A 115343-nucleotide genomic window follows, 5' to 3' on the forward strand; every position below is an offset into this window, starting at 1 on the left:
TCGTGGCGTGACGGACGCGAACGTACTCGGACGAACTCATGGAAGAACCCCCAACTAGGCGCGAGAGACTTATTGTAAGTCCCTGCGGCGGTCATGCTTCGGAGCGTGAACGTCACGGGCTCGCGCCTGGTTCCCGAGCGAGATACGTCACAGTGCGCTACATTCGACTTGACGGGCACGGATTACACCGGTGTAATTCACTTCGAGTGTGTGTCGATCGGAGGACGGGCAATGTGGAATCTGTATACCGGCTCCGTGCCGACCGATGTGGGCACCACGCCGGGCTTGGCCCCCGTGGTGGACATTTTTGGCGGCGAAGCCGACGGACCGCTGTCATGGCAAGACCGCGCCCTGTGCGCGCAAACGGACCCAGAGGCGTTCTTCCCGGAAAAGGGAGGATCGACTCGTGAGGCGAAGAAGGTGTGCACCTCTTGCGAGGTGCGCTCGGAGTGTCTCGACTACGCGCTGGCGCACGATGAGCGGTTCGGCATTTGGGGTGGCCTTTCAGAGCGTGAGCGTCGCAAGCTCAAGCGTCGCGCGGTCTAGCGCACGCATCCGCTGCGGCGGAGCATCATGAGCACGCCCTTTGTCAGGGCCGTGCTGGTCACCGACGGCAAATCTGACCATCTGTCCGCCACGCTTGCCGCCCTCGCCGCCCTTGACGAGCAGCCTTCAGTCCTGCATTTGGTGGTGACGGGCGACGCGGACGTCGACATCCCCGAGAGCCTTGCGGCAGACGTGCGCCACCTCGACGCGACGTCCTACGCACACGCCGTCAGCGTCGTTCTCGACGACGTAGGTAGCCGCGACGGCGAACTGCTGTGGCTCTTGCACGACGACACCGCGCCACACGCCGACGCACTGACCAGGCTCATCGCCACGGCCACAAAGCGCCCGCGCGCCGCCGTGGTCGGTGCTGCCCACGTGCGCTGGAATGACGATTCGCGACTGGTGAATCTGGGGACAACCGTCTCGCGACTTGGTGCCAGACGGGTTGCGCTCGTGGTCGAGGACGACATCAACCAAGGCCAGCACGACTGGCGAGAAGACGTCATGGCTGTGTCGCTCGCGGCGGCGCTCGTGCGCCGCGATGCCTTCGACGCGCTCGGCAGGATCGACGCCGGCTATGAGGGTTACGGCGACAGCCTTGAGTGGTGCAGAAGGGCCTGGGCTTCCGGTCGCGATGTGGTGATCGAGCCACGAGCCCGCATACGTCACGCTCAAGACGGCCTCTATGGCGTGAGGACTAGGCGCCGCGGACGCGGTGCCACCCATGCTCGCCGACGGGTCAGCGAGTGGCACCACGCCTTCGCCTGGGCCCGTTGGTGGGCGATCCTGCCGCTCGTCGCGCTCGTACCCCTGAGTGTGGCGATCAGGGTTGTGGCGCGGCTCGCGCAAAACGTGCCGCGGCGCGCGCTCGCGGAACTCGCGGTGCCCTTCCTGCTCATTATGCGCGCGCCAGCGATCCTCAAGACCACGGTCGCTCACCGTGCCGTTGGCGCGACGGGTTCGATTGAGGGCCGCCTGTTCGCCGGGGCGCGGCAAGTAGTCGACGCGGTACGGCAACGCGAACTAGGCACGTTCGAGCGCTCGCGGGCATCCCGGGTTCCCAGCGAGATGGTGAGGGCAGAGCTCGCCGCCGCGGCCGCGCGCCAGCGCCTGAGCCTCTTCACCACCATCGCGGTCGCTGCGATCGCCGCTGCCGCCGTCGGCCTTGAGTACATCCGTGCCCTCGTGGCCGGGCAGATGGTCGCGGGTCCAGGAGTCGGCTCGACCGACCTCACCTTCGACGCTGTCTGGTCGCGCGCCTGGACGGGCTGGGCCGATGTGGGGTTTGGCTCTGCCGGTATCGACGGCGCCTACGCCGGCCTCATGACCCCGCTCGCGGCCTTCCCAGGCGGTCTACGAGTGGGCATTGGCGTCGCGCTCATCGCGGCCCCCTTCTTCGCCTCACTGCTCGCGTGGTGGGCAGCGGGGCACGCGACCCGCGGTCCCTGGATTCGGGCCGCCGCCGCCCTCGTCTTCGGTTTCTGGCCGCCGTTCCTCGCCGCCGTCGCCGATGCGCGTATCGGCCCAGTGTTCGCGCACGTGGCCCTCGCCGCCGGGGCGGTGGCGCTTGCGCGCGCGGCCGGATGGCGCCGCGGCGAGCTGGTCGCCGGGCGCATTGAGTCACCAGCCGCCGCCGCGTCGCCCTCCGCAGCACTCGCCGCTGCGCTCGCCGTCACGGTGGCCACGGTCGCCCAGCCGGTGTTGTTGTGGCCGGTGACCGTGATCGTGGCCATCCTCGCGCTCGTGGCAGGAAACCTGCGATGGCGTCTTCTGGCGGTCGCTGCAGTGCCGCTCGTCGTGGGACTTCCCGGGATCGTTGCCGCCGCTCGGCAGATGCCGGACCTCGACGTCGTGGCCTCGGTGCTCGCGCGCGAGCCTGGTCCAGGTACTGGCTTCGCTGGTGAGGTGTGGCGCACGGCGCTCGGCATGGCCGACACCTCGCGGTGGCCGTCGACGCTCGAGACCGCGTGGCCGCTCGGTGAGCTCGCGAGCGTGGTGGTGCTGGCGTCGGCGCTGGCCGCGCTGGTGTCGAGGCGAGCCTGGCGGCCAGCGGCTGTCGGGCTTCTCGTCGCCGCCGCAGGTGGCGTGGTCGCTGCCTGGTCGGCGCGCGCAACCGCATCATTCCCCGACGGTGCGGGCTCCGGTGCGATCTCCGGATGGCCTGGAACAGGGTCCTCGCTTGTGGTGCTGGGGGCGCTCGTCGCCGCCACCGCTGTCCACGGCGCCCTGCTGGCTGGCGAAGGCAAACGATTTGCCATCGGCAGGGTGACGTCGGCGGCGCTCGCCACGATAGCCGCCGGCTCGTCGCTCGCGGTCGTGGTGTTCCTGGTATGGCCCGGCGCCCAGCCCGGTTCGGCCACCACCGAAAGCACACACGTCCTGCCACTCGCCGTGCCGCTCGATCAAGAGGGGCAGTATCGCCAAAGAGTGCTCGTACTCGCCACGCGCGATGACGGCACCGTTGCCTACTCGGTGCTGTCTCACGACGGCTCGTCCCACGCGATGGGCAGGGTCGAGCGGGGGCCTGGCGGCGCGCCGCTCGGAGGATCCGGTGGGCAGACCGTCGGCATTGACACCCTGGCGCAGACCATCGCGGAGGCGACTCAATCGAGCGCGGCCGATGTCACGGCCCTGCGCGAATGGGGCATTGGAACGGTCGTGGTGGCTCCAGGAGGCACTAGGGTCCAAGCGGCACTCGATCAGAACAGTGGCCTGAGCCTGGTGGGCGGCTCCGAAATTGGAACGACCTACAGGCTCGAAGGAGCCCCGACGTCGAGGGCATGGCTCGAGACGGAAGACGATACTGTCCCGGTGAACTCGACAGCCACGTCAGGTGGCCTTGATGAAGCGCCCACGGCGGGCGGCACTCTCGTGATCGCTGTTCCTTCTGCAGTGGGATGGACGGCCAATCTCGACGGCGTTGAGCTTGACGGGGTCGACGACCCTTGGGGCCGAGTGGCCTTCGAGGTACCAGCGGGAGGCGGCTCCCTGAGCTACGACTACCGCGACCCCGCTCAGCGGTGGTGGTGGTGGGCCAGCGTCGGCGTCATCGCCTGGGCGCTCATTGGGTCGATCCCCCTGAAGCGTTCGAAGGAGGTCGCCGAATGATCAGGCGTATCACGCTGACGGCGGGTGCCCTCGGACTCGTCGGCGTTTCGGCTTTTCTTGTCACCCTGGCCGAGCCACCCGTCCTGGAAACGCGCGCGCCCCAAACCTTTCAGATCGAGGCTCCCGCGCCAGTGGTCGCGTGCCCAGGTCCCCAGAGTGTTCCCGTCGGGGACGTCGGCACCGGCGGAGATCTGGCATCAGAACCGACCGTGCGCACGATCGAGGTGGCGGGCACGGCCTCGACCACCGCCGTCGGACTTGGCCTAGGAGCCAACGACGACATCGCTCTCCAGGTCGAGCGCATCGGTGACGGGGACATCGAGGGCTGGGCCGCGCTGACGTGCGCGCAGCCGTCCTATGACCAATGGATTGTGGGCGGTGCGACCACTCTTGGCGCGAGTTCCCGTCTCGTTCTGTCGAACCCGAGCACCGCGCCCACCGAAGCCACCGTGACGGTCTATGGGCCCCTCGGCGCCCTCGACGACCCCTTGCTGGTGCCGGTCGCAGCTGGCGACACCGTGCAGCGGCTCATTGAGGGTGTCGCCGCAGAACTGAGCGCGATCGTGGTGCGCGTCGAGGCGACAGGGCCTGGCGTCGTTGCGGCCCTACAAGACTCCCGGCTTGAGGGGTTCCAGCCCGCAGGGACGGCGTGGGTGGGCACGAGCGGCCTCGCCGCCGACCTGGCCATTCCACTCGTCAACGCCGACGCGCAGCCAGGGCAGGGAGGTTCGGCCGAGGGGGAGACGGGCGATGTACCTGATGCCGTCGATCTGCCTGAGCCCACGCTGACCGTGAGGCTCATGGCTCCTGACGGAGCCAATGTCGATCTGTCGCTCGTGTCGGTTGAGGGTGGCGAGGAGTGGTCGGTCGGCCAGCCAGTCGCGCTTGAGGCGGGGGTTGTGACCGAGGTCGACGTGCCGACGGAGGCGCTCGGCGCGATCGAGATCAGGGCCGATGCGCCCATCGTCGCGGCGGCCCGCACGTCTGTGGCGCGCCTGCCGCGCGAAGGGCTTGCCGACGACGTGGCTTACGACCACACCTGGGTGCCAGCGATGCCTGTCCTGACAGAGACAACCCTCACCGCCGTCGTCCCTGCCGACGACGCGCGGCTCGCGGTCTACGCGCCTTTCGAGGGAAGCGTCGAGGTGCTCGACCAGTCGGGGGCAGTGGTGGGCGCGGCCGACATGGCGGAAGGCTCCGTTCAATGGGTGCCCATCACGGCGCCGTTCGGGACGAGGGTCAGCATCGAGGGACGGTTCGCGTGGTCGCTCGTCATGACCTCGCCTGAGGGCTACATCGCCGCTGTGGCGCCCGTCGATCTCAGCAGCTCCTCGCTGACCGCAACCGTCGTGCCGGATACGTATCCGGGCGCGACGAGTCCCTAGTCGCTTGCGCCGTAGTCGGGGTCGACCTCGTCAGGCCGCATCGACAAGAGGTGGCCGACCTGCTCCGCCAGAATGTCGCGCACCAACGAGGGCAAGTGTTCGGCTGACGCCCGTTGCTCCAGGGCCCTGCGGTAGAGGACGATGCGCGTCGGTGCGCCGTACTCGCCAGGAAAGACGCGGCCAAGGGGAACCCCCCGCTCCCAAGGCGCAGGCTCGGAAGGCGGCACGTCTTCGACGCCGAACTCTACGCGACCCCACTGCTTTGACCACTTGGCAGCGAGACGCTCAGAAGCGTCGGCGGTGAGTTCGTCGAACACCTCAGCGCGAGTCCGGTAGCCGGGCAGCGTCGGCGGTAGCAGTGGCCGTCGCGGCCCCCTGCCGTGCGTGTCTCGCCTCATGGGCCGACCTTAACCCGCGCAGGGCGTTGCCGACGCAGCGCCGCCCGGCGTGGTGACGGCCGGGCGACGGCAGGGCGGGGTAGCGTCGCTGCTGTGATGGCGACCAGGCAGTGTTCCAAGACCGCGTGTTCGCGCCCGGCCGCAGCCACCTTGACGTATGTGTATGCCGACTCCACCGTGGTCGTCGGCCAACTCGCGACGGAAGCCGAGCCCCACAGTTACGACCTGTGCGCCTCCCACGCCGAGCGTTTCACCGCCCCGCGAGGCTGGGACGTGGTGCACATCCACCAAGACTTCGACGACCCCGGCCCCTCGCCAGACGATCTGGACGCTCTCGCGATGGCCGTGCGCGAAGCTGGCAGACCGGTGGTGGCCCCCTCAACCGATCCGCGCCCGCCCCTCGCGTCTGAACCGCGGCGAGGGCACCTGCGCGTGGTGTCCTCTGACGTCTAGTGGCGTGAACTCCTGCGCCCGCTCGCCGCGGCGTACACGTTCGCTAGGCTTGCCCGCGTGAACCCACCGGACCTCAGCGGCCTCATCAAGTCCTACGACGTCCGAGGGGTGGTGGGAAAAGACCTGACGCACGACGTCGCGCGAGCCATCGGCGCCGCATTCGCCGACGCGATTGTGCTGCCCGACGGGGAGGACACCGTCGTGATCGGCTACGACATGCGCGACAGTTCTCCCGGGCTGGCAGACGCGGTCACCGAGGGGCTCACCTCTCGCGGAGTGAACGTCACGAGGATCGGGCTGTGTTCGACTGATGGCCTGTACTTCGCTTCGGGAAACCTCGATTTGCCAGGCATCATGATCACCGCGAGTCACAACCCTGCGGAGTACAACGGCATGAAGATGTGTCGTTCGCGCGCGAGGGCGGTGGGAGAGAATTCCGGACTTGCGGACGTGAGGAGCCTCGCGGCGCGGTACCTCGTTGAGGCGCCAGCCGTCGCCGACCGCGCGGGCTCGGCCATCGAACGGGACATGCTGGCCGAGTACGCCGCCTTTCTGCGCAGCCTGGTGCCGCTCGAAGGCGGACGCCGGCTCAAGGTCGTCGTCGACGCCGCGAACGCGATGGGCGGGTATACCGTGCCCGCCGTTCTCGGGACGGCCGCAGGGCTTCCCGAACTACCTCTCGACATCGTCCCGCTGTACTTCGAACTCGACGGGACCTTCCCCAACCACGAGGCCAACCCCCTTGACGAGGAGAACCTGCGGGACCTCCAAGCCGCGGTCAAGGAGCACGCGGCCGATATCGGCCTGGCATTCGATGGCGATGCCGACAGGTGCTTCGCGGTAGATGAGCGCGGCGAGATCGTGCGGGCGTCAGCCATCACGTGCCTGGTGGGGCTGCGCGAGACCGCGAGGGAGGCGGCCGCCGGGCGCACCGCCACCGTGATCTACAACCTCATCTCCTCGCGCGCGGTGCCCGAGCAACTGTCTGCTGCTGGCGCCCAGCCCGTGCGCTCCAAGGTGGGTCACTCCAACATCAAGGCGCAAATGGCCGAGCTCGACGCGGTGTTCGGCGGCGAGCACTCGGCTCACTTCTACTTCAGGGACTTCTACTTCGCTGACTCGGGAATGCTCGCGGCGATGCACGTCCTGGCAGCGCTGGGGGAGTCAGATGCTTCTTTGTCGACGCTCTTGGCTACCCATGACCCATACCCGGCGTCGGGGGAGATCAACTCCCGCGTCGGCTCGGTCCCCGCCTCGCTTGAGCGGGTGCGCGAGGCCTTCTCGGGCGACGGGGTCGAGGTCGACGACTTCGACGGACTGACGTTCACGCACTGGGGTTCCTCTGGCGACCTCTGGTGGTTCAACGTCCGCGGCTCAAATACGGAGCCGCTGCTGCGGCTCAACGTGGAGGCCGCCGAGCGGGATGTGATGGAACGGGTACGCGACCGCGTGCTCGCCGTGATTCGTGCCGACGACGACTCGTAGCCGGTGCAGGACTGATGCGCGCCGCGAGGAATGCGGGAGCGATAGAGGGGGGACACGATGTTGATCATCGCGATCGTTGTGATGGTGGTGCTGCTGGTCGGCGGGATGGGATGGCAGCTGCGAGAGCGCGAGCAGCCGCCCGCCATGAATGCCCAGTACTTGAAGGCCTTTGCGCTGGCTCCAGGCGAGCGACACGGAACGGTATGGCGCGGAAACCACCACTCCGGCGCGCGTCTTGTCGTGTCGATCACGTCGGCTGGGGACCTTGTGATGAACCATGCGGACCAAGACGGCGTCCCGGTGAGGGTGCGACAAGCCACAAGTACGGCCGCGGTCGGTCCTGTCTTGGCCATCAACGGGCCCACGGAGCCTGTCATGGCCGAGGTGACCATCTCGAGCGCCGAACACCAGCCATTTGTCGTCTACCTGGAGCCAGCGGCCGCCTCAACCGTGGCAAACTGGGCCGCTCGACGGCCGTGACCCCCGATGAAAGCAGAACACCATGATTGAGCACATCGTCGCCGACCTCGCCCTGGCCGACGCGGGCCGCCACCAGATTCGCTTGGCGCAGGTGGAGATGCCTGGGCTCATGGCCCTGAGGGATGAGTTTGGGCAGGACCAGCCGCTCAAGGGAGCGCGCATCGCGGGTTCGTTGCACATGACCACCCAGACCGCGGTGCTCATCGAGACCTTGACGGCACTCGGCGCTCAGGTGAGGTGGGCGTCGTGCAACATCTTTTCCACTCAAGACGACGCTGCTGCCGCCATCGTCGTCGGCCCAGGGACGTACAGCGCCCCCAACGGCGTTCCGGTGTTCGCCATCAAGGGCGAGACGATCGAGGAGTACTGGGAGTACACGGACAAGATCCTGACGTGGGAGGGCCACGACGGCCCGACGATCATTCTTGACGACGGCGGCGACGCCACGCTGTTGGTGCACGAGGGCGTGCGCTTCGAGACGTTGGGAGCCGTGCCGCCGCCGCTCGAAGAGGAGGACCCGGCCTACAACGCCGAGGTCGAGGGGATGCGGGCTGTGTTGCGCCGGTCCCTTGCCGCAGACCCGACGCGCTTCACGCGCATGGCCGCTGGCATCGTCGGCACGAGCGAGGAGACCACCACCGGTGTTCACCGTCTCGATCAGATGCATGCGCGTGGGGAACTGCTGTTCCCTGCGATCAACGTTAATGACTCGGTGACCAAGTCCAAGTTCGACAACAAGTACGGCATCAGGCACTCCCTGCCGGACGGGCTCAACCGCGCCACCGACGTACTCATGGGCGGCAAGATCGCGTTCGTGTGCGGCTACGGCGACGTGGGCAAGGGCGCCGCAGAGGCCCTGCGTGGCCAGGGTGCGCGGGTGGTCGTGTCGGAGGTCGACCCCATTTGCGCTCTGCAGGCCGCCATGGACGGCTATGAGGTCACGCGGGTCGAGGACTATGTCGACCGTGCCGACTTCTTCATCACCACCACCGGCAACAAGGACATCATCAGGATCGAGCACATGGCCGCCATGAAGGACAAGGCGATCGTGGCGAACGTCGGACACTTCGACAACGAGATCGACATGGTTGGCCTGTCTCGCTCCGGCGCCAAGCGCGAGCCCATCAAGCCTCAAGTGGACGAATGGACGTTCGCAGACGGGCATTCCATCATCGTGCTGAGCGAGGGTCGCCTCATGAATCTCGGCAACGCGACGGGGCACCCGAGCTTTGTGATGTCGGCGTCGTTCACCAACCAGGTGCTCGCGCAGATGGAGTTGTGGACCAGGCGCGACGCCTACCCGCTGGGTGTGCACCGCTTGCCCAAGGAACTGGACGAGAAGGTGGCGCGGCTGCACCTCGACGCGCTCGGCGTGCGGCTCACGCAGATGAGTCCGTCTCAGGCCGACTACCTTGGCGTGCCCGTCGAGGGACCCTTCAAGGCCGAGCACTACCGGTACTAGGCAAGGGTGTTCGCCTAGTTGTTGCTGTCGGGGATTCCGTAAGGCAGCGCCGAGAGTCGTTCGAACTCGGCGGCGTTCAGGCGCTGAGCGGTGATGCCCGACGCGTATTCGCGGTCTCTGCGCGTCGCGAGGACAGCGGCGATGAATGTCTCCGGGTGGGTGCCCTCAGGAGGCGGAGGTGCCACGTAGGTGGCTAGTTGCTCGGAGATCTCTTTGCCGAAGCGGTAGCGCGCGTCGTGGGACATTTGGTGGGCTCGTCCGAGGAACAATCGCGCGGTGAGGGCCAAGCCATCGGGAAGCCGCCGCACGTCGGCCTTCTGAGCCCATTCCGTCATTCCAAAGGGCATCACGATAGGCGGCATCGCCTTGCGCCCGCCCCGGGTACGCATGGCGTAGGTGCCGACGAGGATGTCGCCTACCCGCTTACCGCGCGCGGACATGAACGACGTGATGATGGCGATCAGTCCGAAACTCAAGTACACCTCGAACAGACCCACAAGGGCGCGGCCGAAGGCGTAGCGCGCGGAGACGGGGCCGCCATCGTCGCGCACGATGCGCAAGCCGAGGGCGAGGCGGCCGAGGCTCAGCCCGCGGGTGAGCGTCTCGACCAGAGCAGGGACGACGCCGAACCACACGAAAATGAGGGCGATTGACAACGCGGTGCCGATGGCCTCGTTCACTGCACTCGCGAGCGGGCCCGTGACATTGAGCAGCACGATGAAGCCTAGGTACATCACGATCGCGTCGATAGCGCCGGAGCCGACGCGCATCACGACAGACGCGGCGCCGGAGTCGATCGCCACGCCCTCGCCAAGAACAATCTCTTCGTTGATACTCATCGCCCCTCCATATATGGCATGGTAGCGGCGTGGACATCGACGCCTTCTCCGCATTGAGGGAAGCCCGCTGGAGCAGGCTCAAGCGGTTGGCGCGCCAGCGCCGCCGTACGGGTGCCGACGCCGACGAGATGACTCGCCTGTACCGCGCCACCGCGTCGGACCTGTCGACCGTGCGGTCGGCAGCGCCAGAACCCGCTTTGATCACGAGGCTGTCGATGCTGCTCGGCAGTTCGCGCGTGTGGCTGACGGGTTCGCACCAGGTGCGCACAGGGGACATCGGCAGGTATTTCACGACGTCGTTGCCAGCCGCGCTGTATCGCGTGCGGTGGTGGGGCACCATCACGTCGCTCGTCGTGGTGGTCTTGAGCGTGGTCGCCGGGTACTACACGCTCAACTCGCCTGCGGCGCTGGAGCTGATCGGCCCGCCCGAGGTGCGCGCCCAGATCGCTCAAGAAGAGTTCGCGAGCTACTACGTCGAGTACGACTCGACGTCGTTCACCGCCCTGGTGTGGACCAACAATGCGTGGCTTGCCGCCCAATGCATCGTGCTCGGTGTGACCGGCATCTTCCCGTTGATCCTCATGTACAACACCGTGGTGCAACTCGGTGCGAGCGGCGCCGTCATGGCGGAATACGACATGCTCGACATCTTCTTCCAACTCATCCTGCCGCACGGGCTGCTGGAACTGAGCGCGGTCTTTGTCGCGGCGGGAGCAGGGTTCAAGGTGTTCTGGACCGTGCTGGTCCCGGGCCGGCTGCCGCGAGCGACCGCACTCGCGGAGGTGTTCCGCACGCTGCTGTCCGTTGCGCTTGGCCTCGCCATCGCGTTGTTCCTGTCCGGCCTGATCGAGGGCTACATCACCGGCTCGCAGATGCCGTGGGGGTGGAAGGTCGCAATCGGCGTCTTGGCGTTCCTTGCGTTCTGGCTCTACATCTTCGCCGTGGGCCGATGGGCTTCGCAGCGTGGAGCCTCAGGAGATGCCGAGCAGGCGTTCCGGGTGGAAGTGGCTCCCGTCGCGCACTAGGCGCCGGGACGGTACGGATCGGGCCATTTGTGGGCCGGGAGGTGGATTTCGGTACGGATCGAGCCATTTGTGGGCCGGGACGGTGGATTCCGGTACGGATTAAGCCATTTGTGGGCTGACGGGACGCAGCGCGGTACGGATTGAGCCATTAGTGGGCTGGGACGGTGGATTCCGGTACAAATCGAGCCATTTGTGGGTGGGGGGCGGGCCGGGGCGGGGCAGCCGACGCTAGAGGCGGCCTGAGGCCTTGAGCGCGAGGTACGTGTCCGCAAGGCGTGGGGCGATGTCGTCGGGAAGCGCCGTCACCACGTCGGCTCCCGATTTGCGGATGCGCGCAATGACCGTGTCCCGTTCGATACGCCCACGTGCGGCTGCCGCGGCCGTGTAGACGGCCTCGACGTCGCCTCGCGACTCGAGCATCTGGCCTTCGTCTGGATCGTCAACAGAGGCGAGCACCACGTGGTGGTCTCGCTGAAGCGCCGCGATCGCCTGCAGCGCCCCCGAGTCCACCAAGGCGATGTCGACCGTGGTGAGCAGCACCACGAGCGCGCGCTGGGACAGGCGTTCGCCGATGAGTCGCACCAGGGCGGGCCAGTCGGTCTCGATGAGATGAGGCTCGACGGGCGCGAGTGCGGAGGCGAGCACTGGCATCAGCACCGATCCGGAGGCTCCTTGAGCCCGCGCACGCTCGACGCGATCAAAGGCGGTGACCTGCACGCGGTCGCCAGCACGCGAGGCGAGAGCGCTCAGCAGCAGCGCTGCCTCGATCGAGGACTCGAGCCGGGGAGCGTCACCCACCCTGGCCGCGGAAAGCCGCGCCGTGTCGACCACGATGAAGACACGCCGGTCGCGTTCGGGCCGATAGGTGCGCACCACCACGTCGGCGCGCCTGCCCGTGGCGCGCCAGTCGATCGTCCGTACGTCGTCGCCGATGACGTACTCGCGCAGGGAGTCGAACTCGCTCCCGGCGCCGCGCATCAGGATGGGGCTCAGCCCATCGAGTTCGCGCAGTCGCGCGAGCCGTGCAGGCAGGTGCTTGCGCGAGGCGAACTCGGGGAGGACCCGCAGTGTCGTATTCACTGGCAACGCGCGCTGGCGTCCCGCGAGTCGCAGCGGTCCCTCCATGCGCAGAGTCACGTGGGCTGCCTTGCGGTCCCCCCTGCGCGTCGGCATGAGCGGCGTGGTGAAGACCTGCGTGCGCCCCTTCTTCAGCGAGTACCGATGGCGGTTTGGCCCAGCCCCTGCCGACGGCGGCCACGCGTCGCGCACCGCGCCGCGCACCCGTCGCGAGGATGTGTTCGCGAGCGTGAGGGTCGAGGTCGTCGACTCGGTGAGCCGGACCGCATGGGGTACCTCCCTGCGCACCCCGATGGAACGGGTGGACGGCGCCGCGAGTGCGTCGATGACGGCGAGCGTGAGCACGCCAAACATCCACAACCACGCGATGTCTTGGCTCCTGGTAATCGTCGCTGGGATCGCGCCCAGCGCCGCCAAGAGTGCCGTCCAGCCGGTGATGTACATCTAGCGCGGCACCGGCACCGATGCGAGCACGGAGGTGAGTACCGACTCGCGCGTCACGCCCTCGAGTTCGGCCTCTGGTCGCAACTGCATGCGGTGGGCGAGAGTCCATGCGGCAAGCGCCTTGACGTCGTCAGGGGAGACGAATGTGCGCCCCCGCATCCATGCCCAAGCGCGGGAAGCGGCGATGAGCGCGGTCGCGCCGCGAGGCGAGACGCCGAGCGATACAGAAGGCATCTCGCGGGTCGCACGAGCGATGTCCACCACGTAATTGATGATGTCGTCAGAGACCTCGACCAGGGCCATCTCCCTGCGCCCTGCCTCGAGGTCTGCGGCAGAGGCGACCCTGGTGACGCCCGCGGCGGCGAGGTCTCGAGGGTTGAAGCCATCGGCGTGACGGCGAAGCACGGAGGCCTCGTCGGATCGCTCCGGAAGCCCGATCGGCAGCTTCAGCATGAAGCGGTCCAGTTGTGCTTCCGGCAGGGGATACGTGCCCTCGTACTCGATCGGGTTCTGTGTCGCGATCACGAGGAAGGGGTCAGGCAGCGGCTTAGAATCGCCGTCGACGGTCACTTGCCGCTCCTCCATGGACTCAAGGAGCGAGGACTGCGTCTTGGGGGGAGTCCGGTTGATCTCGTCGGCCAACAGCAGGTTGGTGAAGACGGGGCCTTCTCGGAACGAGAACGCGGCCGTGCGCGCGTCGTACACGAGCGAGCCCGTCACGTCTCCCGGCATCAGGTCCGGAGTGAACTGGACGCGGGAGAACTCCAGGCCGAGCGTCTGCGCCATGGTGCGCACCAGCAGCGTCTTGGCGACGCCTGGCACACCCTCGAGCAAGACGTGGCCCTTGCACAGGAGAGCGATCACCAGCCCCGTGACGGCACGATCCTGGCCGACGACGGCCTTGCCGATCTCGGTGCGAATGCGGCCGAGTGCGTCCCTGGCTGGCGACGCTTCAGCGGGGGAGCCGGACGGCCCCGCAAAGGGCGACGACGCCTGGGCAGGCTGCGATGTCGTGTGCTGTGGCTGCTCGGGCGAGTAGCCCCCGGTGGGCACGGCGCCGTAGGCGGTGGCCGGTGGGGTTGGCGGAGCATCCGACTGCGCATACGTGGGCGCTGACTGGGGCTCTTCCGGTCGTGGTGCGGTGTCGCTCACGTTCGGTGTACCTCTCTCTCGAGTGTGTCGATCTGCTCAACTAGGTCCATCATGGCCGACTCGCTCTGAGGCGCGGGGCCGTACAGAATTGCCTCGACCTCAGCGGCTGACCGTCCGGCCGCCCGTGCCGTGGCCGCAATGAGCGCTGCCTTGCTTGCGGAACGTGGAACGCCGATGCGAGCGCCGATGCGAGTGGCGGCGGAGGCGCGTAAGGACGCTGCAGCGCGTCCGGAAGCGCCGGCGCTGCGGTACAGCCGGGCCCTGCCCCTCGTCGATTCTGACGACCTGATGACGACAGGCAGCGGTTCGTGGACGAGCGGGCCGAAGCGCCTCGCGCGCCACAGCGCCACCACGAACATCGCCAAGACCAGTGCAAACACGGCGTTGCCAGTGCCGGGTGGAAGGAAGTCCGTCGAGGCGGGGATGTCGTCGCGATGTGCCGGACCTTGTGGCCCGTCGGCCGAGGTCCAGGTGAGGGTCGTCGTGTCGAAGTACGAGCCGAGGTACCAGACCGCCTTGTCGTGCTTGCCGATGAGCCGCAAGGCGAGGGCCGCATTGCCCTCGTTGTCGATCGTGTCGTTGATGACAATGGCGGGATCGGCCACGAGAGTGACACGGCCGCCACCCGTTCCGTGGGTGAACACCACGGTGGAGCCCCCGTTATCGGAGGCGGTGAAGCAGTATCGGGCCGTGGCATCCGTGGTACCTGCGATAACCGCTCCAGACGTCGTCACGGTCCCTGCGGCTCGCGCGTCGACGTGACTGCAGCCCGCTTCGAGGGTGCGTTCCGTCGACTCGACCACCCAGAGGTCCTCGCCGAGTTCCGCGAACAGCGCCTGGCTGTCGCCGATGATGACGACGTCTCCTGGGTAGTCAAGGATCGTGCGCGCCTGGAAGGCCTGGAGCGACTGACCGTTGGCGATCACGAGAGTCGTCGCGTCAGGGTCAAAGATGTGGGCGTCGCTCAACTCATCGATCTGGCGAATGTCGAGGCCCCGGTCGCCCGCCACCTCGGCGAGGGCCCGTGCGCCGTCGGGCTCGTAGTTCTTGATCGACAGTGGCGTGTAGTCGTTGTCCGCGCGTTGCGCGTACGCGATGACGGCCAGAAGCATCACGAGCAGGGCGATCCCTAGGAACCACTTGGCCCCTGCCACGCGGCGTCGCACCCCCGGACCCTCTGCGCGGCGAGTGAAGCCGTCGGACGTGACCTCGATGTCGGTGGTCATGCGTCCGCCTTCACCACGCGGGCAGCAGCGGTCTCACGGTCGAGTTCGACCATGCGGTCATAGTGGGCCTTGCTACCGGAGTCGTGACCGTAGCGGAGCCGGTCGAAGAGGTCGCCAGCCCAGTCGAGTTCGTTCGCCAGCGTCGGCACCCGCACGCCCGCCTGGGTGACGAACTCGTATGCCGTCATGCCAGGGAAGACAGGTACCCAACCCGACTGTTCCACGTCGCGCACGATGCCCCGGAAGCGCTCGATGACCGCGAGCGTCCAATCCCCCTTGGCCGCAGCGTCTTCGGCAGCTGACCTCATCGCCTTCGAGTCACGCACATCGTCTTCGAAAACCGCGTGCGAGGACTTGCGGCGCCTGGACGCGCGCATCGGCCCCCAGACGATCAGCACCACGGCCGCGACAAGAAGGACCGCCAACACGATCGCGACGATGGAGCCTGGCACGCCGGCAAAGCCGAGCCTGCCGGACGCCTCGCCAATACCGTCGAACAGGTCAGCGACCCAATCAAGAACGCGCTGGAGCCACGACCGCCCTGTCGCGTCGTACGCATCCTTCGACAGTTCGTCGATGACCCACTGGCGCGCGGTATCCGCGTCCGGCTCGATGGGGATGCTCACGGGGGCAGGCCTCATGTCACGCGACGAAGCTCTGAGAGGCCCAGTGGCGGGCCTCTGCGGCCTTCGCAAGGTCGAAAGCCAGACCTTCCTTGCGCATCCTCATGTCGAGGTAGATGAGGGCGTGGGTTGAGCCGAAGAACGAGTACTGGGTGACGCAGGTCGCGATCAACTGGAAGATGTACGCCACGATCAGCCCGATAGCGAGCGCCGCATCCCCTCCCGAGGTCACTCCCATCGGTATGAATGCCGCGATCTGGGTCACGAACCCAAAGGCCTGCTGCACTGCGCCCACGATGAGTCCCACCACCAGCATGATGAGGACCGACCACCAGAAGCGGCCAGGCACCAGTCGGATGGCCCTCTTGATGGCTCGGATGACTCCCGCTCGCTCAAGGATGATCGCGCCTCGCGCCACGATTGAGTACACGGAGACGACCAGCGCGAAGGGGATGAGGACGAAGAGGAACAGCACGACGATACCGAGCACACCGGCGCCCGCACCGGAATCGCTGCTGGAGCTGGCGCCGATCAGAATCCAGAAGGAGAGCGCCAAGACAATCAGCATGGGCAGCGCTGCGACGAAGGCGAGCAACAACAGGTGCCCGATGCGGGGCAGGATCGCCTTGATTGCGGCGGACAACGTGATGCGTTCGCCGAGCATCGCTTGCGCCACCGCGGGGTAGACGATCGACGTGGCCAAGATGTCGGACACCACCCACGACACAAGGGCGACGATGCCGGCGATCACGGTTGACGTGGAGATGCCTTGCAGGGACTCATACGACGAGAAGAGACTGAGTTTGCTGTCGTTCGCGGCCACCCAGATTGCGAAGGCGGTCAGCAGGGCGCTGACGGTGAAGAGCAAGAGCGGGCCGCCGATGATGACGGACCGGTTAAACCGCATTGCCTTGAAGGGCACCGTGATGAAGTCGCCAAAAGGCAGTGGGCGTAGGGCGACGATGCCTGGCTGCCAGGAGCGATACGTGAGCGACGGCTGCTGTGGCGCAGGTGCAGAGTGGGGAACGGGGGGAGGCGCATAGCCTGGCGCGGGCGGCGGGGCGTAGCCCTGGTTGGGCGCAGGCGAATAGCCGCCAGCCGGTGGAGGGGGCGTTCCCTGGGGGAGAGGGGGGACCTCAGCGCCCGGCATGGCCCAACCGTCGTTGCCCGACGTGTTGCTGTCCGTCACGTCCCCTCCTCGCGTGTGTGTCGCCCATCTTGCCACGCCAAGGGTCTAGTCCCAAGGCGCGCACTCCCGGCGAAAGGCGTGGCGTGGCATCATGGCGACATGGTGGCAAAGATCCTGGTGGTCGACGACGACCCGGCTGTGGCCGAGATGACGGGCATTGTGCTTCGCGCGGACGGCTTCGAGCCCGTGTTTTGCGATCACGGTGACCGCGCGGTGGACATCTATCGCGCCGAGCAACCTGACGTGATTTTGCTCGACCTGATGTTGCCGGGGAAGTCTGGCATCGACATCTGTCGGGAGATCCGCGCGGAGTCTGGAGTGCCGATCATCATGTTGACGGCGAAGTCGGACACGGTCGACGTGGTGCTGGGGCTGGAGTCCGGCGCCGACGACTACATTCCCAAGCCGTTCAAGCCGCGTGAACTCATCGCTCGGGTACGCGCAAGGTTGCGCCGCAATGACAACGTCGCTCCTGGTGTGGTGCGTATCGGAGACCTTGAGATCGACGTAACGGGCCACAGGGTGACCAGGGCAGGCGAGGTGGTGCAGCTCACGCCTCTCGAGTTCGATGTGTTGGTGACGCTGGCTCGCGCACCCGGGCAGGTGTTTACCCGCGAGGTCCTGTTGGAGGACGTCTGGGGGTACAGGCACGCCGCCGACACGCGACTGGTGAACGTCCACATTCAGCGGCTACGCGCCAAGATCGAGCGGGACCCAGAAAACCCTGAGATTGTGCTCACCGTGCGCGGGGTGGGGTACAAGGCTGGCGGCCATACGTCGTGAGATTCAGTGCGCGGGCGGTGGGCATGATGTTGCTCGCGCCCGCTCAGAAGCTGTGGCTGCGGTGGACACGATCCATGCTGCTGCGCGTCATCACGTCGACGCTTGTGGTGGGCCTTGCCGCCGTCGCCGTGCTCGGCGCGTATGTGACCTCCGAGATCCGGGATGGTCTTTACGAGAAGCGCGTGGAACGCATCTTGATCGAGTCGGCGCGCGACTTCGCCAGCACTGAGCAGACCTTTGACGCGTCCACCGCTGAGACTCCAGGCGACTTGCAGGTGCTGGTGACCGACCAAGCTGCTGCGCTGATCCAGTTGGGCGGCGATTCGCGCGACCTCGTCATGTTGCGTGCGCCGCAAAACGATTCTGATGTGTTCTTGACCCTTTCGGGAGAGCAGTCTCTGGTGCCCATCATCAGTCCCGAATTGCGCGAAGACGTGACGACGGGTGACGGGCAGTTCTGGCAACCCGCTTCGCTGCCGTCGGGCGGTGGCCCGGCCATCGTTGTCGGCGCTTCGCTCACCCTCAAGTCGGCAGGCGAGTACGAGTTGTACTTCGCGTACTCGCTCGCCGACGAGGCTGAGACCCTGGACCTGATCCAGCGGGTGCTCGCACTGGGCGCGACGGCGCTCGTGCTGCTCGTGGTGTTCATGACGTGGACGGTGACGTTGCAGGCCGTCCGACCGGTGCGCGCCGCCGCCAGGGTGGCCGCGCGGCTCGCGGATGGTCACCTGTCGGAGCGCATGCACGTCAAGGGCAACGACGAGGTGGCGACGCTCGCGACCACCTTCAATGACATGGCCGCTTCCCTTCAGCGCCAGATCAGCCGCATGGAGGATCTCTCCCGCTTGCAGCGCAGGTTCGTGTCCGACGTGTCCCACGAACTTCGGACCCCCCTCACCACCGTGAGGATGGCGTCCGACGTTCTCCATGAAGCGCGCGCCGACTTCGCGCCCGCCGTCGCGCGCTCCGCTGAGTTGCTCGCGACCCAGTTGGATCGATTCGAGGCGCTGCTCGCTGACCTGTTGGAGATTTCCCGCATCGATGCGGGAGCGGCTCAACTGGACTTCGAGGATCACGAGGTCGGGGATGTGGTGCGCGATCAGGTGGAGACGCTCGCGCTTGCCGCTACCGAACAGGGCGTTGAACTGAGACTGTGGATGCAGGAGGGCTCACATTCGGCCTCGATGGATGCTCCGCGAGTGGGGCGCATCATTCGCAACCTGCTGTCCAATGCGATCGAGCACGCCCAAGAGGGGCCCGTCGATATCGCTGTAGCCTCCACCGCGAGGACTGTTGCCGTCGTCGTCCGCGACTACGGCGTCGGCTTGTCGCCGTCTCAAGTCAAGCGCGTGTTCGACCGGTTCTGGCGGGGCGACCCCGCGCGCGCCCGCACCATGGGCGGCACGGGGCTGGGTCTATCGATCGCCCGCGAGGACGCCCTGCTTCACGACGGTGTGCTGGAAGCGTCTGGGCGCCCAGGCGAGGGCGCCTCGTTCCGGCTCATGCTCCCCTGTGGCTCGCGCGGGCTCGGCCTTCGCGAGCCGCTTCCACTGGAGATGAGCGAAGAGGACTTCCCTGAGGTGGGGCGACGCATCGTGTTGTCGACGGAGGTGGAACTGTGAGGCGCCACATGGTGGCGGTGCTCGCGTGCCTCGCGCTCGCGGCCTGCACGTCGATCCCGACCGAGGGGCCCGTGCGACCGGGCGACACCGAGGTCGTCCAGCCAGGCCCCATCCCGCCGATTCTCCAGGGCCCGTCTCTCAATGCGACGCCCCGCGCCATCGTTCAAGGCTTCCTCACGGCGTCGGCGGCAGGAGCGGCGAGCAACTTCGATGTGGCGCGCGAGTTCCTCACGGGGCCTGCCGCCGTCGACTGGGACCCTTTGGCGCAAGTCACCGTCTTCGACTCCCGGCAAGTGGTGCCGTCCTTCAACGAGGACAGCGGCACGTTCACGTACTCGGTGCCGGTCGCGGCCGAGATCGACGCCTCCGGCGTGATGACGGTCGCCTCCGACGACGTGCGCAAGGAACTCACCTTCGAGGTCGGCACCGATGACCTCGGCCAGTACCGCATCACGTCATTGGGCGACGGCATCGTCATGTCGGCAGCCGACTTCGATCGCTTCTTCAGGCCCGTCAGTTTGTACTTTGCGGCTTCGCATGGCACCACACGAGTGCCGGAAGTGCGCTGGTTCGCCGACAACGATCAGATCGCCACGGCGACGGCAAGGGAGCTTGTTGAGGGGCCGTCGACATGGCTCGCGGGAGGGGTGAGGACGGGCTTCCCGCCAGGATCGGCGCTTGCCGTCGACGCCGTCGTGGTGACCGATGGGGTGGCAAACGTTGCGCTCGCCCTGGGTTCCGCTGGTGATCCCGCTCAGCGTTCGCTCGCGCAACAGCAGATGATGCTCACCCTCACGCAACTTCCGCTCGTTCAAGATGTGGTGACGACGATAGGGGCGGTGCCGATTGGTGGCGACGACTCCGTCACGCTGGAGGAGGCAGTGTTGCCGGGCGAGCTGGCGCTCGTCGTGGTAGCCGACCGGCTGGGGTTGTGGGATGGCGAGGCCGTCTCCGTCACGCCAGCGGAGGTCGGGGCCGTCCCGGCTGGGGCAGAGGGCTTCGCTCTCGGTTTCGACGGCACCACGGCTGCGTTCACGTGGGGCGGGGCAGTGCACGTCACGACCGCGCTCGCGGCCGAGGGTGGCCTGGTGGCGGCCGACGAGGCAGAACCTCTCCCCGAGGGTGCGGTCATTCCGTCGACCGAGTTGATACCGGGGGCCGACATGGTCGAGCCGTCGATCGACGTGCACGGCTGGGTGTGGAGCACCGAGGCGACGTCGGAGGGCGTGATCCTCGCCGCCGCTCCTGGGCAGCAGGCCGTTCAGCTCGACGCGCCGTGGCTGGCAGGGTCCTCCATTCAGGCGGTCGCGGTGGCGAGTGACGGCGCGAGGATGGCGATCCTCAGCCGTTCGGCGGCGGAACAGGTGCTCGAGGTGGTGGCGGTCACGCGCGATGAGGAGGGCCGGCCGATCGCGATCGGCGAGCCTTTGACTTTTGGGTCGACGCTCAGGACCTCGATCGACCTTGCGTGGGTGGACGGCACCGCTGTGGTGGTCCTGGCCGAGGGGTCCGGCGAGATGTCGCTCGCGGGAGTCGGCGGGTGGACCACCGACTTCACCACGTCCACCGGTGCCGTCTCGGTGACAGCTCGCAACGGCACGCGCACCCTCCACGCCGTCTCAGCAGACGGTGACCTCGTGGCGCGCTCCGGCAACGGCTGGACTCCTCCCAAGTTGACTCACGTGCGAGACGCCGCCTTCGCAGGCTAGCCGCGTCGTCCCCAGGGGCGGTCGGCGTCGGCTCTCCCCACGGACGAGCGGCCGTGCAGGCGGCGCTTGCAAAGTCGGTGAGACGCTCACGCGATGGCACATGCTGGAGGAGGACGAGTCGACATCGAGGGCGGCACGGACGCCCGTGGAGCGCGCGGAGTGGTCAGGGGTGCCGGAGCAACCGGTGTTCCCGCTCGCCAGCGGCCTCAGTTGCCCTCGTGGGCCACTAGGGCGGCGCGGGACGTGGCACGGGTCATCGTCCCTGTACATTGCGCTGGCTGCGGTGCTCGAGACGTGCGGTGGTGCGACGAATGCGAGGCGCCGTGGTGGGAGCGACCGCTCAGGTCGGAGTCGGCCGCGCCCCGCTTGGACGTCCCTGGACAACCCGCGCTGCCGGTGTGGGCGGTGGCCAGCCTGTCGGGGAGCAACCACTCCATGGTGTCTGCATGGAAGGACGCTGGCAGGCGGGACCTAGACGCCTTCTTTGACGGGGTCATGCGCCGTGCGGCGCGAGACCTCGCAGACCACCTCGGGTCCCATGTGAACGTGGTTCCCGTGCCAGCCAGGGTGCGCAGCACCCGCAGGCGTGGCGTCGACCTGCCATTGCTGCTGGCGCACGCTGCGGCAGCCGGTCTCGCAGAAGTTGGAGTGGAGACGAGAGTGGTCAAGGCGCTCGCGGTGGGCGCAGGGGAGCAGCGCGGCGCGAGCGCCCGCGAACGGTGGCGTCAGGCCGCGAATGTGCACGTTGTGCCGCACGGTGACGCCTCCGGCCGAGTTCTCTTGGTGGACGACGTGGTGACCACAGGAGCCACGATTGCGGCCGCTACCAGCGCCCTTCAGGTGACATTCCTCACGGTGGCCGCAGGACTTTGCCTCGCCTCGGCGCCGGCTTCTGGCGCACGTGCCGCAGGACAAGTATCGTGACCACTACGACGGCCAACTGGTCGCACCTTCTGAGTCGAAGGGGGTGATGCGAAAGGCGCAAAGCGGCGCCACTCATCACGTCCCGTCCTGCCGCGCAACGGCGCGGCATCACCCGAAGGAGCAGTTGCCATGGACATTGCCATTGTGGGTCGCCACACCAAGGTCACCGATGAAATGCGCGAGCGGATCATTTCCAAGATGGAGAGGATCGCCGCACTGGCACCGAAGGCAACTCGGGTCGAAGTTCACGTGGTGCATGAACGCAACCCGCGATTGGCGGCCGATGCCGAAAGGGTAGAGATCACGCTCCATGACCATGGCGTGATCCGAGCAGAGGCGTCGGCGGACGACCGCGTTGCAGCCCTCGAACTCGCCGCGGCCCGCATCGGCGATCGGTTGCGCAAACTTCACGAGCGCCGCGCGAACCGCCACAACGGCGCTCCCTCGATTCGCGAAGTTGTCAAGGCTGATGCCTCCGCTTCCGATGCGCCGGTAGAGAGCGTCGAGTCGTGGGAAGGAGCCCCAGGCGGGTCCGTCAGGGAGATCCCGTTGGACGGCACCCCCATCGTGATCCGCTCAAAGACCCACTCGGCCGAACCGATGACAGTGTCAGAGGCGATCGATCAGATGGAGTTGGTGGGCCACGACTTCTACCTCTTCCTTGACTCAGAGACCGAGTTGCCGAGCGCTGTGTACCGCAGGCGCGGGTGGACCTATGGGGTCATCCACATCGATCCGGCGGCGAGCGACGCCACCGAACGCAAGTCCGCCTGAGTAGTTCACCGCTCGCTAGAACCGCGCCCGGCACGCTTGCCACCCCCCTGGTGAGCGTGCCGGGCGCGGCATGTGACGGGTAGCCTTCCCCGGTGCGCACTCGGGACTTTCTTGGCGTCGTCCTTGCCGCCGTGCTCTGGGGAGGAGGCGGCGTCGTCGGCGCGCTCCTGACCCGCGATGCGGGCATCCACCCCCTCTCGGTGGCCATGTGGCGGATGCTCATCGGGGGAGTCGCACTGCTCGCGGTCGTGGTGGCCGTCCCGCGACTCAGGCCGGCTGCCATCAGCGGCGCTGCTTGGCGGCGAATCGCCGCGACGGGAGCGCTCACAGCCCTGTTTGAGGCCCTGTACTTCTCGGCCATCGGCCTGTCATCCGTTGGGCTCGCCACGCTCATCGGCATCGGCTCATCTCCGCTGTTCGCCGCCGTCTTTGACTGGGCGTTCCACGGGGCTCGACCGAACCGCCGCACGGTGCTCGCGATGCTGCTGGCGCTCACCGGGCTCGCTTTGCTGCTGTCGGGTTCGCTCCAGCTGGGGGTCAACGGACTGCTAGGCGGGCTGCTCGCCGTCGCCAACGGCGCCACCTTCGCAAGTATTGCCGTCCTGAACCGCAACCCGGTGCGAGGCCTCGATCCCATCCCGCTGACTGCCATCGGCTTCACCTTTGGCGGGGTGCTGCTGATCCCCGTCGCGCTCCTGGCGGGCCTTGGCACTGCGAGCGACGCGGGTGGCTGGGCGCTGGTGGTGGTGCTTGGCGTGGCGATGACGGCTGTCGCCTACGCCGCGTTCCTCACCGGGCTCAGATCGGTGCCGCCGTTCGTTGCCACTATCGTGACGCTCCTGGAGCCACTTGTGGCGACGGTACTGGGCGTGGTCGTGTTGGCAGAGCGGCTCGGTCCAAGCGGTATGGTCGGAGCGGCAGCGCTGGGCGCAGCTGTGGTGTTGTTGCGCCCACGCAGACAAGTAGCTCATTCGGTAACCGCCTAGGATGGACGGTGGCCCACGCAGGAAGGCGGGACTTAGCACCGTGGCAGTTATTGATCGGATCATCCGCATGGGCGAGGGGCGCCAGTTGCGCCGCGTCGAGAAGGTCGTCACCCTCACCAATGCGCTAGAAGACGCCTACGTCGACATGACGGACGAGGAGTTGCGCGGCCTGACCGCGGACTTCAAGAGCCGCTTGGCCGATGGTGAGAGCCTCGACTCGCTGATGCCAGAGGCTTTCGCCGCCGTGCGAGAGGCGTCCAAGCGCACCCTCGGCCTGCGACACTTCGACGTCCAGTTGATGGGTGGCGCCGCGCTTCACGCCGGCAATATTGCGGAGATGAAGACCGGCGAGGGCAAGACCCTCGTGGCCACCCTTCCCGCCTACCTCAACGCTCTCACCGGTAACGGCGTCCACGTGGTCACCGTGAACGACTACCTTGCGGGCTACCAGTCGGAGTTGATGGGACGCGTGTTCCGCTTCCTTGGCATGGAGACCGGTTGCATCATCTCCGGCCAGGACCCTGCCGCGCGCAGGCGTCAGTACCAGGCCGACATCACGTATGGCACCAACAACGAGTTCGGCTTCGATCACCTGCGCGACAACATGGCGATGGACCCCTCGCAGTTGGTGCACAGGGGATACCACTACGCGATTGTTGACGAGGTCGACTCGATCCTCATTGACGAGGCGCGCACCCCGCTGATCATTTCTGGGCCCGCCGCTGGCGACAACCTGCAGTGGTACGTGCAGTTCGCGCGGCTGGTGAAGGACCTCAAGGCCGACGAGGACTACGAGGTTGAGGAGAGCAAGCGGGCGGTAGGCATCCTCGAGCCAGGTATCGACAAGATCGAGAAAGCGCTGTCGATCGAGAACCTCTACGACCCCGCAAACACGCCCCTGATCGGCTTCCTGAACAACGCCATCAAGGCTAAGGAACTGTTCCGACGCGATCGCGAATACGTCGTGCAAAACGGCGAGGTCCACATTGTCGACGAGCACACGGGACGCCTGCTCGCCGGTAGGCGTTACTCGGAAGGACTGCACCAGGCCATTGAGGCCAAGGAGGGCGTGCAGATCAAGGCCGAGAACCAGACCTACGCCTCTATCACGCTGCAGAACTACTTCCGTCAGTACGGCAAGCTCGCCGGCATGACAGGAACGGCGCAGACCGAGGCCGCCGAGCTCAACGCCACCTACGGCATGAACGTGATCTCGATCCCCACGCACAAGCCGATGATCAGGATCGACCAGTCCGACTTGCTGTTCAAGTCGGAGCAGGCGAAGTACAACGCGATCATCGAAGACGTCCTCGAGCGCCACAAGAATGGCCAGCCGATGCTGATCGGCACCGTCTCCGTCGAGAAGTCCGAGACGCTCAGCAAGGAATTGCGCAAGCACGGCATCAAGCACAAGGTGCTGAACGCCAAGCAGCACGACGCCGAGGCGGCCGTGGTTGCCGAGGCTGGCCGCAAGGGCGCCGTGACCGTCGCCACCAACATGGCTGGCCGCGGCACCGACATCATGCTGGGTGGTAGCCCAGAGTTCCGTGCAGTTCAAGAGATGCACCGTCGTGGCATAGACCCACACGACCAGCCTGACGAGTACGAGCGGGTGTGGGACGAGGTGTTCGCCCAGGCCACGACCGACGTGGCAACGGAACACGAAGAGGTCCTCGCAGCAGGCGGACTTTACGTGCTCGGTACTGAGCGCCACGAGTCTCGGCGCATCGACAACCAGTTGCGTGGACGTTCCGGTCGCCAGGGAGACCCGGGCGAGTCCCGCTTCTACCTGTCGCTTGAAGACGACCTGATGCGGATGTTCCAGTCCGGCCTGGCCGCGACCATGATGAACTCCGGCGCTCTGCCGGATGACCTTCCCATCGAGTCCAAGATGCTGACGCGCGGTGTGCGAAGCGCCCAGGCCCAGATCGAGGGTCGCAACGCCGAGATCCGCAAGAACATCCTCAAGTACGACGACGTCGCTTCTTCGCAGCGCACCATCATCTACGGCGAGCGTCGCCGCATCCTCAACGGCGAGAACCTGCGCGATGAGGTCCGCGGGTTCGTGGATGACGTGGTGGGCTCAGCGGTCCGTGCAGCGACTCTCACGGGTGCGCCTGACGACTGGGACCTGGAAGCGCTGTGGACCGAGTTGCGGACGATCTACCCTGTGTCCCTCACGGTCGAGGAGGTTGTTGAGGAGGCCGGCGGTATTCGCTACCTCACGCAGAACTTCCTTGAGCGTGAACTGACCGCCGACGCGCGGGTCGCCTACGACGCCGTCGAGGAGCGGATCGGCGCTGACATCATGCGTCAGGTGGAGCGCCAGGTCTTGCTTCAGGTGATCGACCTGAAGTGGCGCGAGCACCTGTACGAGATGGACTATCTCAAGGAGGGCATCGGCTTGCGCGCGATGGGTCAGCGCGACCCGTTGATCGAGTACCAGCGCGAGGCCCACCAGATGTTCAACGCCATGTCCGACGCGGTGAAGGAGCAGTCACTCCAGGTGCTATTCCGCGTGGAGAAGCGCGAGCAGGCGCCGCAGCCGACCGCGTCTGTCGACGCGACGACGGCCGCTGCGACCGCGACCAAGTCGGGGAAGGGTGGCGATGCGCCCGCAGCCTCAGGGCCGAAGGGCGGCGAGGCTCAACCGCGCAGGCAAGTGTCGCGAGCGACCACCACGGGTGGCGGTCCCGTCACGTCCTCGATGGGCGCGCTGACGTATTCAGGGCCCTCGGATGATGGCTCTGGCAAGGCGACCACCACTAAGGCGAAGGCTGCGACCAAGTCTGAAGCCGACGGCGGAACGTTCCCCGGCACGCCCAAGAATGCGATGTGCCCGTGTGGCTCTGGCAAGAAGTACAAGATGTGCCACGGGAAGAACGAGTAGCGCGCCCTAACCGACCTCGAGCACGGTGGTGAGCCACCGGCCAGCGCTCACTTCGAGACGCATGGCGATGGGGTGCGCGACGTCGCCCTCCATCAGGACGATTCCGGCTTCCACCGCGGTGGCGCTGACGCGGCACATCCGAATGCGTGCCACCGATACGTCTCCGCGCGCCACGTAGCCCGCGCGGCGCGCAAGTGAGCGTTGCTTGAGCAGGGACGTGCGCAGCGTGGGCGTGATCCAGCGGGTGAGCGTGTCGATCCCGTCTGCGCCGAGCGCGACCTCCAGTGCGGTGCGAGCGACAGTGCAGGCGAGCGGCGTGGGGTCTCCCAACGCGCGGCGCTTTCGACGGTAGGCCGGTGGCACGAGCGCGGGAGGCGCAGGAACGAGTTGCGGGCGCGGCGCGGGGGCGAAGCCCGTCTGTGGCGCGGCGTAAGCGACGGCGCTCATGAGCCGAGTCCCGCTGGCACGGTCAGGACGAGCCCTGGGTGAATGAGCGCGGGGTCGGAACCCACGGTCTCAGCATTCGCGGCGTACAGCTCGGGCCACGCCTTGTTGATGGAGGTGTCGCTCGCCTCAGGGCCGAGGAGTTTGGCCGAGATGCGCCACAGCGAGTCACCGTGCACCACGGTGTAGGTCTCGGCGGAGTTGGGAACCTGTTGAACTGCCGGCTGGCTCGCGGCCGTTGATTGCGCCGATGGTGTCGGCGCTGCAGGAGGGTCAGGAGCGAGTTCGGGCACCCGGGGCTGTTCGGCTACGGGCGCTGGCGCAAAGCCAACGTCGAGCACGGCGGGTTCGAGCACTGTGGGCTGTGGCGCGGACACGGCGTGGGCACCGGCGTCGGCCGGAGAGTCAGTCGCGACGATGGCATCGGGGAGGGCCCATGCCGCGGGGCTGACCACGTCCGTGACCACGGGGGCGGACGCGGTCGACTGGCTGGCTACAGGATCGCCCCATCCCACCGAGGGCGCCTCTGATTGCGCTGCGAGCGCGGGGGCAGCGAGCCCTGCGCTCATGGTCAGGCCTAAGGCCGTCGCCGCGACCCGCTGCCACGACGCCGGTGCGAGAGCCGCAATCGAGCGAGGCACCGCGCGACCGCCCCTGACGAGAGCGCCAAGAACCATCGCCCAGCCCGTCGCCGCCAGGTAGCTTGCCACCGCGGCGCCGAAGCCAGCGGCGCCCATCGCCATGAGGTCGTCGACCTGCAGCACCGCCTCGCGGCCCTGCCACAGCGCCCATGCGGTGTTGCCCAACACCCACGCAACCCCCGGCATCCCTAGTACTGCCAACCATGCGGCAAGCCGACCGATGATCTTCATAGCCCCTCCTCAGCGTCGTCCGACTGCATTTGATGCAGTTTGATGACGTTAGGTATACACCAATGCGTTTAGCGTGTCGACCGGTGCTGTGGAGAAATGCTGTCGCTACGGTGTGTCCATGCGATGGGATGACCTCTTTGCCGACTTGGAAGCGCAACTGAGCGCGGCCAAGGACGCCCAGTTCCAGGCCGACGTCTCCGACCTGACCAGGTCGGAGCGAGCCTCGATCGAATTGGCCGAGCGGTTGCTGACCGCGCGGGGTCAGTCGGTCGCACTGACGCTCAGAGACGGTGAGGTGGTGCACGGCGTCGTGGTCGACGCGGCCGTCCAATGGCTGCTGCTCGGGGCGACAGGGCCACAAACTCTCGTGCCGATGCGCGCGGTCGCGCTGGTCTCAGGCCTGCCACCGCGCACGTCCCACGTCAGCGAGGTGGAGCGCAGGCTCGGAATCGGGCACGCCCTACGCGCGCTCGCGCGCGATCGCGTCCGCGTGATCATTGACTACGGGGCAGGAGAGGTGACGGGGCTGATCGCCGTGGTGGGCGCCGACTACGTCGAGGTCTCGACCTCAGTGGGCGCCATGTCGGCGGTGCCGATCGACGCGATCATGCGTGTGCGCTCGGCGGTGTAGCGGCTCTAGCCCTCGACGCTATTCGACTGCACCTTGGCCCTGGTGGCCTGGTACTGCCTGGCGATGTAGTTCTCGAGTTCCACCGATTCGACGCGCCATTGGCCCCGCCCACCGACCTGGATAGCGGGCAACTCGCCCGAGCGCACCAGGGAGTACGCCTGCGGCGAGGAGATATTCAAGACCTCTTGAACGTCGGCGAGCGTGAGGAACCGTGAACCCATGCCCCCATTGTGGCACTCGGGGGCGGCGCCCTTCGGTTTTCCACAGCGTGGTGGCGCGCGTCGCGATCGTCCGGCAAGATGTGAGCCAACGTGAGAGGGGGGTCTCCTATGAGCGACACGCCTGTAGCCGGCCGACTGAGAAGGCCAGGGTGGCGCGATCCGCGCCTGTTGGTGGGGCTGCTGTTGATTGCCGTTTCCGTGACGGCGGTGACAGGAATCGTCCGGTCTTCCGACACCACGGTTCCGTACTACGCGGCCAAGGACACGCTGACGCCGGGCACAGTCCTGGCAAGGGACGACGTCGTGGTGGTCCAGGTGCGCATTCCCGACGGCACCTACGCGGCGCCGGGAGAAGAGCCTTGGGGTCAGGTCGTCACGAGGGTGGTGGGCGACGGCGAACTTGTGCCTCACGCCGCGCTCGCCGACCAGGACGAGTTCACCGGCCGCCCCATCGCCGTGCGCACCAGCCTCCCGCTGGCGGACGGAGTGGAACGCGGCTCGCTCGTTGACGTCTACCTGACCAGGACGGACGACGACGAACCCGAGACGACGCTGGTGGCCTCGAACCTCGTGGTGGAGTCGATCGACCGGGACTCGGGATCGTTCTCGGCCGGCTCGGAAGAGACGGTGTACGTGGTGGTCCCGCAGAAAGACATCGAGGACTTCCTCGACGCGCTCGCCGCAGACGGAGACATCTCCGTGGTGGGCCTTCCGGGTGGCGGCGCATGAGCATTGGGGTGCTGATCGCGGTTCACGGTGCTCGCGAGAGCACGGTGGCGGCAGCGGTGGGCGCGGCGCCTGGCCTCAATGTCGCCCGCCGTTGTGCCGACCTGTCGGAGGCCCTCGCCGCCGCGCGTGCAGGCATCGGCTCCGTGGTGCTGGTGTCGGAGCAGCCCCACCTGCATCGTGGGGTCGTGGCCGACTTCGCTGCCGCGGGTGTGGTGGTCGTGGGCGTTCCGTCGAGCCCGGACGGCGCAGATCGCTTGCGCGGCCTTGGCATCTCTCACGTGCTCACGGCCGACGACGACGCCGGCGCCATGCTCAGTTCACTGGCAGGCGCTGCGACTCGGGTCCCGTCTCACGAGCCGGCGGCCGAGGCCTCGGCTAGCGAGTCGGAGCAACGCGGGGTGATCATCGCGGTGTGGGGGCCCACAGGCGCGCCGGGGCGCACCACGCTCGCGGTGTCCATGGCCTACGACTTGGCCGTGAACGAGCCGACCATCATCGTTGACGTTGACACCTACGGGGGAGCGGTCGCCCAGGCGCTTGGCCTTCTCGATGAGGCTCCCGGCATCGCCGCATTGGCGCGGGCGTCACTCCACGGGGCGCTGAGCGAAGACACCGTCCGAAGGCACGCGTTGCAGGCGGCCCCCGGTCTGCGCGTGCTGTCAGGGGTGACCCGCGCAGATCGCTGGACGGAACTGTCCGCAGCCGCGCTCGAGCCGGTGTGGGAGCTGTTGCGCACCCAAGCCGCCGTGACGGTGGTGGATTGTGGCTTCGCCCTCGAGCGCGACGAGGAACTCCAGTACGACACCCACGCGCCACAGCGCAACGGGGCCACGTTGTCGGCGCTCGCGGCGGCCGACGTCATCGTGGCGGTAGGCAGCGCCGAGCCGCTCGGGATTCAGCGGCTCGTGCACTCGCTGGCCGAGCTCGAAGCCGTTGCTCCTGCTCAGACCACCCCGCGACTCGTCGTGGTCAACAGGGTGCGCGCGGCGGTGGCCGGACAGCGGCCGCGGGAGGCAGTCGCCGACGCTCTTCGTCGGTATAGCGCCGTCGAAAGGGTATGGACGGTCGGCTGGGATCCTCGCGCTTGCGATGCGGCAACGCTGGCGGGACAGGCGCTAGGCGAGCGAGCCCCGCGCTCCGCAGCGCGCAAGGCGATTCATGCCGTCGCAGTAGCGGCGCGCACGGCCGCGAGTCGGGCCCCCGCCGCCGCGCCGGCGCCGACCATCTCTCGCGCCAACGCATGACGGGCGCGCCGCCAGGCGGTCCCGGTCGCATCGGGAGACACTAGAGGCATGAGGGTATACATCCCCGCCACGGTGGACGAGTTGGCGCTACAGACGTCGGGCCAATGGGAACCACAAAGGGCCTACGCCGCCACCGACGTGCTTCGCGAGGCCATGCCGGCGCTCGACGAAGACGAGTTGGTCGAATTCGCGATCGACGCCGCCGCGATGGCTTCGGCGCTCGATGCAGGCTCGAGGTTGCGCGCGGTCATCGCCGCGGACGTGTCTCGCGCCGACGCCGTGCCAGACGCCATGACGCACCCGGCTGCCGTCCTAGTGGCAGGCCGCCTCGACCCTGCGTCGATCGCTTGCGTCTTTCTTGACGAAGACGAGGCAGAGCGGGACGTTAAGGCGGCACTCCAGGGCGACGACGACGCTGCCGAGAGGCTCGCCGATCGCACCTTGCTGTGGTTCGACCTGGCAGAGGTCCTTCACGACTGACTGACTGATGTGCGACCAAGGGGTCTAGTCGCTTGAGGCGACCCACGTGCGGTCGCGATCAGCGGCCTTGGCGCGATACAGCGCCGCGTCTGCCGCGTCAATCAGCGCAGAGGCGTTGATGCTTCCTGGCGCCGCGCTCGCCACACCAGCGCTCGCGGTGAGCGTGATTGCTCCCTCGCGAGTGGGTACCTGCACCTCGGCGCAAGCGGCACGCAGCGCGTCGGCCCATTGCTTCGCCTCGTCAACAGGCACGCCGGGAAGCAGCAAGATGAACTCCTCGCCGCCGAAGCGAGCGAGAGTGCCTTCAGGGGCGACGTCATCCATCGCGTGGGCCGCCGCCGCGAGCACCCGGTCTCCCACGGAGTGGCCCCACGTGTCGTTGACTTCCTTGAAGTGATCGAGATCGATCATGGCGACACTCAGTGGCACTCCGTCGCGCTCACACTGCTCCACTGCTTGCGGGAGTTTGTCCATGATGTAGCGGCGGTTGTACAGCCCGGTGCCTTGGTCGCGCAGCGCTTGGTCGGCCAGTTTGGCGCGCAACTTCTCGTTGGTGGCTGCCTCTGCTGCGAGCACGTCGTGCATGCGCGCCAACTCGCGGCGCTGGAGCGCCACCTGGGTCACGTCGCGTGCCCTCACCGCTTGGCCGATGACGGTGCCTGACGAGTCGGTGAGTTCCGTGAGGGCGATGTCGAGCACCAGGTGCTCCCCGCGTCGTTCGATGTCGTGCTCGCCGGGAGATTCGGCTGCGCGTGCGATCTGAGGGCATACCTCGGTGAACTGAAGGCCGGAGGTGAGCCTGGCGTCGTCGCCAATGTCGCCGAGTACGCGGCCCTGGGCGTTCGCGTCCATGAGCCTGCCGGTCGTGGAGACGACGAATACCGCGTCCACGAGGTGTTCGAACACTTGATGTCGCGCGATCGGGGAGAGGTCGGCGAAGCCGCCCCGCACCACCGCGACATACAGCGCGGCGGCGGTGAAGACAAATCCGATCGGGGTGATGTCGGGCCCGCCGGGTTGAATGAACAGGATCTTGATGACGTTGATCGTGAAGGGCGCGACCCAGGCGAAGATCAGCATCGCGGCGCGTCCAGGGGCGAGCATCGGGATGCGCGCCCTCGCGTGGACCATCTCCAACAAGGCGCTCATGAGCAGGATGTAGCTGACGGCGACGTGCACCCAGAACACGGGGCCGTAGTGAAGACCGTCGGCGCCATCGACGACCACGAGTTCGCGCAGTTGAGGGATGGACGCGGCGAGCACGGTGGCCACGGGGTGCCCGCTCATGGTGACGAGGGCTCGCACGCTGGGGCGCCACGACGCGTCGCTGAGCGCCCACACGAGCACCCTGACAGAAGCGACCACGGAGGCCGCGGCTGGCATGGTCCACGCCAACAGCATCGCCAGGTTCTCGGGCTGGACCACCACGCCCCACACCGCCATGCCCGTCCAGGCCAAGATCGAGACGATGAGTGCGAGCAGTGCCACGCCAGCGGGCGTCAGGCGACCGCGTCGAACGATGGCTACGCCTAGGGACACGACGCTCACCGCTGAGGCCGCGTACGCAACTACCAGAAGCGCTTGCGCCATAGGACCGACAAGGCCTCCCTAGGAAGGGGATGTGCACGTCCTATCGGCACATTGCACCCTCGCATGAGGGGACTTCAGTGTGAAGAAGCTCCTAGTTTGTGGTCAGCGCCGCGAGCACAGCGTCGTGCAGTGCGCCGTTCGTCGCGAGGGCGGTTCCACCGAACGGACCTGGCGCTCCGGCGAGGGAGGTGAAGCGCCCGCCGGCCTCGGTGACGATGGGCACCAGGGCCGCCATGTCGTGTAGCGCGAGCTCCGGCTCGCAGGCCACATCTACCTGGCCTTCTGCCACCATCATGTAGCTCCAGAAGTCCCCGAAGGCCCGGGTGCGCCACGCGGTGCGCGTGAGGTCCAGGAACGGATCGAGCGACCCGTGCTCCTCCCAACCGGACAGCGAACTGTAGGACAGGGACGCGTCGGCGAGGGTGGTGACCGAAGAAACGGAAAGCCGCTGCGGTGCCATGGGGAAGCCGCTGAGACGCGTGACCAGCCACGCGCCGTCTCCTTGCGAGGCATACCAACGCCTGCCTAAGGCGGGGGCGCTCACCACGCCGACCACGGCGTCGTCGCCATCAAGGAGGCCGATGAGCGTGGCCCACGCGGGCACGCCGCGCACAAAGTTCTTGGTGCCGTCGATCGGGTCGACCACCCAGCGTCGGCCGCCTGCAGGGGCGCCGTCGGTGCCCTCCGTCACCCCAAATTCCTCGCCGACGATGGTGTCGCCTGGCCGCTGCGCCGTCAGGCGGTCCCTGACCAATTGCTCGGCGGCGCGGTCGATCGCGGTGACGGGGGTGTCGTCAGGCTTGAGCTCGACGGCGAAATCGCCGAGGGAGCCGGCGATGGTGAGGGCGTCCACCTCGTCGGCGATGCTGAGGGCGAGGGCGAGGTCATCCGCGTAGGCCATGTGGCCAGGGTAGTGGGTGGTGCTGTGCCCCCAGAAGTGGGGGCTTTCTCCCCAGATGATGTCGCTGCTAGGTTCGCTGCCGAGGACGACCGTCTACCTGGGGGGAAGCATGCAGAAGCGCCTGTACATCGTCGGATCGGTCTTGGCGGTTGTCGCTTTGGGGGGCGTGTTGGTTGCCAACGCGCTGCCGCTCGAGTCGCCCCCAGCGAGGTTGGCGCAGTCCGGCGTGGACCTCAGTGATTCCGGGATTCAGGCGGACTTCGACGAGGCGACCTCGGTCGAGGTGGCGCGTGACGCTTACACAGTGACCGAACGGGACGGCAACGGCCTGATGCGTGCCACGGTGTCTCAACAACCCTCAAGTGTGTTGAGGGACGGTGAGTGGGTGCCGATCTCCACGGAGTTGACGCAACTTGACGGCGGCCTGATCACGGCGGTGGACCATCCGCTTGAGCCAGTCTTTGCGCCTTCCGCCGATGCGGAGGCCGTTCTCGAGGTCGACAACGGTGTCTACTCCCTGGCGCTGTCACTGGTGAGTGCCAAGCCTTCTGCTAGCGAGGAAGTCTCAGCAACGCCCGATGTCGCGGACGGCACGGCGGTGCGCTATGAGGGTGCCGCGGGTGGTTCCGATGTTCTCTTCCAAGTCGGTCAGCAGGCGGTTTATCAGACGGTCGAGTTGGCTTCTGCGCCCTCAGCGCCGCTGAGGTTTGAGTGGTCCATCGAGGCCCCTGGCCTCGTCTTGGGCGAGTCGGACGCAGGCGAGATCCTGTTCCTTGACCCGAGCGACGAGGTCGCGTTTGTTTTGCCCGCGCCGTCGATGTGGGACTCGCTCGGCGGGGCAGAGGGAGGAATGGCAGAGTCCGCTTCCGCACCAGTCGACTACACGATCAAGGAAATGGCGTCAGGCAAGTGGACCTTGGTGCTCGAACCCAGCCCCGAGTGGTTGAGCGACGCCGAGCGGGTGTACCCCGTCTCAATCGACCCGGACATCTATCCGGGTGCAGGCATGGTCGCCACGTACAAGGAAGACAATTGGACTCACAACTACGCGTCCGTTCCCCGCATTGGCAACACCAAGCAGACAAGCACCTGCTGTGCATGGCGCACCGTATTGCGCTATCCCTTGAACTCCTACTTTGGCAAGCGCGTGACGGGCGCAGCCCTTGTTGCCAACTGGACCTACGGCACAACGACGAATCGGGCCGCGAGCCTGTGGTGGGCGCACTCCTTCAGTTTCGCTGGCAATGCAGGCAAACTTGCCGACTTCTCGATTTCGACTCAGGGAGTCGCCTATAACGGCGGCGTCTTCACCATGGTCGCCCAGATTCTCAACAACAGCGATCAGTACAGCTACATGATGCTGATGGGTGAAGAGAACAATGCCATTTACTCCCGCAAGGACCTCAGCACCTACGTGACGTTCACCTACGTCGATCCGGCAGTAGTCACGGGCGTCAAGGGAGCCACCCCGACCTCCCCGGCGTCGGGTCCCCTCACGCAGGTCTTTGTCGATGACATTGTGATGGAGGCCACCGGCGTCAATAACACGCCCGGTACGAGCCAACTGTTCAGGTACAGGTTCACGTCGCCCAACGGCGGCGCCGCGTGGACGTCCGGCTGGGTTGGATCAGGCCCGTATCGCATACCCGACACCGCTCTGACGGCAGGCAAGGACTACAACTACACGATCGACACCATGGACACGGGGACTCTCAGTCCCGTGAAGTCGAAGACTCTGTCGACGTGGAAGTTCCACACCCAGATCAACCCGCAGGCCCCGACCGCAATCACGGTTGACGGACAGGCTCTGACCGCTGACGTGACGTCGAGCGTGGAGCGCCCCATCCTGGGCGCGACCGTCACGGACGTGGACGGCGGCGAAGTGTGGGCCGTCTTCACCGTGAAGCAAGACGGCCTGATCATCATGGACTCGGTCGAGGGGACGAAGTCCACGGTCAGCCCTGGTGGGAGCGCCATCTCCACGGTGGAGCTGCCCTATGCGGTGACCTCAGGTTCTCGGTACACCGTCGAGGTGAGGGCGTTCGACGGTCACCTTGCAAGCGGCGTGGCTGCGTCGGATCCATTCGGCTTCACAGGGCCGCCTAGAAGCATCCGAGAGATTCCTGGAGATGACGATGCATCGACGGGAGCGACGTCATGAGGGGGAACATGAACAGGCAGCAGCACGGGCTGTGGTGGACGGCACCGGCAGCCGGATTGACCGCCGTTCTGATGGTGGTGACAGGCGTGCCAGCGGGCGCGGTGGTGACGCCCGAGCCCACGCCTACGGTGGAGCCTTCTGCCTCGCCTGAGCCTTCGCCAGGTCCGTCTACGGGACCATCAACGGGCGCGTCACGTGACGATGTGTTCGAAGTCCCCGCTACGGGCGACGTGCAGCCCGATGCGGCGACAGACGAGGTCCCGGTAGGCGGCGCTGTTGGTCCCGACGGTGCGCCATTGGTGATGGACGGCGTGGTCGAGCCTGCGAGTGACGGTGCGCCTTCGGTGGGTTCAACGCCCGTTCCCGAGCCTTCTGGCGCTGAATCTGAAGCCGCCGTGGGAGCCTTCGGCGCAGCCGACGTCATCATCCCGACGGCCTCCGACGAGCAACTGACCGTCGTTGCCTCGCACACGCTTGATGACCTAGTAAATGCCGCAGCGAGTGCGACGATCGGTCAGGGCGACTCGATCGTTGTTGGAGCGGCGGTGGCGCCGGTGAGCGATCTGGCGGAGGCGGTCTATGGCGCCGAGCACGGTGGTTTCGCGGCGTCGAGCAGGCCCGATCTCGTGGTGAAGAGTCTGCCACGCGCCGCTGAGGGCGACTCCGTAACCGTGGAAGTGACCCCTCAACTGGTCGACGGCACGATCCCTGGCGCCGCCTTCGCGGCGGCGGTCTCGCTGGATGAGAAGTTCGGCGCGTCGTGGATCGACGTTGCGTTTGATGCGTCGGGTTTTGCGAACGCGTACGGAGGTGACTACGGCGACCGACTTGAACTCATGGTGTTGCCGGAGTGTGCCCTCACCACGCCCGAAGTGCGTGGCTGCTTGGTAGGAGTCCCCTTGGAGACTCGTCATGCGGTTGATGGGGTGCTGCGGGCCTACGTGCCCGCCGATGCGTTGGACATCTTGGCGGTTCAGGGACGCATGGGGGCGACCCGCCTTGTCGACCTCGGCACGGGGGAACTCACTTCCGGAATGCCTACCACCGCCGGTGTGCGCACGGCCGTGGTCGGTGGCGGCACGATCATCGCCGCAGTGTCCGGAGCCGATTCGCAGGCAGGCTCGTTCAAGGCGACCGACTTGGCCCCGCGAGGAACGTGGGGCGTGACCGAGCCAGCGGGCGGCTTCACGTACTCGATTCCCGTTGCCACCCCTCCTGTGTCGGCAGGCGCCTCGCCGTCGGTGTCGCTCAACTACTCATCTCAAGCCACTGATGGCAAGACATCGGCTTCCAACAGCCAGGCTGGCGTGGTCGGCGAAGGTTGGTCAGCGCCGCTGAACTACATTGAGCGGCTCTACAAGCCTTGTACCGAAGACGGCGGGACTACGCCCCAGCTGTGCTGGGACTCTCCATACTCGAATGCTCCCGGTGAGGCAGCGTATGTGATGTCGCTCCAGGGTTCCGTACAGGAGCTGGCGTACGAGTCTTCGACTGCGACGACGGCCACCTACCGGGCAGTGTCGGATCCCACGCTCAAGGTGACGCGATTCTTTGGCACGGCGGGCCGTGCGGGTAACGGCGACAACGACGGCGAGTACTTCAGAGTCGAGACCAATGACGGCGGTGTATACTACTTCGGCTACAACCCCGGCGGCACGTCCGAGCCTGTGAACTCGATCGCGTGGGAGCCGGTATGGGCGAACAACACCGGGGAACCCGGCTTCGCCGGGTCAAATGTGGTGACCGACAACCAGGCGTACCGTTTCATGCTTGACCTGAGCGTGGACTCAATCGGCAATGCAACCACCTACTCATACGCGACGGACACCAACAAGTACACCGCGTCGGGCGTCACCAAGACGTATGTGCGCGACATTCAGTTGTCTCGCATCGAATACGGCCAGCAGTTCGACTCGAGCGCAGGCACCGTCGATGCGCCGGAAGCGAAGGTTGAGTTCGACCTGGTGAACCGCTGTGTGGAGGGTGCGCAATTCCGGGACGACCTTTCTGCTGGCGTTGACGTCTCTGGGGCGTGTGCAGAGCAGCCCAGTGCGGCGAATGCCGCGTCGTACCCTGACGTGCCGGTAGACCTCATGTGCACCGGCACTTCGTGCAACCCGAACCAGAGCACCCCTACCTACTTCTCGACGGTGCGTCTGAACCAGATCAACACCTTTGCGCGGGATGCGGCTGGCGATTGGGTGCCGGTGGAGACCACACAACTGATCACGGCGTTCCCCACCACTGCGGATGGTTCGGCCCGGTCGCTGTGGCTTGACTCGGTCTACACGCGGGGTTGGGGCGACCCCGCGATTTCGGATGACGACGCTGATACCTTCCTCACCAAGTTCTCGGGTGTCAGGCTCAACAACCGGGTGGACTGGGACATGACGGTCGCAGCCAACGCGGTGCCGCAGCGGCCGATGGACCGGATGCGCATCTCTAGCGTGTTCACCGATCTGGGTGGGCGTATTGACGTCACATACGCTCAGAAGAACAAGCCCGAGACGCTCACGGGAACTTTGTCGACGACTCTGTGCCCTCAAGCGGGCAAGGATGGTGCCGATTACGCGGCGTGGCTTGCCGCTAACCCACTCACCAAGACGAACTCTTCGACGAACAGTCAGTTGTGTTTTGCTGTGAAGTCGGGGGCAACCACCAGCGTTTATCACAACTATGTGGTAACCAAGGTGGCGCTTGTGGACCTGGTCGGCGGTCAGCCGACGGAGACTCACTCGTATGCATACGGCGGCGCGCCCTTTTATGCGCGGGCCACATCACTTCTGTACGCCGTAGGGAGCACTTACGACACGTCGACGTTCAGTTCGTACCGCGGCTTCGAAGTCATCAGTTCGCACATGGGGGACGGAGCGTCATCGCGGACGACGACCAACCAGTACTTCCGTGGCACCGACGTCATGATGTGGTCGTTCAAAGAGCACCAACACTTCGACAGCAACCGGCTTCAGGGCCGTCTCCTTTCGAGCGAGGTGACGACGGGATCGGGATCAGACTGGGCCAGGGTGTCCCTCACGGAGCACTACTACGACATGACCCAACTTCCCAACCCGCCGCAGTTCGAACGAGCTGACGTCACCTTCGAGCGATTCCCGCACGTCGTTGATCTGACGTGGAGCGTGACAGAGGAGCCTGTAGGAGACATGGTCAACGTCACGGAAGTGGGACGGGACTACGATCCCGTCACCTTCGTCCCCACCCGGGTCTCAACAATGAGTTGGCTTGAGTCCTACGCGATGATGACCCAGGTTCAGGGTTCGCTCGAGATGCAGTGCTCTGCGACCGACTACGCCTCGAGCGCCTCGCCCTACATGGTGGTGCCGGTGGACTCCCGCACCTACGACGGCGGGTGTGGAGGCCAGGCGATGACCGGTCGCGTGCAGATTGGCTATGACGGTGGAACTCCGGGTTCCACGTCGCAGTCCCTCGCTTCGGGTCTGGTGACGGAAGAACGCTCCTACTCAACTGCAACGGAGTTCGCCACCGCCAAGGCTGAGTACGACGCCCGCGGCCGCATCGTGAAGGCATGGATGCCGAACGAGGTGGGCAATACGAGCCCCACCGTGACCTGGGCGTATGGCCAGGATGCGGCGCAGCCCGAACTCTGGACCACGACCGTTACTCGCGCCTTGGGCGCCACGTCGACCATTTGGAGCGAACGCGGCCACGGCAACACCGTCAAGGTGCAAGGCGCCACAGCCAAGGACTGGACTCACTACCAGTACGACTCACTGGGTCTGATGACCGCTGGGTGGGCGGCCGCGCAGTGGGGACAGCCTGGCACGCCCAGCCTCGCGGCGGACACTCCCACTGTGATGTACCGGTACGACATCTACGCTGACGGGCCGACGCTGCGCTCCACGCCAGCGGTGGTCACCACGGCTCCGTTCGTGGGAGATACGGGCACGTCGTTCCCCGCTCACGCTCTGACCGGCTCAACTCGCAGGAGTATGACGTTCCTGGACGGCTTTGGTCGTTCTATCGAGCAGCACGCGGTGGCGCCTGATGGTTCGGGCGGCCGTACCGTCACTGCCACCCGCTACAACGATTTGGGTCAGGTGGCTTGGTCATCGTCTGCGTTCGCGGCGGCCGGTTCGATGACGGTGCTCGATCCGTCGGGGGCGACGATGCTGGTCAACCCCGCGCTCGCGGACCTGGCCACTGCCACGGGCTACACGTACGACGCGCGGGGCCGAAGCGCGGCAACTACGTCGCTCACCTATGGCGCGCCGCTCACAGTGGACGGTCAGCCGGTGATGACCACGTACGCATACTCGGGGCTCACCAGCACGGTGACCGCCCCGAACGGAGCGACGACCACGACAACGACCGACGTGCTCGGCCGTCCCCTCACCAAGGTGATCGGTGCGGACTCGGCGCACTCAGGTGAGGCGTCGCAGACGACTACCTACGAGTACTCGACCCTGACTGCGGTGGAGACGCTGGGCTTCCAGCAGGTGACGGTGACGGATACCGAGGGTGAGGCTACGGTGTTTGAGTCGAATCTTGCTGGCCAGCGCACGCGGATGGTGGATCCGAATGCGGGTACCACGACGTATGCGTATGACGCCAATGGGCAGACGACGCAGGTGACGTCGCCTGCGGGCACGATCACGATGGGTTATGACGTGTTGGGTCGGATGGTGTCGCGCACGACGGGCGGGTCTTCGAGTGCCACGTGGGACTACGTGGAGCCTGGTGAGGCGGATGCGGCGACGGATTTGGGGTTGTTGAGGTCGTCGTCGTCGACGACGCATACGTCGTTGGGTGATCTGACGACGGTGACGTCGACGACGTATGACGATCTGCATCGTCCGGTGTCGTCGACGGTGACGTTGCCGTCGTCTCCTGCGGGTTCGCCTGATCTGTTGGGAGAGCTCTCGGGAGTGTCGTATGAGACGACGGCGGGCTACGACGCGATCGGTCAACCGGTGGTCACAGGGTTGCCGGCGATGGGTGGCCTGGGCGCGGAGACGGTGACGACGGGTTACCGGTTGGCGGGCTCGGCGGAGACGTTGACGCTCAGCTCGGGTGGTCTGTCGACTCCTTTGGTGACTGGGGTGGGGTATTCGGGCACTGGTCAGTTGGTGTCGCGCGCCTATGGCAACGGGGTCTCGCGGGACTATGTGTGGGATGTGGCGACGCGGGCGCTGACGGGTTTGTCGGCGTCGTTCGTGACGGACGAGTCCGGGTCGTCGCAGACGGCGTTTGTGCAGAAGGATTCGTTTACCAGGGATGTGATGGGACGCATCACGACGTCGGTCAATGAGGTCCCGGTGGCGGATGGCACGGCTGCTGATGGTCAGGTCACGGCGGAGTGTTTCGCGTATGACGGGTTTAACCGTTTGTCGGGTGCGTGGACGGTGGCCGGCACCGGTGGTGCGTCGTGTGGTGCGGAGGCTCCGGCCGATGCTGTGGCTTCCGGTTGGGATGCGTCGACCACGGCGTATGCGGCTGAGTGGTCGTATTCGACGGGTGGGCGTATCACTGAGTTGGTCAAGGGCGTGGGCGACGATGCGGTGACGAACACGTATGCGTATGAGGATGCTGCTCATCCGGCTGCGGTGACGCAGGTGGTCTCGGATGAGCCCGAGATGATCGCCGAGTTGCCCATCATTGTTGAGGGCGTGTCGGATGACTTTGAGTCGAACTCTTACTCCGGTGGCACGGGCACGCGTTGGTCGGGGGACTGGGTGGAGACCCAGGATGACGACTCTGCCACGGATGACATGGGCCTGGTGTTTGTGGGCAACGGGATGTTGCATCTGGCCGGTTCCGGTGTGGACTTCGGGGCGCCGGGGGTGTCACGCACTGTCGATGTGACGGGCGCGGTCTCGGGGGCTTTGAACCTGGGGGTGTTGTCGGGGGACAACACGTTGAACTCGGGTGACATCCTCACGGTGAGGGTCACTGCGGATGGTGACCCGGCCCGGGTGGTCACGCAGGACCTGTCGGGTGGGTCTGATTATCCGAAGGTTGAGGACGAGTTGGCTCCTCCTGCTGCGGTGACGGAAACGGTGGATGTGTCGGGCCTGTTGCCGGCGTCGTCTTTGGAAGTGTCGTTGTTCATTGATGAGGGCGATGGGGAGAACAACACGACGTCGACGGGGGAGATGTTCCTGATTCAGGATGTCTCGGTGGACTTGGCCGGTGCTGAGAGTGCCTCCGCGCGGGCTTCGACGGCGACGGGTCCTGATGGTTTCGTCTATGACGCTGCGGGTCGGATGGTCTCTCGTGACGTGGACGGTGTGGCCACGAGCTTGACCTGGGATATGACGAGTTCGTTGGTGGAGTCTGACGGTCAGGGCGGGCATGTGGTCTACGCCTACGACGCGGGTGGGCAAAGGGTGCTGCAGGCGCGGGTTGCCGACGCTGATGGGCCGGGCAGTGCGACGGGGTATGTGGCGTCGGGGCAGGTTCACGACGCGAACACTGCTACCGCTGGTGGAGTGACTGCGACCAGGTACTACACGTTTGCTGGTTCCACGGTGGCGGTGCGTACCGACAACGGTGACCTGTCGTTGATGTTGGGGGACGAGCAGGGGTCCACCAACGTGATGATGCCCGTCACCGTCCAAGAGACGGACGGTAAGTTGGCGTCGGCGACGCTGGCCGACGTGGAGGCGGTGACTCGCACCGCCTACACCCCCTATGGGGAGTTGCGTGGTGGGGACAATCTGGCGGTGGATCGGGGTTGGTTGGGTCAAGTCGAAGACCGTGTCTCTGCTGACGGTGTGTCGGGGACCGGGCTGACGTATTTGAACGCCCGCTACTACGACCCGGCGCTCGGCCGGTTCCTGTCACCGGACCCGTTGATGAATCCGGGAGACCCCAGAACGTTGGACCCGTACCGTTACGCCGAGAACAACCCGGTGGTGTTCACCGATGCGAGCGGTCTTCGTTCGACGTGTGCGTCGTCTGCAAGCAAGGAAATGTCGTGCGCGGGAAGCGCCGCGAACAAGGGTGTCGACTACGTGACTGGCAGCACCAAGGTTGTTCACACGCGGGCGCCCATCGTGCCGCCGGTCCAACCAAGGCAACCGAAGCAATGGCCAACGTTCACGCCCGCGCAGGCGGGGCCTGACATTGGGGAAGCGTCGAGCTATTTTGACACATATGCGAGTGACTACTTCTCGCAGGACCAGCTTAGTGCGATGGACACGATGGCGCCGGACGCGCAATCAATGTACGCGCGCATGTGGGCGGCCCTGTCTGCAACGCAGATCGAGTATCTGAAGAAGTATCCGGACAAATCAGGCCTGATCAATGCAGCGGTGAACACAGCGGCCATGAACTACATTGACGCTGAGATTTCCGACGCCGGCGCCACTAACGTATGGATCGTGCATTATTCGATGTGGCGCGAGGGGTATGGCGAAGCCGTCGATCAGGCACCATTGCAGGGTCTGCGGTGGGCTTCCGAGGCGTACGTTGAGACCGCAAAACTCACATGGTACGGGCGCGGAACCGGACAAGCGCTTGTGAGACAGGCTTGGACGGCGTCGGATATTCGGGCTGGCATGAACCTAGGAAATATCCTCTTCGACGGTTACGATCTGGGAGAAGTCGATGATTTCGAGTTCGACTTTGACCCCAAGAATGGAATGGGATAGCGATGCCACGGCTATGGGCGGTGCTGGCCGTTCTTCTTCTGTCCTCGTGCGACGCCGGCGATCCTTCCCCGGTGATCCGGAGTTGGTCGTGCGACGCAGAAGGCGCCCTCGCGCCGGACTCGGCGACCGAGTGTTGGAGCATTGAGGGCGCCTATGATTCGGCTCGAACGGCACTGGACGCAGCCCTAAGCGCGCCCGGTGCGGCAGAAGAGTTGAACGCGCTCGGGACGGTTGACGTAGCAGCCGTAACGTGTCCTCGTCCATCGCTTGATTCGTCGGCACTCGCCTTCGATTTCCTTTGCGAGGTGGCTGTTCTAGACCCGAATGGTGCAGAGAAGGGATACCTGACCGTTTCGCAGCTTTACGACCAAACAGATCTTGCAGACCTTGAACAGGGCCAGAGCATCAACGGCTTTGTACTGAGTTTTGTGCCGAGGCCCGTTTCCGGTAATTGAGTTTCTCGGGCGCGAGCCCACCACCTACTGGTGTTTGAGGGACTGCGGAAAGTGCGTGCGACTCCTTGACCCGAAGCATGGCTCGGTGACCAATGGCGGCGGCGACTGGCGTGACGGAGTCGGTGGATGTGTCGGCCCTGTTGCCGGCGTCGTCGTTGGAAGTGTCGTTGTTCATTGATGAGGGCGACGGGACGGGTAACACGTCGTCGCCGGGGGAGATGTTCCTGATTCAGGATCTCTCGGTGGACTTGGCTGGTGCGCCTGCGCCGGCTCCGACGGCGACGGGTCCTGATGGTTTCGTCTATGACGCTGCGGGTCGGATGGTCTCGCGCACGGTGGATGGTGTGGCCACGGCTCTGTCGTGGGATGTGACGAGTTCTTTGGTGGAGTCGAACGGTCAGGGCGGGCATGTGGTCTACGCCTATGACGCGGGTGGGCAACGGGTGGTGCAGGTGCGGGTGGCCGACGCTGATGGGCCGGGTAGTGCGACGGCGTATGTAGCGTCGGGGCAGGTTCACGACGCTGACACGGCCACGGTGGGGCACGTGTCGGCGACGAGGTTCTACACGTTCGCCGGTTCCACTGTTGCGGTGCGCACCGATCATGATGATCAGCTCGCGCTGATGCTCGGGGATGAGCAGGGCTCCACGTCGGTGATGATGCCCGTGACCGTCACCGCTAGTGGCACTTTGGCGTCGGCGACACTGGCCGACGCCGCCGCCGTGACCCGCACCGCCTACACACCGTACGGGGAACTGCGTGGTGGGGACAATCTGGCGGTGGACAGGGGCTGGTTGGGCCAAGTCGAAGACCGCATCTCCGCTGACGGTGCTTCGGGCACGGGTCTCACGTATCTGAACGCCCGCTACTACGACCCGGCACTCGGCCGGTTCCTCTCACCAGACCCGCTCATGAACCCGGGGGACCCGCGCACGTTGGACCCCTACCGGTACGCGGACAACAACCCCGTCGTTTTTGTGGACGTGACTGGCCTCAGCCCGTGTGGTTCGTGGCTGGACCGAGTATGGATGGGCATGCTGGGTAGTTCTTGTGGGTCTTCCCCGGATGGCGCCACGTACACCGGTGCCGTGGCGACGGGTGTCGCGAGCGGGGGCGAGCAGTGGAAGAACGACCAGTTGCGGGTGTTCACGCCTGCTGGTGGGCAGCAGCTGGCGTCGGACGTCATGCAGTATGGAGCGCAAGCACCGGCAGTATGGACAACCCAGTCTGTCCTGAACTCAGGCCAGCAGCTTGCTAGTGCCACCGAGTCGTTCGTGGGGGCGCAACGCTACGACAGTCCCGCGATGGCGAGCAACGCAGCAGAGAGCGCGACGCCTCTCGTCCTAGACGGCACGAGAAACTACGTCTCGACAATGTATGGGGCGGCGGGCGTTTCATTCAGCGCATTAGGACCCACGACCACCAGCGTCTTCGCCCCAAAGCCAACGTCGCCTAGTGCTGCGTCGAAGAATGCGCCGCAGCCTAATCGTTCCCCGGGAACCGATTTGGTTCCGTACAAGCCATGGCCGAGCAACGATGGATTCTTCGGCCGTCCCCGGGTCACGGTCCTGCGGCCAGGGACTGTTATCGACCGGTACGGATCCGGCATGGGGACGTTTGCGTCGCCTGCCGGTACGCCATTCAACTCGCGGGGCCTGCCATCTACACGCGCGCTCGACCCGCGCATGACTTTCGTCGTGCAAAGGCGTACTGTCGTGAGAGCGGGAGTTGCAGCACCTTGGCAGGGTTCGGCGGGCGGCGGGGTCCAATACAAGTTGCCCGCCAGCGTCAATAGCCTGGTGAGGTCGGGGCACCTTAGGATCTATAGATGACGCAGGTTGATCGGGACGCGGCACTGATGCGAGTCGCCGACGCGAAGTTGTCGGCGATGGGCTTGGCGCGCGATTCCTACTTCGTTGGATCACCAAGGGACGAGAGACCCGGCCTGCTCCTCCGGGACGGCGTCTGGACGGCAGGCTACTTCGAGAGGGGTGGCTTCAGCGCGAGTTTCGCAGATCGAGATATGGAGCGCATGCTCGAGCGGTTCGTCCGCTGGGTGGAGGCGGAGCAAGCATTCACGCGGGCGGCGGTACAGATGAGCGAGCGTCAAGACGAGCGCCGCTCCCAGGATGGCCCCTAGGCGCCGCAGGACGAGCGGCGAGCCGAACGGCGGGGAAGGCTCGATGAAGCTCCTGTCCCGTCCATGGCATGGCGCTTGTCACGACCACTACGGACCCGTTGGGGACGGCCGCGTTCAAGATGATCCGTCTTGGCTCGGCACACTCAGGCGAGGTGGCGCAGACTCCGGACGACGAGTACTCGACACTGATCGCGTTGAGCGGTTGGCCCTCCAGCAGGCCACTGGACCGTTCGGGCCCGGTGCAGGCGCGGGTGGCCGACGCTGATGGGCCGGGTAGTGCGACGGCGTATGTGGCGTCGGGGCAGGTTCACGACGCTGACACCGCCACCGTGGGGGACGTATCGGCGACTAGGTACTACACGTTCGCTGGTTCCACCGTTGCGGTGCGTACTGATGATGGTCAGCTGGCTCTGATGTTGGGGGATGAGCAGGGTTCCACGTCGGTGATGATGCCCGTGACCGTCACCGCTAGTGGCACTTTGGCGTCGGCGACACTGGCCGACGCCGCCGCCGTGACCCGCACCGCCTACACACCGTACGGGGAACTGCGTGGTGGGGACAATCTGGCGGTTGATCGGGGCTGGTTGGGTCAAGTCGAAGACCGCATCTCCGCTGACGGTGCTTCGGGCACGGGTCTCACGTATCTGAACGCCCGCTACTACGACCCGGCACTCGGCCGGTTCCTGTCGCCGGACTCGCTCATGGACCCGGGGGACCCGCGCACGTTGGACCCCTACCGGTACGCGGACAACAACCCCGTCGTTTTTGTGGACGTGACTGGCCTCAGCCCGTGTGGTTCGTGGCTGGACCGAGTATGGATGGGCATGCTGGGTAGTTCTTGTGGGTCTTCCCCGGATGGCGCCACGTACACCGGTGCCGTGGCGACGGGTGTCGCGAGCGGGGGCGAGCAGTGGAAGAACGACCAGTTGCGGGTGTTCACGCCTGCTGGTGGGCAGCAACTGGCGTCGGACGTCATGCAGTATGGAGCCCAAGCACCTGCGGTATGGACAACCCAGTCTGTCCTGAACTCAGGCCAGCAGCTTGCTACTACCACCGAGTCGTTCGTGGGTGCGCAACGCTACGACAGTCCCGCGATGGCGAGCAACGCAGCAGAAAGCGCGACGCCTCTTGTGCTTGATGGCACGAGAAACTACGTCTCGACAATGTATGGGGCGGCGGGCGTGTCCTTCAGTGGGCTGGGCCCGGTGGCTTCCACGACGCAATGGGCGCCATCGGCTTACAGTCCGGCAGGCTTGAAAGCGCGCGCATTCACTCAAGGCGGAACTCACACCAATTCCGTCGTTATCGGGAGAAACATGGACTGGGTCCGCGAGAAGGCGTTGGAGCTCAACGCCGGCATCTACACGGGCACGCCAATTCCCGCATTCGCACGGAAATTGATGGTACGCGTGACGCCGACTTTGCTCAAGAGGATCGATCTGGCCCACAACAGGGCCTGGATCAACGCTCAGATGGCGGCGCAGCGCACAATCTACGATGTCGGTTCACGACCAGGGACAAACCCAGGGCCGTCGCCGGCGTACGCCATGGAGCGCTACCAAACTCGCAACTACTCTGGATCCATGAGGTATAAGTGATGTTACGATTCCGGATGGTAGGTCGGTCTGGATGGATCCTCCGGAAGCCCATTTACCAGGTCGAGGAGTCGGTGGCAGGCTCCTCGGAGTGGGCCCCGGTTGGTGAGCTCGATGGTCAGGGCGTTTCCGAAGCGATGGACCCGAATGACTTCGATCGAGACCGCTCGTGGGCTGTCGCCGCCGCGTTTGAGGCTTTCAAAGCTGGGGACTCCAGATGGGTGTACCCGGGCCATGGCCCGCTGGATGAGCCGCCAGCCGAGTGAAGCATTCGAGGCGCCGAGGGTTGACCGGCGGCGTCATCATGGGTTTCAAGCACGCTGCACCCTGCGCCGAACCTTTGGGTCCTCGAAGGGGGAGAAGTCCGCGACGTAGAGCAAGCTATCCGAGCGTCGTCGAGTGACGGGCGCGGTCTCGGGGGCCTTGAACCTGGGGGTGTTGTCGGGGGACAACACGTTGAACTCGGGTGACATCATCACGGTGAAGTTCACTGCGGATGGTGACCCGGCCCGGGTGGTCACACAGACCCTGTCGGGTGGGTCCGACTATCCGAAGGCTGAGGACGAGTTGGTGCCACCTGCTGCGGTGACGGAGTCGGTGGATGTGCCATCCCTGTTGCCGGCGTCGTCGCTCGAGGTGTCGTTGTTCATTGATGAGGGCGATGGGGAGAACAACACGACGTCGTCGGGGAGATGTTCATCATTCAAGATCTGTCGGTGGACTTGGCCGGTGCTCCTCCGTCTGCGTCGGCTTCGACGGTGACGGGTCTGGATGGTTTCGTCTATGACGCTGCGGGTCGGATGATCTCTCGTGACGTGGACGGTGTGGCCACGGCTCTGTCGTGGGATGTGACGAGTTCTTTGGTGGAGTTGACGGCGCTCACTGAAATTCCTCAGTTCTGCTCACTGAAATTCCCCACTCCGGGTCGCTTCCGCACATAGAAGCGGGCCTTCCTCGATGCTGATGGTCTTCGACCACACACCAGCTCGAGAAAGGCCCTGCTCCTATGCTTTCAGAGGAGGACGACGTGGACATCCACGCGCTCAAACGCCAGGGGATGACGATCAGTGAGATCGCCCGGCGCACCGATCACGACCGCAAGACAATCCGCGCCTATCTGGCTGGCCAACGCACCCCAGGAGTGCGTCACCGTGCCGCCCCGGATCTGTTCGACGCGTTCATCGCCTACGTCACCGCCCGTCTGAGCGAGGACCCGCATCTGTGGGCGGTGACGCTGCTGGACGAGCTCGTGCCACTGGGCTTCGAAGGGTCGTATCAGACCTTGACTCGCCAGATCCGGGACCGGAGTTTGCGGCCGGCCTGCACGGCCTGCGCGCATGTGACCAAGCGGCCCAACGCGATCATCGTCCACCCGCCGGGTGAGGAGACGCAGTTCGACTGGGTCGAGTTGCCCGACGCCCCGGCCGACTGGGCGTTCCCAACCAAACGCGCCTACGTCCTCGTGGGTTCGCTCGCGCACTCGGGGGTTTGGCGGGCGGTGATCTCCCCGTCGATGGACCTGCCCCACCTGCTGGCCGCGATGACGGTGCTGCTGGGCCTGCTGGGCGGCGTGACGAAGACGTGGCGGTTCGACCGGATGAGCACCGTGCTGAAGGCGGGGACGAGTGATCTGACACCAATGTTCGCCGCGTTCTCCAAGCACCACGCGGTCAGCGTCGTCGCTTGCCGGCCCCGGTCGGGCAACCGCAAGGGCGTGGTCGAGAAGAACAACCACACCGCCGCCCAGCGTTGGTGGCGCAACCTTGCGGACGATGTCACCCTTGAGCAAGCGCAGCAACGCCTGACCGCGTTCGCCCAAGGGCAGGACGGTCGACGCCGTGAGGGACGCGACGGGTCCACGACGGCCGCAGTCATGTTCGCTGCGGAACGGCTGAGCCCGTTGCCACCGATGCTGTTCCCGGTGGTGGTGACCGAGGAGCGCACCGCGACACGGCAGGCGCTGATCGATTGGCGCGGGAACCGGTACTCGGTCCCGCCGGAACTGGCTGCGGCCCGCGTCATCGTCCATCAACGCCTCGGTGCGGCCACCATCGATATCGGGACCATCTCCGGCGTGGTGCTGGCACGGCACCAGGTTGCCGAGCCGGGGCTGGGGGTCACGATCCGCGACAGCAGACACGTCACCGCCCTGGAGACCATCGCCCTGGCCGCTGCGCCTCCAGGCCGCCCGCACCGGAAGAAGGAACGCATCCCACCGGGCACCGCGGCCCGCCGCGCCGCCATGGCGCTCACTAGCGCCACCGAACCCACCACCGTGATCAGCCTGGCCGCCTACGAGACGGCCGCGAAGAACAGGAACACCCTCCAATGAACACACCACTCACCACCGCTTCCACCCTGACGGCGACGACGGCCGCGACGCCGGCGAGCGTGTTTCAGCAACTACGCGGCCACCTCACCGAACTGAAACTCGACGACGCCGCCGACGCCCTGCCCCGCGTCCTGGACCAAGCCCAAGCCGAGGGCTGGTCGCTGACTCACACCCTCGAGCGCCTGCTCGCCATCGAGGTCACCGCGACCGACGCCAGACGCCTGGCCGGCCGGTTCCGCTTCGCGAACCTACCCACCGGTGCGACCCTTGCCGACTTCGACCTCGACGCCGCCTCCGGCATCGACAGCAACCTCCTGACCGAGCTTGGCACCTGCCGCTACCTCGACACCGCAACCAACGTGCTCCTGATCGGCCCTCCCGGAGTCGGGAAAACCCACATCGCGACCGGCCTCGGCCATGCGGCTGTGACGGCCGGTTATCGCACCTACTTCACCTCCGCCGCCGACCTCGCCGCCCGCTGCCACCGCGCCGCGATCGAGGGCAAATGGGGCACCATGATGCGGTTCTTCGCCGGACCCACACTGCTCGTGATCGACGAGCTGGGCTACCTGCCGTTGCCCGCCGAGGCCGCGTCAGCACTGTTCCAGGTCATCAACCAGCGTTACCTGAAAACGTCGATCGTGATCACCACGAACCGGCCCGTCGGCGCCTGGGGCGAGATCCTCGGCGACACCACCGTCGCCGCCGCGATGCTCGACCGACTCCTACACCGATCCGTCGTCGTCACCCTCGACGGAGGCTCCTACCGGCTCCGCAACCACGCCGCCGCAGCCGACGAACTACGCCGCGTCACAACCGGCACAAACTTCCGCTAACCTGACCCCGCGACCTGGGGAACTTCGCCGAGCAAGACTGGGGAATTTCGCTGAGCGCCGTCAGAGTCGGACGGTCAGGGTGGGCATGTGGTGTACGCGTATGACGCGGGCGGGCAAAGGGTGGTGCAGGCGCGGGTGGCCGACGCTGATGGGCCGGGTAGTGCGACGGGGTATGTGGCGTCGGGACAGGTGCACGACGCGAACACGGCTTCTGCGTCGGTGGGGGACGTGTCGGCGACCAGGTACTACACGTTTGCTGGTTCCACGGTTGCGGTGCGCACCGATGATGATCGGGACTGCTGAGGGTTTTGGTGACAGTCCGGTCTAAGTGAGCGTCGGGCGGCCGCGCTCGGTGTTGTCGATGGCTGCTTGTGTTGCTGCGGTCCATTCGCGTTGCCACCGCCGTAGTTGTTCGCGTTGTGATTTGTTGGCTCCGGAGCGGGGGCCGAGGAGGGTGAAGGCCGTCGCAATGTGGTCGGGTAGGTCGGTGTGGCTCCCGGCGGTGGCGTCGGCGAGGATGCGGGCCGCTTGGTTTACGTCGACTCCTTGTCCCAGGAGCCGGAGAATCTCGCGTGCGTCTTTGAAGCCTTTTTCGGAGTCTGGGCGGTCGAGCAGTGCGGCGAGTTTGGACAACGTGTGCGCTTCGATGGTGAGTAGCTTCCAGCCGCTGTGGTCGAGGGCGTCCGTGTGTTGGGCGAGCACCTCGACGCGCAGGCGAAGTTTGGCGCCCAACTCGGACTGGTGCGGGATGTAGACGTCGACGTGGACGCCCTCGAAGTTGCCGCGCCACTTGGTGCCTTGCAGGTGGCTCGACTCGGACAGTTCGCTGAGCGCGGTGCGGACCTTTTCGCGAATTTCTGGCGAGCCGATGATGAGGTCGATGTCGTGGCTGATGTCGCCGCCGACGCGGGCGAAGGTGGCCCACCCGCCGATGAGGATTGATGGTTCGAGTTCCTCGCCCAAGTAGTCGAGCACCAGGCGCAGGTGGCCCTCGTTGTCGATCGGGAGGCTAGGCATGAGCGGCCTCGGCCCTCGCCCAGTCGTCAACGGTGAACCACGTGCGCCATAGGGCGCGCCGGAACTCGCTTGCCTGCCAGCCTGGCTGGGCAAAGAGGTCGGCGTAGGTTTGTGCGGGACTGGTGAAGCCGTCTGCCCAGGTGGCGAGCGTGTGGTCGTCAGTGGTGAACACGAGTGCGCCGTCGCCGGGTGGTAGGGCGTTGAGTTCCACGCGTGCGGGGAGGTAGACGATTGCGGGCGCGTGGTCGGCGATGGTGTTGCGGCCCCCCAGGTGGTGGGCGGCGGCGCGAGTGCCTCCCAACGCGTAGGCCGGGGCGTGGACCAACGAGCTCTGCGCTGCTTCGAGTGTTGTGGCACGGGCGCCTGTAAGGGTGCGCGCGGCGGCCAGCAGCGTGAGTGCACGCTCGGGATCCGTCACACTGAAACCGCCGCCGGGATGACGGGCGACGGCGCCGATGGACACTGGTCGTTGCAGCGCTTTGTAAGCAAGTTTGTCGCCCACTCCCGACTCCCATGCCAGATCACCGGTGTTCTTCCACTGCCGACGCCCGCTCAGGGCTGCATCGGCAAGGGTCCGCCACACCGCGTCAGTTGCCCGCATGTTTGCCTCCCTTGAGTGATCCGATACTACCAATAGGTAGAAACGTGTGTCTACCAATTGGTAGAAGCGTGAGATGTGGGCTGTTGCGCCCCGGGTTTGATGGACGCTCTCATCGCAAGGAAGTGTGAGAGCGGTGGCGGCATCGAGGAAGTATTCGCCGGATCCCAGGGAGAGGGCGAAGGGGACGGCTGTCAAGGCGCAAACTGCATTGCACGGCGACTCGCGCAAATCCCCTGATCATCTCGCCGAGATCAAACGGGAACACGCGCGCTGGCTAGAAGGTCGGCGCGGCGGCAAGCGCGGCCCGCGGCCCTGAGGTCCGGTAGAGTCCGGGCGCGCGTCGTGCCCAGGCGGGCGTTGTGAGGTCTATCCACAGACCATCGTGCCTGGTAAGCGGATGTCAGGGGGCGGTGATTGACTGGTTTCATGACAGACCAGTTGGCGGTGGCAGGCACTGCTCAGATCGAGAATGTGGGCGCGCTCACGGGTGAACTGGTGCGCCGCGACATTGGCGGTCTGTCGCACGAGGGCCTCTTGGCGGAGTACGACGCTGTCTCCAAACTTGGGCGCCTCGCCGACGCTTTGGAGGCGCGTTACGCAGGCGAGATTGCACGACGCTCAGCGCCCGACTTGCCCGGTGGTGGGCTGGCGCGGCGGCAGGGCTTTGGCAACGCGGGCGACATGGTCGCGGCCGTGACCGGCAGTACCCAGGCGGGCGCGTGGCGGTCGATCGAGGTGGGACAGGCCCTCATGCCTGAACCAGCCTTGCCTCAAGATCACCTCGAACAGGCTGACGACGGCGACCGACTCCAGCACCCTCCGGCACCTCGCTACCCGGCCATTGCCGAGGCATCGGTGTCCGGAAGTTTGTCCAGAGACGCGGCAGCAATCATCACCTCTGGCCTTGCCTCCATTGCCGATCGGGTGCCTAGCGAGCAACTCCACGTACTCGAGAAGCAACTCGTTGCGAAGGCCGTGGACCTGAGAGTGAAAGACGTGCGTCGGTTGGTTGGGCACGCGGTGGCACGGGCAGACCTTCCCGGTCACATCGGACGTGAGAAGCGGAACTATGACGAGCGGTATCTCACGTGGACGGAAGATCACACGGGGATGGTGACCCTCAGTGGGCGCATGGATGTGGTCACAGCTGCGCCAATTCGCACCGTCATCGAACAGATAGTGACTCAGCAGTTTCGCCGACGTCGGGATCAAGACCCGACGGACAAGGATCAGCGCACCGCGGGCCAGATGCGCGCCGACGCTCTCCGCGACCTCGCGCGCCACGCTCTCGGCTGCAAGGAGACCACCAGTTCGGGGATCCGCACCACCTTGGTGGTGCGGATGAATCTGGCCGACTTCAACAGTGGTGAAGGTCTCGGGAGCATCGACGGCATCGCGCGGCCGGTGTCGGTGGGTGAACTACGACGCCTGGCAGGTGAGGCGGGGATCATCCCCCAGGTGCTTGGTGGCCCCGGTGAGGTGCTCGACCAGGGCCGCGAGGTCAGAATGTTCACCCGTGCTCAGCGTCTCGCACTGTTGGAGCGCGATGGGGGATGCGCGAAATGTCATGCACCGCCAGAACACTGCGAGGCCCACCACATCGACTGGTGGGAACACGGCGGAAGATCAGACCTGAACAACGGCGTGATGCTGTGCACCAGATGTCACCACGACATCCACCGCCAAGGCTGGGGAATCCGGATCCGCGACGGCCAAGTGCACTTCATCCCGCCACCCGACATCGAACCCGCCCAAACACCGCGACTCGGCGGACGTGCGGCCTTGGAGATTGGGGGCGTGAGGAGTGTCGGCGGCATCAGCAGCATCAGGCGCGCCAGCTCGTCGCGCCAAGACACGGGGGAGAACTCTGCCTTGGACGCCGCGTGATCTCGTTTGCGGCGCTACACGGTGCCCCTGCGAAAGCCACGGCTTTGAGACGGTGACGCTCTCAGAGGCTCCCACACAACTCAAATCCGCTTCAAAAGGGAGAAACGGGACCGGTGGACGGGTGAGCGATCGGTGATCGCGGCGGAGAGCGCCGGACGGCGGCGCGCGTGGCGCCGCCAAGGCCTCGCGCCGTTCAGGGCGGCCGGAGCCTCCTGGAGCGCGCGCGGCGTGAAGGCCAGCCCGGAAGCGGCGGCACGGGCGATGGCTTCTACGAGGGCTAACTCACATCTCGCGACGGCTAATCTGAATATCAGCAAAAAGCCAGAATAAGCGACGCAACTGTGAGACACTCGGACCATGCCTCAGTCCGCCACGGTTCATGGTGCTGAACGGCTCCTGTGGAGCATCGACCAGCCATGGCCCTCGGGGCCCCGCGAATACAGGGCCTCCGTGGTGCCGACGCTGGCCCGACTAGTCTTCGAGCCCGACCCTGACGCCGCCGTCGCATGCCGTGAAGCCACCATCGAGATTGCGCTTCTCGAACGCGGCCCGGCCGGCCGCCTGCCCGGGTTTCAAGGCTTCCTCGAGCGCACCGAAGCCCTCGCCTCGTGCCGCATCGATGGCGCCACGAGCGACCCGACGCAACTCGCCCAAGCGGAAGCAGGCGTCCCGGCCTCCACGGCCGGCAAGTCAGTACGTGAAGCGGCCACAGGGCTGGCCATCCTCCTAGAATCGGCGCGCAGAGCCATCTCCCTCGGAGCGATCGCCGCCGCTCACCAGCCCCCTCCCACCGGCGACCCCGGTTGGCGCGACAAGGTCGCCCACTACCGCGACGCCCAGACCTGGATCGGCGGCACCGACCTCTGGCCAGACGGCGCCGACTACGTGCCGCCCCAACCCGCTCGCATCAGCGACGCGATGGAAGACCTGGTCGCCTTTGCCTCGCGCAAGGACATCGACCCGATTGCACAAGCGGCGATCGCGCACGCGCAGTTCCTGTCCATCCAGCCCTTTACCAGCGGCAACGGGCGCACGGCGAGAGCGCTCGTCAACGGCGTGCTCCGGCGTAGGGGAGTGACTTCCGACCTCGCGGTGCCGCTCTCCGCCTCGATCGCGGGCCAGAAGCGCGCCTACGCGATGGACTGGAAGGCGTACCGCATTGGCGACGCCGACGCCGTGGTCGAGTCGATCGGCATCCACCTGGCACGCGCCGCCAAGGAAGCGGCAGACTCAGCAGCCCGCCTCGCAGCACTGCCAGAAGCCTGGCGGCAGGCGGCAAGGCCCCGCAGGCACTCGGCGGCCGCCCGCCTCATCCCCCTGCTGGTCGCGCACCCCATCGTGGACGCCGCCGACGTCCAGCGACTCACGGGAGCCTCCCCAGCGAGCGCCTACGAAGCCATCGCGAAACTCGCAGAGGCCGGCGTGCTGCGCCGGCTCACGCGCACGCGCCGCGACACCGTGTGGGCCGCCGCGGACGTGATCGACGAGTCCGACCACTTCATGACCCGCCTCGCCTCCGCCTAGAGGCGCGCGACGGGCGGGGCGGAGGGCGGTGAGAGACCGCTGGGGCGCCAAGGGCGAGACGGTGCGAAGCGTGGCGGGAAATTGCCGGGCGTCGCTAGTACGCATCCCCAGACGCCCGCGAAACCAACAGCCGCCTGATCGAGTCCAGCTTCACGACCCTGTCGGGGTTGCCACCCACCCACTCGTCCAGCGCACACCCGTCCGCAGCACTGAGGTGCGTGCAGCCGCGTGGGCAGTGTTCAGCCTCGTAATTGGCGACGTCGGGGAAGGCGCTCATCATGTGCTCGGGGTCCACGTGGGCCAAGCCAAATGACCTAATACCAGGAGTGTCGATGATCCACCCCCCAGAGGGCACCTCCAGCATGAGCGACGAGGTAGACGTGTGCCGCCCTCGCCCCGTCACGTCGTTGACTCGCCCCACGGCGCGATCCGCAGCGGGGGCCAAAGCGTTGACCAGCGTCGACTTCCCCACACCGGAGGGCCCCACAAATACCGTCTTCGAATCCACCAGCGCCGAGCGAAGCAGCTGGAAGCCAGGGTCCGCCTCCGGCCCTCCCTCGCGCATCACCGAGGTCTCCACCACCGTGACACCCAGCGGCTCGTACAAAGCCCGCATGGCGTCGGCCGTGGTGAGATCCGCCTTGGTAAGCACCAGCAGCGCGCTCATGCCCGCGTCAAAGGCGGCCACGAGGCAGCGGTCAATGATCCGGGGATTGGGCTCAGGGTCGGCCACGGCCGCAATGATCGCCAACTGGTTCGCGTTCGCCACCACCACACGCTCGGCCGTGTCCGTGTCGTCGGCTGTGCGTCGCAGGGCCGTTGACCGGGCGTCCCGCCGCACGATGCGCGCCAGAGTGTCCGGCGTTCCAGAGACGTCGCCGACCAGCCCGACGCGGTCGCCCACCACCAGCCCCCGGCGCCCCAGTTCTCGCGCCTTGACGGCCATCACGATCGGGCCAGCGTCCGTGCGGACGGTGTAGCGGCCCCTGTCGACCACCACCACAAAGCCGTCGACGGCATCCTCGTGCGCTGGCCGACGCTTGGAGCGGGGACGCGAACTACGCGAGGGGCGCACCTTGGCGTCCGATTCGTCGTAGTGACTCCAGTCCGTCACGCGGCCGCCGGGGATTCCATCATGCTCCGAGACTAGCGATCCTCGGCGGCTAGTGTGGAGAGGGCTCAAGCGAATGCAACGGAGGATTCGACCATGAACGAGGCTCTCAGGATCGCCGTGGTGGGTGCTGGCGGCTGGGGAGCCCAGCACGCCCGCATCGTGTCACGGCGTCGAGACACCGAATTGGTGGGCATCGTGGGGCGCGACCCCGACCGCACCGCCGCGCGCGCAGCGGCGTTCGACACGACGCCTTTCACCGACATTGACACGATGCTCGAGCAAGCGCGGCCGGACCTCGTCACGGTGTGCCTGCCCAACGAGGCGCATTACGAGCCGACGCTTCACCTCCTCCAGCGCGGCGTCCCGCTGCTCGTGGAAAAGCCCCTGGTATTCGACATGAAAGAGGCCGACGCCCTGCTCGCCGAGGCCGAAAGCCAAGGCCTGTTCTTCGCGATCAATCTCAACCACCGCTACGCCGAACCGGTCAAGCGGGCCAAGGCGGCCATCGACGCCGGCGAACTGGGTGACGTCGTGTTCGCCACCTGGCGCTTCGGTGGCGAACCGAACTTTGGCACCAGCCCTCACGCCAACCTGATCGAGACCCAGGTGCACGGGCTCGACATGCTCGAGCACCTGTGCGGCCCCATCAAATCCGTCGCCGCGCAGATGACCGACATGACCCGCCCTGGCGTGTACACGACCCTTGCGGTGGCGCTGCAGTTTGCCTCCGGCGCGGTCGGGTCCCTCGTGGGCTCCTACGACTCGTCCTACGCCTACCCAGACGCCCACGTGGTGGAGGTCAACGGCACCAAGGGCAGGCTGATCATCGAGGACACGGTCAAGCGCCTGACGGTGTCGATGGCGGGCGACGAGACGCGGCGGGTCTGGGAGCCCGGCTACTTCAACGACGAGGCCCGCACCTTCGAGTACACCTTTGACAGGCACTTCGACGCCGTGTTGGCGGCCTTCCGGGCGGGCGAGCAGCCGCCCGTTCACGCGAGGGAGGGACGACGCGCGCTCGAGTTGGCGATGGCGATCATCCGGTCGTTCGAGGAAGGTGTGCGGGTCGAGGTCTAGCCGGCGCCGTCTGCGGGGTGGCTGTGGCCGACGGCGGGGTGGCTATGGCCGCCGGCGGGGTGGTTGTGGCTGCCGACGGGGTGGCTGTAGCCGGCGGCTCGGGAACGGGCAGGGGCAGGTGCCGGTGAGGTGCAGGGCGGTGCGCCGCCTAGGAACGGCCCAGCATGCGCGACCACAACTGCGGGAAGTCCGGCATGGTCTTCGCGGTGGTCCCCACATTGATAACCCTCGTACCAGGGACAACAAGCCCTACGATGGCCGCGAAGGTCGCCATCCGGTGGTCGTGATAGGTCTCCATGACCGCCGGTTTCAGCCCGGAATCTGGCGCCCCGTCGAACGTCAGCGACTCCTCGCCGGCGACGCAGCGACCGCCCATGCGTTCCACCTCGGTGGCAATCGCGGCAAGCCTGTCGGTCTCGTGGCCGCGCAAATGCCCGATGCCGGAAAGCACCGACGGCCCCGAAGCGATCGCGCACAGCGCCGCGATCGTGGGCGTGATCTCGCCAGCAGGGGAGAGGTCCGCCTCGATGCCGCGCACCTCGCCGGTCCCTGTCACCGTCATCACGTCACCCTCGAGCGTGCACGTGGCGCCCATGCGCGTCAGGAGCTCGGGGTAGAAAGCGCCCGGTTGAGTCGTCTCGGCCGGCCACCCAGGGATGCGCACGGTGCCGCCAACGGCCAGCGCCGCCGCCATGAACGGACCGGCGTTGGAAAGGTCGGGTTCCACGCGCACGTCACCAAGCTGGAGCGCGCCGGGGTGAACCACCCATGTGCGCTCGTCCGGCTGGTCAACGCGCACGCCGGCGGCACGCAGCGTCTCGCACGTCATGTCGATGTGCGGCAGGCTCGGGAGCACCTCGCCCACGTGGCGCACCGTGAGGCCGCCGGGAAGCCTGGGGGCGACCAACAACAACGCGGTCACAAACTGGGACGACGCCGAGGCGTCCAGGTCGACGGCGTCGGGGACCGACGTCGGCGGGGTGACGGAAAAGGGCAAGGTGCCACGGCCGTTGTCGTCGACGACCGCGCCAAGGGCACGCAGCGCCTCAATGAGCGGTCCCATGGGGCGCACGCGCGCCCCCGCGTCTCCGTCGAAGGAAACTGGCCTGGTATCACCAGCAATACCCGCTAAGAGGACGAGAGGCGGCACAAACCTCATGACCGTCCCCGCGAGACCGCAATCGATGTGCGCGCCGCCGCCCAGCGGTCCGGGCGTCACCTTCCACGCGTCGGCGCCCGTCTCCACCGATACGCCCAGCGAACGCAACGCGTCGATCATGAGCGCCGAATCGCGCGAGACAAGGCCGCCGCGCATCGTCACAGGGGCGTCGGCAAGCGCGGCGAGCACCAAGAATCGGTTGGTGAGCGACTTCGACCCAGGCACCTCGACCGTCGCGTCCAAGGGCGCGTCGCCTAAGCGAACAGAGTGCGCAGGCGCGTCCCACACCTCGCCTGGGCCGACGCCCTGGCGCAGAGATCCCGTCACTTGCGCTTACGTTCGGCCTTGGCCTTCTCGGCGGCCTTCTCCGCCTTGGCCTTCGCCTTGGCCTTGTTCGCCTTCTTGCGCTTCATGTGGCCGGCGCTGTGGCCGGCCGTCGCTGCAAGCATTGCTCCGCCGAGGAGCGAGAGGTTCTTGAGGAACTGGTCAAGGGCGGCGTCGCGCTCCTCGCCCTCTGGCAACCGCCAGAACGGCGCCCCTGTGGCCGCCGTGACCGCCGCGAGGCCAGTGAGAGCCACTCCTGCTGTGCGAGGGCTCCGAGAGAGGGCCAGAACGGCCGCTGTGGCCGCCGTAGCGCCGCTGTGCACCCTCACGAGCGTCTCGAGCGGAACATCAATCCCAGCGTCTTTCAGGAGCGGCCCGACAACGGGCTCGGCGACGGCCGCGCGCTCTTGCGGCTCGAGGGCGTCACGCACCCCGCCATAGATGAACCACGAGGCCAACAGTGGACGAGCTAGTGAACGCATCATGCCTCCCAGACTACCCATGCGCGGCAGAACTCACACGGCGAGGAATGGGGACGCGTCATCTGACGTTCTGGGAGGTATGACGCTGCTGGCAGAGAGGACGACGACGCACAGGGCTCGAGGCTTTGTACGCCGTCCAATCCCTGCGAGGCTCGGCCTACAGGTAGGCTCAGCGGCGATGACCACGAACACTGACAGTTTCGACTTCGAAACCGATGCCCTGTCCTTCATGGACCAGTTGTATGCCGCCGCGCTCAGAATGACGCGAAATGGCGCCGACGCTGAGGACCTGGTGCAGGAGACGTACGCCAAGGCCTTTGCCGCGCAAGACAAGTTCACGCCTGGTACGAACCTCAAGGCGTGGCTGTACCGCATCCAGACCAACGCGTTCATCAACACGTATCGCAAAAAGCAGCGCGAACCTAAGCGCACGGACGCCGACACGGTCGAGGATTGGCAGTTGGCCGCTGCGGCTACCCATCAGTCGTCAGGGCTGGCGTCGGCGGAGCAGATCGCGCTCGACGGCATCGGCGATGACGACGTCCGCAACGCGCTTGCGGAACTCTCGGACGACTTCCGCATGGCGGTGTATCTGAGCGACGTCGAGGGCTTCGCCTACAAGGAAATCGCGGAGATCATGGATACGCCGGTGGGCACCGTGATGTCGCGGTTGCACCGTGGGCGTCGGCTTCTCCGCGAGAAGCTCAGGGACTATGCCGCGGAACGCGGAATCTACGACTCTAAAGCGGAGTTGTGACGCTATGACTATTCAGCAGAAGACCCTGACGCGAGGGTGCGTCTATGGTCCTTCCGTGAGGGAGGTGGACCGTGCCTAAGCGGCAGTGTCAAGAAGCCCTGGACAGGCTGTTCGAGTTTATCGACGGCGAGATGAGCGACGAGGAGTTGCTGCGCATTGGCGCGCACCTCAAGGAGTGCCCTCCCTGCGAGGCGGAGCAGAAGATTAATGAGCGGATCCGCTTGCTGGTCTCTCAGGCGCATGGCGACAAGGCGCCTCATCAGTTGCGCGAACGCGTCCTCAGCACCATTCAGATGGCCCGCGAAGAGGGCCACTAGCAGGACTTTTGCGGTTGCGCCCGCGTGTGCGCACCACGAACAAAGCCCGCGTCGATTGACGCGGGCTTTGTCATCTCAGGGCCCTGTGGCCCCGCACGAATTAAGCGTTGGGACGCTTGCCGTGGTTGGCGCCGGACTTGGCGCGCGTCTTGCGCTTGCGACCGCGCTTGCTCATGGTGACTCCTTGGGGTTCGTTCGAGCGACCCTCCATCATTCCACATCGGCGGCCAAAGCACATCGCCCGCCTTGGTGGGGGCGCGGGAGAGCGGCGCGGCCGGGCGCTGAACTGCGGACCACCTGGCGTTGAGCTGGGGGCCTCCGGGCGGCGGGGAGCGGCGCGGCCGGGCTCTATCGGGCAGCGTCACCGCGCATCGGCGCGACGCGTTAGCCTTCTCAAGTCAAGGTGCCGTGATGCCGATGGAGCAACCGTGAGCGACCAGCCCGTTTCCGTCATTCCCCTTCTGCACGCCCTCGCGTCGACGGGGGGTTCAGACCTTCACTGCAAGGTGGGCTCCGCGCCGCGCATTCGCGTCGATGGCAGGCTGCGCAAGCTGCAGGTGCCTCCGCTGAAGGCAGAGGACACGCGCAACATGGTGGCCCAGGTGCTCCCTGAGGACCTGGTCGCACAGTTCCGCGACATCCATGAGGCCGACTTCGCCTTCTCGCTTTCAGGGGTGGGCAGGTTCCGTGTCAACGCCTACGTGGCGCGCGGCACCGACTGCCTCGTGTTCAGGCGAGTGGCAGTGGGCGCACAGCCCATGGACGAACTGGGAATTCCTGCGGTGGTCTCCGATCTCGCGCTCGAGCCGCGGGGCCTGGTGCTCGTGACCGGGCCTACCGGATCGGGAAAGACCACCACCCTCGCCTCGATGGTCGATTTGATCAACACCTACCGCGAGGTCAACATCATCACGATCGAAGACCCGATCGAGGTGCTGCACACCGACAAAAAGGCGATCATCAGCCAGCGTGAGGTGCGCTCCGACACGCTCGACTTCATGAACGCTCTGCGCGGCGCCATGCGTCAGGACCCTGACGTCATCCTCGTGGGCGAGATGCGCGACATCGAGACGGTGCGCGCCGCCCTGTCTGCCGCAGAGACTGGCCACTTGGTGCTCGCAACCCTGCACACAGTTGACGCTCAAGACACGATCAACCGCATCGTGGACTTCTTCACGCCTCACGAGCAGGGCCAGGTGCGCGCCACGCTGTCCCAAACCCTGCGTGGGATCATCTCGCAGCGCCTGGTGCGGCGCGCGGACGGCACAGGTCGCGCGCTCGTTGCCGAGGTCATGATCAACAACGGACGCATCGCCGAGGCGATCGTCGACCCGTCCGAGCAGCCGCCCATCCTCGACCTCATTTCCGAAGGCGAGTACTACAAGATGCAGACCTTCGACCAGCACCTGTTCCAGCTGGTCACCGCGGGCGACGTCACGTACGAAGACGCGCTCGCGATCGCCTCGCGGCCCCACGACTTCACCGTCACGCTGCGCGGCTCCGGCTTCGCCGTCTAGATAGCTGGTCTGCGCGCCTCGCGCGGCCTGCGGCCGTTCCGCGCCAAAAACTCACTACCGCACCGACGTGGGGCGACGTCGCCGCGCCTGAGGGCCAGCGAGCGCGTTCGTTGCGTAGTGAGTTCTGGCGGCGCGCGGGACGCGGGGCGGTGCGTGTGCGCTGCGCGGGACCGGGAGCGGCACTGTTGCACTGCGCTCGCTTGCCTCAAACGGGTAATTACCTGGCTTTTGCTGCCAAAGAAGCAGTCAAGTAGCAGAACAGTAGGTAGTAAGTAGCAGAGTGGTAGCATCATGCTCGTGAAGCTCAGCATCAGCTTGACCGACGATGACGTCGCCTTGATCGATCAGTTCGCGGCCGCAGGTGACTACCCTTCCCGCTCCGCAGTCATTCAGCACGCGCTCGCCAGGCTCCGCGCCCAGGGCCTCCACGGCGACTACGCCGACGCCTGGACGGAGTTCTCGGATGGCGGCGACGCAGGCCGCTGGGAGGCGTCGTCCTGATGAGGCGCGGCGAGATCAGGTGGGTAGCGCTCGATGCCGGCGCCGACGCGGAGGCACGTTCGCGCGCTCAGCGCCCCGCGGTGATCGTCTCTAACGACGGCGCCAACACGGCGGCCGCACGGCGCGGTTCTGGAGCTGTCACTGTGGTGCCCTTGACCACGTCCGACGCGCCCGCGAAGCCCTTCCAGGTAGCACTGGCCGCCGGCGTCGGCGGTCTGCCCAGGGCAGCCAAAGCCATGGCCGAGCAAGTGCGCACCGTCTCTGCGGGACGCGTCGGCCCGAGCATCGGCATGCTGTCGCTGAGCGACGTAGCCAAGATCGATGACGCCTTGCGGCTACACCTCGGCCTCGATCGCGGGCGTTAGACCGCTGGCTGCTCGACTCCGAGCCAGTCGTGCCATGCGGAGTGCAGCACCAGCCACGCCATGAGACCGTAGCCAGCCTGGTGCGGTAGCGCCTCGTCACCCGTGGCCATGTCGGAAACCCACTGTTCGTGGCGCGCGAGCGGCCCGAACATATCCACGTAGGGCACGCCCCTGCGCGCAGCAGACTCCTCGCACAAGGCGGAAAGCTCGGCAATGGACTGTTGATCCTCCGCGCGACCTGGAGGAGGCCCTGCAAGCATCATGCGAAAGCCGAGCGCCTTGGCACGATCCAGGGTGTTCGCGATGTTGAGGCGCGTCATCGTGGGGGACACCCCCCGGTGGACATCGTTGCGTCCAATCGCGAAGATCACGGCGTGCGGCGCCGCGCCAGGGACCGGATCGCCGATGCGCCTAAGCGCCTCGTCATCCCAGCGCGCCGTGAGTTCGCCAGTGGTCTCGCCCGGTACCGCGAGGGTATGGAAGCGAAGCTCTGGAGCAAGGGGAAGAGTGCGCGCAGCAACGCGCCCTGTCCACCCAAGTGCCTTGGGGTCTCCATGACCCGCGGTGAGCTCGTCGCCCACAAAAAAGACGTGTGTCACCTGTCGAATGCCCTCGTCACGAGGTCAGCCTGCTCCTCATGGTGGCGCGAAGCAAGTCCAGACGCCGGCGAGGCGGCAGCTGGCCGCGCCGCGACCGAGATGGGGCGCCCCACGATCTGGGGCAGCGACAGCGAGATCTTGGCCCACGCGCCTTGGTTGAGCGGCTCCTCTTGGACCCACATGAATTCGGCGCCGTCGAAGGGGGCGAGCGCCTCCTTCAGACCGTCGTGGTGAAGGGGATACAACTGCTCGAAGCGCACGATGGCCGTGGTGGTGTCGCCCGTCTTCTCGCGTTGTGCCAGCAGGTCGTAGTACACCTTGCCAGCGCACATCACGACGCGCGTGACTTGTGAACCGTCAACCGCGTCGTCTCCGATGATTTCCCTGAAAGTGCCCTCGGTGAAGTCCGTGACGTCGCTCGCGGCGGCCTTGAGGCGCAGCATCGACTTGGGGGTGAAGACCACGAGTGGCTTGCGCGGGCGGTTGTACGCCTGGCGACGCAGCAAATGGAAGTACGACGCAGGCGTCGAGGGCATGGAGATGATCATGTTCTCTTCCGCAGCCATCTGCATGAAGCGCTCGACGCGCGCGGAAGAGTGATCGGGCCCCTGGCCCTCGAAGCCATGCGGCAACAGCATCACCACAGAGGACGACTGTCCCCACTTCTGCTCGGCAGAGGAGATGAACTCATCGATGACCGTCTGGGCTCCGTTGACGAAGTCTCCAAACTGCGCCTCCCACAGCACCAGCGCATCGGGCCGCTCGACGGAGTAGCCGTACTCAAAGCCAAGGCACCCGTATTCGCTCAAGTGCGAGTCGTAAATGTTGAGCCGCGCCTGGTCGGAAGCGAGATACATCAGCGGCGTCCACTCCGCGCCCGTCGAGCGGTCGTGGAGTACCGCGTGGCGCTGCACGAACGTGCCTCGTCTCGCATCCTGACCGGCCATGCGCACCGGCACACCTTCTTGAAGGAGCGATCCAAAGGCGAGCAACTCTCCGTAGCCCCAGTCGATGCCGCCCTCTCGGCTCATCGCCTCCCGGCGCTCGAGAAGCTTTGCCAGTTTGGGATGCACGGAGAAACCCTCAGGGGGACGCGTGTGCGCCCGACCAATGCGCTCGATTTGGCTAGGGGCAACTGACGTCCGCCAGCCGACCATCATTCCGGCATCACTCGATTGAGACGCGGGCACCTCAAGTCCAGCGATGGCCTCCGCTTCCGAGCCCGTGAAGCCCTCGCGAGTCTCGAGGAAGACCCGCTCCAGCTGGGACAGGTAGTCCTGCGACATCTGCTCGGCTTCTTCGTCCGTGATGTCGCCGCGACGGATCAGTGCCTCGGTGTACAAGTGGCGCACGGAGCGCTTGGTCTCGATGAGGTCGTACATGCGCGGCTGTGTCATCGACGGGTCGTCGCCCTCGTTGTGCCCGCGTCGGCGGTAACACACCATGTCGACGATGACGTCGCGGCCGAAGGTCTCCCGATACTCGAATGCCCTCCTGGCGGCCCGCACGCACGCCTCTGGGTCGTCCCCGTTGACGTGGAAGATCGGAATCTGGAAGCCCTTGGCGATGTCCGTGCAGTAACGCGTCGAGCGCGAGTCCTGTGGGCCGGTGGTGAAGCCCACTTGGTTGTTGATGATGACGTGGACGGTGCCGCCGGTCTTGTAGCCACGCAGCTGGGCCATGTTGAGGGTCTCTTGAACGATTCCCTGGCCAGCGAAGGCGGCGTCGCCATGGATGAGCACCGGCAGGATCGGGTAGCCGTCCGTCGCAGGGTCCGCACCCAGGGCGTCGAGCTTGGCGCGCACGATGCCCTCGAGCACAGGGTTCACTGCCTCGAGGTGGGAAGGGTTGGCTGCGAGGTAGACCTTGGTGGTCTCGCCCGTGTCGGCGGTGAACACGCCCTCGGTGCCCAGGTGGTACTTGACGTCTCCTGAGCCCTGGACGGAGCCGGGAACCGCCGTGCCATCGAACTCGGAGAAGATCTGGCTGTAGGACTTGCCCGCCAGGTTGGCGAGCACGTTGAGACGGCCGCGGTGGGCCATGCCAACGCACACCTCGTGGATCCCTGAGCGTGCGGCAGAGGACAGCACAGCGTCGAGCAGCGGGATGAGGCTCTCGCCGCCCTCGAGCGAGAAGCGCTTCTGGCCCACGTACTTGGTCTGCAGGAACGCCTCGAAGGCCTCGGCAGCATTGAGGCGACCGAGAATCCGCAGGTGCTCCTCGCGGCTTGGCTTGGTGTAGCCGTGCTCAAGTCGCTCCTGGAACCACGCGCGCTGGGCGCGGTCCGCGATGTGCATGTACTCGACGCCTACGGTGCGGCAATACGCATCGCGCAAACGGCCAAGCACGTCGCGCATCTTCCAGCGCTGCTTGCCGGCGAAACCGCCGGTCGAATAGACCCTGTCCAGGTCCCACAGCGTCAGCCCGTGCGTCTGCACGTCAAGGTCGGGGTGCCGCCTCGGCCGCGAGCTCAGCGGGTCCACGTCGGCCATGAGATGTCCGCGCGAGCGGTAGGCGTGAATGAGTTCGGCGATGCGCGCGGGCTTCGCCTGCTCGGTGTCCTCGTCCGTCACGGAGTCGGCGACCCAGCGCACCGGTTCATACGGCACCCTGAGGGCCACGAACACCCTGTCGTAGAAGCCATCGAGACCCAGCAGCTTCTTGTGCACCAGCCCCAAGAACTCGCCAGATTGGGCGCCCTGGATGACCCGGTGGTCGTACGTCGAGGTGAGCGTCAGCACCTTCGAAACGCCAAGACGGGCGATCGTCTCTGGGGATGCCCCCTGGTATTCGGCGGGGTAGTCCATCGCGCCGACGCCGATGATCGCGCCTTGGCCGGTCATCAGACGGGGCACCGAGTGCACGGTGCCAAGGGTTCCTGGGTTGGTGAGGCTGATGGTGGTGCCCTGGAAGTCGGAGGCCTGCAGCGTGCCTGCGCGAGCGTGGCGGACCACGTTCTCGTAGGCCTCCCAGAACTCCGCGAAGTCCATGTTGTCTGCAGCTTTGATGTTCGGCACCAGCAACTGACGGCTGCCGTCTTCCTTGGCCATGTCGATCGCCAAGCCAAAGTTCACGTCGCTCGGGGTCGCAATCGCAGGCTTGCCGTCCTGAGTGGTGAAAGAGACGTTCATCGCCGGGTATTCGGCCAGCGCCTCGACGATGGCGTAGCCGATCAGATGGGTGAAACTCACCTTGCCGCCGCGCGTGCGCGCCAGGTGGTTGTTCATCACCACCCTGTTGTCCATGAGCAGCTTGGCGGGAATCGTCCTGACGCTCGTTGCCGTCGGCACGTCGAGAGACGACTCCATGTTGGTCACGACCCTGGCCGCTGCGCCGCGCAAACGCTCGACGCCTTGGCGCACGTCCGTGTGCAGCAAGGCCGGGTGCTCTTGACGCTGCAAGTAGGCGGCACTCGGCGCGACCGCCGTGGCGATTGGCTGCGTGGGGAGAAGTTCGTGCTGAACGTCGGCGAGGGGAACCGGAATCCCTCCCGTCTGGGTGGACTCCGTGGCACCGGCCGACGCTTCGGTCGAGGAGGGTGCGGAGGTCTCGGCCTGCTCCGACGCACCGCCCTGCTCGGACGACGCTGGTGGGGCGGACGACGCTGGTGGGGCGGACGACGCTGGTGGGGCGGACGACGCTGGTGGGGCTGGCGGCGGGGGAGGGGGAGGGTTTACCGCGGAGGGCTCGGTAGGCAAGGGTGCCGGAGGCGTCGCCTCTGGTTCGGAAGGTGCCTGTGGGGAAGGTGCCTGCCCGGAGGTTGCCTGCTGGGAAGACGCCTGCCCGGAAGGCGCCTGCTGGGAGGGCGCTGACTCCTCGCCCCCTGCATCGGCGTCGGCGTGGGGCTGGCGATCGACCGCCCTCGTACTCGAACCGCCTAAGACCAGGGACGCGACGGAGGGAGCACCGTTAGCGCGCGCCACCGACTGGCGCTCACTCGACCGGGAATTGCTGGGGGACACCGGGCCGCTCACTTTCTGACTTCGTCTGTTGAAATCAGGTATTACTCGACATCATCAACCCTAAACGACCGCAGGGGTCCCATCGTCGCTGACTTTGGGCAAATCGTTATGTGCGCCTCATCCGCCGCGCCGCCTCCGCCGCTCCACCGTTCCTCCGCCGCTCTTTTACCGCGCCACCTCCACCCGCCCGCGATCAGCGTTGCTCACCCCACGCGGCGGCACGGCGCGCTCGGTTATGCTGGTTCGACTATGGAGGGCGAAAGGCGCACCTACTCGTGACTGCATGGCTCATGGTGGCGCTTGGCGCTGGCCTGACGATCGGGACGGCGCTATTCGTCGCCGCCGAGTTCTCCTTTGTCGCGCTTGATCCTTCCCAGATCGACGGCGACTCCAAAGCGACGCGACGCGTCAGGAGAGCGTTGACGACGCTGTCGACGCAGTTGTCGGGCGCTCAAGTGGGGATCACCCTCACGACCGTGTTGCTCGGCTTCACCGCGCAGCCAGCACTCGCCGAGTTGCTCCAGGTTCCGTTTGAGGCGACGCCGTGGGTGCGTGCTGCCGCCGCGACCGTCGCCGCTGTCGTCGCCCTCATCGTCGTCAACGTGTTCTCCATGATCATCGGAGAACTGGTGCCAAAGAACGCCGCGATCGCGACCCCGTTGGCCACCGCCAAGGCCGTCGCCCCTTTCATGCTCGCCTTCACCGTCGTGCTGCGGCCGCTGATCGCCACGCTCAATGGCGCGGCCAACGCCGTGGTGCGGGGGCTGGGAATGGAGCCAAAGGAAGAGCTCGCTGGCGGCAGATCGCGCCAGGAACTCGCCGCGCTCGTGCGGCGCTCGGCGGAGGTGGGAACGCTCGCGCCGTCAACAGCGCTGCTCTTGACGAACACTCTCGAACTTGACGATCTCGCGGCCGATGACGTCATGACGGATAGGACCAGAATGCATACCGTCGCCGTCACCGCGACGGCGGCCGACGTGTTGGCGCTCGCGCGTGGCACCGGCCACTCACGATTCCCGGTGATTCGGGACGGAGTGGACGACGTCGCCGGACTGGTCCACGTGCGTCAGGCGATTGCGGTGCCCGCGCACGAGCGCGACGGCACTGCCGTCAGCGAACTGATGGTGGATGCCCCCCGAGTGCCGGAGACTATGGCGCTCAGGCCGTTGCTGGGCGAGCTCAAGGACCTTGGCATGCAATGCGCCCTCGTGGTCGACGAGTACGGAGGAACAGCAGGCTTTGTCACGCTCGAGGACGTCGTCGAGGAGTTGGTGGGCGAGGTTGCCGATGAACACGACTCGCGCCGCTCCCAAGTGTTCCGCGCCGCGGGCGGTGCGTGGGTGCTGCCCGCAGTGTTGCGGCCCGACGAGGTAGGGGAGCTCACGGGGATCCCGCTGCCGAGTTCACACGTGTATGAGACCGTCGGCGGCCTCGTGATGGCGACCCTCGGTCGGTTGCCAGCAGTGGGCGATTACGTCGAGGTGGGCGACGTCCTGGTCACGGTGGAACGCATGGAGGGCAGAAGAATCGACAGAGTGCGGGCGCTCATCATGCCAGGGACGCAGTCATCATGAGCGTGGGACTCGTGCTTGCCGTGGTGGGGCTCTTACTCGCCAACGCCTTCTTTGTGGGCGCCGAATTCGCCATCATCTCTGCGCGTCGCAGTTCCATCCAACCGCGAGCAGAAGAGGGTTCGCGCGCCGCAGCGACAGTCCTGTGGGCGATGGAGAACGTGTCGCTCATGCTCGCCACTGCGCAATTGGGCATCACGATCTGTTCGGTGTCGCTGGGTGTGGTCGCGGAGCCAGCGCTCGCGCACGCCATCGAGGGCTTGCTGCACGGTGTCGTCAGCGACACGGCGGCCCATGCCATCGCGATCGCCATCGCGCTGCTCATCATCGTGGGGCTGCACGTGGTGGTAGGCGAGATGATCCCCAAGAACGCGGCCGTGTCTAGTCCCGACCGTGCCGCCCTCGTGTTCGGCCCGCCGCTGGTGTGGATTGCGCGCATCTCGCGGCCGCTCATCGCGAGCCTCAACGCCGTGGCCAACGGGATACTGCGCCTGTTCCGTATCGAGCCGCGCGACGAGGTCACGTCGGCGTTCACGGCCGACGAGGTCCACCTGATCGTGTCCCGTTCGAGCGCGGAGGGAACACTCGTCGACGCCGAGGGGCTCTTGACGGGCGCGATCGAGTTCTCCGACCACACCGCTCGCGACGTGATGGTCCCTCTCGACAGCGTCGTCTGTGTCGCGAAGGGCGCTTCTGCCGAAGATTTGGAAAACCTCGCGGTGTCCACCAGCTTCTCGCGGTTCCCTGTGAGGGACGACGGCGGAGACATTGTGGGTTATCTGCACATCAAGGATGCCCTGCAAGTGCGACCAGGGGAACGCGAAGAGCCACTCGCCGATTGGAGGGTGAGAGACCTCGCGTCCGTGACACCAGAAACAGAGGTCGAAGCGGTGATGGCGCTCATGCGGTCTACCGGCGCTCACGTGGCCCTTGTCGACGGCGGAGACGGCCCGGAAGGCGTCGTCTTCTTGGAAGACATCATCGAAGAATTGGTGGGCGAAGTGCGCGACATGATGGCCCGCGCAAGACCGGCGTAGACCTGGGCGTTTTTGTATGAAGTGTGCACAAAGTCATTGGGGCCTGGCCAGCAAGGTAACGGAATGGTTACACTGTCCCGGTGCCACCTTCCTTGGGGGTGGGGTTGGCGCAAGGGGATCGACGATGTGTCGGAGGACTTTGTGACCGTAGAAAAAACGCCGCCTGAGCATGTTGGCGACGTCGATTTCGGTTCGCCCGTCTCGCCGCCCGTCCCGGCCGGCAACGGGGAATTCGTACGCCAAGAGGCTGCTCCCGAGCACCCCTATCGACCGATTGCGCAGGCGCCCTCAGCGCGCGGCGCGCACCAGTTCTCACGCCGCATTCGGCGGTTGACGGAGACCCACGAGATCCGCATCCGCACCACGCATCGTCGCCGCAAGGTGCTCGCGCGTGGCGGAGTGCTCGCTGGTTTTGGGCTCGCGATGGTGGTCTATCCCATCATGGGCAACGTGGTCGAGTACCACGCAGGCGTCGAGACGGTGCCTGGAGTGGTGGTGGGTGAGACCCCCACCACGGGGCACGCCCTCCTAGGAGACGGACCCTCGCTCGTACCTACCGTGATCGAGCTTCCCTCCGTCGCGGACCAGACTCAAGCGCTCGCTGTGGCGAGCTCGGCCTTCACGACGAGTACGAAGTTGCCTGGCTGCAACATGCCAGCGCAGTTCTCGGGAGAAAACGGCCAGTTGTCTACCGATCAGTTGTGCGAGCTGTGGGACGGCAACTACATGCGGGCAGATGCCGCCCTGGTGCTCGCGGAACTCAACGCCCAGTTCAACGCCAAGTTTGGTCGCGACCTGTGCATCCAAGAGGGCTACCGCTCTTACGCCGACCAGGTGCGCATCCGCGGCTTGCGCGGCTACCTCGCCGCCTCTCCTGGCACCTCGATGCACGGCTTTGGTGTGGCGTTCGACTTGTGTAGTGGCGACGACAGCGGTGCGCCAAAGGCGTGGCTGGACGAGAACGCCGCCGCCTTCAACTTCGTGAACCCCGACTGGGCCAAGTACCGCAAGTACGAGCCGTGGCACTGGGAGTACAAGCCGGGTGTCGACGATGTCGGCCTGTACGGCGAAGGCTACTGGTCATACGGCGCGCCCGATGGCGGAAGTTCCGATGCTGGCACGTCAGGGTCCACTGGAAGCACTGCTCCAGCGGCAACCACGCCTGCCCCGGCGCCTGAGCCGATTGTCACTCCCGCACCGGAGCCGGCCGAACCCGAAGTGACCCGTGCGCCTTAGGCCGCATGGCTTGGGCCGCTAGCCCTTCGAGATCGACCCTGCGCCAGAGATGTCCTCTGTCACGGTCGGATCGCCAAAGTAGATCACGTTGCCCGCGCCAGACACGTTGGCGTCGAGCGTCTCCCTCACTCGGACGCTCACCGAGCCTGCACCAGAGACCGACACCGAGGCGTCGCCGACCGTGAGGTCTTCGCCCACAATCCCTCCCGCTCCCGAGACGGCGAGTCTGCCTTCGCCAACCGTCCCGTGAGCCGTGACCGTGCCGGCGCCTGAGACGGAAACGGTCAAGTCTTGCGCGTCAGCTGCGAGGTCGACGTCTCCCGCCCCGCTGATTTCCACGTCGAGCGCTTCGGCAACAACCGACCGCACCTGCACCTCAGCGGCGCCCGATACTTCGAGGCGAGTGAGGTCTGGCACGGTCACCGACACCGTGACGGCAGGCGAGGCACCGATGATCGAGTAGTGCTGCTCGATCTTCAATGTGGTGCCACTGACGTCGGTCGTGACGTGCTCCTGAAGACTCGAGTCGGTGGTCACGTCGATGCTGAAGGACTCGCCTTCCGTGACAAAGAGGTCCGCACTACCGCCCATCTCGATCTGGGTGAAGCCATCGAGAGCACGCGCCTCGGTGGTGGTCTCGCCACTCAGGTCGCCGCGCGTGAGGACCGGTCCATCGCCGTTGATGCTGCACGCGCTCATGACGAGTGGGGCGGCCCCGAGGCAAGCGACGCCGAGTGCAGTGGGAATTCTCATGTGTGTCTCCAAGTAGTTGCTCTGCCTCACGCTACGGCCGCGCGCCAGTGGCGGGCATCGCCCTCAGGGGTGAATGTGGCCGGGGGCACATCCGGGTATCCCCTGACAGGGAAACCCCTGGGAGGAGCGGTGTTTCAGGCGTGCGGGTGGTGCGGCGCATGCTGGCGAAAGAACGACGCAAGGCGCCCGGGCGCGTCCCGGCCGGCGGGCCCGCTATCCACCTCGGGGTAGTCGCCGAGCGCCTCGACGACGGCGTCCCTACCCAGCTGCACGAGCGCGGGCAGGTCCTCCGTGACCCATTGTGAGCGCTGTCCGATGCGGGGCCTGATCATGGTGACGTCTTCGCGAATCTCGAACTCATGAACGTGGGCACCCGTCCTGAACGTCGGCAACGCGTCCCACTCGGGCGCGAGCCGCACGCCAACCACGTGCCTTGCCCCCATCTCGAAGGTGGCCTCAAGCGGAAGGTTCTGGATGACGCCGCCGTCAACCAACAAATGTCCGTGAAGCCGTGAGGGCCTGAAGAGGCCAGGAACCGAAATCGACGCAGCCACCGCGTCGGCCACTGATCCGTTGTCAAGCAGCACCACGTCCCGAGTGATGAGGTCGGTCGCGACCGCCCCAAAACGGATGGGCAAGTCTTCGATCATGAGGTCAGGGCCAGCCAAGCGGTCAATCGTCTCGCGGAGGCCCGCGGTGTCGAGGATCCCCAGGCCTGGCGTGAAGGAGAAGGTGCCGAAGTCGCCCCATCGCGAGTGGACGACGATCGCCTCGAGTTCGGCCAGATCGATGCCGGCGGCATATGCCGCTCCTATGACGGCCCCCGCCGAGGTGCCCACCACGACGCTTGGCTGAATGCCCCGCTTGTCCAACTCCTGGAGGACGCCGACGTGCGCCGCGCCAAGAGCGCCGCCGCCACCCAGCGCAATGCCCAGTCGCGGCTCGTAGCGCAAGTCCGGCCTGGAGCCCATACGCTCATCGTAGAAATCTGCAGCCGCAACTGCCACCGCTTAGGCGTGTTGGACAGGGCCGACCTTGTCGATGTAGCAGCGCCCGCATAGCGACTCGTAGCTGGCATGCTGCCCGTCAATCGCTACCTGATCGCCGTGGCTCACGAACTCGCCGCCGATGACCCTCGCGTTGAAGACGGCCTTGGCGCCGCATCGGCAAATCGTCTTCAACTCTTCGATGCTGTGGGCAATCTCGAGGAGGCGTAGCGAGCCAGGGAAGGAGTGCGTCATGAAGTCGCCGCGCAGGCCGTAGCAGAGCACGGGAACGCCCCTGCTGACGGCGACGACGAAGGCCTCGTCGACTTGGGCTGGGGTCAGGAATTGGGCCTCGTCGATGAAGACCGCGTCGGTCTGTTCCAGCGGCCGATGCTCCTCAAGCGCGGCGATGAGCGACGTGTCAGTGCCCAGCAACACGTCTACCGCCCGCTCGATGCCCACGCGCGACGAGACTGCCCTGCCCGCCTTGGTGTCGACTCCCGGCTTGACCAGGACGGGATGCTGGTCGCGCTCCTCGTAGTTGTACGCGGCCGTCAGCAACAGCGCCGACTTGCTCGAGTTCATCGCGCCATAACGGAAGTAGAGCTTCGCCATCGTGTTCCTTCCAGAGCGTTCTGCGCTCACCGTACCGGAACGCGACTGGCTCTTTGTGCGAGTTCACCGGCCGACGGGCGGGCGCCTAAGCGCCGAGGGCGAGAGTGACGGCGAGAACGAGCATGACGACCGCGATGATGCCGTCGAGGACGCGCCAAGCACGCGGCGTGGCGAGTGCGCCTGCGAGGAGGCGGGCGCCGTAGCCGAGTGCGGTGAACCAGACCAGGGAACCGGTGATCGCCCCCGCGCCGAACGTCCAGCGGGCGTCTCCATGGGACGACGCGATCCCGCCCAAGAGCAGCACGGTGTCGAGGTAGACGTGCGGGTTGAGCCAGGTCAACGCGAGGCACGTGAGCGCGACCGCCCGCACCGATGAGGCGAGGGGTGGCGCCGCGACGCCTGCGGCCGTGGCGGTGCCGTTCGACGTCTCTGGAACGGTTGAGTGGACAACGCCGACGCCGGGCGTTGAGGTGTGGCGTGCGTCGGCGAGTAGCGCCTGCCCAGTGGGCCGCCACGCCCTCTTGGCCGCGAGGATGCCGTAGCCAGCAAGGAAAGCCGCCCCGCCCCACCGGATGGCGGTGACGAGGTCCGGCGCGGATGACAGGGCCGCACCCACTCCCGAAACCCCTGCGGCGATCAGCACGGCGTCAGATGCTGCGCAGATGGCGATCACCAGGCCGACGTGCTCCTTGCGAAGGCCTTGGCGCAACACAAAGACGTTCTGAGCGCCGATGGCGACGATGAGGGACAGGCCGAGCGCGAGGCCGGAAAGGAAGGTCACGGCGCCACCGTAGGTGATCGACAGAAGAAGCACCACTAAGGAGTTTCTATGAAGCATTAGGCTGACGAATATGAGAATCGACGCGGAGTTGGCGATGACGCTCGCGGCGGTCGCCGATGCAGGCTCCCTCGAGGGCGGAGCGCGCGTCCTTCACATCTCCCAACCGGCGGTCACTCAGCGGATTCAAGCCCTCGAGCGGAGCGTCGGACAGGTGTTGCTCGTCAGGTCGCGTCCCGTGCGGCCTACCGCTGCGGGTGAGAGAGTCATCCGCTATGCGCGCCAGATCCAGCACCTGGAGCGGGATGCGGTGGCCGCGCTAGGCGTCGAGCCAGGAAGCCACACGAGCGTTTCCATTGCGATCAATGGCGACTCTCTGGCCACGTGGTTCCTCGAACCCCTTGCCGAGCTGGCGGAGCAAGGTGACGTCACGTTCGAACTCCACCGGGCCGACGAGGGGCGCACCGCAGGGTTGTTGACCGACGGCACGGTGGCGGCCGCGGTGACTACGCAGGCGGAAGCGGTGTCCGGCTGCACGGTGGCCCGCTTGGGCGAGATGAGCTACGAGGCGTTTGCTTCCGCCAGTTTCGCCTCGCGCTGGTTTCCTGCTGGCGTGACGCGCGCCGCGCTCGAGGCAGCTCCTGTCATTGATGTCGACGCGGACGATGCTCTTCAGACCAGATACCTCGAGAGCTTTGGCGCCGACGCGGGCTTGCCTCCCCGCCATCGCGTCCCTGGGTCCGTGGAACTGGCGCGTGCGTTGGAGCGTGGCATGGGGTGGGCGGTGTTGCCGGCAGGGTTGAGCGGGGGCATGCCCCAACTGGTGCGGCTAGGCGGACCGTCCGTGACGGTGCCGCTGTACTGGCAGCAGTGGCGGGTGCGATCGGCGCTGCTCGACCGCATTGCCGCGGCCGTCGCAGCCGCGGCTACACGTTCCCTCAGGACCGCGGGGCCGCGAGGAGCCTGAACTCCTCGCGCGGTGAGCGACTAAAGCCAGGGGGAGTCGATCGAGAACTCGTCTGCCACCGAGCGGATCTGAGCTTTGGTGAGTCCCTCGGCTCGACCGCCAGCGACGATGTCCATGTACTCGTAGTGGGCAGCGGTCTCGGCGTACTCGACTCGGTCGACGGCTCGGTAGACGGAGACGTCGGATCGGGACATGGTGCCGTGCTTGCTCCACAGCACGATCTCGTGCTGGCGGAGTCCTTCGACGTTGGCCGCGCCCATCTCTGGCGAGCCGGGGATCATGAAGTCAAGCACTCCGATTCCTTGCGAGAGGGAGACGATGGTCTCCGGCTCCCACCGCAGAATCGCGGCGTTCATGCGCGCGGTGTCGCGGTACTCGGGAATGTGACTGAGGTACGTGAGGTGTGGGGGTTGCGCGTGGACGACTGCTTGGAAGGTGACCCCGCGGCGAGCCACCTGGTCTTGGTGCACTGCGAGATGGGAGTTGAACTCGGATGTGAGGTTCGCAAAACGCCGCGTGCTCGAGGTGTAGAGCGTGCCGGTGAGGCCTCCCTCGTGGACGCGCACGGCGCCGATGGCCGAGAGTGGCTCGTCCTTGATCTGGCGCAATCGACGCCCCGACCCGGTCACCAGAAGAGTGCCTCCCCCTAGCGCTGGGGCAGGGTCTGGCAGGGTGATCTCTTCTTCGTGGGGGAAGTGCCTGCGCACCTCCACCTCCCAGCCCATGTAGACGGAGATGTTCCCCGCTCCCGCTTCTGAAGCGTCGATGTCGCAAATGCGTGCGCCAGACTCGCCCATCTGGGCGATGAGCTCATCGAGAGTGGGGTGAGGCTTGTCGGTGGACATGCTGATCTCCTTGATCGGGTGGGTGACGTCGTTGTCACGGGAACTTGCAGACATTGTGAAACGATTCAATCACGACGAGAGCGCGAGCGCACGCGCCAAACGTCCCAAGCCGACGGGGTGGGGAAGGGCGCTCGGGCAGGGTGGGGAGAACGCTCTCGGACGGGTTGGGGAGGCTCCGGTCGGGAAGGGTGGGAAGCCGACGCCCGAACCGCGTGGCGAACCATCGCTCGCGCAGGGTGGGAGGCCGACCTTTGGGCTGGGTGGGGAGCCGACGCTCGGACAGGGTGGGGAGGCTGTGCTTGGCAAGCGCGGCGGGTCCCCTAATGCCTCGGGCGGGTGCTCTCGACGCGTCACATGGGTGCCCCCGACAGGAGTCGAACCTGCGACCTACGGTACCGGAAACCGGCGCTCTATCCGCTGAGCTACGGGGGCGAAGCCGCGCGGTGCACGGCGCCAAAGAGATTATCAGTCTTCGGCCGATGGAAACGGCGCGAGGCGCCTCAGCGGCGTGACGTGGTCGGGGTTGAGCTCGGCGACGGAGGCCACGCCAAGCAACCGCATGGTGCGTACCATCTCCATGCGGAGAATCTCTAGCGCGCGGTCCACGCCCTCCTTGCCGCCGGCCATGAGTCCGTACAGGTACGCCCTGCCGACGAGCGTGAAGTCGGCACCCTGCGCCAAGGCCGCCACCACGTCGGCGCCAGACATGATCCCAGTGTCCAGCACGATCTCGGTCCGGCCCTTCAGTTCCTTGGCAACCGCTGGCAGAAGGTGGAAGGGAATAGGTGCGCGGTCCAGTTGGCGGCCGCCATGGTTCGACAGCACGATGCCATCAACACCGGCATCCACCACGCGCTTCGCATCGTCGAGGCTCTGGATTCCCTTGACCACCACCTTTCCCGGCCATTGGTCGCGAATCCACGCGAGGTCGTCGAAGTCCACCGTCGGGTCGAACATGGTGTCCAGGAGCTCGGCGACGGTACCTTTCCACTCCGACAACGCTGCAAAACGCAGCGGCTCGGTGGTGAGGAAGTTCCACCACCATTCGGGCCGCGGGATCGCGTTGAGCACGGTGCCAGCGGTGAGCGCTGGCGGTATCGAGAAGCCGTTGCGGGCGTCCCTGAGACGTGCGCCTGCCACAGGAACGTCGACCGTGACCAGCAGCGTGTCGAACCCAGCGGCGGCCGCCTGGTCAACGAGGGCCATCGAGCGCTCGCGGTCCTTCCACATGTAGAGCTGGAACCAGTTGCGGCCGCGTGGGTTTGCTGCGGCTACCGCGGCGGGGGAGGCCGTGCCCATCGTCGACAGGCAGAAGGGAATGCCAGCCTCGCCCGCCGCCATCGCGCCAGCCGTTTCCCCCTCGGCATGCATCATGCGGGTGAAGCCGGTGGGCGCAATCCCGAAGGGAAGCGTAGAACGGCCGCCAAGAATCTCGACCGAGGTGTCCACGCGCGAGACGTCTCTGAGGATCGCAGGGTGGAACTCGATATCCCTGAACGCTTGCCGTGCGCGGCCGAGCGACAGCTCCTCCTCCGCCGCGCCATCGGTGTAGTCGAAGGCTCCTCGAGGGGTGCGGCGCTTGGCAATCGAGCGCAAATCGGCGATCGTGAAAGCCCTAGCGAGCCGGCGCTTGCGCGCGTTCGGTTCGAAACGCCTGAAGGACAAGAGTGGGCGAAGCTCAGAGGGGCGAGGTACGCGGCGCGACATCTTCATGGAGTCATCCCTTCGGGGTGTACGTCAGGGGAGTGTGAGTGCTGGCCACGAGGTCTCGCAGCGACTCGAGGGTGCCGCCTGCGGCGCCGAGTGCGCGCGCCTGTACCAACACATTGCCGAGTGCGGTGGCCTCGACGGGCCCCGCGATCACCGGCAATCCGGCTCGGTCCGCCGTCCTTTGGCACAAGAGCGCGGCCTGCGAGCCGCCGCCCACGAGATGGATCCTGCGGACCTCCTGCCCGCTCAGCGCAGCCGCTTGGTGGACCGTCGCTGCGAAGGCGGACGCGAGGCTTTCGATGATCGACCGCACGAGTTCCGGCCGGCTGGCAGGCGTCCTCAACGAGTGCTCGGTGCAGTAGTCCGCGATGCGTGGCGCCATGTCTCCCGGTGCGAGGAACCGCTCGTCGTTGGCGTCAAACACCGGGACCTCCGAGGTGACATCGGCTGCCGCCGCCAGTAGGGCCGCGAGGTCGACATCCGCCCGATCAGTCCGCCTCCACGCTGCCACAGTCTCGTTCAGTAGCCACATGCCCATGACGTTGTGCAAGAAGCGCGTGCGGCCGTCGACGCCGCCCTCGTTGGTGAAGTTCGCGTCCCTGGCGGCGTCGCTCAGGATGGGCTTCTCGGTCTCGACTCCCACCAGCCCCCACGTGCCGCAGGAGATGTAGGCGCCGCCCGGCTCGGTCATGGGCGTCGCCACGACGGCCGACGCGGTGTCGTGAGAGCCGACGGCGACCACGGGCGTTGCCTCGGGAAGGGCAGACGCTCCAGCGACGTGGGCGAGCAGGGTTCCGACGGTCTGTCCAGGCTGGATAAGGCGCGGGAACAACGCGCGGGGGAGCCCCAGGCGGCTCATGAGCTCGCCATCCCACTCCATGCTGGCGATACCGAGCAATCCGGTGGTCGACGCGTTGGTCGCCTCTGCGACCGTCTGGCCCGTGAGATACCAAGCGATCAGGTCAGGCACAAGCAGCATCGTCTCGGCGACGCCGAGCATTCCCTCTTCTCGCTCAACCGCCAGTTGATAGAGAGTGTTGAAGGGAAGGAACTGGAGGCCGTTGCGCGCGTAGAGCTGAGCGAAGGGCTCCTGGTCGTGCACCAACTCCACCCCGCGAGCCGTTCGCTCATCGCGGTAGTGAAACGGCTCGCCGAGCACGCGCCCGCCGCGCAAGAGCGCGTAGTCGACCGCCCACGCGTCGATGCCTATCGAGGCAATGGTCTCCGTCGCCGCGGCGGTGCGCAGGCCGTCCAGGACGTGTGCGTACAGCTGCTGGACATTCCAGTGCAGGCCGTCTGGTGTGGCGATCGGTCCGTTGGGAAACCGCCCGGCCTGCTCAAGCGCGAGGAGTCCAGGGCCTACGTGCCCGACCATGACGCGGCCAGAGGTGGCGCCAAGGTCGACGGCGGCGACGGAGACGGTTGTCATCTCAGAAAGGCGGCGGCGACGCCAGCGTCGACGGGGACGTGCAGGCCCGTCGTGTGTGTCATGTCGGGGCCGGTGATCACGGCCGTAGCGTTGGCGACGTGCTCGGGGAGCACCTCCCGCTTCAAAATGGTGCGCTGAGCATAGAACTCGCCCAACTTGTCCTCCTCGATCCCGTAGGTCTTGGCCCTGTTGGCTCCCCATCCGCCAGCGAAGATTCCGGAGCCTTTGACCACTCCGTCTGGGTTGATGCCGTTGACCTTGATGCCGTGCTCGCCGAGTTCGACCGCGAGCAGCCTCACTTGGTGTGCTTGGTCGGCCTTCGTGGCGGAGTAGGCGATGTTGTTGGGGCCAGCGAACACTGAGTTCTTGGAGGCGATGTAGACGATGTCGCCGCCCATGCCCTGAGCGATCATGACTCGCGCGGCCGCTTGCGAGACGAGGAAGGATCCCTTGGCCATCACGTCGTGTTGGAGATCCCAGTCCTGCTCCGTCGTCTCGAGCAGCGGCTTGGACAGCGACAGTCCGGCATTGTTGACGACGAGGTCCACGCCGCCGAAGGCGAGCACCGCCTGGTCCATGGCCGCCTGAACGGCCACGGGTTCTGCCACGTTTGCCGCGACGCCCACCGCGACGTCGGGTCCACCGAGTTCCGCCGCAGCCTCTTGTGCCTTCGCGAGATCGAGGTCGGCAATGACCACGCATGCGCCCTCCGCCGCAAGACGGGTGGCGATGGCCTTGCCGATGCCAGACGCTGCACCGGTGACAAGGGCTACGCGGGTGGCGTGAGACTTCGGGCGCGGCATCCGCTGGAGTTTCGCCTCCTCAAGAGCCCAGTATTCGATGTTGAACTTCTCGGCATCGGAGATGGGTGAGTAGGTCGACAGCGACTCGGCCCCGCGCATGACGTTGATGGCGTTGATGTAGAACTCGCCGGCGACCCGTGCCGTCTGCTTGTTGCGGCCAAAGGAGAACATCCCGACGCCAGGTACCAGCACCACGGCGGGGTCGGCACCGCGCATGGCGGGAGAGTCGGCATTGGCGTGTGCTTCGTAGTAGGCCTGGTAATCAGCTCGATAAGCGGCGTGCAGCTCTTTGAGCCGGGCAATCGTGTCCTCGAGCGGCACGTCGGCAGGCAGGTCGAGAACCATGGGCTTGACCTTGGTTCGCAGAAAGTGGTCGGGGCAACTGGTGCCGAGTGCCGCCAGCCGCGGGTGCTCCGCGTGAGCGAGGAATCCCAGCACCACCTCGTCATCGGTGAAGTGACCCACCATGGGTGAGTCCGTTGACGCGAGGCCGCGAATGACAGGGGCAAGCGCCGCCGCCTTGGCGCGTCGCTGCTGCTCGGTTAGCGCGCCGTAGCCTGGCAAGGCGGCGCCGAAAGGCTCGGCCCTGCCGTGGTCGGCGATGTAAGTAGCGGCGGTGTCGATGATCTCCAGCGAGCGCGCTTCGCACTCGTCAGACGTATCGCCCCATGCCGTGATGCCGTGCCCACCAAGGATGCAGCCGATCGCCTGCGGGTTGTCCCGCTTGATCGCCGCGATGTCGAGCCCCAGTTGGAAACCGGGACGACGCCACGGAACCCACGCCACGCGATCGCCAAAGATGGTGCGGGTCAATGCCTCGCCGTCGACCGCTGCCGCGATGGCGATGCCCGAGTCGGGGTGAAGGTGGTCGATGTGTGGTGCGTCGACCAGGCCGTGCATGGCGGTGTCGATGGAGGGAGTCGCGCCGCCGACGCCGTGGCGGCAGTAGTCGAAAGCCGCCACCATCTCGTCCTCGCGTTCGACGCCAGGGTAGACGTCCACCAGGGCCAGGAGCCTGTCGAGCCTCAGGGCGGCCAGCCCATTGGTCCCGAGCGTGCCAAGGTCACCGCCGGAGCCCTTGACCCACAGCAATTCCACGTCCTCGCCCGTGACGGGATCGCTCACCATCCCCTTGGAGGAGGTGTTTCCGCCGGCATAATTGGTGTTCTTGGGATCGGCGCCGAGGCGCCGCGATCTGGCAATGAGTTCAGCTGCGGTGACGGGGACGGTCACGAGGCTTCCTCTCTGGTGGTGGGGGAGGGACGGGCTGGCGTGGTTGCGGCGCGGTTAGGCGCCCCAGCCGGCCTGAGTGCCGCCGACTCGGTCTGCGGCGATCTGTTCTTGATAGCCCGATGCCGCGTAGGCGGCCATCGGATCGGCTGGGAGGCCGCGCTCTTGCCGCCAGGAGGCGAGGTCAGCGCGGACATCGGTGTAGAACGCGTCCATGAGGATGCCGTTGGCCGCGAGCACATCGCCGGCGATTTGAGCGTCGTCAAGAGCCGCGCGGTCGACCAGTAGCGCGCGCGCGGTCATCTCCTGGACGTTCAGCACTGAGCGGATCTGGCCAGGGATCTTGGCCTCAATGTTGTGGCACTGGTCGAGCATGAAGGCCGTGTCGCCGTCGTGGCCGTAGCCTCCGCCGCGGATGACCTCGACGATGATCCTGAAGAGCTGGAACGGGTCCGCAGCGCCCACGATGAGGTCGTCGTCCGCGTAGAAGCGGGAGTTGAAGTCGAACGAACCGAGCTTGCCGAGCCTGAGCAGCTGCATCACGATGAACTCGATGTTGGTGCCTGGCGCGTGATGGCCGGTGTCGAGGCAGACGGTGGCGCGAGGACCGAGCGCTGCGCACTGCGCGTAGCTGGTACCCCAGTCGGGAACGTCCATGTGATAGAACGCAGGCTCGAAGATTTTGTACTCGAGCACGAGGCGCTGGTGTTCGCCGATGCGCGAGTAGATCTCCTGCAACGACTCCGTCAAGCGGTCTTGACGGCCCCGCATATCGTCCTGGCCAGGGTAGTTGGTGCCGTCCGCCAACCAGATCTTGAGGTCGCGGGAGCCCGTGGCGTCCATGATGTCGATGCACTCGAGGTGATGGTCGATCGCCTTGCGACGAATCCGCGCGTCGCGGTGTGCGAGCGAGCCAAGCTTGTAGTCGTCATCCTGGAACGTGTTCGAGTTGATGGTGCCAAGACCGACGCCGTGGTCCTCCGCGTGCGCGCGCAGGGCCGAGTAGTCGTCGACCTTGTCCCACGGGATGTGCAACGCGACCGTAGGGGATAGCCCGGTGTACCGGTGAACTTGCGCAGCGTCGGCAATTTTCTCGAACGGGTTCCTTGGAGTCCCTGGCGTGGTGAACACCCTGAAGCGAGTGCCGGAGTTACCGAACGCCCACGAGGGCAGTTCGATCGCTTGTTCGCCAAGGCGTGGGGAGATGGCGGCAAATGCTGGCATGACGTCGTTGTCCTAGTTCCGGGAGTGAATCGTTTCAATTGGGTCGAGATTACGGGACGTCTGGTCGGGTGTCAAGAAGAGGCGGGCAGGGTCCCGTTCGCACTGCTCGGAACCGTGGCGGGTCGCCGGTAAGCGGTTTCTGAGATACGCTCAGATCATTGAGAGCGCACTCAACGGCGGCGCTCCTGCCATCCGCCCGAGGAGACCGCGCTTGTCCGTCGACCCAGATCCGGTACCGCCGCGGTCGTGGTTCATTGACCTCGCGCCGCTGCGGGAGTCCCCGGCGTACATGCGATTCTGGACGAGTGGTGTCGCGGCCGGTATCGGCACCCAGCTGTCGGCCGTCGCCATCGGCATTCAGGTGTACGACATCTCGGGGTCGACGGCCGCCGTGGCGCTCGTTGGCGGCTTCGCGCTTGGGCCCATGATCATTATGGGCATCTTTGGCGGCGCCATCGTCGACGCCTTTGACCGCAGGCGCGTGCTGATCGTCGCCTCGTTAATCGCCTTCGTGGCTCCCATCGGCATCGCGACTCTCGCATGGTTCGACGTGACGGCCTTGTGGCCGTACTACGTGTTCACCACCGTCGCCTCGACGGTGGGCGCAGTGGTGGGAGCCGCGCGCTTCGCGATTCACCCTCGGCTTGTTCCGTTCCGGTTGCTCCCCGCCGTCGCGGCGTTGTCCGGACTCAGCGCTGGGCTGCAATCCGCGGTGGGGCCGACGCTCGCCGGCGTCCTGGTCGCGACGGTCGGCTACGCCTGGACCTACACGATCGACGTAGGGCTCTTTTTGGTCGGACTATGGGGGATCATCTCCCTGCCCCCGATCATCCCCGCCAAAACCTCGCGCGTCGGCCTCGCCGCTTTGCGCGATGGCTTCGCGTTCCTACGCACCGCCGGCAATCTGCGCGTCGCGATCGCGATGCAGATCGCCACCATTTCCTTTGGCCGCGTCTACGCGATCCTGCCGGCCGTCGGCGCTGTCCTCATTGGAGGTGGCGCGATCACCGTCGGCCTATTGGCAGCGTCGGCCGCAGTGGGTGTCGTCCTCAGCGGGCTTGCCTCTGGAAAGGTAGGCAGCGTGCGTCGCCACGGCAAGGGGATAGCGCTCGCCTCTACCTCGCTCGCGCTGTCGATCGGGTCCTTTGGCGCCATCGTGCTCGCGCTCGACCTGGCCGGCGTCGAGGCGAATGCTAGCGCCGCCCACGTGCCCGCGCTGGTGGCGTTGTGCTTCACGCTGATGGCCGCGGGAGCGAGCGAGAACATCAGCGGCATTTTCCGCACCACGATGATGCAGCAGGCCACGCCCGACGAGATGCGCGGACGCTTGCAAGGGCTTTACACGCTCGTGCTGTCGGCGGGGCCGCGCATGGGCGACGTCTTCGCGGGTTTTGTCGCGGCAGCAGGCGCGCTGTGGTTCCCCCCGCTACTGGGAGCGGTGCTCATCGTCTCTGTGGTCGCGGCGCTCTATCGCGCGCGGCCAGGGTTCCGCCACTACGACGCTCTGGAGCCAGCGCCATGAGCGCATCGACGGGCCTCGCGTACCGACCTACCGTAGAGACACGCACGAGCGTGCTCTCCCACCCACCATGTCAGTCAAGGAGAACAGCATGACACTGCAGTGGATTCGCGTCGACGGCGCGAACTTGGTCAACGAGACGGGCGCGACGGTGCTCCTGTCAGGCGTCGGGCTTGGCGGGTGGATGAACATGGAGAACTTCATCACCGGTTACCCCGGTAATGAAGAGGCTATCCGTCGCGTGATGTTGGATCGCATGGGCCAGGAGTCATACGACGCCTTCTTCGACGAGTTCTACGACGCCTTCTTTGGCGAGGACGACGCTGCACACCTCGCGTCGCTCGGCATCAATTCGGTGCGGATCCCCTTCAACTACCGCCACTTCGAAGACGACATGGCCCCCTTCCAGTTGAAGGAAGAGGGGTTCGCGCGGCTCGAGCGCGTGGTCGACATCCTGGGGCGTCACGGGATCTATTCGATCCTTGATCTGCACGCGCTGCCGGGACGTCAGAATCAGCACTGGCACTCCGACAACCCCAGCCATCTTGCCGAGTTCTGGAACCACAGCCACTTCCAGGACCGGGTGGTACACCTGTGGGAGGCGCTCGCCGAGCGGTTCAAGAACCGTCCAGAGGTCGCGGGGTACAACCCCATCAACGAGCCGTCCGACCCCACCGGCGACGTGCTGCCCGTGTTTTACGACCGTCTCGAGAAGGCGATTCGCGCCGTTGACTCGCGACACGTGCTCTTCCTGGACGGCAACAAGTACTCCACGGACTTCAGCTTCCTCGACGGCCGTCCGGAGCCCCTGCCCAACACTGTGTACACGGCGCACGACTATGCGCTGCCAGGTATCGGCTCTGCCACCGCGTATCCCGGTACCACTCGCGGCGAGTACTTTGACCGGGACGTTCTGGAGCAAACCTTCTTGCGCCGCACCGAGTACATGCGCCGCACAGGCACGCCGATCTGGATCGGGGAGTTCGGGCCCGTCTATTCGGAGGACCGTAGCCAAGACGTCTGGCGCTACCAACTGCTACAGGACCAGCTTGAGATCTACCGGGAGCACGGCGCGAGCTGGGCGCTATGGACCTACAAGGACATCGGCCTCCAGGGCCTGGTGTACGCGAAAGCCGACAGTCCCTACATGGCACTGATCGGAGACCTTGCGGCTAAGAAGCGGCGCCTTGGCGTGGACTCCTGGGGCGGAAGTGACGTCAACGTGCGTGACGTGCTCGACCCTCTCGATGCCTTGTTCGACAAAGAGTTCCCCGACTTCGCGCCGTGGCCGTGGGGGCGTCAGCCGCACATCGCGGTGCTTGTGCGCCACATCCTGTTGGCCGAGCCGCTCGCGCTGCAGTTCGCCGATCTGTTCGCGGGCGTCTCACCTGAGCAAGCGCGGGATCTCGCGGCGAGTTTCCGCTTCAACCAGTGTGCGGAGCGGACGGGGTTGTCGCACGTGCTCCGATCCCACCTGCGGGCCTAGACCGAACGAAGCTTCGTCGCGCTCGCCTCAGGAGCGAGGCGCGACGAAGCCGTGGCGCTGAATGTCGGTGACCACGCCGTCGGCAAGGAGCGCACGGTCGTTCGGCGCCAACGTGAGGTCGATGGTGATTCCGTCGACGGTCAAGCGTCCCGCGACCGGCGCCGCAGCCAGGCATACCGCCGCGACCACATCGCCGTCGGGGCCCACGACGATGCGCCACCCGCGCGCAAAGGCAAGCCACTTCTCGCCGTCGCGGTAGATGTCCACGTCGTCGTCGTCACCGACGAGCTCGTACGTGACGCCGGCGACGATCCGCGAGTAGGCGATCGCCTCCGCCGCCGCGCCGTGGTCGAGGCGGCTGGGCGTCAAACCACTGAGCCACAGCTCTCCGTCGGGTCGCGGGAGAATCCCGCAGTGACGCTCGATCGCATCGAGGAACCACAGGATCGCCGGCGAGTACATCTCCGTGAACCCAGGGTTGCCGCTCCACGCGTCCACACACTGGGGAAACCTGTCCCAGCCCGCGACCGCTGCCAGCATGGGTTGAGCAGCGAGGGCGAGTTCTGCCACGTGACCGTGGTGCTCGAAGGCCGCCGGGGCCCTGATGAGCGACAGGAAATTCGCTGGGCCTGCCCACGAGTTGCGAGTGAAGTCGCGATCGAAGCGTGGATCGTCCATCGCGATCGAGGTGAAGCCGTAGTGGCCCAAGAACTTCGCGGTGTTCATGAGGTACCGCTCGAGGCCCATCCGATGGAGTTCGGCGTCGCCCACCTCGCACGCGAGCACGCGCAACAGCACGTCGGACTGCACCCGCACGGGTGATCCCGTCGCGTCCTTGTCATAGAAGATGTGGTCCTGCGCATCGAAGCACTGTTCCATGAGCGCCGTGAGGGAAGCCTGGGCGAGGAGGCGCCACGGCTCGGGGTCCTCACCAAGTTCCTCGGCGATGCGCGCGAGGTAGACACGTTGGCACGCCACATTGGCCGTGAGGTCAGGCGCAATGAACGGGAGGATGGGGGAGGCTGGGTCATACCGCCTCGCATCATTGCGGAAGCCCCTGTCAGCGACATTCCAGAAGCGCGGTGAGAGGTCGTGACCGGTGTCAAAGGTGCAGAACGCCTCCACGGCGCCAGTGCCCCGCGTGTCGCGATACCGCGCGAGCCATGAGTCCATGCGCGCCATCGCGTCGTACATGGTGCGCAAATAGGTCGTGCCTGCATCCGTCAGCTGGTAGTGGTGCCAGACGGACCTGGCGAATGGTGTGACGATCTGGATCTGGCTAAAGCCGGGCCCGTCGCTGGTGACCTTGTAGGGGAGCAGGCCGTCGTCGCGCTGGTGCGCGGTGTAGATGAGGTGGCTGTCACGGGCCACGCTCGGGAGAAAGCGCGTCAGCACCTCAGTGCTGATGGTGCCGCTGCTCTCAATCCAGGTTCCCCAGTACACGCCGCCCTCGTTGAGCACCGGCAAATCGCTCGTCAGCGGTCGAAGGCACTGCGCCAGCTCGGTAAGTGCCTGATGCCAGCGCTGTTCAAGTGGCCCGCCCACGGCGGCAAAACGCACGCCACTAAGCTCCCACTCGTCCCAGTGGCTCGCGCGTGCGGGGCCTGAGATTCCAGCGGTGTCGAGCGGCCTCGACTCGCGTAGTCGCGTGAGGCATTGCGTGCGAACGTCCATGTCTCCATCCTGGCCTGACACAGCGACGGGCGGCCCCAAGGGGACCGCCCGTCGCGTGATGACGGTGAACTAGCTGAGATCGCCAGACAGTTGATCAATGAATGTCTGAGCGGCCTCTTGCGGGTTGGCGTTGCCGAAGAGCACTGCCGTCTCCGCATCTTGCGAGTACTTGTTCATGTTGGCCGCTCCGTTGGGCTGCGGCGGGGCAACCTCACCAGAGTCGAGCACCGATTCCACGTACTCGGCGGCAGTCTTGCTTGCACCTTCGAGAAGCGGCGAGACCACCGCGGCGGTGTCGGGGTTGAATGGCACGCCACGCGTGTCCTGGATCAGCTCGGCTGCGGAGGGTTCGTTGAGGAACCAGTCGACCAGCAGTGCGGCTTCTTCAGGGTGATCGGTGGCGGCGTTGATCGACCAGAAGGCCGAGGGAAGCAGTGCGACCCCCGTCTTGTCGGTGTCGGACGGCGGCGGCAGGATGATCGTGTTGCCACCCATCTCGTACGTGCCCACTAGGTTGCTGTAGCCGAAGGTCACGCCCGCCTGGCCCAGCGTGAAGAGCTGCTGGTCCGGGGGAAGCGCCCAGCCTGCCGTCACGATGGTGGGGTCGGGGAGTCCTCCGCCTTCGAGCATCCGCTGCTCGATCTCGTACCAACCAGCGACCTGGTCGGCGTCGACAGCGAGTTGGCCCTCCCAGTCGTAGAGGCCGAACTCGCTGACCTGTGCCACGTAGGTGCCGATGATGTCCTGCACGCGCAGGTCGATGCCGTATACGGGCGCTCCCGACTCGTTCGTCAGGCCGGCGGTGCCGATGGTGTTGGCGGCATCCACCAGGTCGTCCCACGTCCAGTCGGCGTCAGGGATCGGCACGCCGGCTGCTTCGAACAGGTCGGTGTTCACGAAGGCGGCCGTCGCGTTGCCACCGGTCGGGAGGCCGTACAGGGTGCCATCGACCACTGCGTTGGTGGTGGAGAACTCGGGGTACTTGGCGACGTTGACAATGTCTGCCACGGTGCCCAAGTCCAGCAGTGCGCCGGCCTCGCCGTACTCCTGCGGCTTGGCGCCACCGAGTGCGAACACGTCAGGAGCCGTGTCGCCGCCGCCGCCAAAGTCGGTGGCCAGGCGGTTGAACAGGTCGTCAGGGCTGCCGACGGGTGTCTGGGTCACAGTGATGTACGGGTACTCGGCCTCGAATGCCGTGATGACCTCATCAAACAACGCTGCGCGAGCGTCGTCACCCCACCAAGACATCTCAATGGTGACGGCCTCTTGCGCATCGCCAGTGACGTCGCCTGACGGCGCTTCTTCGGCGTCAGATGAGCACGCCGCAAGGGTGAGCGCGGTGGCGAGGACTGCGCCTACCGGCGCCGCCCTCCGTGTCAGTGAACGGGATGTACGCGTCATTGCGCCTCTTCTCGTCTGGTGGTGCTTCTCAGCACCATCGTTCTGTGGTGTGCGCCCCTGGCCAGGCTGGCCACGGGCCCAAGCGTCTTCACAAGCGTCTCCGCAAGCTCGTGTGAAACCGCTTTCTCGGAAACGTATCACCGCGTGCAAGGGGTGTCAATGCCGATACTGAATCGTTACAAAACGCGATCGGTGCGCCGACGCGACCCCGTTGGTGAGGCTTTTCTAGGCCGGGTGGGTCCATCGAGCGCAGCATAAGCGAGGGCGCCTCCCACCGGTGGCGAGCCAGGCGCCTGGGCCGAGGCGGGAGGCCTACGCTGGAGGTCGACCCGGCATCGGCAGGGACGCCGGCAAGCGTGAATCGCCCGTTGGTGAACCGTCGGACTCGGCGGCTGGCGGGAGCCGTTGGACCATCGGTCGGGGCGGGTTTGACGGGTGTGCAGTGGCCGTGCAATGATTCCCAGCACCGCGTGTGAAACCGCTTTCTCATCCGAACGAGAAGGCGGAGACGGTCGACAAGGAGGTTGACGTGAGTAGTCTCGGCGAACTGCGGACTATCGCGAAGAGTGCACGTCGCGGCGGTCCACGCGTACGAGCGAAGAATCGCGACAACAAAGCCGCGCTGCTCTTCCTGTTGCCATGGCTGCTCGGACTCGTCGCATTCACGGTCGGCCCGATGCTCGCGTCGCTGTACTTGTCGTTCACGGACTACAACCTTTTGCAGTCGCCCATCAAGAATCCACCGGACTGGATCGGGCTGGGCAACTACAGCGAGATGTTCGCCGATCCCGACTTCTGGAACTCCTTCAGGATCACGGTTGTCTACGTGGCGGTGTCCGTCCCGCTCCAACTGATGCTCGCTCTCGCGCTCGCGTTGGTGCTTGACCGAGGCATGCGGGGTCTGCCGATCTACCGGTCGATCTTCTACCTGCCGAGTCTGCTGGGCGGTTCAGTGGCCATCGCCATCCTGTGGCGCCAAGTGTTCGGCAAAGACGGTCTGGTCAACGGGTTCCTTGCCATCTTCGGCATCGACGGCCCCGGCTGGATCGGCCACCCCGATTACGCGCTGTGGACCATCGTCATCCTGCACATCTGGACCTTCGGGTCGCCCATGGTGATCTTCTTGGCTGGTTTGCGACAGATACCCGAGATGTACTACGAGGCCGCGCAGGTCGACGGCGCTGGCAGGGTCCGCAAGTTCGTGTCCATCACGCTGCCGCTCATCACGCCCATCATCTTCTTCAACCTGGTGCTCCAGGTGATCTTCGCCTTCCAGACTTTCACCCAGGCCTACGTCGTGTCTGGGGGAACGGGTGGGCCGGCAGATTCGACCATGTTCTACACGCTCTTCCTCTATCGCACAGGGTTCCTCGAATACAACATGGGCCTGGCATCCGCCATGGCCTGGTTCCTGCTCATCGTGATCGCGGCATTCACCGCCTTCAACTTCTGGCTCTCAAAGTTCTGGGTGTTCTATGACGACTGAAATTGCTCCCACCAGGGTCTCCAGGGGCGGCACGCCCGATGTGGAGCCACATCGCCCGCTGATCAGCTACCGCACGAGGGCGCGTATCTCATCGACCATCAAGCACGCGGTTCTCATCACCTTTTCAGTCGTGATGGTCTACCCACTGCTATGGCTCATCGTGTCGAGCTTCAAGCCCAACGAAGAGATCTTCCGCGACTTGAGCATCTTCACCACCAACCTCACGCTCGAGAACTACGTGAACGGTTGGAACGACCTGCAGCACCCGTTCGGGGTCTTCCTCATGAACTCGGGCATCATCTCCCTCGCGGCGATCGTGGGGACGCTCGTGTCGTGTTCCCTCGCGGCCTATGCCTTCGCGCGGCTTGAGTTCCGCTTCAAAACGCTCCTGTTTGCCATGATGCTCGCGACGATCATGCTGCCGTTCCAGGTCGTCTTGGTTCCGCAGTTCACGATCTTCAAGGAACTGGGTTGGCTCAACACCTTCTTGCCACTGATCGTTCCCAAGATGCTCGCTGTCGATGCCTTCTTCATCTTCCTCATGGTGCAGTTCATTCGCGCGCTTCCCAGGGAGATCTTTGAAGCCGCTCGCATAGACGGTGCCGGTCATGCGCGCACCTTCCTCCAAGTGACACTGCCCCTGATGATCCCTGCGATCGCCACCACCGCGATCTTCACGTTCATCTGGACGTGGGGCGACTTCTTCGGGCCCTTGATCTATCTGAGGCTGCCGGAGACTTTCCCCGTCTCCGTCGCCTTGAAGGGCTTCATCGACGCGCAATCCAGCTCGGACTTTGGTTCGATGTTTGCCATGTCGGTGGTGTCGCTCATCCCGCTGTTCATCATCTTCTTGGTGGGTCAGCGTTACCTCATCAAGGGCTTCGCCACCACGGGAATGAAGTAGCAGGAAGGGTTGATCGACGTGACAGAACTGCGGCGTCGCTACGCGCTCGTCGGCGCTGGCTCCCGCGCCCAGATGTATTTGGACGCCATTGCTGGACCGCACAGGGACGCCGCGCAGCTCGTGGCGTGGGCCGACACCAATCAAGGCAGGCTCGACTGGTCTGGCGCTCGCCACCCGGACAGGGCGGAGATCGCCGCTGCCGCCCGCTTCGAGGTCGGGGACTTGGCGAGCGCCATCACCGCGCACGGCATCGAGCGCGTGATCATTACGTCGCCAGACTTCACGCATGCGGGCTACATCGTCGCCGCGCTTGAGGCGGGCGCCGACGTCGCGGTCGAGAAGCCATTGACGATCGACGAGCAAGGGGTCCGCGACATCGCCGACGCAGCTCAGCGCACCGGCCGCGACGTCACGATCACCTTCAACTACCGCTACTCGCCTCGCAACGAGGCTCTGCGCCGAGTCATTGCCGACGGCGACATAGGAGACGTCACCTCTGTCCACTTCGAGTGGGTGCTCGACACCGCGCACGGTGCTGACTACTTCAGGCGTTGGCATCGCTACAAGGAAAACTCCGGCGGCCTTCTCATCCACAAGGCCTCCCACCATTTTGACTTGGTCAACTGGTGGCTTGCCGACGTCCCCACCAAGGTGTACGCCTCTGGCGGGCTCAAGTTCTACGGGGCCGAGAACGCGAGGAAACGTGGGCTCGGCGAGCGGCCGGAGCGGGGCAGCATCGACTCGCCCCTGCGCGATGCCTTCAGCCTTGACCTTCGCCGAGATGAGCAGCTCAAGGGCTTGTACTTCGATCAGGAGAAGTACGACGGCTATCTGCGGGACCGCGACGTCTTCGATGACGGCATCACGATCGAAGATAACCTCGCCCTCGTCGTCGACTACGCGCGCGGAGCGACGATGTCGTACTCCCTCAACGCGCACTCTCCATGGGAGGGCTACACCGTCTCCGTGAACGGCACTTGCGGCCGTGCCGAGTTGACGGTCGTCGAGCGCGGGGCGGTACTGGTGCGGGAGGACGGCTCGGTCACCGTGGACCCCAGCATGCATCCTGACGGCGTGGTCTCGGAGCGCATCCGTCCCATCGGCGAGCGCCTCATGGTTCAGCAACACTTCCAGCCGGCCGTCGAGGTGCCGATTCCGCAAGGCGAGGGCGGTCATGGCGGGGGCGACGCGCAACTCTTGCGTGATGTCTTCGTCGGCGGTGACGCCGATCCGCTCGGCCGATCCGCGAGTTGGCCCGACGGCGTGCGGTCGATGGCGGTGGGCCTCGCGGGCAACCGTTCGTTGGAGACCGGGCAGGCCGTCCGCATCGGTGACCTCGACTTGGGCGCTGCCGACACCGCACTCAAGGGCCAGGAGGCGTGAACCACTGCTGACGCGCAGTCAGCACCTTGTCTCCAACACCATGCGTGAGGGATAGTCTGCTTCATCGAGGTCGGACGGAGGTGGTCGCGAGTGCAGGTCAGCGTGCGCGATGTGGCGCTACGTGCAGGCGTGTCAGTGGGCACCGTCTCCAACGTGCTGAACCGTCCTTCAAGGGTGCGGCCTGACACGATCGCAAAGGTCTCGGCTGCGATTGCGGAACTCGGCTTCGTACCCAATGCAGCTGCACGCCAATTGCGTGCGGGAAAGTCCACGTCGATAGCGCTCATCGTGCTCGACATCGGCAATCCGTTCTTCACTGACGTCGCCCTTGGCGTGGAACGCCGCGCCGCGCTTGAAGGCATGAGCGTGCTGCTGGCCAATAGCGGCGACGATGCCGAACGCGAGGGTCAACAACTCGATCTGTTCGAGCGCCAGCGCGTCGCAGGCGTACTCGTCGTGCCCGTGGGCGATGCGGAGCCGCGGCTGACGCAACTGCGGCAGCGCGGGATTCCCGTGGTGCTCGTCGACAGGCGCGCTGGAGAGTCAACACTGCCGTCCGTCGCGGTGGACGACGTTGCTGGGGGCGAAATGGCCGCTCGCCACTTGCTCGACACCGGCCGCCGCCGCCTCGCATGCGTCGGTGGCTTGGACGGCATCCGCCAGGTTGCTGACCGGCGCGCAGGCGCTGCAAAGGCTGTTGCTGACGTCGACGGAGCGACCGTCGAGGTCATCCCCAGCAATGCGTTGTCGCTCGATGCGGGAATTCAGTTGGGCGAGGGCTTGCGCGAACGGGTGGCACGTGGGGAGATCGACGGGATTCTCGCGGCCAACGACCTCGTCGCGATCGGCGTCCAACAAGGGCTTCTGGCGGGGCCGACGCAGGTGCGGATTCCTGCCGACGTGGGCTTGGTGGGCTACGACGACATCCAGTTCGCCGCAGCGGCGGTGGTGCCGATCACGTCTGTGCGACAACCGCGGGACCTGATCGGCGCTACGGCCGTCGAACTCTTGCTTGCCGAGCACGATGTGGACGGCGCGCGAGTCGAGCAGCACGTGGTCTTCACTCCCGAGCTGGTGGTCCGCGCATCGAGTAGCCCGCGCGAGGACTAGCGCGAGCCGACCAAGCGCTTGGGTGACGCCTTGTCGGACGCCGGCAGTAGCGTCGGCCGCATGGAAGCCCTCGTTCCCGCCGTCGACGACTGGATCGCCGCCGTTCTCGACAGCCTTCCTGGCGCCGCCGTCGTTCCGTACCCCGATTGGGGATCGCAAACCTTCCAAGTGGGAGGAAAGCACTTTGGGAGAGTCGGCGAGGATCCCAGCGGCAGGCGCATCGTGACGGTCAAGGGCGACGCCGACGAGAACGTTGCGTTGGCGCAGGAGTACGAGGGCGTGACGCCCGGCTACTACGCGAACAAGCGCTTGTGGATCTCGCTAGCTCTGGATGCCGACGTGCCGCGCGCGGTCGTCGAGGAGGCGCTGCGTACGGGCTACGCGATCGTGCGCGCTTCGCTCACCAAGAAGGTGCAGGCAGAGCTCGGCGGCTGAGCCTTCGCGCGCAGATAGACTCGCAGGGTGACTCCAGAAGAGCTTTCCGCAACCATCGCCGTCTGTATCGAAGAGGGCATCGCCGCCGGCGACATCGCCCTGAGCAATGAGGACGTGGTGGACGTTCGCGTCGAGCGACCCAAGGTGCGAGAGCACGGAGACTGGTCAACCAACGTGGCGATGCAACTCGCCAAGAAGGCGGGCATGAACCCTCGCGCCTTCGCAGAGCTAGTCGCGGCGAGGCTCGTCACCGTCGACGGCATCGACGCCGCCGAGGTTGCTGGCCCAGGCTTCCTCAATATTCGCCTCTCGGCTGGCGCGGCAGGCGAACTCGCGCGCTCTATCGTCCACGCGGGCGAAGACTACGGGCGAGGCGAGTCGTTCGCGGGAGTGCACGTCAACGTCGAGTTCGTCTCGGCCAACCCGACCGGCCCCATCCACCTGGGCGGCACCAGGTGGGCCGCCGTCGGCGATTCTCTGAGCCGTTTGCTGGAGTTCCACGGCGCGGAGGTGACGCGCGAGTACTACTTCAACGATCACGGCGTGCAGATTGACCGCTTCGCTCAGTCGCTCCTTGCCGCGATCCTTGGCGAGGATGCTCCAGAGGACGGATACGGCGGGGAATACATCCAAGAGATTGCGAACAGGGTGCTTCAAGACGCCATGGAGGTCGGGGAGGACGATCCCCTCGAGTTGCCAAGAGCCGAGGCGCAAGAGTTCTTCAGGTCTCGCGGTGTCCACCTCATGTTTGATCAGATCAAGGAGTCGCTGCACGACTTCGGCGTCGACTTTGACGTGTACTTCCACGAGGACTCGCTGCACAAGTCAGGCAAGGTGGAGCGAGCTCTCGAGCAGCTCAAGAAGTCCGGCTCCCTCTACGAGTCGGAGGGCGCCTGGTGGCTACGGTCCAGCGAGTTCGGTGACGAGAAGGACCGCGTGGTCATCAAGTCGGACGGGCAGGCCGCGTACATCGCCGGCGACATCGCGTACATCCGCGACAAGCACGAGCGCGGTGCTCAGTTGTGCATCTACCTCTTGGGCGCCGACCACCACGGCTACATCGCCCGCCTCAAGGCAGGCGCCGCAGCGCTTGGCTACAACCCCGACTCGGTCGAGGTCATCATCGGACAGATGGTGAACCTCGTGAAGGACGGCGCTCCCGTGCGCATGTCGAAGCGTGCTGGCACCGTTGTCACGATGGAGGACCTGGTGGACGTGGTGGGGGTCGACGCCGCCAGGTACGCGCTGACGCGCTCCAGCGCAGACGCCACTCTTGACGTTGACCTCGACCTGCTCGCCTCCGCGACCAACGCCAACCCCGTGTTCTACGTGCAATACGCTCACGCGCGCTCTGCTGGCGTGGCCCGCAACGCCGCCGAGTATGGCTTCAGCAGGGAAGAGGGCTTCGACGCTTCGCTCCTGACCCACGAGAGCGAGGCCGCACTGCTGGGCGTGCTCGGCGAGTTCCCGCGCGTCGTCGCCCAGGCCGTTGACTTCAGAGAGCAGCACAGGGTTGCCCGCTACCTCGAGCGCCTCGCCGCCGTGTTCAACCAGTGGTACGACCGCACCCGCGTCACCCCACAGGGTGACGAGCCGATCACTGATCTTCACCGCACGCGCCTGTGGCTCAATGACGCCACTGGCCAGGTGCTCCGCAACGGACTCGGGCTGCTCGGGGTCGGCGCGCCCGAGAGGATGTAGCCGTGCCTGTCTGGTCCTCAACCGTCGCGCGCACGGGAGACGGTGCGCTCACCGTGGGCGGCCTCGACGTGCGCTCGCTCGCCGCCGAGCACGGCACGCCTTTGTATGTGGTGGACGAGGCAGACTTCCGCGCGAGGGCACGTGCCTTCCGCGAGCACTTCGGTGCCGCCTTTGCCAGGCACGGCGCACAGTGCGACGTGTTCTACGCGTCGAAGGCGCTGCTGACTTCACAGATCGCAGCCTGGGTGCTCGACGAGGGCCTTGGCGTCGATGTCGCCAGCGGGGGAGAGCTTGAACTCGCGCTGCGCGGCGGAGTGCCTGGCGAGCGGATCACGTTTCACGGCAACAACAAGTCCGACGCCGAACTCACCCGCGCGCTCGAGGCGGGCGTCGGCCGCATCGTGGTGGACTCATTCACCGAGATCGAGGTGCTGGGCGCGCTCGCGGAGGCGGCGGGCGCCCTCGCTCCCGTGCTGGTGCGCGTGACGACAGGAGTGCATGCCGGCGGCCACGAGTACATCGCCACCTCGCACGAGGACCAGAAATTTGGACTGTCGCTCGCCACCGGCGCAGCATTCGAGGCGCTGCGCGCAGTTCACGCCTCGCCCCACCTCGAGTTGCGCGGCATTCACACCCACATCGGCAGCCAGATTCTGTCGATCGACTCGTTCAAGGAATCGGCCGAGCGGATGTTGCGCCTGCGCGCCGACTTCGCGGCCGAGACGGGCTACGAGATGCCCGAGGTTGACCTGGGCGGCGGCTATGCGATCGCCTACACCCCCGAGTCAGAGGCCATGGACGTCGAGAAGGCCTCCCTTGAGATCGCCGACGTCGTGGCGCAGGGCGTCGACGCCGCAGGCGGCGGCTGGCCCCACATCTCGATCGAACCCGGCCGCGCGATTGCCGGGCCCGCCGGGATGACTGTCTACACCGTCGGCGTCACCAAGGACGTGGCTCTCGACGGGGGCGGGACGCGGCACTATGTGGCCGTCGACGGCGGGATGAGCGACAACATGCGCACCATCACGTATGGAGCGGAGTACACGGCGGCGCTCGCGTCTCGCGCTTCGGATGCGCCGGCCGTGCTGTCGCGAGTGGTGGGCAAGCACTGCGAGAGCGGCGACATCGTGGTGCGCGACGTGGATTTGCCCGCCGATATCGCCCGCGGCGACCTGCTCGCCGTTCCCGCAACGGGCGCCTACGGGCGGGTCATGGCATCGAATTACAACTCGATTTTGAGGCCGGCGGTGGTGGCGGTGAGGGACGGTCAATCACGCGTGCTGATCAGGCGCGACACCCTCGAAGACCTGCTGGGCTGGGACGTCGCGCCCTAGGCCAGCGGGTCAGGGGCAGGAACATCCCCTTCTCGCCCGGCGTTTTCTGAGTGGGCGGACAATTCGCCCATTTCGGATCACCGGAAGGGAGCAACTCCCATGAATGTCCCCATCGATCACAGCAAGGACGCCTCGCCGGACCCGGTCCACGAGGCCACCGAAGCCCTCCAGCACCTCGCGGAAGAGGTGGAACGCGAGCGAGCAGAACGCGGCCGATCGGACCTGGATCAGATCCATCTCAGCGACGGCGAAGAGCTGGCGACCAGTCTGGGAGCTCCCGGCCCTGACCCCAACCACGACGCCGACGCCCCCGCGAAGGACGCGCCAGGCACGGACGGCAGGGTGGGGCTCGCCGAAGAGGGCACCGATGGGACGGTGCCAGTTCAGAACGGCATGAAGAACCCCCACTAGCGGAGAGTTTCACCTCGCCGTGGAACATGCGTGCACACCCACGTGTTCACCGAAGTAGGCGTATACCAACGCCTGCGATGGAGAAACGACAGGGAGTGATACCCATGAACGATTCCACGCGCAGCGACAAGAGCGTGAGTGAAGGAACAGAGGCGCTTCAGCAGATCGCAGAAGAGGTGGAGCGCGAGCGCGAAGAGCGCGGTGGTAGCGAGTTCGACCCACCTGCCAAGCCAGACGAGCAGTTGATGGCCGATGAGGCAGCACACTCGGCCGACAACCCTGACCTCGATGAGGACACCCGCGAGGACCACGCGACGGGCTCCGATGACACTGACGGACGGGCCGAACGTGGGGCGGAGGACATTCTGCGGATCCCACCCCATGCCAGGGGCGTAAGTTAGCGAAGCGAAGCCCACTCGGTGAGTGCGGACAAAGCGTCGGCGATCTCGGTCATGACCCTGTCATACGTGGCTTGGTCGAGGCCCCACGGGTCGTCGAGGCTGCGGAGGGGCGTTGTCTCCTGCTGCCCAGCAATGTGCAGCGCCCCTGCCGCGGTCCGCAGTCGCTCGGCGGGTGTATTGCCCTGCGGTCGCTGCGCGATCGCGCTGAGTTCAGCCGCCTGCTTCAGGCCGAACATGTGAGGTGGTCTGCTACCTACCTCCCGCTCGATCCAGCGTGCATGGGCTTCAGTGGCCACGAGCACGAGGTCCGCTTCGTGGACGAGCGCCGCAGTCAGTTGCGTGGGGCGGTGCCGGGGGAGGGTCAGCCCATGGGCGGTGGCTGAGCGCCGAATCTCCGGTGTCGCATCCATTCCGACCTCCGCCGAAATCCCTGCTGAGGAAACGTCCGCGGCCTCGGCCCACTCGCGTGCTGCGAGGTAGTGCATGGCGGGCGATCGACAGATATTGCCGGTGCAGACCATCAGGACCTTCGCTCGCGGGCTCATGTATCCAGCGTAAGCGGGCTCGAGCCGTGGGTGTCGCGCCTGTGCCAGGATCGATGCATGTCGAATGATGTCACCCTGACCCTGGTGGGCGGCCCCACCGTCCTCATGCGCTACGCAGGCCTCACCATCGTGACGGACCCCACCTTTGACCCGCCCGGCCCTCACGGGAGCGGCCTCACCAAGACGGAGGGGCCGGCGATTCCCGCCGACGCCCTTGGCGCCGTCGACCTTGCGCTCGTCTCGCACGACCACCACCCCGACAATCTGGACGACGCGGGCCTGGCTGTGGCGCGCGCGGCGACACTGGCGCTCACGACGGCCAAGGGCGGCAAGCGCGTGCAGGGGCTCGAGGGCATGAAGCCAGGTGATGAGCGCGTCGTCTCCGGCGAGACCGAGGTCACGGTGACCGCCGTCCACGCACAGCATGGGCCGCGTGCCCTCGCTTCTGTGCTGGGCCCGGTCATCGGCTTCGTCGTGCGCGCCGACGGCTGGCCCACTGTTTACTTCTCCGGCGATAACTCTTCCGTCGCGGTGGCGGGACGGATCGCTTCCGAGCACCCCGACGTGGGGGTGGCGCTGCTCTGCATGGGGTCCGCCAAGGTGACCAGCAGGGGCACGGCGCCGCTCACCCTGGATGCCGCTCGGGCCGCACGTGTGGCAGCTCTATGGCCAAGCGCGACGATCGTGCCCATTCACGTGGACGGTTGGGCTCACTTCACTCAGTTGCGTGCCGACACTGCCGCCGAACTCGAGCGGCGCGGACTTGGTGCGCGCACCGTCAATCTGGCGCCCGGCGTTGCTACCGAGGTGAGCGCCTAGTCGGCGTCAACCTCAACCGCCGGGCGTTGCCCTCTGACGCCATACAGCTCGCCCTCGAAGCGCTTGATGGTCGCCACGAGCACAAAGCTGAGAGAGACCAGAAGCGACCACGAGCCGAACTTGCCCACGTGCACCGCCTCCCAAATCTCGGACTGGTTGGGGTACTGCCACGCACCCAAGAACGTCGCGGCGTTCTCCGCGATCCACAGCGCGAAGCCGATCGCCACGAACGCGGCGGCCAGGGGCATGAAGTAGCGGTGAGTCGCCACGGTGAAATGCACCATGGTGCGACGCATCTCCACGACGAACAGCGCGGCGATGAGCCACCGCAGATCCCATATCCAGTGGTGCGTGAAGAAGTTGAGGTAGGCGGCCACCGCCAGCAGCGTGAGCGGCACCGGTCGGTAATGCGTCACGCGGAGTTCCAGCCTGCGCCATGCCTGCACGATGTACGAGCCGACAGCGGCATACATGAAGCCCGCGTAGAGCGGCACCCCTGCCACCTTCGTGAACGCCTCTTCCGGATAACTCCACGACCCTGCACGCACCTTGAAGATCTCCATGGTGAGGCCCAGCACGTGAAAGGCGCAGATCACCGCCACCTCGCGGCCTGACTCCCAGCCTGCCCACCACAGTCCCAAGGTGAGGGCCACGCCGATGATCAGGAGCGCGTCGTACCGGGGGATGGGTAGTGAGACGACGCTGGTGACGGCAATAGCGGCAAAGATCACCGCCGCGAACACGAGCGAGTGGAGTTGGAGCCAAGCGAAGCGGGTTGCGAACGTCAAGACGCGGCGGGGAGTCCACCGCTCGCGAGCAAAGACACGGCGCTCCGACACCTCCCCATTGTGGGGGCCCGTCGGGCAATCCTTCGGCGCGGCGCGCACGCGCCCGTGGGGTGAAGCCTCGTCGCAGGCCGCACCCCACGGGCAGTGAGGCGCAGGCGGCTAGTGGGTCGCCTGGGCCACCGCGGCGGCGAGCGATTCGGGCTTGCGGCCCATCAGGGTCTCGAGGTCGCCCGAGTCGGTGAAGAGCTCGCCCCTCGCGATCGACCCATCGACCCCGGCGAAGGTGCTGGCCATGCCAGCTTCCATGCCGAAGCTCTCGAAGGCGGAGGCGAGCTCTGGGACAGTCATGTCGCGGTGCTCAACCGCCGCCCCCGTGGCCGACGAGACCGCAGCCGCGAGTTCGGTAAGCGTGAAGGTGGGGCCGCCTAACTCGTAGACGGCGCCTGCCTCGGCCGCGATGAGTGCGACGGCGGCGGCGTCGGCATAGTCGGCACGGGTCGCCGCGGAGATCGGCGCGTTCTGCGTGGCGCCCAGAATGACTCCCGACGCGCTGTATTGGCCGATCTGGACCGTGTAGTTCTCGAAGTACCAGGAGTTGCGCAGGAGCGTCGTGGGAATGCTCGACTGGGCGAGCGCGGCTTCCGTCGCCACGTGCTCGCCCGCGATGGGGTTGGACGTCGTCGGCGCACCGAGAATGCTCGTGTAAGCGATGTGACTCACTCCCGCACGCTCGGCGGCCGCGATGACGGTGGCGTGCTGCTCGGCGCGCTTGCCGAACTCGTTGCTGGACACGAGCAGCAGACGGTCAACTCCGGCGAGCGCGGTGTCGAGCGAGGCTTCTTCGTCGTAGTCGCCGTGACGCACGACGACGCCCTGGGTGGCAAGGTCGGACACCTTGTCGGTGGTGCGCGCGATCGCGACGATGTCGATGGGCGCGACACCGCGGGCAATCAGGGCCTCGATGGCGAGGCGGCCAAAGCTTCCACTGGCTCCGGTCACGGCGTAGGTGGTCATGAGTCTTCCCTTCAGACGATGGATGGAACACGTTCGCTAACTATTCGTAAGTGCTTTCTATTCCGCAGTGAGGACCGGTATTCTGAGAAGGTGAACTCAGCCCAGGAGCCGACCGGCGCCCCGACGGACGCACTCGTCGCCAACGTCTTCGCGCGCGCGTGCACGTCCCGTTCTGCTCTCGAGGACGTCACCGGAAAGTGGTCTTCCCTCGCCCTCTTGGCACTCGGGGAGGGCAGTCACCGCTTCGGTGAACTGCGGCGCCAAGTGGACGGCGTGAGCGAGAAGATGCTGTCCCAGACGCTGCGCGCGCTGGAGCGAGACGGCATGGTGAATCGCACGGTGGTGAGCGCCATGCCACCTCGCGTGGACTACGAGCTCACGGACCTCGGCAGGCAGATCGCTTCGGCCCTTCGCGGTATGGCCGACGTGCTTGAGGGTGCCGTGCCGCAGATCACGGCGGCGCGCGAACGTTACGACGCGGAAGGCTAGAACCGGTCATGGCCTTCCGTGGCCTGACGGGGCCCGGCTCCGGTGCACCCCTCGGCTAGGCTGGGCCCGTGTCTGAGCCTGCGAAGCCCGTCAAGATTGCCCTGTTTGGCCCCGGAACCGTCGGTACCCAAGTGGTGCGGTTGCTGAAGGAGAACCTCGGCGATCTGGAACAACGCGTCGGCGCGCCCATCGAGATCACGGGCATCTACGTGCGCGACACGTCCGCACCTCGCGACCCGGTGATCGATCCCGCGCTGCTGACGTCCGATGCGCACGGGCTCATCGACACGGCGGACCTGGTGGTCGAACTCATGGGTGGCATCGAGCCGGCCAAGAGCTACCTTCTCGAGTCGATCGGCGCGGGCGCGGCGGTGGTGACGGCCAATAAGGCGCTCCTGGCAGCTCACGGACCCGAGCTCTTCGAGGCCGCCGATGCCGCCAACGTTGACCTCTATTTCGAAGCCGCCGTCGCCGGAGCGATCCCGATCATCCGGCCGGTGCGCGAATCGCTCGCTGGCGACCATGTGAAGCGCATCCTTGGCATCGTCAACGGCACCACCAACTACGTTCTCGACGAGATGACCACCAGGGCGCTCGACTACGACGTTGCCGTGAAGCAGGCTCAAGACCTCGGTTACGCGGAGGCAGATCCCACCGCCGACGTCGAGGGTCACGACGCTGCGGCCAAGGCCGCCATCTTGGCTTCGCTCGCTTTCCACCAGCGCGTCCACCTCAACGATGTGTACTGCGAGGGCATCTCGGCCATTACAGCGGCCGACGTTGCGGCGGCTACCGAATCGGGCCACGTGATCAAGTTGCTGGCTATCGCCGAGCGCACGGCCGACGGCGTATCGGTCAAGGTGCACCCAGCGCTCGTGCCCCTCAGTCACCCGCTTGCGGGCGTGCACGGGGCCTTCAACGCCGTGTTTGTCGAGGCAGAGGCCGCAGGCGAGCTGATGTTCTACGGCCAGGGCGCGGGAGGCACTCCCACAGCGTCGGCCGTTTTGGGAGACATCGTCTCCGCCGCACGCCACATCGCGCAGGGAGGCAGAGGGCCGCGCGAGTCTCACTACGCGGATCTCCCCGTGCTGCCCATCGAGGCCTCGTCGTCGCGGTTCCAGTTGCGCATGACAGTGCACGACGAGCCGGGTGTGCTCGCGGGCATCGCCTCGACCCTTGCACAACGCTCGGTGTCGATCGAGGCCGTGCGTCAGAAGGCCGCTGGGGCCGACACCGGCCTGGCCACCATCATCATCTCTACGCATCGGGCGCCAGAGGCAGAGGTCGCCAAGGTGCTCGAGTCGTTGAGAAGTTCAGAGGCCGTTGCGGAGATCCGTTCCGTCCTCAGAATCGAAGGGGAGTAGCAGTGGCTCACGTGTGGAGCGGCATCATCCGCGAGTATCTCGACCACCTGCCTTTCGATGAGGGCGACCGCATTGTGTCCCTTGGCGAGGGCGGCACTCCGCTGATCTATGCGGAGAAGATCTCCTCCGAGGTGGGCGCCGAGGTGCTCGTGAAGTACGAGGGCATGAACCCCACCGGATCCTTCAAGGACCGCGGCATGACCTCGGCCATCACCCAAGTGGTCAAGGACGGCGACCACACCGTCGTGTGTGCTTCGACGGGAAACACCTCCGCATCGGCGGCCGCCTACGCCGCGAACGCAGGGCTGCGCTGCGTCGTGATGATCCCGCAAGGCAAGATCGCGGCAGGCAAGATGGCGCAGGCGATCGTTCACGGCGCCGACCTAGTGCAGGTTGACGGCAACTTTGACGAGTGCCTCGACATCGTGCGAGAACTGAGCGAGAACTACCCGATCGCGCTCGTCAACTCGGTCAACCCCTACCGCCTCCAGGGCCAGAAGACGGCGGCGTTCGAGATTGTCGACCAGTTGGGTCAGGCCCCCGACATCCACATGCTTCCCGTGGGCAACGCTGGCAACATCTCGGCGTACTGGATGGGTTTCAAGGAGTACGCACAGGCAGGCCTGGCCGCGCACACGCCAAAGATCTGGGGAGTGCAAGCTGCAGGCGCCGCGCCCTTCGTGGCCGGACACCCCATCAAGGACCCTGAGACGGTCGCCACCGCGATCCGCATCGGCAAGCCTGCCTCATGGGACCTGGCGATCGCGGCCCGCGACGAGTCGGGTGGGTGGATTCGCGCCGTCACCGACGAGCAGATCCTTTCCGCTCAGGCGCGACTGGCGAACGAGGTGGGCGTCTTTGTTGAGCCTGCCTCTGCGGCTCCGATCGCAGGCTTGCTCGCGGCGGCAGCCGCGGGAGAGGTGCCCCGAGGTGCCACCATCACGTGCACCGTGACCGGCAATGGCCTCAAGGACACGGCGACCGCCCTCGGTGACCGCACCGTCGAGCCCACGGTCATCCCCGTTGACGTTGAGGCGGCGGCCTCGGCATTGGGGCTGTAGGCGCCATGCGCTACGCCGCCGACCACGTCCGCGTGAGAGTGCCAGCGACGGCAGGCAACCTTGGCCCAGGCTTCGACGCGCTGGGCATGGCTCTTGGCGTGACTGACGAGGTCGAGGTGTGGGCGCTCGGCGCTCGCACCGTCGAGATCGAGATCGAGGGCGAGGGCTCCGACAGCCTTTCGCGGGACGAGTCGCACCTGATCGTTCGCGCCATCAGAGAAGCGGCCGACGCCGTGGGAGCCTCGCACACAGGCTTGCGGATCGTTGCACGCAACTCCATCCCTCACGGCAGGGGGCTGGGGTCTTCTGCCGCGGCGGTGGTGGCGGGAATTGCAGCGATGCGCGGGCTGATCGCCGAGCCTGAGTTGCTGGGTCCAGAGCAGATGCTGCGCTTGGCTACCCAATTCGAGGGCCACCCAGACAACGCTGCGCCAGCCATCTACGGCGGGGCAACGGCCGCGTGGCAAGACGCCGATGGCGCTCACGCGGTGCCGCTCACCGTCGCACCAGGGATCGAATCCGCGGTGCTCATCCCTCAGTCGATTCTTCCCACCAAGCAGGCACGCGCCGTGTTGCCCGAGTCTGTCCCGCACGCCGACGCCGCCTTCAACGTCGGCCGCGCCGCGCTCCTGGTTGCCGCGCTCACCGGGGCACCGGAACGCCTGCTCGCGGCGACGGAGGATCGCCTTCACCAGGACTACCGCGCCACCATCCTGCCGGCGGCAGCCGCGATGGTGAGGACGCTTCGCGAGCAGGGACTTGCGGCGGTCGTGTCGGGGGCGGGTCCGTCCGTGCTGGTACTCGGCCAGAATCTGCGCGCCGCTGGTCTCGAAACGGGACCGCTGGAATGGGCAGAAGGCGTCGGCGACGACCACTGGCGTTGCGTACATACCGCGGCACCGGTGGCGGGCGTGACGGTGGATCGGCTGTAGTCCGCGACGCCCGTAGCGTGCGCTTTACTGCTCGACGGGGTCCGCGGCACGAGCTCAGCTACTCGACGGGGTCAGCGCTGGGGTTGCTGGTCCGGCGCTTGCGCGTCATCAGCCTGTTGCTCTCGCGTCGCTTGACCCTGAGGTCGTAGGCGCGCTTGCGCGGCTGCGGGACGGTCATGTGGAAGAGGGGCCCCGTGAGCCGCACGAGCACGGTCGCGACGACGGCGATGCCAGTGGAGATCAGAGGTCGCGTCCCCGTGTAGAGCAACGCGTAGGCGGCGGCTCCAGCCATGCCTGCCACGGCGTTCGGCGGTCCCACGTACATGATCGAGGACGGCCTTCCCTGCAGGACGTCGGACAGGATGAGGCCACCAACGGAGGCGATGGTGCCGATGATGATGGCGGGTAGCAGGTCGAGGTCAGCGATAAGCGCCGCGTTCGTACCGACGCAGGCGAACAGGCCGATGACGATCGTGTCGATGGGCCACAGCACTGGCCCGAGTTTGCGCAAGTAGTACAGGAACAGCATGCCGAGCCCGGCCGCCCCAGCGGCGACCGCGAGGTACGAGGGGTCGCGGAAGGCCGCTGGTGGAAGGTTGCCCAGTAGCAGGTCGCGTACGAGCCCACCGCCAAAGCCCATGGCGGCGGCGAGCGTGAACACACCGACGAGGTCGGTGTGTTCTTCCTCGCCTGCGCGCAGCGCTCCGCCAAGTGCGCCAAAGAACACCGCGAGCAGGTTGATGGCGAGCGGCAGTTCGAGGACGTCGGGAAGTGGCACGTGCCAAGGGTAGGCCCGCTGGGCGTCGTCGCGCGCAGCCACGGAGCGGGGGAGTCCAAGGGCCGTCCACGCCCACGAGTTGCGGAGTGAGTGCTCACTCACTTACGATGGCCCGGTGAATCCTTCGACGCCCAGCCGCGCGCCCCGCATGTCCATTGAGGACCGGAGGGAGTCGATCCTCGACGCCGTCGTTCCCCTGTTGCTGCGCCACGGAGGCGACGTCACGACCAAGGACATCGCCGACGCTGCAGGCATCGCCGAGGGCACGATTTTCAGGGCGTTTACGGACAAGGACGAACTGATACACGAGGCCGTCGCGCGCTTCATGGACCCAGAGCCGACGTTCTGCGCGCTCGAACAGATCGACCCCTCGCTGCCCCTTGAGGTCAAGGTGAAAGCTGTCGTCGAGATCTTCAGGGAGCGATTCACCGACGTGGTGGGAATTGTGTCGGCACTTGGCCACCGCAAACCACCCCACGAGCACCGTCACGACGCGCGCTTGGAGGAGCGGGCCAGCGCCGTCTTCACTGTGTTGTTCGCACCCGACAGCGAGCGTTTGCGCGTGGAACGCTCCCTCGCCGTCTTCTTCATCAGGTTGCTCGCCTTCGGCTCGTCCATGCCGATGTTCACCGCCGATCGCGAGGTGAACACCGACGAACTCGTCGATTTCATCCTGCGCGGCATCGTCAAGGAAGGTCGCTAAACCCCCATGCTCTGGAAGCTTCTCGTGAGATCAGTGGCGCCCTATAAGGGCCTGCTGTGGGCAGTGCTTGCCTTCCAACTCGCGCAATCGGTCGCGAACCTGTACCTGCCAGGCCTCAACGCCGACATCATCGATAACGGCGTGGCGACAGGAGACACCGGCTACATCTGGCGCGTCGGCACGGTCATGCTCGGCCTGTCGTTCCTGCAGGCTGGCTGCGCCATCACCGGTGTGTACTTTGGCGCAAAACTCGCCATGCGCGTCGGCCGCGACGTGCGCTCCCAAGTGTTTGCTCGCGTCGGCACCTTCTCGGAGAACGAGGTGCAGCACTTTGGTGCGCCGTCGCTCATCACCCGCTCCACCAACGACGTGCAACAAGTACAAATGCTCGTCCTCATGAGCGCCACCTTGCTGGTGAGCGCACCGTTCATGGCGATCGGCGGGGTGATCATGGCGCTTCACCAAGACATCGGCTTGGCGTGGATCATGGTCGTGACGGTGCCGGTGCTGCTCGTGGGGATCATCGCGATCATCACGCGCATGGTGCCTCACTTCCAGAGGATGCAAAGACGCATCGACCAGGTCAACAAGGTGCTGCGCGAGCAGCTGACCGGCGTGCGCGTCGTCAGGGCCTTCGTGAGGGAACCGGAAGAGACGGCGCGATTCGCCAAGGCGAATGCCGACGTCACCGAATCGGCCCTGCTCGCGGGGCGCCTCATGGCCCTCATGTTCCCGTTCGTCATGGTGATCATGAACCTTGGCTCGGTCGCGGTGCTGTGGCTTGGCGCCAGCAGGGTCGAATCCGGTGAGACGGGCGTCGGCGCGCTGTTCGCGTTTCTGACGTACCTCATTCAGATTCTGATGTCGATCATGATGGCGACTTTCCTCTTCGTGCTGGTGCCACGCGCGTCGGTCTCTGCGGACCGCATCGGCGAGGTGCTCGAGACGGAATCCACCGTGGTGCCGCCCGTGAACCCCGTCTTTGACATGCCGACCCCGGGCACCGTGGAACTGCGCGGTGTGTCTTTCGCCTACCCGGGTGCGGAACAACCGGTGCTCGCGGATATCTCTTTCACCGCCACTCCCGGAACCACCACGGCCATCATCGGGTCGACGGGAGCGGGCAAGACGACGCTACTGAACCTCATCCCTCGGCTGTACGACGCGACGGGAGGGCACGTGCTCGTGGGCGGGGTCGATGTCAGGGAGCTCGACATGGACACGTTGTGGTCCTCCATCGGGCTGGTCCCACAGAAGCCCTACCTTTTCGCGGGTACTGTCGCCTCCACGTTGCGGTACGGCAAGGCCGACGCTACCGAGGAGGAACTCTGGGAGGCGCTCACGGTCGCCCAGGCGCGCGGATTCGTCGAGGCGATGCCCGCAGGGTTAGACACCCCCGTCTCTCAAGGTGGAACCACCGTGTCGGGCGGCCAGCGGCAACGGTTGTCTATCGCGAGGGCCCTCGTGCGGTCGCCACAGATACTCCTCTTTGATGACTCGTTCTCCGCGCTCGACACGGCGACCGACGCTCGGTTGAGGGCCGCGCTGCGCAAGGCGGTGGCCGACGCGACCGTCATCGTGGTCGCGCAGAGGGTCTCCTCCATCATGGACGCCGACCAGATCTTGGTGATGGAAGACGGCCGCGTGATCGACAGCGGCACGCATGCCGAGTTGCTCAAGGCGTCCGCGACCTACCAAGAGATCGTCTCAACCCAGTTGCGCGCGGAGGAGGCGGCATGAGCGGCGAAGAGAAGCCGGAAGCACGCCCTGCCGGCAGGCCGGCGCACGGCCCTGGCGGAGGAATGGCGGGGATGCCCGTCGAGAAGGCTCAAGACTTCCGCGGCTCGATCAAGCGACTCACCTCTCTGCTGAGGCCAGAGGCAGCTGTGGTGGCCGCCGTGCTCGTCATCGGCACCCTCGCTGTGGCCCTCGCGGTGGTGGGCCCCAAGATTCTGGGCGAGGCGACCACCGTCATCTTCACTGGTTTCCTTACCGGCGACGGCATCGACTTTGCGCGCTTGCACCGCATCCTGATGGCCGTGGCCGTGCTCTACATCGCGTCCTCACTGCTGGCCTATCTGCAGGGCTACATTCTCAATGGCGCCACCCAGCGGACCGTGTACCGCTTGCGCGAGCGCGTGGAGACCAAGATCAACCGCCTGCCGCTGAACTACTTCGACCGTCACCAGCGCGGTGAGCTCCTCAGCCGCGTCACGAACGACATCGATAACGTGTCGCAAACCTTGCAGCAGACACTGAGTCAGTTGTTCAACTCGGTATTGACCGTCATCGGCGTCTTGGTCATGATGCTCACGATCGACTGGCAACTCGCGCTCGTGGCCATCGTGTCGATCCCGCTGACCGTCGGCATCGTCGGCGCGGTAGCCAAGCGCTCGCAGCCAAAGTTCATCGCCCAGTGGAAGCACACCGGCGAACTCAACGGCCAGATCGAAGAGGGCTATACGGGCCACGCGCTCGTGAAGGTCTTCGGGCGTCAGCGCGAGGTGGAAGCGACGTTCGCCGAGAAGAACGAGGAGTTGTACGAGGCGAGTTTCGGCGCTCAGTTCATCTCCGGCATCATCATGCCGTCGGCTATGTTCGTCGGGAACCTCGTGTACGTCGGTATAGCCGTCGTCGGCGGCCTGAAGGTAGCGAGTGGCAACTTGGCGCTCGGCGACGTCCAGGCGTTCATCCAATACTCGCGGCAGTTCCAGCAGCCACTCAGCCAACTCGGATCGATGGCGAACCTGCTGCAGTCTGGCGTGGCAAGCGCCGAGCGCGTCTTTGAATTGCTCGATGCGGAGGACCAGAGGCCGGACGTGGCCGAGCCGGTCACTCCCGCCGAGTTCCACGGGCAGTTGGAGTTCGAGGACGTGTCCTTCCGCTACAAGGAGGACGAGCCGCTGATCGAGGACCTGTCGCTGACCGTAGAGCCTGGCAAGACCGTCGCCATTGTGGGGCCGACGGGGGCCGGCAAGACCACGCTCGTCAACCTGGTGATGCGGTTCTACGAACTCGACGGAGGGCGCATCCTGCTCGACGGCGTGGACACCGCACACATGACACGCGACGACTTGCGCTCCCGCACAGGCATGGTGTTGCAGGACGCCTGGCTGTTTGGCGGCACCATCAGGGACAACATCGCGTATGGGCGGCCGAGCGCCACCGAGGAAGAGATCCTCGACGCTGCGCGCATGGCGTACGTCGACCGCTTTGTCCACTCATTGCCTGAGGGCTACGACACCGTCATCGACGACGATTCCGGCACGCTTTCGGCAGGGGAGCGGCAGCTCATCACGATTGCGAGGGCGTTCGTGGCGAGGCCAAGCGTGCTCATCCTCGACGAAGCGACCAGCTCTGTGGACACCCGCACCGAGTTGCTGGTGCAGCACGCGATGGAGAAACTGCGCAAGGACCGCACGAGCTTTGTCATCGCCCACCGCTTGTCGACCATTCGCGACGCAGACGTCATCTTGGTGATGGAGCACGGCGCCATTGTCGAGCAGGGCACCCACGCAGAACTGCTCGCTGCGGAAGGCGCCTACGCGAGGCTCTACGACGCGCAGTTCGCGGCCCCGATCGACACGTGACGGCCAGGCCCTGCCGGCCCTAGCGTCGGCGGGGCTCGAGGTCTTTGCGCAGGTGACAGGGCCGGTGCTACGCTTGAGGCGCTCCCCGGACGGACCCAAGTGCCCCGGCGAGCGACATTCCACGTCAAGCGCGTCTGTACGACGACGTTTCCGCACTATGGCGCGCACGTGGGCAACTCGCACCTCTGGAGCCACCGTGGCTCGTGCGAGGAAAGGAACCCAGTGACAGACACAAGCGTGGCCGGCAACACCAGCGCGGCCCTTACCGCTATGAAACTTCCTCAGCTTCAGGCCCTTGCTTCCGAGCTCGGCGTGGCCGGCGTGAGCAAGATGAAAAAGAGCGACCTCGTCGCCGCCATCAGCAACGGAGGCGTCGCGCCTGCCCGTTCCGAGCGCACGCCAAGGCGTAGCAGCAAGGCGGACGACGCGTCGGCGCAGCAGGCCGATGACTCGCAGGCTCAGCTCACGGGCGAGTCGCCCCGGCCAGTCGAAGACGCGCCGCAGCAGCCAGCGAACCGATCCCGCCGGGCGCAGAGCCCTTCGCGGACGGTGGAGAGCAACGGCAGCAATGACGAGCGTTCGGGTGAGCAGCGCGGCTCCGAAACTGCCGCCGAGTCGGACGAGGCGGCCGAGCGCGCCAGGCGTGCGAAGGAAGCCGTTGCCATTGCAGCGACGGGTGAGTCAGCGAGCGACGGCGGCGATCGGGGCCAAGGAGGCAACGACCGTGGCCAGCGTAACAGCCGCGGCCGTACGCAGAGCGGTGACCGCAACCAGAGTGGTGACCGCAACCAGAGTGGCGACCGCAACCAGAACGGCGACCGCAACCAGGGTGGCGACCGTAACCAGGGTGGCGACCGTAACCAGGGGAGCGACCGCAACCAGGGCGGCGCAGACAACTCGACGCAAGACGACGACGATCGCTCCGGCCGCAGGCGCAGGGGGCGTGGCCGCAGCCGCGGCCGCGGCCGCGAGAACCAGCCAGGCGGCAACGCCCCCATGGAGGCGTTTGACGAGGACGACGTCAGGGACGACGAGGAGTTGACCCCAGTGGGCGGCATCCTTGACGTCCTCGACAACTATGGGTTCATCCGCACCACCGGCTACCTGCCAGGCAAGACCGACGTGTACGTCTCGATGAACCAAGTGCGCAAGTACGGCATGCGCAAGGGCGACGCCGTGACCGGTGCCGCGCGCCTGCCGCGCGCCGGCGAGCGTGGCCAACGCCAGAAGTTCAATGCGCTCGCTCGCATCGACACCGTCAACGGCATGACAGTCGAAGACGCCAAGGCTCGCCCGTCCTTCGGGGACTTGACCCCGCTGTACCCGCAGGCGCGCCTGCACCTTGAGACCGATTCGCGCAACCTCACCAATAGGGTGATCGACTTGGTCGCGCCCATCGGTAAGGGCCAGCGCGGACTCATTGTCTCCCCGCCCAAGGCGGGCAAGACCCTGGTGTTGCAGTCGATCGCGAATGCGATCTCGGTCAATAACCCTGAGGTTCACCTCATGGTGGTGCTCGTTGACGAGCGGCCCGAAGAGGTCACTGACATGCAGCGCACCGTCAAGGGCGAGGTCATCGCCTCGACCTTCGACCGCCCGGCAGACGACCACACCACGATCGCGGAACTCGCGATCGAGCGGGCCAAGCGCCTGGTCGAAATGGGCCAAGACGTCGTCGTCCTGCTCGACTCGATCACCCGCCTGGGCCGCGCCTACAACCTGGCCGCCCCAGCGTCGGGCCGGATCCTTTCAGGTGGCGTCGACTCCTCGGCCCTGTACCCGCCCAAGCGCTTCTTCGGGGCCGCTCGCAACATTGAGCACGGCGGCTCGCTCACCATCCTCGCGACCGCGCTCGTGGAGACGGGCTCCAAGATGGATGAGGTCATCTTCGAGGAGTTCAAGGGCACCGGCAACATGGAGCTCAAGCTCTCTCGCCAGTTGGCCGACCGCCGCATCTTCCCCGCCGTGGACGTCAATGCCTCCGGCACGCGCCGCGAAGAGATCCTCATCAGCCCCGAGGAACTCAAGGTGAACTGGAAGCTGCGCCGCGTCCTCACGGGGCTCGAGCAGCAGCAAGCGATCGAGCTGCTGCTTGGACGCCTCAAGGAGAACAAGACCAACGCAGAGTTCCTCATGACGGTCGCCAAGACCACCCCGGGTGGACCGGAAGACAAAGAGTAGTCCCGCGCTCGCGACGAGGGCCTGACGCCGTGGTTGGCGTCGGGCCCTCGTGCATTCCGGGCGCGTGGTGTGGCGCCACGCGGTCAGCCCCCCGCTGGCTGACCGCTCGCCCCCCGCGGCTGACCGCCCGCCCCCGCTGGTGGGACATGAGTGCAGGATTTTCAGGGAAAGCTGCACTTATGTCCCTGCAGGACGCGCGAGTTGTGCCGAAACGGCGCTTAGCAGGCGCTCGCGGCACCAACCGGGCCGAGCAGTCACGTCGCTCCACCCGAACCTGATCACCAGGTACCCCGCTGCGGCGAGTTCGGTCTGGCGCTCACGGTCCTCATCTCGCGCCTGACGGGTCGAGTGATAGCGGTCGCCGTCGAACTCCACTGCCACCATGGCGCGGCGGTGGAGCATGTCAGCCACCACTCGGCGCGACCCGAGCCGCAGGTCAACTTGCCACTCGAACTCTCGAAAGCGATCGTCGGCAAACACTTCGTGCTTCGCACGGACCTCGAGCGGGGTGGTCGCGCCCTCCGCAAACCTACTGAGTACGCGCTGGAGGTCACGGCGTCCCGCGACGCGCGGTGCCCGCTCGAGTTCGCGCTGTAGCTGTCGCCAGGTGCACACCCGGGCCCAAAGCGCCTCGTACAGCAGGTTGATCCGCTCGTCCGGTAGGGCGAAACGCCACGCGTCCAGCAAGGCCATAGCGGGCTCCGTGCACTGAACTCCGCGCGGGCTGCTCGAGAAGCGCACAGGCGCACCCTGGCGGCATCGAACCCACGACGTCGCATGGGGCCTAAAGCCGCTGGTCACCCTGAGGTCGGCGGCACTCGGGGCCTGAAGTTCGCTGGCGTACAGATGCAGCGCGAGTGCGCCGGTCACCAGCCCCGCCGGGTGCCACAAGTTGAGCGACTCCGCGCGCACTAGGGGATTGCCACGATGCTCAGTCGAGCAGTACACCGCAGGCAGGATCCGTGTGACAGTGCCAGCCTCGACGGCGCGCTCGAGAGCTGTGCGGGTCCATCGACTGAGCAGGTCGGCTCTGGTGAATGCGTGCTGATTTGAGGATAGGAAGCGAGTCAGAGGCTGGTCGAGATGCGTGAGGCCGGCAATGGTGCGCATCTGACGAGCCAAGCGGCTCCTGCGCTGACGCGGAAGCCTGGTACGCGATCTGTGGACAACGCAGCGTGCCAATGGGACTTGAGTGCAAGAAATGGCGCCGATTATGCACTCATTTCCCGCTAGCGCGGTGGAAGGGGCGCGACGAGAGGGGTGCGGTGGCGCCGGGCGCCGACGGCGGGTGGGGTGCAGTGGGACGGGCGCGGCGGGCGCGCCGCAGCCGTCCGGAACACGGTGTAGCCGATTCAGGTTCAGTTCTGGCACAATAGAGGGCTGGCTGGCCGGTTCACCGTCGCAAAGTATGCACACGGACCCGGCAGCACCTTAAAGGGAGATCATGAAGAAGGACATCCACCCCGAGTACGTGACCACCACTGTCACGTGCACCTGCGGCAACGAGTTTGAGACCCGCAGCACCGTCACCTCCGGCAAGATCAGCGTCGAGGTCTGCTCGGCTTGCCACCCGTTCTACACGGGCAAGCAGAAGATCATGGACACCGGAGGACGCGTCGCACGCTTCCAGAAGCGCTACGGCAACAAGGACTAAGCGACCGGGCGTCGCGACAACGTGGCAGAAGCATTCGCAGCCGTTCAGCCTTTGCTGGACGAGTACGACGAGATCGAGCATCAGCTCTCCGACCCCGCGGTTCACGCCGACGGGGGACGGGCGCGTACCCTCGGACGTCGCTTTGCTGAGTTAGGACGCGTTGTCGCGGCGCACCACGCGTGGGAGGCCGCGCAAGATGACCTCGCAGCTGCGAGGGATATGGCGGACTCGGATCCCGAGTTCGCCGCGGAGATCCCCGCGCTCGAGGCCGCGGCTGAAGAGGCCACGGAGACGCTGCGCCGCATCCTGATTCCGCGGGACCCCGACGACGCTCGCGACGTCATCGTCGAGATCAAGTCGGGAGAGGGCGGCGAGGAGTCTGCCCTGTTCGCCGGCGACCTGCTCAAGATGTATCTGAAGTACGCAGAGACCAAGGGCTGGAAGGCCGAGGTGCTCGAGGCGACGCCCACTGACATGGGCGGTTTCAAGGACATCTCGGTCGCGATCAAGTCAAAGGGCAACCCCGAGCCTCAAGACGGTGTCTGGGCGCATCTCAAGTACGAAGGCGGAGTGCACCGCGTGCAGCGCGTCCCCGCCACCGAGTCTCAAGGCCGCATCCACACGTCCGCCGCTGGCGTGCTGGTCTACCCGGAGGTCGAAGAGGTCTCCGAGGTCGAGATCGACATGAACGACGTGCGCGTCGATGTGTTCCGCTCGTCAGGACCTGGCGGTCAGTCCGTCAACACGACCGACTCCGCCGTGCGCCTCACGCACGTCCCCACGGGAATCGTGGTGAGCTGCCAAAACGAGAAGAGCCAGCTCCAGAACAAGGAGTCGGCCTTGCGGATCCTGCGGGCGCGTCTCTTGGCCGCCCAAAAGGAGGCCGCCGACGCCGAGGCGCACGACATTCGCAAGTCTCAAGTGCGCACGGTGGACCGTTCAGAGCGC

At 66.0% G+C, this 115343-nt stretch carries 99 protein-coding genes and 1 tRNA gene (2 of these 100 cut by a window edge); 62 read left to right on the top strand and 38 right to left on the bottom strand.

Features of this window, described 5'->3' with window-relative positions; translation table 11 throughout:
• Positions 1-40, bottom strand: the 5' portion of a protein-coding gene (locus LGT36_RS01065; RefSeq protein WP_226096810.1) for an LCP family protein. Its footprint begins 1178 nt before the window's first position; 40 of the gene's 1218 nt are visible here — the first part of the coding sequence; the start codon lies at positions 38-40; the stop codon falls past the left edge of the window.
• 191 nt (positions 41-231) lie between these two features.
• On the opposite strand from LGT36_RS01065, the gene LGT36_RS01070 reads away from it, so the two are divergent.
• Genes LGT36_RS01070 through LGT36_RS01080 form a run of 3 tightly spaced genes read left to right on the top strand, consistent with a single transcriptional unit; the run spans position 232 to position 5042 of the window.
• Positions 232-546 (top strand): WhiB family transcriptional regulator, encoded by a 315-nt coding sequence (locus LGT36_RS01070; RefSeq protein ID WP_291377583.1) that lies wholly within the window; start codon positions 232-234, stop codon positions 544-546.
• A 27-nt stretch (positions 547-573) separates the two neighbouring features.
• Positions 574-3657, top strand: a complete 3084-nt coding sequence (locus LGT36_RS01075; protein ID WP_248642137.1) for a glycosyltransferase — start codon at positions 574-576, stop codon at positions 3655-3657.
• A complete protein-coding gene (locus LGT36_RS01080) occupies positions 3654-5042 on the top strand; it encodes a DUF5719 family protein (protein ID WP_226095490.1) in 1389 nt (462 codons plus the stop codon). Before LGT36_RS01075 ends, LGT36_RS01080 begins: the two co-directional genes overlap by 4 nt.
• Here the strand turns inward: LGT36_RS01080 and LGT36_RS01085 are convergent.
• Positions 5039-5440 (bottom strand): metallopeptidase family protein, encoded by a 402-nt coding sequence (locus LGT36_RS01085; protein ID WP_226095491.1) that lies wholly within the window; start codon positions 5438-5440, stop codon positions 5039-5041. The two genes, LGT36_RS01080 and LGT36_RS01085, sit on opposite strands and share 4 nt — an antisense overlap.
• Before the next feature lie 96 nt (positions 5441-5536).
• Here LGT36_RS01085 and LGT36_RS01090 point away from each other — a divergent pair, with 96 nt between their 5' ends.
• From LGT36_RS01090 to ahcY, 4 genes are read left to right on the top strand one after another with little or no spacing between them, the layout of a single operon-like run.
• Positions 5537-5893 (top strand): DUF3499 domain-containing protein, encoded by a 357-nt coding sequence (locus LGT36_RS01090; protein WP_226095497.1) that lies wholly within the window; start codon positions 5537-5539, stop codon positions 5891-5893.
• A gap of 57 nt (positions 5894-5950) precedes the next feature.
• On the top strand, positions 5951-7378 hold the full coding sequence (locus tag LGT36_RS01095; RefSeq protein WP_226095492.1) for a phosphomannomutase/phosphoglucomutase: 1428 nt from the start codon (positions 5951-5953) through the stop codon (positions 7376-7378).
• Positions 7379-7435: 57 nt separating this feature from the next.
• Positions 7436-7858, top strand: coding sequence for a hypothetical protein (locus LGT36_RS01100; protein ID WP_226095493.1), 423 nt, complete (start codon positions 7436-7438; stop codon positions 7856-7858).
• Positions 7859-7880: 22 nt separating this feature from the next.
• Positions 7881-9320, top strand: coding sequence for an adenosylhomocysteinase (gene ahcY / locus LGT36_RS01105; protein ID WP_226095494.1), 1440 nt, complete (start codon positions 7881-7883; stop codon positions 9318-9320).
• A gap of 14 nt (positions 9321-9334) precedes the next feature.
• Here ahcY and LGT36_RS01110 read toward each other — a convergent pair whose 3' ends face one another.
• Positions 9335-10159 (bottom strand): RDD family protein, encoded by an 825-nt coding sequence (locus tag LGT36_RS01110; RefSeq protein ID WP_226095495.1) that lies wholly within the window; start codon positions 10157-10159, stop codon positions 9335-9337.
• Positions 10160-10188: 29 nt separating this feature from the next.
• Between LGT36_RS01110 and LGT36_RS01115 the strand changes: the two genes are divergently transcribed.
• Entirely contained in the window at positions 10189-11184 is a 996-nt protein-coding gene (locus LGT36_RS01115; protein ID WP_226095496.1) for a stage II sporulation protein M, read from the top strand.
• Positions 11185-11412: 228 nt separating this feature from the next.
• Here LGT36_RS01115 and LGT36_RS01120 read toward each other — a convergent pair whose 3' ends face one another.
• From LGT36_RS01120 to LGT36_RS01140, 5 genes are read right to left on the bottom strand one after another with little or no spacing between them, the layout of a single operon-like run.
• Entirely contained in the window at positions 11413-12705 is a 1293-nt protein-coding gene (locus LGT36_RS01120) for a DUF58 domain-containing protein (RefSeq protein WP_226264665.1), read from the bottom strand.
• Complete coding sequence (locus LGT36_RS01125; protein ID WP_226095047.1) at positions 12706-13857, bottom strand: MoxR family ATPase; 1152 nt, start codon at positions 13855-13857, stop codon at positions 12706-12708.
• The gene (locus LGT36_RS01130; protein WP_226095049.1) at positions 13854-15083 is read right to left on the bottom strand and encodes a DUF4350 domain-containing protein; all 1230 of its coding nucleotides are present in this window, start codon (positions 15081-15083) and stop codon (positions 13854-13856) included. Before LGT36_RS01130 ends, LGT36_RS01125 begins: the two co-directional genes overlap by 4 nt.
• On the bottom strand, positions 15080-15709 hold the full coding sequence (locus LGT36_RS01135; protein WP_226095056.1) for a DUF4129 domain-containing protein: 630 nt from the start codon (positions 15707-15709) through the stop codon (positions 15080-15082). Before LGT36_RS01135 ends, LGT36_RS01130 begins: the two co-directional genes overlap by 4 nt.
• Before the next feature lie 16 nt (positions 15710-15725).
• Complete coding sequence (locus LGT36_RS01140) at positions 15726-16895, bottom strand: hypothetical protein (RefSeq protein ID WP_226264664.1); 1170 nt, start codon at positions 16893-16895, stop codon at positions 15726-15728.
• Between the two features lie 99 nt (positions 16896-16994).
• Here LGT36_RS01140 and mtrA point away from each other — a divergent pair, with 99 nt between their 5' ends.
• From mtrA to secA, 7 genes are all read left to right on the top strand, one after another.
• Positions 16995-17678 (top strand): MtrAB system response regulator MtrA, encoded by a 684-nt coding sequence (gene mtrA, locus LGT36_RS01145; RefSeq protein WP_226094848.1) that lies wholly within the window; start codon positions 16995-16997, stop codon positions 17676-17678.
• A 23-nt stretch (positions 17679-17701) separates the two neighbouring features.
• Positions 17702-19300, top strand: coding sequence for an MtrAB system histidine kinase MtrB (mtrB, locus tag LGT36_RS01150; protein WP_226094846.1), 1599 nt, complete (start codon positions 17702-17704; stop codon positions 19298-19300).
• Entirely contained in the window at positions 19297-21009 is a 1713-nt protein-coding gene (locus LGT36_RS01155) for a GerMN domain-containing protein (RefSeq protein WP_226264663.1), read from the top strand. The genes mtrB and LGT36_RS01155 overlap by 4 nt, the downstream gene beginning before the upstream one ends.
• Positions 21010-21102: 93 nt before the next feature.
• Positions 21103-21933 (top strand): ComF family protein, encoded by an 831-nt coding sequence (locus LGT36_RS01160; protein WP_226096402.1) that lies wholly within the window; start codon positions 21103-21105, stop codon positions 21931-21933.
• 129 nt (positions 21934-22062) lie between these two features.
• Positions 22063-22707, top strand: coding sequence for a ribosome hibernation-promoting factor, HPF/YfiA family (gene hpf / locus LGT36_RS01165; protein WP_226096403.1), 645 nt, complete (start codon positions 22063-22065; stop codon positions 22705-22707).
• Positions 22708-22799: 92 nt separating this feature from the next.
• Entirely contained in the window at positions 22800-23693 is an 894-nt protein-coding gene (locus LGT36_RS01170; protein WP_226096404.1) for a DMT family transporter, read from the top strand.
• A 1-nt stretch (position 23694) separates the two neighbouring features.
• Entirely contained in the window at positions 23695-26583 is a 2889-nt protein-coding gene (secA, locus tag LGT36_RS01175) for a preprotein translocase subunit SecA (RefSeq protein WP_226096405.1), read from the top strand.
• Positions 26584-26589: 6 nt separating this feature from the next.
• Here secA and LGT36_RS01180 read toward each other — a convergent pair whose 3' ends face one another.
• Entirely contained in the window at positions 26590-27030 is a 441-nt protein-coding gene (locus LGT36_RS01180) for an Rv3235 family protein (protein WP_226096406.1), read from the bottom strand.
• The gene (locus LGT36_RS01185) at positions 27027-27899 is read right to left on the bottom strand and encodes a LysM peptidoglycan-binding domain-containing protein (RefSeq protein ID WP_226096407.1); all 873 of its coding nucleotides are present in this window, start codon (positions 27897-27899) and stop codon (positions 27027-27029) included. The genes LGT36_RS01180 and LGT36_RS01185 overlap by 4 nt, the downstream gene beginning before the upstream one ends.
• A gap of 118 nt (positions 27900-28017) precedes the next feature.
• On the opposite strand from LGT36_RS01185, the gene LGT36_RS01190 reads away from it, so the two are divergent.
• Complete coding sequence (locus LGT36_RS01190; protein ID WP_226096408.1) at positions 28018-28530, top strand: hypothetical protein; 513 nt, start codon at positions 28018-28020, stop codon at positions 28528-28530.
• Positions 28531-28535: 5 nt separating this feature from the next.
• Here the strand turns inward: LGT36_RS01190 and LGT36_RS01195 are convergent, their stop codons facing one another.
• Complete coding sequence (locus LGT36_RS01195) at positions 28536-28751, bottom strand: helix-turn-helix domain-containing protein (RefSeq protein ID WP_226096409.1); 216 nt, start codon at positions 28749-28751, stop codon at positions 28536-28538.
• Between the two features lie 108 nt (positions 28752-28859).
• Between LGT36_RS01195 and LGT36_RS01200 the strand changes: the two genes are divergently transcribed.
• The 3 genes from LGT36_RS01200 to LGT36_RS01210 are packed head-to-tail and all read left to right on the top strand — an operon-like array spanning position 28860 to position 31204.
• Complete coding sequence (locus LGT36_RS01200) at positions 28860-29480, top strand: hypothetical protein (protein ID WP_226096410.1); 621 nt, start codon at positions 28860-28862, stop codon at positions 29478-29480.
• Positions 29477-30724 carry a hypothetical protein gene (locus LGT36_RS01205; RefSeq protein ID WP_226096411.1) on the top strand — a complete coding sequence of 416 codons (1248 nt, stop codon included), beginning with the start codon at positions 29477-29479 and terminating at the stop codon, positions 30722-30724. The genes LGT36_RS01200 and LGT36_RS01205 overlap by 4 nt, the downstream gene beginning before the upstream one ends.
• 48 nt (positions 30725-30772) lie before the next feature.
• Complete coding sequence (locus LGT36_RS01210) at positions 30773-31204, top strand: hypothetical protein (protein ID WP_226096412.1); 432 nt, start codon at positions 30773-30775, stop codon at positions 31202-31204.
• 24 nt (positions 31205-31228) lie between these two features.
• Here LGT36_RS01210 and LGT36_RS01215 read toward each other — a convergent pair whose 3' ends face one another.
• Complete coding sequence (locus tag LGT36_RS01215) at positions 31229-32794, bottom strand: diguanylate cyclase (protein WP_226096413.1); 1566 nt, start codon at positions 32792-32794, stop codon at positions 31229-31231.
• A gap of 91 nt (positions 32795-32885) precedes the next feature.
• On the bottom strand, positions 32886-33695 hold the full coding sequence (locus tag LGT36_RS01220; protein ID WP_226096414.1) for an inositol monophosphatase family protein: 810 nt from the start codon (positions 33693-33695) through the stop codon (positions 32886-32888).
• 109 nt (positions 33696-33804) lie between these two features.
• Between LGT36_RS01220 and LGT36_RS01225 the strand changes: the two genes are divergently transcribed.
• From LGT36_RS01225 to LGT36_RS01265, 9 genes are all read left to right on the top strand, one after another.
• The gene (locus LGT36_RS01225) at positions 33805-35856 is read left to right on the top strand and encodes a hypothetical protein (protein ID WP_226096415.1); all 2052 of its coding nucleotides are present in this window, start codon (positions 33805-33807) and stop codon (positions 35854-35856) included.
• An 8-nt stretch (positions 35857-35864) separates the two neighbouring features.
• A complete protein-coding gene (locus LGT36_RS01230; RefSeq protein WP_226264661.1) occupies positions 35865-43487 on the top strand; it encodes an RHS repeat-associated core domain-containing protein in 7623 nt (2540 codons plus the stop codon).
• Between the two features lie 547 nt (positions 43488-44034).
• A complete protein-coding gene (locus LGT36_RS01235) occupies positions 44035-45774 on the top strand; it encodes a glycohydrolase toxin TNT-related protein (protein WP_248642140.1) in 1740 nt (579 codons plus the stop codon).
• Positions 45771-46082: a hypothetical protein gene (locus LGT36_RS01240; RefSeq protein WP_226094597.1), complete on the top strand. Its 312-nt coding sequence runs from the start codon at positions 45771-45773 to the stop codon at positions 46080-46082. Before LGT36_RS01235 ends, LGT36_RS01240 begins: the two co-directional genes overlap by 4 nt.
• Positions 46083-46150: 68 nt before the next feature.
• Positions 46151-47680, top strand: a complete 1530-nt coding sequence (locus tag LGT36_RS01245) for an RHS repeat-associated core domain-containing protein (RefSeq protein ID WP_248642141.1) — start codon at positions 46151-46153, stop codon at positions 47678-47680.
• A 689-nt stretch (positions 47681-48369) separates the two neighbouring features.
• The gene (locus tag LGT36_RS01250) at positions 48370-48618 is read left to right on the top strand and encodes a hypothetical protein (protein ID WP_226094574.1); all 249 of its coding nucleotides are present in this window, start codon (positions 48370-48372) and stop codon (positions 48616-48618) included.
• A gap of 65 nt (positions 48619-48683) precedes the next feature.
• Positions 48684-50009, top strand: a complete 1326-nt coding sequence (locus tag LGT36_RS01255; protein WP_248642030.1) for an IS21 family transposase — start codon at positions 48684-48686, stop codon at positions 50007-50009.
• Positions 50006-50845: an IS21-like element helper ATPase IstB gene (gene istB, locus LGT36_RS01260; RefSeq protein WP_248642028.1), complete on the top strand. Its 840-nt coding sequence runs from the start codon at positions 50006-50008 to the stop codon at positions 50843-50845. Before LGT36_RS01255 ends, istB begins: the two co-directional genes overlap by 4 nt.
• A gap of 87 nt (positions 50846-50932) precedes the next feature.
• Complete coding sequence (locus LGT36_RS01265; protein ID WP_226094569.1) at positions 50933-51148, top strand: hypothetical protein; 216 nt, start codon at positions 50933-50935, stop codon at positions 51146-51148.
• 21 nt (positions 51149-51169) lie between these two features.
• Here the strand turns inward: LGT36_RS01265 and LGT36_RS01270 are convergent, their stop codons facing one another.
• Entirely contained in the window at positions 51170-51862 is a 693-nt protein-coding gene (locus LGT36_RS01270) for a hypothetical protein (RefSeq protein ID WP_226094568.1), read from the bottom strand.
• A complete protein-coding gene (locus tag LGT36_RS01275) occupies positions 51855-52463 on the bottom strand; it encodes a hypothetical protein (protein WP_226264518.1) in 609 nt (202 codons plus the stop codon). The genes LGT36_RS01270 and LGT36_RS01275 overlap by 8 nt, the downstream gene beginning before the upstream one ends.
• A 426-nt stretch (positions 52464-52889) precedes the next feature.
• On the opposite strand from LGT36_RS01275, the gene LGT36_RS01280 reads away from it, so the two are divergent.
• Positions 52890-54350, top strand: coding sequence for an HNH endonuclease signature motif containing protein (locus LGT36_RS01280; protein WP_226096267.1), 1461 nt, complete (start codon positions 52890-52892; stop codon positions 54348-54350).
• A 357-nt stretch (positions 54351-54707) separates the two neighbouring features.
• Complete coding sequence (locus LGT36_RS01285; RefSeq protein WP_226096265.1) at positions 54708-55874, top strand: Fic family protein; 1167 nt, start codon at positions 54708-54710, stop codon at positions 55872-55874.
• Positions 55875-55968: 94 nt separating this feature from the next.
• On the opposite strand, the gene rsgA is transcribed toward LGT36_RS01285, so the two are convergent.
• Positions 55969-56988, bottom strand: coding sequence for a ribosome small subunit-dependent GTPase A (gene rsgA, locus LGT36_RS01290; RefSeq protein WP_226096263.1), 1020 nt, complete (start codon positions 56986-56988; stop codon positions 55969-55971).
• 93 nt (positions 56989-57081) lie between these two features.
• Here rsgA and LGT36_RS01295 point away from each other — a divergent pair, with 93 nt between their 5' ends.
• The gene (locus LGT36_RS01295; protein ID WP_226096261.1) at positions 57082-58065 is read left to right on the top strand and encodes a Gfo/Idh/MocA family protein; all 984 of its coding nucleotides are present in this window, start codon (positions 57082-57084) and stop codon (positions 58063-58065) included.
• Positions 58066-58213: 148 nt separating this feature from the next.
• On the opposite strand, the gene aroA is transcribed toward LGT36_RS01295, so the two are convergent.
• Together aroA and LGT36_RS01305 are read right to left on the bottom strand one after the other, a co-directional pair.
• Positions 58214-59551 carry a 3-phosphoshikimate 1-carboxyvinyltransferase gene (aroA, locus tag LGT36_RS01300; RefSeq protein WP_370634277.1) on the bottom strand — a complete coding sequence of 446 codons (1338 nt, stop codon included), beginning with the start codon at positions 59549-59551 and terminating at the stop codon, positions 58214-58216.
• On the bottom strand, positions 59548-60033 hold the full coding sequence (locus LGT36_RS01305) for a hypothetical protein (protein ID WP_226096259.1): 486 nt from the start codon (positions 60031-60033) through the stop codon (positions 59548-59550). The genes aroA and LGT36_RS01305 overlap by 4 nt, the downstream gene beginning before the upstream one ends.
• A gap of 175 nt (positions 60034-60208) precedes the next feature.
• Between LGT36_RS01305 and LGT36_RS01310 the strand changes: the two genes are divergently transcribed.
• Together LGT36_RS01310 and rsrA are read left to right on the top strand one after the other, a co-directional pair.
• On the top strand, positions 60209-60787 hold the full coding sequence (locus LGT36_RS01310; RefSeq protein WP_226096257.1) for a sigma-70 family RNA polymerase sigma factor: 579 nt from the start codon (positions 60209-60211) through the stop codon (positions 60785-60787).
• 71 nt (positions 60788-60858) lie between these two features.
• Complete coding sequence (rsrA, locus tag LGT36_RS01315; protein ID WP_226096255.1) at positions 60859-61104, top strand: mycothiol system anti-sigma-R factor; 246 nt, start codon at positions 60859-60861, stop codon at positions 61102-61104.
• Positions 61105-61204: 100 nt separating this feature from the next.
• Here the strand turns inward: rsrA and LGT36_RS14200 are convergent, their stop codons facing one another.
• Entirely contained in the window at positions 61205-61279 is a 75-nt protein-coding gene (locus tag LGT36_RS14200; RefSeq protein WP_370634278.1) for a 50S ribosomal protein bL37, read from the bottom strand.
• Positions 61280-61532: 253 nt separating this feature from the next.
• Between LGT36_RS14200 and LGT36_RS01320 the strand changes: the two genes are divergently transcribed.
• The 3 genes from LGT36_RS01320 (at position 61533) to LGT36_RS01330 (ending at position 63487) form a co-directional block, all read left to right on the top strand.
• On the top strand, positions 61533-62621 hold the full coding sequence (locus LGT36_RS01320; protein WP_226096254.1) for a type IV pilus twitching motility protein PilT: 1089 nt from the start codon (positions 61533-61535) through the stop codon (positions 62619-62621).
• 297 nt (positions 62622-62918) lie between these two features.
• Positions 62919-63122 carry a ribbon-helix-helix domain-containing protein gene (locus tag LGT36_RS01325; RefSeq protein WP_248642142.1) on the top strand — a complete coding sequence of 68 codons (204 nt, stop codon included), beginning with the start codon at positions 62919-62921 and terminating at the stop codon, positions 63120-63122.
• The gene (locus LGT36_RS01330; RefSeq protein ID WP_226096250.1) at positions 63122-63487 is read left to right on the top strand and encodes a type II toxin-antitoxin system PemK/MazF family toxin; all 366 of its coding nucleotides are present in this window, start codon (positions 63122-63124) and stop codon (positions 63485-63487) included. Before LGT36_RS01325 ends, LGT36_RS01330 begins: the two co-directional genes overlap by 1 nt.
• On the opposite strand, the gene LGT36_RS01335 is transcribed toward LGT36_RS01330, so the two are convergent.
• Complete coding sequence (locus LGT36_RS01335) at positions 63484-64086, bottom strand: GDSL-type esterase/lipase family protein (protein WP_226096249.1); 603 nt, start codon at positions 64084-64086, stop codon at positions 63484-63486. The two genes, LGT36_RS01330 and LGT36_RS01335, sit on opposite strands and share 4 nt — an antisense overlap.
• Positions 64083-67784, bottom strand: coding sequence for a multifunctional oxoglutarate decarboxylase/oxoglutarate dehydrogenase thiamine pyrophosphate-binding subunit/dihydrolipoyllysine-residue succinyltransferase subunit (locus tag LGT36_RS01340; RefSeq protein ID WP_226096247.1), 3702 nt, complete (start codon positions 67782-67784; stop codon positions 64083-64085). The genes LGT36_RS01335 and LGT36_RS01340 overlap by 4 nt, the downstream gene beginning before the upstream one ends.
• A 539-nt stretch (positions 67785-68323) precedes the next feature.
• Here LGT36_RS01340 and LGT36_RS01345 point away from each other — a divergent pair.
• The 3 genes from LGT36_RS01345 (at position 68324) to LGT36_RS01355 (ending at position 71892) form a co-directional block, all read left to right on the top strand.
• On the top strand, positions 68324-69622 hold the full coding sequence (locus LGT36_RS01345) for a hemolysin family protein (protein ID WP_248642143.1): 1299 nt from the start codon (positions 68324-68326) through the stop codon (positions 69620-69622).
• Positions 69619-70656, top strand: coding sequence for a hemolysin family protein (locus tag LGT36_RS01350; RefSeq protein WP_226096429.1), 1038 nt, complete (start codon positions 69619-69621; stop codon positions 70654-70656). Before LGT36_RS01345 ends, LGT36_RS01350 begins: the two co-directional genes overlap by 4 nt.
• A 63-nt stretch (positions 70657-70719) precedes the next feature.
• A complete protein-coding gene (locus tag LGT36_RS01355; RefSeq protein WP_226096428.1) occupies positions 70720-71892 on the top strand; it encodes a D-alanyl-D-alanine carboxypeptidase family protein in 1173 nt (390 codons plus the stop codon).
• 18 nt (positions 71893-71910) lie between these two features.
• Here the strand turns inward: LGT36_RS01355 and LGT36_RS01360 are convergent, their stop codons facing one another.
• The 4 genes from LGT36_RS01360 to LGT36_RS01375 all read right to left on the bottom strand — a co-directional run bounded on the left by LGT36_RS01360 (position 71911) and on the right by LGT36_RS01375 (position 75063).
• Positions 71911-72645: a head GIN domain-containing protein gene (locus LGT36_RS01360; RefSeq protein WP_226096427.1), complete on the bottom strand. Its 735-nt coding sequence runs from the start codon at positions 72643-72645 to the stop codon at positions 71911-71913.
• Positions 72646-72779: 134 nt separating this feature from the next.
• Positions 72780-73616, bottom strand: coding sequence for a patatin-like phospholipase family protein (locus LGT36_RS01365; protein WP_226096426.1), 837 nt, complete (start codon positions 73614-73616; stop codon positions 72780-72782).
• A 39-nt stretch (positions 73617-73655) separates the two neighbouring features.
• Positions 73656-74246: a thymidine kinase gene (locus tag LGT36_RS01370; protein WP_226096425.1), complete on the bottom strand. Its 591-nt coding sequence runs from the start codon at positions 74244-74246 to the stop codon at positions 73656-73658.
• Positions 74247-74331: 85 nt separating this feature from the next.
• The gene (locus tag LGT36_RS01375) at positions 74332-75063 is read right to left on the bottom strand and encodes a LysE/ArgO family amino acid transporter (protein WP_370634267.1); all 732 of its coding nucleotides are present in this window, start codon (positions 75061-75063) and stop codon (positions 74332-74334) included.
• A 34-nt stretch (positions 75064-75097) separates the two neighbouring features.
• On the opposite strand from LGT36_RS01375, the gene LGT36_RS01380 reads away from it, so the two are divergent.
• Positions 75098-75991: an ArgP/LysG family DNA-binding transcriptional regulator gene (locus LGT36_RS01380; RefSeq protein WP_226096424.1), complete on the top strand. Its 894-nt coding sequence runs from the start codon at positions 75098-75100 to the stop codon at positions 75989-75991.
• A 20-nt stretch (positions 75992-76011) separates the two neighbouring features.
• Here LGT36_RS01380 and LGT36_RS01385 read toward each other — a convergent pair whose 3' ends face one another.
• The 6 genes from LGT36_RS01385 to rhaI form a co-directional block, all read right to left on the bottom strand.
• Complete coding sequence (locus tag LGT36_RS01385; protein WP_226096423.1) at positions 76012-76890, bottom strand: class II aldolase/adducin family protein; 879 nt, start codon at positions 76888-76890, stop codon at positions 76012-76014.
• A 305-nt stretch (positions 76891-77195) separates the two neighbouring features.
• Positions 77196-77268 (bottom strand) — tRNA-Arg (locus tag LGT36_RS01390).
• A gap of 33 nt (positions 77269-77301) precedes the next feature.
• A complete protein-coding gene (locus LGT36_RS01395) occupies positions 77302-78543 on the bottom strand; it encodes an alpha-hydroxy acid oxidase (RefSeq protein ID WP_304515544.1) in 1242 nt (413 codons plus the stop codon).
• A 10-nt stretch (positions 78544-78553) separates the two neighbouring features.
• Positions 78554-79975, bottom strand: a complete 1422-nt coding sequence (locus LGT36_RS01400; RefSeq protein ID WP_226096421.1) for a rhamnulokinase family protein — start codon at positions 79973-79975, stop codon at positions 78554-78556.
• Complete coding sequence (locus tag LGT36_RS01405) at positions 79972-82011, bottom strand: bifunctional aldolase/short-chain dehydrogenase (RefSeq protein ID WP_226096420.1); 2040 nt, start codon at positions 82009-82011, stop codon at positions 79972-79974. Before LGT36_RS01405 ends, LGT36_RS01400 begins: the two co-directional genes overlap by 4 nt.
• Positions 82012-82065: 54 nt before the next feature.
• Positions 82066-83232, bottom strand: a complete 1167-nt coding sequence (gene rhaI, locus LGT36_RS01410; RefSeq protein ID WP_226096419.1) for an L-rhamnose isomerase — start codon at positions 83230-83232, stop codon at positions 82066-82068.
• 211 nt (positions 83233-83443) lie between these two features.
• On the opposite strand from rhaI, the gene LGT36_RS01415 reads away from it, so the two are divergent.
• Both LGT36_RS01415 and LGT36_RS01420 read left to right on the top strand, forming a co-directional pair.
• On the top strand, positions 83444-84754 hold the full coding sequence (locus LGT36_RS01415) for an MFS transporter (RefSeq protein WP_226096418.1): 1311 nt from the start codon (positions 83444-83446) through the stop codon (positions 84752-84754).
• Positions 84755-84842: 88 nt separating this feature from the next.
• A complete protein-coding gene (locus tag LGT36_RS01420; protein ID WP_226096417.1) occupies positions 84843-86237 on the top strand; it encodes a glycoside hydrolase family 5 protein in 1395 nt (464 codons plus the stop codon).
• A 27-nt stretch (positions 86238-86264) separates the two neighbouring features.
• On the opposite strand, the gene LGT36_RS01425 is transcribed toward LGT36_RS01420, so the two are convergent.
• Complete coding sequence (locus tag LGT36_RS01425; protein WP_226264470.1) at positions 86265-87911, bottom strand: hypothetical protein; 1647 nt, start codon at positions 87909-87911, stop codon at positions 86265-86267.
• 69 nt (positions 87912-87980) lie between these two features.
• Positions 87981-89312 (bottom strand): ABC transporter substrate-binding protein, encoded by a 1332-nt coding sequence (locus LGT36_RS01430; RefSeq protein WP_226264471.1) that lies wholly within the window; start codon positions 89310-89312, stop codon positions 87981-87983.
• A 529-nt stretch (positions 89313-89841) separates the two neighbouring features.
• Between LGT36_RS01430 and LGT36_RS01435 the strand changes: the two genes are divergently transcribed.
• The 9 genes from LGT36_RS01435 to LGT36_RS01475 all read left to right on the top strand — a co-directional run bounded on the left by LGT36_RS01435 (position 89842) and on the right by LGT36_RS01475 (position 98477).
• A complete protein-coding gene (locus LGT36_RS01435; RefSeq protein WP_226095345.1) occupies positions 89842-90798 on the top strand; it encodes a carbohydrate ABC transporter permease in 957 nt (318 codons plus the stop codon).
• Positions 90788-91702: a carbohydrate ABC transporter permease gene (locus tag LGT36_RS01440; protein WP_226095346.1), complete on the top strand. Its 915-nt coding sequence runs from the start codon at positions 90788-90790 to the stop codon at positions 91700-91702. The genes LGT36_RS01435 and LGT36_RS01440 overlap by 11 nt, the downstream gene beginning before the upstream one ends.
• A gap of 72 nt (positions 91703-91774) precedes the next feature.
• A complete protein-coding gene (locus tag LGT36_RS01445) occupies positions 91775-93085 on the top strand; it encodes a Gfo/Idh/MocA family protein (protein ID WP_248642236.1) in 1311 nt (436 codons plus the stop codon).
• A gap of 90 nt (positions 93086-93175) precedes the next feature.
• Positions 93176-94195, top strand: a complete 1020-nt coding sequence (locus LGT36_RS01450) for a LacI family DNA-binding transcriptional regulator (RefSeq protein ID WP_226095348.1) — start codon at positions 93176-93178, stop codon at positions 94193-94195.
• 60 nt (positions 94196-94255) lie between these two features.
• A complete protein-coding gene (locus LGT36_RS01455) occupies positions 94256-94630 on the top strand; it encodes an MmcQ/YjbR family DNA-binding protein (RefSeq protein ID WP_226095349.1) in 375 nt (124 codons plus the stop codon).
• A gap of 27 nt (positions 94631-94657) precedes the next feature.
• Positions 94658-96331: an arginine--tRNA ligase gene (argS, locus tag LGT36_RS01460; RefSeq protein ID WP_226095350.1), complete on the top strand. Its 1674-nt coding sequence runs from the start codon at positions 94658-94660 to the stop codon at positions 96329-96331.
• Between the two features lie 2 nt (positions 96332-96333).
• Complete coding sequence (gene lysA / locus LGT36_RS01465; RefSeq protein ID WP_226264472.1) at positions 96334-97665, top strand: diaminopimelate decarboxylase; 1332 nt, start codon at positions 96334-96336, stop codon at positions 97663-97665.
• A gap of 99 nt (positions 97666-97764) precedes the next feature.
• Positions 97765-98076, top strand: coding sequence for a hypothetical protein (locus LGT36_RS01470; protein ID WP_226094699.1), 312 nt, complete (start codon positions 97765-97767; stop codon positions 98074-98076).
• A gap of 104 nt (positions 98077-98180) precedes the next feature.
• Entirely contained in the window at positions 98181-98477 is a 297-nt protein-coding gene (locus LGT36_RS01475) for a hypothetical protein (protein ID WP_226094700.1), read from the top strand.
• On the opposite strand, the gene LGT36_RS01480 is transcribed toward LGT36_RS01475, so the two are convergent.
• Positions 98474-99022 (bottom strand): hypothetical protein, encoded by a 549-nt coding sequence (locus tag LGT36_RS01480; protein ID WP_226094701.1) that lies wholly within the window; start codon positions 99020-99022, stop codon positions 98474-98476. The genes LGT36_RS01475 and LGT36_RS01480 overlap by 4 nt on opposite strands.
• A gap of 57 nt (positions 99023-99079) precedes the next feature.
• Here LGT36_RS01480 and LGT36_RS01485 point away from each other — a divergent pair, with 57 nt between their 5' ends.
• Positions 99080-99841 carry an MBL fold metallo-hydrolase gene (locus tag LGT36_RS01485; protein ID WP_226094702.1) on the top strand — a complete coding sequence of 254 codons (762 nt, stop codon included), beginning with the start codon at positions 99080-99082 and terminating at the stop codon, positions 99839-99841.
• Here the strand turns inward: LGT36_RS01485 and LGT36_RS01490 are convergent.
• On the bottom strand, positions 99838-100680 hold the full coding sequence (locus LGT36_RS01490; protein ID WP_226264510.1) for a DUF817 domain-containing protein: 843 nt from the start codon (positions 100678-100680) through the stop codon (positions 99838-99840). The two genes, LGT36_RS01485 and LGT36_RS01490, sit on opposite strands and share 4 nt — an antisense overlap.
• A gap of 108 nt (positions 100681-100788) precedes the next feature.
• A complete protein-coding gene (locus tag LGT36_RS01495; protein ID WP_226095687.1) occupies positions 100789-101643 on the bottom strand; it encodes an NmrA family NAD(P)-binding protein in 855 nt (284 codons plus the stop codon).
• Positions 101644-101733: 90 nt separating this feature from the next.
• Between LGT36_RS01495 and LGT36_RS01500 the strand changes: the two genes are divergently transcribed.
• The 4 genes from LGT36_RS01500 to thrB all read left to right on the top strand — a co-directional run bounded on the left by LGT36_RS01500 (position 101734) and on the right by thrB (position 105489).
• The gene (locus LGT36_RS01500) at positions 101734-102132 is read left to right on the top strand and encodes a helix-turn-helix domain-containing protein (protein ID WP_226095688.1); all 399 of its coding nucleotides are present in this window, start codon (positions 101734-101736) and stop codon (positions 102130-102132) included.
• A gap of 68 nt (positions 102133-102200) precedes the next feature.
• The gene (locus LGT36_RS01505) at positions 102201-103496 is read left to right on the top strand and encodes a homoserine dehydrogenase (RefSeq protein WP_226095689.1); all 1296 of its coding nucleotides are present in this window, start codon (positions 102201-102203) and stop codon (positions 103494-103496) included.
• Between the two features lie 2 nt (positions 103497-103498).
• Complete coding sequence (gene thrC / locus LGT36_RS01510) at positions 103499-104557, top strand: threonine synthase (protein ID WP_226095690.1); 1059 nt, start codon at positions 103499-103501, stop codon at positions 104555-104557.
• 5 nt (positions 104558-104562) lie between these two features.
• On the top strand, positions 104563-105489 hold the full coding sequence (gene thrB, locus LGT36_RS01515) for a homoserine kinase (RefSeq protein WP_226095691.1): 927 nt from the start codon (positions 104563-104565) through the stop codon (positions 105487-105489).
• A gap of 58 nt (positions 105490-105547) precedes the next feature.
• On the opposite strand, the gene LGT36_RS01520 is transcribed toward thrB, so the two are convergent.
• Positions 105548-106267 (bottom strand): trimeric intracellular cation channel family protein, encoded by a 720-nt coding sequence (locus tag LGT36_RS01520; protein WP_226095692.1) that lies wholly within the window; start codon positions 106265-106267, stop codon positions 105548-105550.
• A 115-nt stretch (positions 106268-106382) separates the two neighbouring features.
• On the opposite strand from LGT36_RS01520, the gene LGT36_RS01525 reads away from it, so the two are divergent.
• From LGT36_RS01525 to rho, 4 genes are all read left to right on the top strand, one after another.
• A complete protein-coding gene (locus LGT36_RS01525) occupies positions 106383-106970 on the top strand; it encodes a TetR/AcrR family transcriptional regulator (protein WP_226095693.1) in 588 nt (195 codons plus the stop codon).
• A 6-nt stretch (positions 106971-106976) separates the two neighbouring features.
• Complete coding sequence (locus LGT36_RS01530; RefSeq protein WP_226095694.1) at positions 106977-108710, top strand: ABC transporter ATP-binding protein; 1734 nt, start codon at positions 106977-106979, stop codon at positions 108708-108710.
• A complete protein-coding gene (locus tag LGT36_RS01535) occupies positions 108707-110560 on the top strand; it encodes an ABC transporter ATP-binding protein (RefSeq protein WP_304515552.1) in 1854 nt (617 codons plus the stop codon). The genes LGT36_RS01530 and LGT36_RS01535 overlap by 4 nt, the downstream gene beginning before the upstream one ends.
• Before the next feature lie 222 nt (positions 110561-110782).
• Positions 110783-112741, top strand: a complete 1959-nt coding sequence (rho, locus tag LGT36_RS01540) for a transcription termination factor Rho (protein ID WP_256465905.1) — start codon at positions 110783-110785, stop codon at positions 112739-112741.
• 177 nt (positions 112742-112918) lie between these two features.
• Here the strand turns inward: rho and LGT36_RS01545 are convergent, their stop codons facing one another.
• Positions 112919-113851, bottom strand: coding sequence for an endonuclease domain-containing protein (locus tag LGT36_RS01545; protein ID WP_226094628.1), 933 nt, complete (start codon positions 113849-113851; stop codon positions 112919-112921).
• Positions 113852-114185: 334 nt separating this feature from the next.
• Between LGT36_RS01545 and rpmE the strand changes: the two genes are divergently transcribed.
• Together rpmE and prfA are read left to right on the top strand one after the other, a co-directional pair.
• The gene (gene rpmE, locus LGT36_RS01550; RefSeq protein ID WP_226094496.1) at positions 114186-114395 is read left to right on the top strand and encodes a 50S ribosomal protein L31; all 210 of its coding nucleotides are present in this window, start codon (positions 114186-114188) and stop codon (positions 114393-114395) included.
• 21 nt (positions 114396-114416) lie between these two features.
• Positions 114417-115343, top strand: the 5' portion of a protein-coding gene (gene prfA / locus LGT36_RS01555; RefSeq protein ID WP_226264509.1) for a peptide chain release factor 1. 159 nt of this gene lie beyond the right edge of the window; 927 of the gene's 1086 nt are visible here — the first part of the coding sequence; its start codon is at positions 114417-114419; its stop codon lies beyond the right edge, outside the window.

The sequence above is a fragment of the Demequina sp. TMPB413 genome (assembly GCF_020447105.2).
GTDB lineage: Bacteria > Actinomycetota > Actinomycetes > Actinomycetales > Demequinaceae > Demequina.

Coding starts and splice junctions, on each gene's coding strand:
- LGT36_RS01070 (WP_291377583.1), top strand. CDS start 232: ATGTGGAATCTGTATACCGGCTCCGTGCCGACCGATGTGGGCACCACG.
- LGT36_RS01075 (WP_248642137.1), top strand. CDS start 574: ATGAGCACGCCCTTTGTCAGGGCCGTGCTGGTCACCGACGGCAAATCT.
- LGT36_RS01080 (WP_226095490.1), top strand. CDS start 3,654: ATGATCAGGCGTATCACGCTGACGGCGGGTGCCCTCGGACTCGTCGGC.
- LGT36_RS01085 (WP_226095491.1), bottom strand. CDS start 5,440: ATGAGGCGAGACACGCACGGCAGGGGGCCGCGACGGCCACTGCTACCG.
- LGT36_RS01090 (WP_226095497.1), top strand. CDS start 5,537: ATGGCGACCAGGCAGTGTTCCAAGACCGCGTGTTCGCGCCCGGCCGCA.
- LGT36_RS01100 (WP_226095493.1), top strand. CDS start 7,436: ATGTTGATCATCGCGATCGTTGTGATGGTGGTGCTGCTGGTCGGCGGG.
- ahcY (WP_226095494.1), top strand. CDS start 7,881: ATGATTGAGCACATCGTCGCCGACCTCGCCCTGGCCGACGCGGGCCGC.
- LGT36_RS01110 (WP_226095495.1), bottom strand. CDS start 10,159: ATGAGTATCAACGAAGAGATTGTTCTTGGCGAGGGCGTGGCGATCGAC.
- LGT36_RS01120 (WP_226264665.1), bottom strand. CDS start 12,705: ATGTACATCACCGGCTGGACGGCACTCTTGGCGGCGCTGGGCGCGATC.
- LGT36_RS01130 (WP_226095049.1), bottom strand. CDS start 15,083: ATGACCACCGACATCGAGGTCACGTCCGACGGCTTCACTCGCCGCGCA.
- mtrA (WP_226094848.1), top strand. CDS start 16,995: ATGGTGGCAAAGATCCTGGTGGTCGACGACGACCCGGCTGTGGCCGAG.
- mtrB (WP_226094846.1), top strand. CDS start 17,702: ATGATGTTGCTCGCGCCCGCTCAGAAGCTGTGGCTGCGGTGGACACGA.
- LGT36_RS01160 (WP_226096402.1), top strand. CDS start 21,103: ATGGCACATGCTGGAGGAGGACGAGTCGACATCGAGGGCGGCACGGAC.
- hpf (WP_226096403.1), top strand. CDS start 22,063: ATGGACATTGCCATTGTGGGTCGCCACACCAAGGTCACCGATGAAATG.
- secA (WP_226096405.1), top strand. CDS start 23,695: ATGGACGGTGGCCCACGCAGGAAGGCGGGACTTAGCACCGTGGCAGTT.
- LGT36_RS01180 (WP_226096406.1), bottom strand. CDS start 27,030: ATGAGCGCCGTCGCTTACGCCGCGCCACAGACGGGCTTCGCCCCCGCG.
- LGT36_RS01185 (WP_226096407.1), bottom strand. CDS start 27,899: ATGAAGATCATCGGTCGGCTTGCCGCATGGTTGGCAGTACTAGGGATG.
- LGT36_RS01190 (WP_226096408.1), top strand. CDS start 28,018: ATGCGATGGGATGACCTCTTTGCCGACTTGGAAGCGCAACTGAGCGCG.
- LGT36_RS01195 (WP_226096409.1), bottom strand. CDS start 28,751: ATGGGTTCACGGTTCCTCACGCTCGCCGACGTTCAAGAGGTCTTGAAT.
- LGT36_RS01200 (WP_226096410.1), top strand. CDS start 28,860: ATGAGCGACACGCCTGTAGCCGGCCGACTGAGAAGGCCAGGGTGGCGC.
- LGT36_RS01205 (WP_226096411.1), top strand. CDS start 29,477: ATGAGCATTGGGGTGCTGATCGCGGTTCACGGTGCTCGCGAGAGCACG.
- LGT36_RS01210 (WP_226096412.1), top strand. CDS start 30,773: ATGAGGGTATACATCCCCGCCACGGTGGACGAGTTGGCGCTACAGACG.
- LGT36_RS01215 (WP_226096413.1), bottom strand. CDS start 32,794: ATGGCGCAAGCGCTTCTGGTAGTTGCGTACGCGGCCTCAGCGGTGAGC.
- LGT36_RS01220 (WP_226096414.1), bottom strand. CDS start 33,695: ATGGCCTACGCGGATGACCTCGCCCTCGCCCTCAGCATCGCCGACGAG.
- LGT36_RS01225 (WP_226096415.1), top strand. CDS start 33,805: ATGCAGAAGCGCCTGTACATCGTCGGATCGGTCTTGGCGGTTGTCGCT.
- LGT36_RS01230 (WP_226264661.1), top strand. CDS start 35,865: ATGAACAGGCAGCAGCACGGGCTGTGGTGGACGGCACCGGCAGCCGGA.
- LGT36_RS01235 (WP_248642140.1), top strand. CDS start 44,035: ATGGCGGCGGCGACTGGCGTGACGGAGTCGGTGGATGTGTCGGCCCTG.
- LGT36_RS01240 (WP_226094597.1), top strand. CDS start 45,771: ATGACGCAGGTTGATCGGGACGCGGCACTGATGCGAGTCGCCGACGCG.
- LGT36_RS01245 (WP_248642141.1), top strand. CDS start 46,151: ATGGCGCTTGTCACGACCACTACGGACCCGTTGGGGACGGCCGCGTTC.
- LGT36_RS01250 (WP_226094574.1), top strand. CDS start 48,370: ATGTTCATCATTCAAGATCTGTCGGTGGACTTGGCCGGTGCTCCTCCG.
- LGT36_RS01255 (WP_248642030.1), top strand. CDS start 48,684: ATGCTTTCAGAGGAGGACGACGTGGACATCCACGCGCTCAAACGCCAG.
- istB (WP_248642028.1), top strand. CDS start 50,006: ATGAACACACCACTCACCACCGCTTCCACCCTGACGGCGACGACGGCC.
- LGT36_RS01270 (WP_226094568.1), bottom strand. CDS start 51,862: ATGCCTAGCCTCCCGATCGACAACGAGGGCCACCTGCGCCTGGTGCTC.
- LGT36_RS01275 (WP_226264518.1), bottom strand. CDS start 52,463: ATGCGGGCAACTGACGCGGTGTGGCGGACCCTTGCCGATGCAGCCCTG.
- LGT36_RS01280 (WP_226096267.1), top strand. CDS start 52,890: ATGACAGACCAGTTGGCGGTGGCAGGCACTGCTCAGATCGAGAATGTG.
- LGT36_RS01285 (WP_226096265.1), top strand. CDS start 54,708: ATGCCTCAGTCCGCCACGGTTCATGGTGCTGAACGGCTCCTGTGGAGC.
- LGT36_RS01295 (WP_226096261.1), top strand. CDS start 57,082: ATGAACGAGGCTCTCAGGATCGCCGTGGTGGGTGCTGGCGGCTGGGGA.
- LGT36_RS01305 (WP_226096259.1), bottom strand. CDS start 60,033: ATGATGCGTTCACTAGCTCGTCCACTGTTGGCCTCGTGGTTCATCTAT.
- LGT36_RS01310 (WP_226096257.1), top strand. CDS start 60,209: ATGACCACGAACACTGACAGTTTCGACTTCGAAACCGATGCCCTGTCC.
- LGT36_RS01330 (WP_226096250.1), top strand. CDS start 63,122: ATGAGGCGCGGCGAGATCAGGTGGGTAGCGCTCGATGCCGGCGCCGAC.
- LGT36_RS01350 (WP_226096429.1), top strand. CDS start 69,619: ATGAGCGTGGGACTCGTGCTTGCCGTGGTGGGGCTCTTACTCGCCAAC.
- LGT36_RS01355 (WP_226096428.1), top strand. CDS start 70,720: ATGGTTACACTGTCCCGGTGCCACCTTCCTTGGGGGTGGGGTTGGCGC.
- LGT36_RS01360 (WP_226096427.1), bottom strand. CDS start 72,645: ATGAGAATTCCCACTGCACTCGGCGTCGCTTGCCTCGGGGCCGCCCCA.
- LGT36_RS01365 (WP_226096426.1), bottom strand. CDS start 73,616: ATGGGCTCCAGGCCGGACTTGCGCTACGAGCCGCGACTGGGCATTGCG.
- LGT36_RS01370 (WP_226096425.1), bottom strand. CDS start 74,246: ATGGCGAAGCTCTACTTCCGTTATGGCGCGATGAACTCGAGCAAGTCG.
- LGT36_RS01380 (WP_226096424.1), top strand. CDS start 75,098: ATGAGAATCGACGCGGAGTTGGCGATGACGCTCGCGGCGGTCGCCGAT.
- LGT36_RS01385 (WP_226096423.1), bottom strand. CDS start 76,890: ATGTCTGCAAGTTCCCGTGACAACGACGTCACCCACCCGATCAAGGAG.
- LGT36_RS01395 (WP_304515544.1), bottom strand. CDS start 78,543: ATGTCGCGCCGCGTACCTCGCCCCTCTGAGCTTCGCCCACTCTTGTCC.
- LGT36_RS01400 (WP_226096421.1), bottom strand. CDS start 79,975: ATGACAACCGTCTCCGTCGCCGCCGTCGACCTTGGCGCCACCTCTGGC.
- rhaI (WP_226096419.1), bottom strand. CDS start 83,232: ATGCCAGCATTTGCCGCCATCTCCCCACGCCTTGGCGAACAAGCGATC.
- LGT36_RS01420 (WP_226096417.1), top strand. CDS start 84,843: ATGACACTGCAGTGGATTCGCGTCGACGGCGCGAACTTGGTCAACGAG.
- LGT36_RS01425 (WP_226264470.1), bottom strand. CDS start 87,911: ATGGACGTTCGCACGCAATGCCTCACGCGACTACGCGAGTCGAGGCCG.
- LGT36_RS01430 (WP_226264471.1), bottom strand. CDS start 89,312: ATGACGCGTACATCCCGTTCACTGACACGGAGGGCGGCGCCGGTAGGC.
- LGT36_RS01440 (WP_226095346.1), top strand. CDS start 90,788: ATGACGACTGAAATTGCTCCCACCAGGGTCTCCAGGGGCGGCACGCCC.
- LGT36_RS01445 (WP_248642236.1), top strand. CDS start 91,775: ATGTATTTGGACGCCATTGCTGGACCGCACAGGGACGCCGCGCAGCTC.
- LGT36_RS01455 (WP_226095349.1), top strand. CDS start 94,256: ATGGAAGCCCTCGTTCCCGCCGTCGACGACTGGATCGCCGCCGTTCTC.
- LGT36_RS01470 (WP_226094699.1), top strand. CDS start 97,765: ATGAATGTCCCCATCGATCACAGCAAGGACGCCTCGCCGGACCCGGTC.
- LGT36_RS01475 (WP_226094700.1), top strand. CDS start 98,181: ATGAACGATTCCACGCGCAGCGACAAGAGCGTGAGTGAAGGAACAGAG.
- LGT36_RS01480 (WP_226094701.1), bottom strand. CDS start 99,022: ATGAGCCCGCGAGCGAAGGTCCTGATGGTCTGCACCGGCAATATCTGT.
- LGT36_RS01485 (WP_226094702.1), top strand. CDS start 99,080: ATGTCGAATGATGTCACCCTGACCCTGGTGGGCGGCCCCACCGTCCTC.
- LGT36_RS01495 (WP_226095687.1), bottom strand. CDS start 101,643: ATGACCACCTACGCCGTGACCGGAGCCAGTGGAAGCTTTGGCCGCCTC.
- thrB (WP_226095691.1), top strand. CDS start 104,563: ATGCGCTACGCCGCCGACCACGTCCGCGTGAGAGTGCCAGCGACGGCA.
- LGT36_RS01530 (WP_226095694.1), top strand. CDS start 106,977: ATGCTCTGGAAGCTTCTCGTGAGATCAGTGGCGCCCTATAAGGGCCTG.
- LGT36_RS01535 (WP_304515552.1), top strand. CDS start 108,707: ATGAGCGGCGAAGAGAAGCCGGAAGCACGCCCTGCCGGCAGGCCGGCG.
- LGT36_RS01545 (WP_226094628.1), bottom strand. CDS start 113,851: ATGCGCACCATTGCCGGCCTCACGCATCTCGACCAGCCTCTGACTCGC.
- rpmE (WP_226094496.1), top strand. CDS start 114,186: ATGAAGAAGGACATCCACCCCGAGTACGTGACCACCACTGTCACGTGC.